We start from the raw sequence: 89,892 nt of genomic DNA, 5'->3' as shown, positions 1-89,892 counted from the left end.
AGAAAGTAACACTCAGAAATTAATAAAAAAGAAGCTGGAAAAAGAAGATTCCAAAAATGTACACCAAAAAATCCAATATATCTTAGCTACTTTAGGTAATGAGATAGGTTATCATGCGTGGATTGCCTCAAATGATCATAATAGAATGGTAGATGGGAATCGCTTAGGAGATGTTTCTTTACCTCTGTTACCGGAAAAAATCTATCAATTACCAATTTCGTTAAGTAGGACAATTGGTTTGATTGATGTTATTTGGTTTTCAAAAAATGGGGAACCGGTGTGTGCTTTTGAGGTTGAAAAGTCGACATCAATAATTTCTGGGATGAATCGAATGGATGATTTGTATTCGATTCATCAAGAAAATTTGATGATGTATATCGTATCACCAAATCAACGTGAAGAGGAAATACGAGCACAATTTAATAGACCACATTATATGCGTAATCAAAATTTGCATGATCACTTGCGATACATTCTGTTTACAGATTTGGAGAAACATGCTAATTTTATGAAGAAATTTGGCAAAGATTTTACAATTTTAGCCCCGATATCTCATTATCCAAGTGGTGAACTAGTTCGGTAGTTATTCTGGACAAAGAAGTTAAAATTAATACGTTTAATTATAGTATAAATAAGCATTTTGGCAGAATTAGAAATCAATCTTTCTTTTTTTTACACGTAGTCCCCACATTTATAATGGTGCTCATTGCTATTGAATGTCCTGATAACATCAAGAAGAAAATCATCACATTAATGCTGCTCATGTTTCTATTTTAGTAACTTTTCGTTGAAGAAAATTGCGGATAGAGTGATTACTATCCATTCATAACCTAGAAATGTTATCTAAAAAGCTATTTTCCTTATATTCATCGGAGATAATGGTTTTATTTGCACTTAAAAAAGAAACAATAAATCTTACTTCTAGAATTTCTTGGTGTATGGAGTAGTCCATACACCAAGGAATGTTATGGACTCCTGGTGGAATGCATCGAGTGGATGGAATGATATGGATCATTTTCTTTGGTGTCAGAAATACATAAAGAAAGGTTATAAACCACGCATGCCTTATTCGTTTTATAAAGAGTAAAGTTAGACTAAATATTTTGATAGAACCATTTCTATTCTGAACCATGAATTTAGTGAATTTTAAAGGAGTGTGAAATATAAATCACACTCCTTTAACTTATTTTAACCGTGATTTCAAATCGCTTAGTTCACTACTTAAGATATCATTTTGCTCTTTTAAATTTTCAAGATCCTGTTTCAATTGTTCGTCATCTTTTTCATTATGCGATCCTGAGTGCATACCCCTCATCATAAATATCATCATTATCGGACATAATAAAAGTAATAACCACTGCATTGTCATCGCTCCTTAACTAAGTTCTTTAGAGTAGCAACTTCTTCTTTTAATTGCTCAGTTTGGATTTTTAAACTAGCTATATCATGTTCGGAACCAGTGTGTTTTGAATGATCTTCTTCATGCATATGATGATGCCCAGCATGTCCGTGCCCTTTATGCATAAACATCATTGAGATAGGGCAAATTAGTAATAATAGTAGTGGTAAGAAATTAAGTAATGCTTCCATGTAAATCTTCCTCCTTAGATTTTTTGAGATAGATGTAAGTTAATATAGAGCCAATTAACAGGACTATGGACAGGACTTGAGCAATTCTCAAGTTTGCTGTTAGCATTAAACTGTCGGTCCGTAATCCTTCAATCCAGAATCTCCCGACGGAATATAGTGAAACATAAATTAAAAATATTTGCCCAAAGAACATTCTATTTCTAGACACCAGAAGCAAAATAATGAGTACTCCTATATTCCATAAAGACTCATATAAAAAAGTCGGATGATGGTAGGCCCCATCAATATACATTTGATCAATTATGAAAGATGGGAGTTTCAGAGATTGCAGGAACTCTATGTCTACAATTTCTCCATAGGCCTCTTGATTCATAAAATTTCCCCATCGTCCAATGATTTGTCCAATTACTATACTGGGAGCAACTACGTCAGCAACATTCCAAAAAGAAAGATTTTTCTTCTTGCAATAAATAACCCCTGTCAATACAGCACCAATTAATCCACCATGTATTGCTAGACCACCTTCCCAAATTTTAAAGATACTTAAAGGATCATCAATGTACAAAGGTAATTCAAAAAGGACATAGTATAATCTGGCCGATATAATAGAAACTGGCAATCCATATAACAACAGGTCAACAATTGTATCCTCAGGCAATGCCGCACGCTTTGCTCTTCTATTAGCAACAAAATATCCGATTATGATCCCAAACACTATGAAAACGGCATACCAATAAATAGTAAATGGGCCAAACGAAATAAATACTCTGTCGTAGGGTTCTCTCAAATTTTTCCCTCCTTCCTATTGAACTTATTTTGACTATAGCAGGCTATTATGGAAATTTTATGTAGACTTTTTGACAGATACATTGTTACACATTTTCTACACAAGTATTTTTTATCATTATATTAAAAGGAGTGATCTAATATAAATATTAATTTAATGAAAAAAAGCATGCTATTTCTATTATTTTTTGTCTTTGCTATATCCCTCGCGATTACATTGACAATCAACTTTCCTGGTTTGCTCAAAATCAATTTATTCTTTCAAAGCGATATAAATTTTCAAAACTGGAATAGATCTCAAGTTAATCAAGATTTTAGAAATTTAATGGGCTATTTAAATAATCCTTTTCAAAAAGAATTGGTTTTTGATAATCTATACGTCTCAGATCGCGGTATAAATCATTTTAAAGATGTTAAATTTTTATTCCAGCTTAACTACTCATTACTTCTCTCTACGAGCAGCGTTCTTTTGTACTTAAACAGAAAAAAACTAGTAACGCGTGATCAAGTCAGAGAAATCACTAGTTTAATCAAGTGGATGATAATATCAGTCTGTGTAATAGCACTTTTGTTTTTTGATAAAGCATTTGTGCTTTTTCATCAAGTATTTTTTGACAATGATGATTGGATGTTTGACTATCGTACAGATCCAATTATCAGTTTTTTACCGGAAACATTTTTCTTTTTATGCTTTTTATTAATTGTTACTATAAGTGTCTCTATTTTGACAACAATTTATCATTTGTTTAGTAAAGAAGAACGTACTTTATGAATAGCCTAAGGAGGGATGGTCTTGGTTGAACACAAAATACAGGTGTCGAATTCAGAGTTAGATGTTTTAAAGTTTATCTGGAGATATGAACCAGTAACATGTGGTTTAATAACACATGGAATGCAATAGCGTAATAGTTGGCATCCCTCCACAACAAAAACGTTAATAAGAAGGTTGTTAGATAAAAATGTGATCACGTTTAACACTTCAAATAACCAAAGATACTACACTTCACTGATTATGAAGCAAGAATTTTTAGAAACCGAAATACAAAGGTTACTTTCTGGAATGGATGAAGATTGTATCTCAGAAGTAAGCTACTATCTAAATGGATTGGTTAAACGTTCTGACACGGAGGAATTTAATGATTACAAAATATAATCTTTATGGAATGACTTGTGCAGTTTGCGCAACAACAATAGAGAAAAAAATTAATGAGTTGGATGGAGTATATTTTGCTAAAGTTAACTTAACAACTGAGGTTCTAAAATTGGAATATGATGAAGGTGTTTTGTTTAATCATACAGTTATAACAGCTATTCAAGATATTGGTTATGACGCTGAGATTCGAAAAAAAACTGAGATAAAGGAATTTGGAATAAGCGGAATGAATTATGTGTCATGCGCTAACAAAATTGAAAGTGCTGTTAAATCAATGACTTATGTCAGATATGCCTACGTAAATTTTGAAGCAGAAAAACTCTCGGTAATATCAACTGACCCTTCAGCGGTTGCAAAAATAAGTGATGTTGTCAAAACTCTTGGATATCAGCTATATGCTCTTTCTGAAGAGGAGGAACAAGTAATTTATAAAACAAAAGAACAAGAGCAACAGAAGCTAAGGCGAAGATTTATCACGTCAATGCTATTTACAATTCCTGTTCTATATGTTGCTAGTGCAAATATACTTGAGTTACCCCTATTTGAAATAATTGATTCTACGACAAACCCTAGTTTTTTTTCGCTGACGCAATTGATATTTACCACTCCGGTTATATTGGCCAATAAAGACTATTATAAAACTGGATTTTCCGCACTCATGAAAAAACATCCGAATATGGATACATTAATTGCTTTAGGTACAAGTATTGCTTTTTTATACGGCACCTTTGCAACAATACAGATTATATTCGGAAATTATCTCTATACAAAAGAGCTCTACTTTGGAGCATCAGCAGTGATATTAACGCTAATCAGACTACAGAAATACCTGGAGTTGGTGACGAAAGATAAGACCGAAAGATAAGACATCTGAAGCACTACAAAAATTAATGAGGATGACTCCCAAATAAAGCGAAAACTATCAGGCATAATAAGGAACAGACTGTTCCTATTGAATCAGTTTTAGTAGGAGATTTGATCATAGCAAAACCAGGAGAACGTTTGCCCCTGGATGGTATTGTAAGAAGAGGTAAGACTTTAGTTGAAGAATCTATGCCTACTGGTGAAAATCTTCCTGTTGAAAAGAAAGCTAATGACCGATTAATAGGACCCAGTATAAACAAAAATGGCGTAATAAGATATGAAACAACTCATATTGGTAATGACACCACTTTAGCTCAAATAAGCAAACTAGTGGATGATGCACAATCTTTGAAAGCTCCAATCGAAAAACTGGCTGATATCATATTAAGTTACTTTGTATATATCATTATTGTAGTTGCGATTGGATCTAGTCTACTTTGGGCACTATCCGGACAAAGTATTTCGTTTTCATTATCAGTCTTCATTTCAGTTTTAGTTATAGCATGTCCTTGTGCATTCGGTTTAGCTACACGGACAGCTATTATGGTTGGTATGAGAAAAGGCGCTGAAAATGGTATTTTAATTAAAAGTGGTGAAGCTTTAGAAACAACTCACCACGTAAAAACAATATTATTTGATAAAACTGGTACGATTACAAAAGGAAAACCTGTGGTAACAGATATAATACTTGCAGAAAATATGGATAAAAACCTTCTCTTGTTTTTAGCGGCCTCTGCTGAAAAAGCAACCGAGCATCCACTTGGGGAGGCAATTGTAAAAGAAGACGAAATCGTGGGGATTGATTTGGTTGAACCTAGTATATTCGAATCTTTCCCTGGATTGGGCATTAATGCTATTTTGAAAGGTACCGAAGTAAGTTTAGGAAATGAAGAATTCTTTAAACAGTTGAATATAGACATTAGTAAATTTAAGTTAATCTCAGATAATTTAGCATCTAAAGGAAAGACACCAGTGTATATTGCAAATGATCGTATATTTCTCGGAATAATTGCGATTGAAGACACTGTAAAGCCAGCAAGTGCATCAGCAATTCAGAAGTTGAATAAACTTGGCCTCAATATGGTTATGCTCACGGGTGATAGTAAACTTACTGCACAGGCAATTGCTAATCAAGTTGGGATCGCCAACGTTATTAGTGAGGTATTACCTCATGAAAAGGCCCATTATGTTAAAATGTTGCAGTCAAAAGAACATAAGGTTGCAATGGTAGGTAATGGGATAAACGATGCACTTGCCCTCGCTCAAGCGGATATAGGTTTTGTGATGGGTTCTGGTACTGATATAGCGATGGAATCTGCGGATATAATATTGATGAACGACGATCTGCAATTGCTAATGTCCACGATCGATTTAAGCAAAAAAACAATTTGGAATATAAAGTCAAATTTGTACTGGGCATTTGCTTATAACATGTTAAGTGTTCCAATAGCGATGGGTGTTTTGAACATTTTTTGGGGGCCTTTATTAAGCCCGTTAATTGCAGGCGTTGCTATGAGTTTTAGCTCAATAACAGTACTTTTAAATTCACTTCGCTTAAAAAACTTCAAAGTCAAATAGGAAAGGTGATTGTCTTATGACTGAACATTTACAGACCTTATTTATTAGTGGAATGGCTTGTCTAGGATGCGCCGGAGAAATTAAGTATGCATTAGAAAAGAATCCCTCAATTTCTGTTAGGAAAGTAAATCTCGAAGAAGGTTTAGTAACTATTGCAACAAAGACAGATTTATCAATTAGCGTTATTAATCAATTGTTGAAAAATACGAATTATAAGGCATTATAAGTTTGGTGAATCATCACATTAAATATGTGAATTCTTATGGTAAGAAAGTTCCTCTATATTCTACTTTTTTCAAATTGAGATATATAGAAAAACCAGTTTTTTAAATTTATTCACTGCTTTTTGTGCATAAGTATATGTTGAATCCAATGGACGGATTTCTGAGAGGCATTTCATGTTTTTTTGAACTCAAAAATCCTTTGGAATCCCAATGTAGGTTTTTGGTATTAGTTGAAATGGATTTTCACTTGGTAGTAGAGGAGGGTAGAGAGGATTGTGAAATTCTTATGTAGAACAATTATTTATTTGAATAGGAGGAAGAACTATCCAAAATAGCAGTTCTAAACTTATATTTCATATTAGGATGCTTATCGAATATCATCATAGCACTTCTACCTGTTAGGATATTCATGAAACTCGAAACCTATGTTTTGGGCGCGATACTTAGCGATATATGTACATGATATGCAATCATACACTAAACAAATCAATCTGTATCTATCCTATATTTAAAAGCTCTAAAACAAACTCTATACATGGTTTCTCCATAAATTTTCCTTATGATACTTGTAAGACAATTCTTAAAAGATTGATTAGATTAGTAAATCCAATATAGGCGACTTTTTTAAGAAAGAAGGAATTTTATGATGAAATATTTGCAAATAGTGGTTATTGACGGAATGAATTGCTCAAGGTGTGCATCAAAAGTAAGAAATGCTTTGGAAGCAGAGCCAACAGTCAGTGTAAAAATAGTTGATTTGGCTAGAGGTACAGTTACTTTCGATGCTGATTCAAAATTAACTTTAACATTCTTAAATCAACTACTAAAAAATACAAAGTATACTGTAACTAGGGATATATCTATATAAGTATAAGTATATGTGGGGGAATCAACACAAAATCTCCACATATTTTTTTTATGGTAACTACATAATAGATATGGGAGATGATGGGTTGAAGAATAATAAATATATTTGGTTAGCAGCAACAATATCAATGTTGACCCTAGGCGGTGTTTTCATATTGATTCAACAGCAGAACAAGGAGGAGCATGCTGAAGTTGTCTTTCAAGAAGAACAACGACAAATCTCAAGTAGAATGTCCAATATGATGGGGGATAATCAAGAAGCTGATTTGAAGGTAGTACACCAAACGGAGAGACAACTATTGATTCCCCCTGTTCTTGAACCATCTTCAAAAAGCAAAGAAAATGTGATATATGATATAGTTGCTCAAAACGGAGAAGTTCAAATAATGGATGGAGAAAAAACTGAAACATTAGGCTATAACGGGGATTTTTTAGGACCAGTTATTAGACTGAAAAAAGGTCAAAAAGTTACTATCAATACAACCAATAATCTTGATGCTAGCACATCTTTTCATTGGCACGGTTTGAAAGTAGCTTCTGATGCAGATGGAGGTCCACATCAGATTATAGAAGCAGGACAGAAAAAAAGTGTAACATTCGAGGTTGATCAAGAAGCTTCTACACTCTGGTTTCATCCCCATCCGGAAGGAGAAACAGCATCTCAAGTTTATAAGGGTTTAGCAGGTTTGATGTATATTGATGATGACAACTCAAAATCATTAGATTTACCTTCCAAATATGGTGTCGACGACATTCCCTTGATTGTGCAAGATAAATCTTTCAGCTCCACTAATCAAATTAACTATGAAAATGATTTTAACTCTGATGGAACAAAAGGGGAGACGTTGCTTACTAATGGCACTATCAATCCATATATTGAGATAAAAAACCGATGGATGAGGTATAGAATTGTTAATGGATCTAATTCAAGAAACTTCACTTTTACTTTGGATAAAGATGAATCATTCTACCAAATTGCTACAGATGGTGGTTTTCTGAATACTTCTGTTAAACTTAGTAAACTACTTTTAGCCCCCGGGGAAAGGGCAGAAATATTAGTGGATACTCAGAATTATAAAAAAGGTGAGGTAATTCATTTACTAGCAAATAATTTGGTTGCCTTGACAATGAGAATTGAGAATACGATAGAAAACAAAGAGTTTACTCCCTCTGATAGTCTAAATACTATTAGTACTTTAGATGAAAAGAAATTGGAAGATTTAGCAAGACAAAGTATTAATTTAAGAGGAATGTCTCACATGGTAAACATCAACAATAAGCAGTTTGATATGGAAAGAATAGATTTATTTAAAAAACTAGATACTCAAGAGATTTGGGAAGTTAACAATACTAATAGTATGATGGGAGGAATGATTCATCCGTTCCATATCCATGGTGTTCAGTTTCAAATTTTATCTAGAGACGGAAATCAGCCCGCACTAAACGAGCAGGGATGGAAAGATACTGTGCTGGTAAATCCGGATGAAACAGTAGAACTTCTTGTGAAATTCGACCATAAGGGTATTTTCATGTATCATTGTCATATATTAGAACATGAAGAGTATGGCATGATGGGACAAATGGAAATTAAATAGAAAATAATTTAAGAAGGATGATTGTCTATGAAAATTCTTATTGTGGACGATGAAGAAAAAATTTTGGAAATTATTGATGCCTATCTAGTTGCTAATCATTATTCAGTTTATAAAGCAATAAGTGGTGCAATGGCATTGGAAAAGTTCGAGAAAAATAATCCTGATTTAGTTGTGTTAGATTTAATGCTTCCGGATACTGATGGATTGACTGTGTGTAGAAAAATCAGAGAAGTATCAAATGTACCAATTATAATGTTAACAGCTAAGTCTGATGAGGATGATATTCTTACTGGTCTCAAGTTAGGTGCCGATGACTATATGATTAAACCATTTAGTCCCAAAGAATTAGTTGCGAGAATACAAACTGTATTGCGCAGAACTGAGACCTTATCAAATCCTAATAAGCTTTCTTCAAGTAATGGGGAATTGATAGTATATCCTGAAAGTCGCCAAGTTTATCTACATCAAGTGGAATTAAACCTCACAACAACTGAATTTGATATTCTACACGCCCTAATATCCACACCTAATAAAGTCTTTTCTCGTAGTGATTTGATAGAGAAAGTTAAGGGAATAGAATTTGATGGACTAGATAGGAGCATCGATTCTCATATAAAAAACTTAAGACATAAAATTGAGAATGATGCTAAATCACCTATGTATATTTTGACAGTCCATGGTACAGGATATAGATTTGGTGGCCACTAATGAGAAAAAGAACGATAAAAACTCAATTAGTTCTTTCCTTTTTAGCAATCGCAACATTAATAATAGGATCGATTAGTTTAGTCGCATTAAGTTTGACGAACAATCATTTTAGTAAATACGTAGAAGAGCGACAAGAAGATTTGTTGAATCAGTATGTATATACAATTGATTTATTGTGGTTAAATAGTGGAGAAACATGGAACAGCGAGGAACTTGCAGCACTATCTGAGAAAGCATTAGAAAATAATATTTATTTTTCTATAGAAGACGAACAAGGCAACATGGTTTGGGAACTTAAAGGAAAAAATTTGAAGTCAGCACAGGACAAACTGAAAAAAAATGCCTTGAAAGTTTCTGAGAAAAAAAGTGTGAAACTAGACGAAACAATAGAAGCGAAAAAGAAGTTAATTAATGATGGAAACGAGTTTGGAAAAGTAACGTTTTATTATTTCGGACCTTTTGCTTATACAGAGCACGATGCCTTGTTTATCTCCAGTATGAAACAAAGTTTAATGTATGTTGCTATTGCAGCTCTTCTTGTATCATTTATACTTGCTTCGTGGATCTCTGCTAGATTAGGATTACCACTAAAGCATGTAAGCGACTTTACACATAAATTAACCCGTGGGGAATATGCTGATAAAATCCCACAAGAAACTTCAATTATTGAAATTAATTCCTTGATTGATTCCCTAAATGATTTAAGTAATCAGTTGGAGAAACAGCATGGACTTCGAAAAAGATTAACTACTGATATTTCACATGAATTAAGAACTCCATTAGCTACCCTCAAAGGCAATGTGGAAGGAATGATTGACGGAGTCTGGAAAATAACTCCCGAGCGCCTACAATCTTGTTATGATGAAATAGATCGTCTAACTCGTTTAATTGGAAATATAGAAGTAATCAACAAAATTGAAGCAAAGTATGATCATTTAAATAAAACTGAGTTTAGCATATATAAGTTGATCGAATCCGTTATTGAAAATTTCTCCAGCAAATTTGAGTCAAAAAACCTTCATGTTGAAATCCAAGGGGATAACATCAATATATTTGCAGATAAAGATAAAATGAACCAAGTTGTTATCAATCTTTTGAGTAATGCTATTAAATTTACGCAAAAGGATGGAACCATTAAGTTTTCTATAAGTAAAAATAAAGACCATGTTCTTTTAATTGTTGAAGACAACGGCATTGGTATAGAAAAAGATCAGCAACTTCATATTTTTGATAGATTTTATATGGCTGACCCCTCCAGAAGTAGAGCTTTAGGGGGGCAAGGTATCGGATTAGCTATTGTAAAGAGCGTTATTGAAGCGCATAAAGGTAGTATAACTGTAAAAAGTAAATTAGGTCTAGGAACTAAATTTGTTATAAAGTTACCATTTCAATAAAGGAGGAGAGTTATTTGTTTCAAAAACAGATAAAAATTGCTAAACTAGTATGTGAATGTTGGGCAAAAAAAATATTTTTTCAACTGATTTCGATAGATAGTGTCGAAAAAGTTCATTTAGATATCTTATCAAATTCTGTAGTAATCTTTTCTAAGAAGGACTTATCAATAGCTACAATTAAAAAAGAAGTTTTTGGATTACAAATTTATGAGATGACCTAAATGTGATTAATTAAAGGAGGATGAAGACAGTGAAAAAGATGACAAAATTAGTATTTGCAAGTCTTGGAATTATTGTATTTTTAGGAGCGTGTAGCAATCAAAGTGAATCGAATAATTCTAAAAGCACAAACGAGGAATCGACTTCTACAGCGTCTAGTGAAATGAATAGTATGGAGGGAATGAATCACGAAGGTATGGTTCCTTCTTCAATGAAAGATGCTGCAAACCCTAAATTCCCGGTGGGAAGTAATGTTATACTGCTAGGCGATCATATGGAAGGGATGAAAGGTGCAAATGCTCAAGTTGTAGGGGCCTTTGATACTACAATGTATGAAGTAAGCTATGAGCCAAAAACTGGGGGACCAATGGTTAACAATCATCGATGGGTAGTACAAGAAGAGTTAAAAGATACTGAGACTGTAGCAAATGAGGGCGATACTGTTATCTTGAATGCCGATCACATGGATGGGATGATGGGAGCTGAAGCAAAAGTAGATAAATCTATTACAGGAACTGTTTACGTTGTTAATTACACTCCAACCGATGGTCAAGAAGAAGTTAAGAATCATATGTGGGTAACTGAAGATGAGATGGAATATGACGAAAATAATGAGTAATTTTATATACTAAACCAATAAGCTGGTACATGGCCTTCGTATTCTCAACATGAGGAATATGAGCTCTTTGTTAATAAGGACTGATGAGTTGTGCAAAATCAAATCTGGGTCAGAACGAACCTCATTCTGGCTCAGATTTTTGGCTCTTCGACATTTAGTGCTGGTAGAGAGACAACTGAAAATTTAGTCATAACCAGTTAGGCAGAGTGCTTAACTGGTTTTTGTTTTACTTGGAAGATCAAGCCTTGAATGAGATAAATTCTTGCTCGAAAGTTGTGGAAATTTCGATAGCCGTAGGCTACTCGTTTTATCACTTTTATCTTATTATTTGTTCTTTCCAATGCACCATTACTATACCTGGGTTTTAAAGCATATTGAATCCCTAATTTGTATTTATTTAAAAACGTCAGCTTCTTACAAAACCATTGTGGAAGGCATTGATCTAAGCGGTTCTGTTGCAAAGTTTTAAATAAAGAATAAAATCCCTTACGGTATCTATGATTTAAGCTGGGATTCCCAATAATACCTTGATTTCAGTACAGACCGAAAACCCGAAGAGAGTGCCTTCTTTTCGGGTTTTCTTATATAATCCTAGAATGTCTTCCATGCCTTTAATCGTGGTAGAGGCAGTGCGTAAACTTCGATAGAATTTATTGCGTCTCTTTACTGGACGATGGTCTTGTTCAATCAAATTATTCAGGTATTTAATGGTACGATGTTCTGTCCCTTGATAAAAGCCGTATTCTTTTAGTTTCTTAAAGGCACTTGTAATAGAGGGGGCTTTATCTGTGACTACAACCTTCGGTTCATCAAACTGCTTCACTAACCGCTTAAGAAAAGCATAGGCTGCTTGTGTGTCCCGTTTTTTACGTAACCAAATATCCAAGGTTAAACCATCTGCATCGATGGCTCGATACAAATAATGCCATTTTCCTTTAATTTTGATGTACGTTTCATCCATTTTCCATGAATAAAAGGATTTTTTATTTTTCTTTTTCCAAATTTGATAGAGTAGTTTGCCATATTCTTGCACCCAACGATAAATCGTCGTATGAGAAACGTTAATGCCACGATCATATAAGATTTCTTGAACTTCACGATAGCTAAGGTTATAACGAAGATAGTAGCCCACGGCTACAATAATCACATCCTGCTGAAATTGCTTTCCTTTAAAAGGATTCATCGTCATTCCTCCTGCTATCTTTTTCTATTATTCTACCTTATTTGATAGTAGATTTAAAACTTTGCAACAGAACCGCTGATTATTTAGCTTATTAACGATAGACTCAATTGGTTTATTGAAACATACGCTACCTAAAAAATAATTAATCGTCAAATGATTTTTGAATATAGGAACAACAAAAAAAGTTGAAGCTAAAGAAATTGGAGCAGACGTTCAAAAAGACGGAACAGTTACAGTTAAAGGTTTAGACGGAAAAATGAAAGTTTTACCAAAAACAGGTGAAACAGCAAATATTGCATTGTCTGTCCTAGGTTCATTAATGGTATTAGGATCAGGAATCATTTTTAAAAAGAGAATTTAAGTAAATTTAAAAGCATGGTCGCAAGTTTCACTAGCAGCCATGCTTTTATTGAATCATTGTAGGACATTTTAAAGATAAAATTGCCCACTTTAAAATTAAACATGTGCTTAGAATCGTTCTAGGCAACACCAATAACAACAGATAGAATCAGCAACTTGGCTTCATTTTGAAATCATGCTATAATGAATGTGCGAAACGAGATAAGTTCTAATGAATAGCACAAAAGCCCAACCTATTGCGAGTAGGTCGGGCTTTTCTTTGCACTTGTTGCGAATACAAGCGTGTGAGTTAGACAGCAACTTGCTTGCTATCGTCTAATCATCTAACCAATGATCAACTAATGTGATTATTAGACCCACTAAAAGTGGTGCGATAACTAACGAGATAATTTGTTCCATGAATAGCACCCCCTTACGGGGCAAGTTGCCGTTAATTAGTATAGCATACTTAATATTCTAAACAGTTGATAAATTAAGATAAAAGCTAAAATCACTAATCACAAGTGATTTACAAGGTGTAACGATATAATTAAATGGAAAACGTGCAAAATATTTACATAAACAGGGGGGAGAAACTTGGAACTAGCATTTAGAGAAAACTTAAAAAAGATGAGAGGTACCAAATCAAAAGAAAAATTCTCCCAAGAATTAGAAATGAGTAGATCAAATTATTCACGAATAGAATCAGGAAAATCAGATCCAACCATAAAAACACTAGAACAAATTGCAAAGTTAACTAACTCAACGCTAGTAGTGGATTTAATCCCAAATGAGCCAACAGAACCAGAATCAGAACAAGTAACATTGGATTTAGAAATGGAAGAAGAAATAATCTCAACTCTCCAAAATCCTCAAAATACCGCTATATCAAGCCATTTCCAGCCTCTACTTTTCCACCCTTGTTATCAATCCCACCAACTCGATGTGGCTTGAGAGGACAGAATGAATGTCATTTGAGTATGTTCGTTCTCGGAAACATATTCACTGCGTTTTTAGCACCATCGGTAGACGGGAACATATCCATTCATGATAAAAAATAACGTGTCTAATTGCATAATCATGATTGAGTAGAGTTGTCAAAAGAATAAACATAACGTATTTCAGTAAGTTTTTTTCCTGTAATTTCAATAATGCATTCATCGTCTTCATTGCATCGCCACTTATTCTTCCGGCTGAATCAATACTACCCCCTGCTCTGAGATGACAATAATGATATCACCTGAAGCTGGTATCCCCTTGTTGGAAGTATATCTTTCAAAAAATTTGACAAAACTTATCATCTAGTACAATTTCCATGCCTAAAACCACAATATTAATATCCCTCGACTACTATAACTTCACCTTCTTCATCAGTTGGGGGTTGAAAATGATCATAATAAGTGGAAGCTGTTTGCTCCGTCAATATGATATCATTTTGATGATTTCCGTTTCTTTTTCGAATACGTTCCATAACAACTTCCTTAGGTGTCTTTATATAATAGATTTTGGGTTCTATGTCGTATTTCTTTAATAATGAAATATATTCATTTCTCATTTCTCTAGACCAAAATGAATAATCGAGAACAATATCAATGTTTTGCATGATAAGTGAAATTAGTTTTTCATCAAGATAGGTTTTAATATCTTCTAAAACCTCCTGAGGTAAAGGATGTTCATTCAAACCTCGTTTGAATGATTCTTCATCATAAGATAGTATTGTCATCCCGGTACTTTCAAATTTTTTTGCTAGTGTTGATTTACCTGCTCCCGCAGGGCCGCACATTAAAATAACTTTACTTTTCGACAAATTATCTACTGTATTTTTCATTGATATAACCTCCTATAACAAACCAAGAAAACATGACACTCTCCTTAAGCATTATTACTATTCACTCTTTTCATGATTTCCTGTACTATTGATGTTTTAGCATTCGCATAGTGCTGGACATGCCTCCATTTATGCATTGGCACTTAATCTCTTATTACTGGAGTTAAATTCATATGATTTTTAATCTGCAAAAAAGTTTATAGCACCGTCGCTTATACCAGAAAATATAACAAACGCCGCATTGTTTTTTGTGCACTTTAATAATCTATTCAACTAAGGAATTAAGCTGGCTGTCAAGAGAGTAATATCGTATCGAATCTCAGGTGGAAATTTTCTGCGGTATCTTTTTTGACTGAAATGATATTAGTGTTTTTTGGGGATTGTGTATGTAAGTATTTTTTAAAATCATTTTAACAAGTTTTGGACAAAAATTCTCATGAAAAAACAGAATTTAAATAGCATGATAAATTAGAGAAGATAGTTTAATGTGCTTATAGGAACACCCCACTTTTACAGTCACAATCAATAACCTTGCTACTTTCTTTCGAAATTGATAAGAGTCTAAAGGATTGACAACGCTTGATAGTGAGCATAAACTTAATGTACGCTAGTTAGTTTACAAGTGCAAACTAAAAAAGTATGATGTGTCGTCTCTGAAATTCTCCCTGATTCAAGTCATAACCAGAGTACATATCGGTTATTTTTTGATTCCATATTTTTTCCTTTATGTGCTGAGGATTAAGGGGTACCAATTGTAATTGCGCATTATATGGTCTTTGTTTAGAATCGCTCTCCAAAAAGCCAATTTTTTTGCATAGAATTTTAGATGTGGTACCATTAATTAGAATTATTATAAATAAGAAGTAGGTATCATTGTTTCAGTACAAAGACTAGGAGGAATGGAAGATGGAAATAGACTACAAGGATCATGGGAAGAAGCCGTATATCATTAATATTGAAGACGCCACCACAGGAAATGATAATTACCGGACGACCATTTGGACAGGCAGTAAACTGCAAGTCACCGTAATGTCCATTCAACCGGGCGATGACATCGGTTTGGAAGTGCACGAAGGCATTGACCAATTTATCCGTATTGAAGAAGGAGAAGGCGTGTGTAAAATGGGGCCTTCTAAAGATAACTTACATGTTCAACAAAAAGTGATGGATGATGACGCCGTATTTGTTCCGGCGGACATGTGGCACAACATCGAAAACACCGGTGATAAGCCGCTCAGACTGTATACCATTTATGCTGGTCCAGATCACCTTGAAGGAACGGTTCACCCTACTCATGAAGACGCCAAAAACGATCCAAACGAACACTGAGGTACACTAGGATGAAACAAAAGCCCTGCACCCGTATGGATGGTCCACTGGTGCAGGGCTTTTTTATAAAGGAGAGATGTGGTATGAGTGATTCATTGTTTCAATTAGAGAAGGTTGGTTTTCAGGCAAACGGAAACCAAATCCTTCAAGATATCTCTTTTACAGCAAACAAAGGGGAAGTGATTGTTTTTTCTGGTCCTTCTGGAAGTGGAAAAAGTACCCTTTTGAAATTAATTGGTACGCTGCTTTCCCCAACTTCCGGAAAAATTTATTATCGAGGTACGGATCTGCAAAAAATCGATCCTGTGGAGTATAGAAAAGAAGTCTCTTATTTCTTTCAAAACGCTTCTCTATTCGATGAGACAGTTCAAGAGAACTTGTCTTTTCCTGCCCGCATAAGAGAAGAAGGATTTGATCGGGAACGTGCAAAAAAATTGTTAGAACGAGTTCAAATACCTGAAACTTACTTATCGAAAGAGGTCAAGGAACTATCAGGAGGGGAAAAACAACGGGTTGCATTGGTCCGAAATTTGATGTATCAACCGAAAGTGTTGCTCCTGGATGAAGTTACCAGTTCATTGGACCAAGAAAACAGAGCGATTGTCCTTGATTTAGTCCGAGACATGATGAAAGACCAACAAACTACGGTGTTGGCCGTCACTCACAACCAGGAAGAAATCGACCAAGCTTCTCGTCTGATTACTATCAAAGGTGGAAAAATGGAGGAATCGAAATGACAAACAATTTGGAAATCAGTAATCTTTCTTTGCTTTTATCCTCTGTCCTCTTGATAGTTGCCTTGTTGATTGATTACAAAGAGAAATTGGGATTAGGAAACGACATTTTTATTGCGGGAATTCGCGCTGTCGTTCAATTATTCCTTATTGGATATGTATTGAGCTACGTATTACGAGTGGATAACAACTTTCTCACTTTAGCGATGGTTTTGTTCATTGTGTTCAACGCTTCTTATAACGCCCATACACGCAGTGAGGGGATCAACCGCTCTTTTAAAATTTCAACGACGGCTATTGGAGTAGGAACAGCCTTGTCCTTACTCATTCTTGTTTTTTCAGGAGTCATTGACTGGTCCCCTTCCCAAATCGTTCCAATTACAGGCATGATTGCCAGCAACGCCATGACTGCGATTGGAGTGACCTATCGGTCTTTGAATTCAAAATTTACGGACCAACGCCAACAGGTATTGGAAAAATTGGCATTGGGAGCCAATAAAAAACAAGCGTCCATGAGTATTGTAAGAGAAAGCGTCAAAACGGGCATGGCTCCTTCAATTGACCAAACAAAAACGGTTGGACTTGTCAGCCTACCAGGTATGATGTCAGGGTTGGTTTTTGCGGGAATTGATCCTGTTCAAGCGATTCGTTACCAAATTGTTGTGATGTTTATGTTGATTTCAGTTACTGCGATTTCTTCGTTTATTGCTAGTTATATGGCTTACCGTGAGTTTTATAACAATCGCAGTCAATTAATTATATGATTTGGGATGATACACTACTCTTAAAACCAGTGGTTACAATTTTATGTAGTTAAAAGAAGACCTCACGAGAATAATTGCAAAAAGAACTTCATTTTTTAAGGAAGAAGGATATTTTTGTCATCGAATCTTTGGAACGACTAGGGCGAAACTATGATGAAATTTTTTATATAGTGCAGCAACTGGATTAAAAGGATATCGGACTGATTGTTTTGAACATGCCTATCCTCAACCAATGAGAACTTTCGACGAACGGTTCTGTTGCAAAGTTTTAAATAAAGAATAAAATCCCTTACGGTATCTATGATTTAAGCTGGGATTCCCAATAATATCTTGATTTCAGTACAGACCGAAAACCCGAAGAGAGTGCCTTCTTTTCGGGTTTTCTTATATAATCCTCGGATGGCTTCCATGCCTTTAATCGTGGTAGAGGCAGTGCGTAAACTTCGATAGAATTTATTGCGTCTCTTTACTGGACGATGGTCTTGTTCAATCAAATTATTCAGGTATTTAATGGTACGATGTTCTGTCCCTTGATAAAAGCCGTATTCTTTTAGTTTCTTAAAGGCACTTGTAATAGAGGGGGCTTTATCTGTGACTACAACCTTCGGTTCATCAAACTGCTTCACTAACCGCTTAAGAAAAGCATAGGCTGCTTGTGTGTCCCGTTTTTTACGTAACCAAATATCCAAGGTTAAACCATCTGCATCGATGGCTCGATACAAATAATGCCATTTTCCTTTAATTTTGATGTACGTTTCATCCATTTTCCATGAATAAAAGGATTTTTTATTTTTCTTTTTCCAAATTTGATAGAGTAGTTTGCCATATTCTTGCACCCAACGATAAATCGTCGTATGAGAAACGTTAATGCCACGATCATATAAGATTTCTTGAACTTCACGATAGCTAAGGTTATAACGAAGATAGTAGCCCACGGCTACAATAATCACATCCTGCTGAAATTGCTTGCCTTTAAAATGATCTATCTTGATTCCTCCAAGCTATCTTTTCCATTCATTTTACCTTAAAATCAGTTTATCAGAAAACTTTGCAACAGAACCCTTTAAAGTATTATGAATATTCAAAACAACAGAGGGAGAACAGGAGTGAACACATGGGTGATTTATTAAAAAAAAAGAATTGATGCAATTATTAGAAATTTACCAAAAAATGGGAGAAGAATATCAAAAATTATTTAAAAAAGTGGAAATAAAACTTTATGAACTAACTAAGGAAGCATACATTTCCTAGACTTCGATCCGCCACAAAGCTTATGGCTGCGATTGCTATTCTACCCTGTTCAAATAATGGAAAAGCGATTTGAAATTCAAAAAAAATTTGTTATAATAGTCACATGAGAATCAATGAAGCATATTAAAACTAAATAATGAAAGCTTTGGAATATAACAGATTTTGTTTGTTGGTTATATTCATTGTGATCTGAACAGGCGGTGGACATATAAAAGGTCCATGCAGCCGGGCTGCAATTTTTGCGGCAGCAGAGTATGTAAATAATAAGGGCATACCTGTGGGACAGTTAATTCTGTTCTATAGGTGTGCCCTTTTTTATATATATATTTCTAAATAAAGGGGAGTGAAAAGATGAGATGAAATGGATTTGTAATAATTGGTAAGCAAAAAAACAAAAAATAAGAAAGAGGTTTTAGAAATGGTTGAGTATCTAACAAAAAGTAGGCAAGGACAATTTTTAGTTGTCGGTGTTTTATTTACAATCTTAGGGTTTATCTTTATCCCACTAAATGATGCATACAGTTCCATACTATTTTATATTTCAATTTTCTTTTTAGGCTTCTATGCGGCAAAACATGCTGTTGTTGAAACGATTAAAGATCGCTCACCAAATGTCGACCTATTAATGGTTTTGGCAGCAGTTGGTGCAGTAATCATTGATTTTGAGTCTGAAGGAGCGGCGTTGCTATTGATTTTTGCTGCTGCAGAAGTTTTGGAAGATTATGCAACGAACAAATCCACCAGCGCGATTTCAGAATTAATGGCGCAAGTACCCGACACAGCCCAAGTGCTAAAAGAAAATGGGGATGTAGTGGTTACCCCTACGAAAGAGTTAGTTATTGGGGACATTGTCGTGGTATCGAAAGGTGGTCAAATCCCTATTGATGGCTTGATCGACCGAAATGCAATCGTGAATGAAGCGGCTTTAACGGGTGAGTCTGTCCCAGTAGAAAAAGAGTTAAAGGAGGAAGTTTTTGCCGGAACGATTAATGAAGGAAATGTTTTTCATATAGAAGTAAACAAGACACTGAATCAAACCATGTTTTCCAATATTATCCGGATGGTTGAAGAAGCACAAAACAAACCTTCTCGAATCGCAAAGTTTATAGACCGTATTGAAAGTAAGTACGTGATTGGCGTTTTAATTATCATACCTATTTTCATCTTCTTTCTATATTATTTCCTAAGCCTACCATTAGAAGAAGCATTTTATCGTGGAATGGTACTTTTAACAGTGGCTAGTCCATGTGCATTGATGGCATCAGCTACACCGGCTACGTTAAGCGCGATAAGTAATGGAGCCAAAAACGGTATCTTATTTAAAGGTGGAGCCGCAATGGAAGCGTTAAGTACAATGAATATTTTGTATACAGATAAGACCGGAACATTGACGTATGGCGACTTCCAAGTGGTCGATTATCATTTGGACCAAGAGCTGTTAAAAGAAGTCATTTATATGGAGCAACAATCCAGTCACCCAATCGGAAGAGCAATTGTTTCTGCCTTTAAAGAGATTAACTTAGCACAAGTGAATCAAGCGGAATCGATTGAAGAAATTGCTGGTTCGGGAATTAAAAAAGGGGCAATCCTAGTTGGAAAACCGGATGCATTTAAGCAATATGATAAATTTGATCAGTTTGAAAAGCTACTGGAAAAAGGCGATACGACCATATTTGTAGCGAAGGGAAATGAAGTCGTCGGTTACTTCTCACTCCGGGATCGAATTCGTCCGCAGTCAGCGAGTACGGTTGCGGATTTCCAAAAAGAGGGCATCAAGGTTTATCTTTTAACGGGAGATAACGAAAAGGTTGCGGCACAGGTTGCAAAGGAAGTAAAGGTAGATGACTATATTTCTTCCATGTTACCGGAAGATAAAATAGATTTTGTCTTAAAAAGCCAAGGAAAAGAAGAAGTTGTTGGGATGATTGGCGATGGGATCAATGATGCGCCCGCGCTAGCGAATGCAGATATCGGAATTGCGATGGGAAGTGGCTCGTCAGTCGCAATGGAATCCTCTGATGTCGTTGTAGTGAAGAATGATTTGTCTAAATTGTTTTATAGCTATCAGCTAAGCAAGAAATTAAATAAAATCATTATTCAAAATGTCATTTTCTCCATCGCTGTTATTGTCAGCTTGATTACTTTAAATATGTTCGGCGTTCTGGGACTTCCTTTAGCAGTACTATTCCATGAGGGCTCCACAATCCTCGTCATCTTAAACGGCTTGCGGTTGTTAGGGTCCGAAAAAACAAAAGCGGAATTAAGTGGTGCTTATTAGACTGCATCATGATATTAGCTGAAAGGGTGAGCGAATATCTACAGCTTTTTAAATTTGTATCTGTAGGGAATGAAGCTTACCCTTGGCGAAAGCCTAAATCGTCAAAAAAGCTGATAATTTCTGAACAGAAATTATCAGCTTTATCTATTTTAAATACATGCTAAAAATCGTTTATTCAAACTTGATTGTCATCAATTATTAAAAACAATAAAGGAGCTATCATAGAGTTATACGAAAGAGTAAAACAAAAAAGACCGCGCAGTGAAAAACTATTTTCGAAGGAAAACCACTTCTTGATGAGGATCAATTCTTAATCTGATTCAATCCAGTAGACTTACATTACAAACAACAAACAGGAGGAAAAAATCATGCAAAGGTGTATTTTAGGAAAGAAAAATCAAATCACCGTCATCAGTGGCATATTAATCGTAATAATTTCCTTCGTTATCGATGGCCTCGATTTGGATGGCAACGGACTTATTTTTTAATCTAGCCACTTGAAGCACCTCGCCAATCTCTTGTTCGGACATTTGGGGCTTTGGGGAATTGATGTGAGCCAATCCTTTTTGAATTTTTTCCTGTTCAGCTGTGTGTTCAGATAAGAAAAAGCCCGCCCATTTTTTCATACCCCGGTCTTGATATTCGTCATTCAAATATTTCATGGATAATCACTCCTTTAGAACCATTATAAGAACAAGTGTTCGTTTTGTGAAGGGGGACAAGGAGTAAATGTCCTGATTTTTTTTATCAGCGACTTTCATTTACTGATGAAAAGAGAGAATAATAACAAAAGCAGGGAAAAGAAAAACTCCTATAATCGCAATCGTTTTTCCTTAAAAGACAAGAGTATGGAGTGCTTTTTTCAAAAGCATATCTATTGAAACCATTTTTTCGTTTTGTGTCGCCATACGCCCTGAACGGTTCTGTTGCAAAGTTTTAAATAAAGAATAAAATCCCTTACGGTATCTATGATTTAAGCTGGGATTCCCAATAATACCTTGATTTCAGTACAGACCGAAAACCCGAAGAGAGTGCCTTCTTTTCGGGTTTTCTTATATAATCCTAGAATGTCTTCCATGCCTTTAATCGTGGTAGAGGCAGTGCGTAAACTTCGATAGAATTTATTGCGTCTCTTTACTGGACGATGGTCTTGTTCAATCAAATTATTCAGGTACTTAATGGTACGATGTTCTGTCCCTTGATAAAAGCCGTATTCTTTTAGTTTCTTAAAGGCACTTGTAATAGAGGGGGCTTTATCTGTGACTACAACCTTCGGTTCATCAAACTGCTTCACTAACCGCTTAAGAAAAGCATAGGCTGCTTGTGTGTCCCGTTTTTTACGTAACCAAATATCCAAGGTTAAACCATCTGCATCGATGGCTCGATACAAATAATGCCATTTTCCTTTAATTTTGATGTACGTTTCATCCATTTTCCATGAATAAAAGGATTTTTTATTTTTCTTTTTCCAAATTTGATAGAGTAGTTTGCCATATTCTTGCACCCAACGATAAATCGTCGTATGAGAAACGTTAATGCCACGATCATATAAGATTTCTTGAACTTCACGATAGCTAAGGTTATAACGAAGATAGTAGCCCACGGCTACAATAATCACATCCTGCTGAAATTGCTTTCCTTTAAAATGATTCATCGTCATTTCTCCTGCTATCTTTTTCTATTATTCTACCTTATTTGATAGTAGATTTAAAACTTTGCAACAGAACCGAATATAACTACTCATTGACAAAACATAGATAAAGTTCTATATTAAATATAGATGAATATCTATGTGGAGGTGAGAATATGGATTATTTAGGATTATCAAAAATTATGAAGGCAATTGCAGAGCCTAATAGACTTCAAATATTAGATATGATTTCAACTGGTGAAAAGTGTGCATGTGATATTTTGAATAATTTTGATTTTACTCAGCCGACACTATCACATCATATGAAGGTTTTGATTGAGGCGGGAGTAGTAACCGCACGTAAAGAAGGCAAATGGCAATATTATTCTCTGGTAACAGAGAACATTGAAGAATTTCAAGAATTAATACATCAGATATTGAATACAAAACAAAAAGAAGGAGTTATGTAAAATGAGTAAAGTATCGTTGTACGAACCAGCAATGTGTTGTGACACAGGAGTTTGTGGTCCCGGAGTAGATACGGAATTGCTTCGAGTTTCCTCTATTATTCAAACATTGGAAAAAGCCGATGGTGTAGAAGTAGAGCGTTTTAATTTAACAGGTAATCCTGCGGCATTCGTAGAAAATGAAAAAATTGGAGAGTTGTTACAGTCTAAAGGAGCCGACATACTACCAGTTGTTTTATTAGATGGTGAAATTGTGAAAATGGCTGGTTATCCGTCAAATGAGGAGTTTAGTGTCTATACTGGTGTTAATTTCTCAGAGGATAAGAAAGAAGAACAATCAAATAGTTGCTGCTCTCCATCATCTGGATGTTGCTAAAACGAAGAAACTAATGCCTATGAGAAGAGATTCTCATAGGCTTTTTTATTAAGTGAGACAGAATCTATTGACAATAGATAGATGAACATCTATATTATATATAGAAGAACTTCTATGTATGGTGGGATGAAAGATGGATTATGAATTAACAGCAAAAGTTTTTAAAGCATTAGGAGACCCAAAAAGGGTTCAAATTGTGGATATGCTCTCTTGTGGTGAGCGTTGTGCATGTGATTTATTAGAGCATTTTGAATTTACACAACCAACACTTTCCCATCACATGAAAGTGTTAATGAATGCAGGGATTGTTCAAGCCAGAAAATCAGGGACATGGCACAATTATTCATTGAATGCGGAGAATATGAAAGTATTATCTGGTGTCATTCAAACAATCATTCAAAACACAGATGACTGTATTTGTCATACGATTGATAATGCTGCATGTTCTTGTGAGGTTAAAGGGAGAGTAACAGCTACAAAGAAAGTAACAACTGCTTAGAATGATGATGTTAAATTTAAAGGAGGAAACCAAACATGAAATTGTACCAACCAGATCAGCTACCATTAACAAAGTATCTATTTTTTACAGGAAAGGGAGGTGTTGGTAAAACAACGACTGCTTGTGGCACTGCTACTTATTTAGCAGATAGTGGGAAAAAAGTTATGTTAGTCAGTACCGATCCAGCAAGTAATTTACAAGATGTTTTTCAAACAGAATTAACAAATAAAGGGAAAGAAATTCCAGAAGTTCCGGGATTAACTGTAGCAAATTTTGATCCTGTAACAGCAGCTGATGACTATAAAGAAAGTGTTGTAGGACCATTTAGAGGGAAACTACCTGATTCTGCTTTAGCGAATATGGAGGAACAATTATCTGGTTCTTGTACAGTAGAGATTGCTGCATTTAATGAATTTTCTGGTTTTTTAACTGATCCAGAAGCAGAGAAAAAGTATGATTATATTATTTTTGATACTGCCCCAACAGGTCACACGTTAAGAATGTTACAGTTACCATCTGCATGGAGTAATTTTATGGATGAAAATACAACAGGAGCCTCTTGCTTAGGTCAATTATCTGGTTTAGGTGATAAAAAGGAAATTTATGAGCATGCTGTAGCCACATTAGCTGATGGAGCAAAAACAACTTTAATGCTTGTAACAAGACCACAAAAGGCACCACTTTTAGAAGCAGATCGAGCTTCTAAAGAATTACAAGAGATAGGCATTGAAAATCAAGTCTTATTAGTGAATGGCGTCTTAGAGGAAGCAACAGATAAAGTATCTCAATTGATTTATGATGGACAACAAGAAGCGTTGGCACAAATGCCAGAGAGTTTGAAAGCTTTTCCTGAGTACAGTATTCCTTTACGTTCTTACAATGTGACTGGTGTTGAAAATCTACGCCAATTGTTGAAATCCAATCAAGGTGAATTTTTAACTGAAATAGTCACACCAAGAGCATTTCCTAGATTGAAAGACATCGTGAATGAGTTGCATCAATCTGGTAAAAAAGTGATTTTTACAATGGGTAAAGGTGGCGTTGGGAAAACGACTATTGCTGCGGCAATTGCCACTGGTTTAGCAGATAAAGGCAAGAAAGTTCATTTGGCTACAACCGATCCAGCTGCTCATTTACAATTTGTGATTTCTGAATCCGATCAAATCAAGGTGAGTCATATCGATGAGGACAAGGAATTAGCAGATTATACAGAAGAAGTATTAAGCAAGGCTCGTGAAACGATGTCACCAGATGATGTTGCTTATGTAGAAGAAGATTTACGTTCGCCTTGTACACAAGAAATCGCTGTATTCAGAGCTTTTGCAGAGATTGTGGATGATGCCGATTGTGATGTGGTAGTTATTGATACCGCACCAACAGGACATACATTACTATTACTTGATTCTACCCAAAGCTACCATAAAGAAGTAGAGCGGACATCTGGTGAAGTACCAGAATCAGTGAAACGTCTCTTACCTCGTTTGCAAGATGGAAAAGAAACCGAAGTGGTCATGGTCACTTTACCTGAAACAACACCTGTTTATGAATCTATGCGACTACAGGAAGACTTGGATCGAGCAGGCATTGCTCATACATGGTGGGTCGTGAATAACAGTATGTTAACAAGTGGTACAACAAATCCAATGTTACTAGCCCGAGCACAAAATGAAAATACATGGATTGATAAAGTAGCAGAATTATCTAATAATCATTATGGGGTTGTAGAATGGCATGCAGAAGAAATCTCTGGAGAAGCACTACACAATATATTGAATTAGAAGCATTTTATTTTTTTTATTGATAGATAGAAATTTTTCTATCTATCATGCACTTATTTGAATTTTATGATGGAGGAAGATGATGATGGAAAAAGAAGAACAAAAAGGATTGGGAATATTTGAAAAATATTTAACGCTTTGGGTGGCTTTGTGTATGGTTACGGGTGTTTTAATTGGGAAATATTTGCCAGCTGTTCCAGCAACTTTAGGGAAATTCGAGTATTATCAAGTATCTATTCCAACAGCAATCTTAATTTGGTTGATGATCTATCCGATGATGTTGAAAATAGATTTTACTAGTATTGTTAATGCAGCTAAGAAACCTAAAGGTCTGATTGTAACCTGTACAGTGAATTGGTTAATTAAACCATTTACAATGTACGCCATTTCAGCTTTTTTCTTTTTCGTTGTATTTAAAGGGATTATCCCAAATGATTTAGCCAAAGAATATGTCGCAGGAGCTGTATTGTTAGGTGCGGCACCTTGTACTGCAATGGTCTTTGTTTGGAGTTACTTAACTAAAGGAGATCCAGCTTATACATTGGTTCAAGTTGCGATTAATGATTTAATTATTTTAGTGTTGTATGCGCCAATCGTTGCTATTTTATTAGGTGTTGGAAATGTAGCTGTTCCAATTAATACGTTGATCTTATCGACTGTTTTATTCGTAGTGATTCCACTTCTTTTAGGTGTTGTCACTCGAACAGTCATTATAAAAAATAAAGGACTTCATTATTTTGAAACAGTCTTTCTAAAGAAATTTGATAAGGTTACAATTATTGGGTTGCTTTTAACGCTAGTGATTATTTTTTCTTTCCAAGGTGAAAGAATCTTGAATAATCCACTGCACATTCTTTTAATTGCAATTCCGCTAACCATTCAAACACTATTGATTTTTGCTATTGCGTATACATGGGCGCGCTTTTGGAAGTTGCCTCATTCGATTGCTGCTCCGGCAGGCATGGTTGGAGCTAGTAATTTCTTTGAATTATCTGTAGCAGTAGCCATCTCACTATTTGGTTTACAGTCAGGGGCAACATTAGCAACAGTAGTGGGCGTATTAGTTGAAGTACCAGTCATGTTGCTATTAGTTAAAGTTGCGAATAGTACAGTTGGATGGTTTCAAAAAAATGAGTTACCTCAATCGTTAAGAAGCTAGTTTAAGAAGACTAAATTTATTACTTGGAGATGTTGATTGTGGCAGGTGTAACAAAAAAATTATCATTATTAGATCGTTATTTAACCCTCTGGATTTTTCTTGCAATGGGTTTTGGGATTGGATTAGGTTATTTTGTACCAGAGGTTGTGACAGGAATAAATAAACTGGAAGTTGGAACAACTTCTATACCTATTGCGATAGGCTTGATATTAATGATGTATCCACCGTTAGCTAAGGTGAAATATGAAGAGATGTGGCGTGTCTTTAAAGATTGGAAGGTTTTATTATTATCACTTTTCCAAAACTGGATTGTCGGTCCCATTTTAATGTTTATTTTAGCTGTTGTCTTTTTACATGATTATCCTGAGTATATGGTAGGGTTAATTATGATTGGTCTGGCTCGTTGTATTGCAATGGTGATTGTGTGGAGTAACTTAGCTCAAGCGGACAATGAGTATACGGCAGGATTAGTGGCGTTCAATTCCATTTTTCAAATTATCTTTTATTCAGTGTTTGCCTATATTTTTGTGACAGTTATTCCGGGATGGTTAGGCTTAGAAACGCATGCTGTTTCAATTGGAATGGGTGAGATTGCAACAAGTGTTTTCATTTATTTAGGTATTCCTTTCATTGCAGGCTTTTTATCTCGTTGGATTCTAATAAAGAAAAAAGGAAAGAAATGGTATGAAGAAAAATTCATTCCTAAGATTAGTCCAATTACATTGGTTGCCTTATTATTTACAATTGTTGTGATGTTCTCCGTTAAAGGAGAAAAAGTCATTGAACTTCCAATGGATGTAGTAAGGATTGCCATTCCATTACTCATTTATTTTGTCCTTATGTTCTTTGTTTCATTCTTTATTTCTAAACGTATGGGAACCAGTTATCCAATTGCAGCTTCATTATCGTTTACCGCAGCGAGCAATAATTTTGAATTAGCAATTGCGGTAGCAGTTGGCGTATTTGGTATTAATTCAGGGGAAGCCTTTGCAGCAGTAATTGGTCCACTAGTGGAAGTTCCGGTTTTGATTGGTTTAGTAAATGTAGCATTGAAATTTAAGCAAAAATATTTTAAGCAAACTTAAAAAAGGAATGAGGCATCTTTATGAAAATTGTGATTATTGGTTCAGTAGCAGCTGGGACAAGTGTGGCTGCAAAGGCTAGACGAAATACAGAGGAAGCAGAGATTGTTGTCTATGACCAAGATAAGGATATTTCCTATTCAATTTGTGGGATTCCTTATTATATAGGGGAGGAAGTTGAAGAGTTAGATAAGTTGACCCCTAGAAATGCTGCATGGTTTAAGAAGCGCTATAATGTAGATATTTTTACAGAGCATCGAGTGACAGCTATTCATCCTGAAACTCGAACGCTTGAGGTTGAGAATCTTCAAACAAAGGAGAAGAAAACCGAATCCTATGATGAATTGGTTTTAGCAACAGGAGCCAAACCGATTGTGCCAGAGATTTTTAAAGCACAACAAGCCAATAGAAATCTTTTTCGTGTTCGTAATATTCAAGATGCTGCTGCAATTCACTCATTTATTGAAAAAGAAAAGCCGCAACAAGCCACAATTATTGGTGCAGGCTTTATTGGATTAGAAATGGCAGAGCAATTGGTTCATAAAGGAATAGAGGTAACTATTATTCAACGTGGCAATCAAGTCATGAAACAAATGGATGCTGATATGGCTTATCGTGTCCAAAAGGAGCTTGAAAAAAATCATGTTAAGCTTCAATTGAATACAACGATCACAAAAGTAATGGAGAAGGATGGCTACATTACTGAATTAGCAACCAATCAAGAGCAAACAATCAAATCGGATTTAGTCATTCTTGCAGCTGGTGTTACTCCGAATACTTCACTTATTCAATCGACAACTATTCAATTGGGAAAATCTGGTGCGATTAAAGTGAATAAGAAAATGCAGACAACGGTACCACATATTTATGCGGTAGGAGATGTTGCTGAGAGCTATTCTGTCATTACAGATAAACCAATATATCGCCCACTTGGATCAACTGCTAATAAGATGGGTAGAATTGCTGGTGATATCATCACAGGAGGAACACTGGAACATCGTGGTATTTTAGGAACTGGTATTGTTCGAGTTTTTGATTTAGCGGTTGCATATACTGGTTTAACAGAAAAAGAAGCTAAATTAGAAGGATTAGAGACAGCTATTCTTTATAATATTAAGCCAGATCATGCGGACTACTTAGGTGGAAAAGAGCTGACAATCAAAGCTTTAGCAGATAAAAGTAGCGGGAGAATTCTTGGAGCTCAGATTATTGGAGAGCAAGGTGTAGATAAACGAATTGACGTAATTGCCACTGCAATTTCATTTGGTGCAGTAGCAGAAGATTTGTTCCATTTAGATCTTGCTTATGCACCACCATTTGCGACAACGAAAGACCCCGTTCTTTATACTGGAATGGCGTTAGATAATGCAATAAGCAATGGAACACCTTTAATGACCCCAACTGAATTGATTGAGCGACAAGCAAGTGGAGAACAACTGCAAATTATTGATACTCGTTCCAAAAAACAATATGAAATTTCTTGTGTTAAAGGGGCTATCCATATTCCATTAGCAGAAATACGTGATAGAGTGGCGGAGCTAGATAAAAATGTAACAACAATCACGTATTGTAATAAGGGCGTAACTGGAAATGCTGCTCAAAATATCCTGTTAAACGAAGGATTTAAAGAAGTCTATAATTTATCTGGAGGAAATAAAAATTACCAGATAATTGCCCAAATGCTCGCCTCTAACTGATTTAATGATGAAGGGATTAAATAGATGACAGAAGAAAAAAGAGCGTTGGCAAGACTTGCTGGTATCTTGGGAGCTTTCCTCGCTGCCAAACTATTAAACTATCAAATAAATGTTGGTATATTTGTAAATTTTGTTATAATTGTTGTGGTTCTATATGTTTTAGCTAAAAAAAGAGAATCTAAAGCTAAAGAAGACAAAAAATAGTTTGTCGCAAATGCAGTTGCACCTTGACTGCATTTGTTTTTTGACAAAAGAAATATAAGTAAGGAGGTAATGAGTAAATAAGCTATGCACTAGATTTAAAAGGCTTAAAAAAAGTATATGCGACCGGTGTTGAGGCGCTGCGTGGTATTGATTTAACTGTAGAAGAAGGAGATTTTTACGCACTGCTAGGTCCAAACGGTGCTGGAAAATCAACAACAATTGGAATTATTACCTCACTTGTTAATAAGACTGCTGGTCAAGTGAAGGTTTTTGATTATGATATTGATAATGATTTAGAGCGAGCAAAGCAACAGATTGGTCTTGTGCCGCAGGAATTTAATTTTAATCCGTTTGAAACGGTTCAACAAATTGTAGTAAATCAAGCAGGATATTATGGTGTCTCAAGAAAAGAGGCACTGAAACGTAGTGAAAAGTATTTGAAGCAGTCCAATTTATGGGAGAAAAGAAACGTTCGTGCCCGTATGTTATCTGGAGGGATGAAACGAAGACTTATGATAGCTCGAGCATTAATGCACGAGCCACGTCTGCTAATTCTTGATGAACCAACTGCTGGAGTGGACATTGAGCTTAGAAGAGAAATGTGGGCATTTTTAAAAGAGTTAAATGAAAGTGGCACAACAATCATTCTTACAACTCATTATTTAGAAGAAGCAGAGATGCTTTGTCGTAACATTGGAATTATTCAATCAGGTGAGCTAATTGAGAATACAAGTATGAAAGCACTTCTATCAAAACTACAATATGAGACTTTCATTTTTGATTTAGATAGCTACGACAAAAAGCCTGTGATAAAAGGTTATAAGCACTTTTTTGAAGATGATCTAACACTTGCTATAGAAGTTGAACGAAATCAGGGAGTTAATAATATTTTTGAGCAGCTCAATCAGCAAAATATCAAGGTTCTTTCTATGCGCAATAAATCAAATAGATTGGAAGAGTTGTTCTTAAAAATTACCGAAGACAAACATCAAAAGGAGGAGAAAAATGTTTAGTATCTACTTTACAGCACTTAAAAGCTTAGCAGTTAAGGAAACCAACCGTTACCTACGGATATGGGTACAAACTTTAGTGCCTCCTGTTATTACGACCTCATTATATTTTGTTATTTTTGGAAAAATGATTGGTGGTCGTATTGGTGATATGGGCGGCTTCTCCTATATGGAATTTATTGTACCAGGTTTAATTATGATGTCTGCAATCACAAGTTCTTACGCAAATGTTTCTTCATCTTTCTTTTCTCAAAAATTCCAAAAGAATATTGAAGAGCTATTAGTTGCACCTGTACCCACACATGTTATTATTTGGGGATTTGTTATTGGTGGACTGGGTAGGAGTATCTTAGTTGGGACATTGGTTACAGTCATTTCTCTATTTTTTGTTCCACTTCATGTTTATTCATGGTTTATTGTGGTGATTACATTATTGATGACTGCAATTTTATTTTCATTAGCAGGCTTAATTAATGGTGTTTTTGCACAATCTTATGATGATGTTTCAATTGTACCAACATTTGTTTTACAGCCATTAACTTATTTAGGTGGTGTATTTTACGCCATTTCAATGTTGCCGCCATTCTGGCAGGCAGTATCGAAAATTAATCCAATTGTTTATATGATTTCAGGATTTCGTTATGGATTTCTTGGAACGACAGATGTACCAATTATGGTTTCAATTACAATATTAATCCTTTTTATCATCGTTCTTTATGCAATTTGTTATTATTTAGTAGATAAAGGAAAGGGATTAAGAAGTTAATAATTAAAAGACAGTTATTAGAATTAGCTCTTACCTCTAACATATTTGTGGAGATAAGAGCTTTTTTATTTTATTTCATGAAGATTGTATTTTAATGTATCAAAGAATTTGATTATGGTGTCCCATATCCCATGATATAAGGACTGTTTTTTTCATAACTTAGTTTAGCAATTTTGTCTCCTGAATTACCTTCAATTGTGTAAACAATGTTATTTTCTACTTTCTCAACAATTCCTACATGGTCGCTAACAGAATCACCATCCCAGTCAAAAAAGATGATATTACCACTTTTAGGCAAATTACCTTTTCCCAACCACTGATTTTTAGCTTTAAAATTTTCGGTTCTGTTGCACAGTTTTAAATAAAGAATAAAATCCCTTACGGTATCTATGATTTAAGCTGGGATTCCCAATAATACCTTGATTTCAGTACAGACCGAAAACCCGAAGAGAGTGCCTTCTTTTCGGGTTTTCTTATGTAATCCTCGAATGGCTTCCATGCCTTTAATCGTGGTAGAGGCAGTGCGTAAACTTCGATAGAATTTATTGCGTCTCTTTACTGGACGATGGTCTTGTTCAATCAAATTATTCAGGTATTTAATGGTACGATGTTCTGTCCCTTGATAAAAGCCGTATTCTTTTAGTTTCTTAAAGGCACTTGTAATAGAGGGGGCTTTATCTGTGACTACAACCTTCGGTTCATCAAACTGCTTCACTAACCGCTTAAGAAAAGCATAGGCTGCTTGTGTGTCCCGTTTTTTACGTAACCAAATATCCAAGGTTAAACCATCTGCATCGATGGCTCGATACAAATAATGCCATTTTCCTTTAATTTTGATGTACGTTTCATCCATTTTCCATGAATAAAAGGATTTTTTATTTTTCTTTTTCCAAATTTGATAGAGTAGTTTGCCATATTCTTGCACCCAACGATAAATCGTCGTATGAGAAACGTTAATGCCACGATCATATAAGATTTCTTGAACTTCACGATAGCTAAGGTTATAACGAAGATAGTAGCCCACGGCTACAATAATCACATCCTGCTGAAATTGCTTTCCTTTAAAAGGATTCATCGTCATTCCTCCTGCTATCTTTTTCTATTATTCTACCTTATTTGATAGTAGATTTAAAACTTTGCAACAGAACCAATAAGGTTATAGTTAACATAAATATTTAGCACGTATATAACAGTTTGATTTTAAGCTGTTTAACATCTAAATCTTTGCATAATATATCTTATGTAAACTAATATTTATATTTAAATTATTTTAAGAAAACATTAGTATTTTAAAGCTTTTTAGATTAAAATATACTTGAGGCTTAATAGTATTGTCCCTAGTAAAAAAATGGAGGTAATATAATGGCAGGTTCTGTTGCAAAGTTTTAAATAAAGAATAAAATCCCTTACGGTATCTATGATTTAAGCTGGGATTCCCAATAATACCTTGATTTCAGTACAGACCGAAAACCCGAAGAGAGTGCCTTCTTTTCGGTTTTTCTTATATAATCCTCGGATGGCTTCCATGCCTTTAATCGTGGTAGAGGCAGTGCGTAAACTTCGATAGAATTTATTGCGTCTCTTTACTGGACGATGGTCTTGTTCAATCAAATTATTCAGGTATTTAATGGTACGATGTTCTGTCCCTTGATAAAAGCCGTATTCTTTTAGTTTCTTAAAGGCACTTGTAATAGAGGGGGCTTTATCTGTGACTAGAACCTTCGGTTCATCAAACTGCTTCACTAACCGCTTAAGAAAAGCATAGGCTGCTTGTGTGTCCCGTTTTTTACGTAACCAAATATCCAAGGTTAAACCATCTGCATCGATGGCTCGATACAAATAATGCCATTTCCCTTTGATTTTAATATAGGTCTCATCCATCTTCCACGAATAGAAGGATTGTTTATTTTTCTTTTTCCAAATAGTGTAAAGTAGTTTGCCATATTCCTGTACCCAGCGGTAGATGGTGGTGTGAGAAACGTTAATGCCACGGTCATATAGGATTTCTTGGACGTCACGATAGCTAAGATTATACCGAAGGTAGTAGCCTACGGCTACAATAATCACATCCTGCTGAAATTGCTTTCCTTTAAAATGACTCATCGTCATTCCTCCAAGCTATCTTTTCCATTCATTTTACCTTAAAATCAGTTTATCAGAAAACTTTGCAACAGAACCTATTGTGCAGCCGATATTTTCTTCATTCAGTACACCCTTGAAATATGCAGTGTTAGATAAAGCAGTTCGTCCTGATTTGCTGAGGCACCTATCTCTTCTTGAACGTACTCCTTGATTTTCAAGGCCGCCCGATACTCTTTCGGAAAACGCTGCTTCACTGAAGCCAGCAAAAAATCATCCTTCCCCGGCAACTCTTCCTTCTTAATCATTCGGGCAATAAAAAACTGTAAATGCGTCACAAATCTTAAGTAAAGCATCGAATCTTTATCAACCTTTTTTTCGGGAAACAGATATCCTAGCATAGCCAAGATATCCTTTAGTGCTCTTACCGAGAGCATGGTTTCTTCCATATTTGCTTGTTCACTTTGGGCATTTACAATGTGAAACGCAATGTTTCCAGCCTCCTCTTCTGGCAACTGAACATTCATTTTTTTGTTGATCAATTGGATAGCATAGCAGCCGATCTCAAATTCTTTTGGATAATACTTTTGAATTTCAATCAGCAGGCGATTTTGAAAAACAATGCCTTTTTGACTGCGTTCAATGGCATGCTTCAAGTGATCAACCAAGGTAAAAAATAGACTTTTATTCAGCTTAAAGTCAAACTTGGCGTTGGCATAATCGATAATTCGCTTGACGCAAATAATTAGATCATCCGGAGCAGCCTCAAACAGTTTAATGTAATCCTTTTTTAGAGCATCAGAAAGTGAATCTAATTTAAATACTTTTTGGATTTTGTCAGCCGGAACCAAATCGCCTTTCTTTAGTTGAAATCCAATCCCTTTCCCCATCAAAATTACTTCTTTGCCTTGCTTATCTAAGCAAAGAATTAAACTGTTGTTTAACGTTTTAATTACTCTCATTAGATTCACCGTTCTCTCTAAGCTAAGCCATTTCTTGCGATTACTTTTTGATACCAAAAGAAGCTTTCTTTTTTTATTCGTTTTAATTCTTTAAGATTCTCATCGGTTCGGTCAACATATATAAAACCATAACGCTTATTGAAGCCTTGATGGGTACTAACAACATCAATCGCTGACCAAGGTAAATAACCAAAAACATCTACACCATCTGTTAAAGCTGCTTGAATAGCCAGAATATGTTTGGCTAGATAATCAATTCGATCCTGGTCATTAATTCGTCTATCTTCCTCAACTATGTCGGGTGCCCCATAGCCATTTTCAGTAATTAAAATAGGTAAATCATAGCGATCGTACAATTTCCTCAATGTTAATCGTAGTCCAGTAGGGTCAACTACCCAGCCATATGGCGTTTTATCTACATAAGGATTTTCAGCTGCCCGGTAGACACCTTCTTCTCCCAACATGATCTGTTGATCCCCCGCTCTAGCGGAAACATCTGATCCGTCATTTTTGCTGGCAGCGATGGTGGCAGTTGAATAATAATTAATCGCAATAAAATCGGGTTTACCGGAGGATAAAATTGCCTGATCCTCTGCCTCAATTTTAGGATATAATCCACGATCATTCAAATAGTTTTCAAACAAATAATTGTATTTTCCCCGAACTGCTGCATCTAAGAAAGACCAGCCTCTCAATGTTTCCCAATTATGGGCTGCAATTGCATCTTCTGGACTGGAGGTAGCTTGATACATAGCCGTTAAATTGATTGCTGGACCGATTTTTCCTTTAAGATTCAACTGATGATACAAGTGAATTACTCTAGCTTGAGCTAATAAAACATGGTGATTAATTTGAAAGAGTTCTTTTTTTGAAGGCAGCTCTCCACTTGGTGGCAAACCAATCGCTCCAGGATGAAGGATCATCGTGTTTTGCTCATTAATTGTCAGCCAATAGTTCACCTTGTCACCATACTCAGTAAGCAATATCTGTACATAGTCCACAAAATAATCGATAGTTGCTCGATTTAACCAACCGCCCTGCTCCTCTAGAAAATAAGGTAAATCGAAATGGTACATGGTGACAATCGGTTCGATTCCCTGATTCAGGCATTCATCAATTACTTGATGATAAAAAGAAATTCCCTTTTGATTGGTTTTATTATTTTCAATATCCATAATTCGCGTCCAAGCGATGGAAAAGCGAAAAGCTTTTAAGCCTAATTCTTTAAACAGCTGTATATCTTCTTTATAGTGATGGTAAAAATCCGAGGCAACTTCAAAATTAGCTACCCCTTCTGTATGCTGATACTTGTCAATAATAGACGGTTGTTTCCCATCCTCCTGATAGGCACCCTCTGCCTGGTAGGCACTAATGGAGGCACCCCATAAAAACTTCTCTGGAAATGCTGAAAGCTGTTTGTATTGCAAAAAAATCCTCTCCTTAACTAATTTGCATCAATGGTTCGTGTTCCTTTAAGCTTCCGCTTGCTTCACTAATTCCTGCGTAATTTTCACTGTTGGTCACTACCACAATCACTGTATCATCGTAGCCAGCGTTTCTAATGGCAGCGAAATCGGCGTTGATTAATAATTGTCCTGCTGACACCTGATCTCCTGCTTTTACAAATACTTCAAAGGGTTCCCCTTTTAAATTCACGGTGTCGATCCCCACATGGATCAATAATTCAATACCTTCTTTAGAACGTAGACCAATCGCATGTTTAGATTCTAAAATAGTAATGATTTCTCCCTCAACAGGTGAATAAATGCTGTTTTCTTCTGGATGAATGGCTACGCCCTTTCCCAATAGTCCCTTAGAAAAGACAGCATCGTTCACTTCAGAAATAGGACACACGGTTCCTTTTACCGGATTTTCAACAATGACTGCTTCGGCTATTGCCGTTTGCTCTGATTCATCAGAAGTATCGTCAAATCCAATTAGATAAGCAATGATAAAGGTTGCAACAAAGGCGATTACACACGTAATAATTGCGTGAACAATATTCATTGGATTTTCTCCAATAAAGGCTGGTAAGGCTGCTAAGCCAGGGGAAACAAAGGCATATCTGACTAAACCGCTCAAGCCAGCATACAAACCAGCAATTGCACCACCAATCATGGAAGCAACTAATGGTTTTTTCAGCTTCAAGGTTACTCCATAGAGTGAAGGCTCAGTAATTCCCATTAAAGCAGTGATCCCAGTGGACACAGCTAGCTGCTTCAACTCTTTGTTTTTAGTTTTCGCGGCTACAGCAAAGGTAGCACCTGATTGAGCAATATTAGAAGCCAGCATTCCTGGCCCATTGATCATTTCAGAACCCGTACTGCTCAATTGCATAGTAGCGATTGGCGTCATTGCCCAAGCTGTACCCGTAACCACCAAAAATGGCTGCAAACCACCCATCAAAAATGGAATTAACCAAGCTGCTTTGCCGTTAATCCATTCAGCCCCCATTGCTATAAGATCGTTCAGCAACGTTCCAAACGGTCCAATGACAACCAACGCTAAAGGCCCCATAATTAAAAATACCAGCATCGGCTTAGTAAAGAATTTAATAAACGAAGGCGAAATTCGATCCGCAAAGGGCTCTACATAGGACATGATCCAAACAGTAAAGATAATCGGTAAAACTGATCCCGCATAATCTGCAGCTAATACCGGAATTCCTAGAAAAGAAACGGCATCACCAGTAGAAAAAAGCTGTGAAATATTTGGATGAAGCAAAATGCCAGCAACAGTAATCGCCAAAATTGGGTTGACATCAAACTTTATGGCTGCCCCATAGGCTAAGAGTACTGGCATAAAATAAAAGGCTGCATCAGCAATAGTATTCAAAATGATGTAAGTTTGACTACTGTCTGATAGTACACCAGTCAAAGTCAAGACGGCCAAAATGGCTTTTACCATCCCGGCACCTGTTATAGCTGGAATCATCGGTGTAAAGGTGGTAGAAATGACACTAATCAATCTTGAAATAATACTTTCTTGATTGTCTGAAGAGGGGCCCTTTTTAATTGAAGTTCCCACTTCCTTTTGAATTTCCTTGAAGGCTGTTTGGACTTCATTGCCAATCACCACTTGGTATTGTCCACCGCTATCCACCACACTAATTACACCAAGTGTTTTTTCTAAGGCTTTCGTATCGGCTTTCCTTTTATCTTTGAGTTCAAAACGCAGTCTGGTGGCACAATGGGTTAAGCTGACCACATTTTCTTTTCCCCCAACCTGTTGCAATACATTTCTTCCTACTTCTCTGTAATCCATTATTCTCTCTCCTTAAAGCAGTAAAAAAGACCAAGTCAAACCACGCCCCAATCAACATTGAAGTGTTAGTTTGTCTTGGTCTTGCCTGCATAATCAGTAACATGCCAATAACGTTATTTTGCTGTAATCCAATAATAGCACATTATGATAGCGCAATCAACAGGGAATTTAATTTTTTATCTTTTCGTTTGACCGTATAGGGTAATATAACAGTTAGATCACATCGACTAAGGTATATCTGCGTATACTTACTGCTAAAATAAGTATATCTAATATTAACTATACCAGTAAAACCATTCCTACATAACCAACGGGAAATTCCCAAAATCGCGAAAGCATCAAAAATGCATATAACGGATCACACAACTTCAACAATTCTGCTCTTGGGAAAAATTGATGAATTTGGTGAGTAAAGGATGGAATAAACAGCATTCCAACAATATAGGCAACAATAGTGATACTTGTTTTTTTGGTAAAAATCAGTAAGCAATAGCCAATTTCAATCATTCCGAGATATAAAGGTATCGATAGAATGATTTGGGCTAGTATTCTTAAAAATTAACTAGCAAATGTTTAAACTGATTTATTTCTAATCTACATGTAGTAAGTATTTCAATTCCACCAATTATCAATAAAAATACCAAACATATCCATAATAATTTTTTCTTTTTCATTTCTTTTATATTGTATTAATTGTCTAACTTAATTTGACAATTAATACAATGAAAGGGAAAAGAAAACCAAGCGGACATAAGGAAAAAAGAGGAAAACAAACTTTTCGCCGTTCGATTCAGGATAGAACAACTGATTATATAGAGTTCAATCATGAGTTTGGTCACCTAGAAGGTGACACCATTGTCGGTGGAAAACATAAAAGTGCGGTGATCACGTTAGTTGAGCGATTATCTAAAGTGATCATCACCTTGAAACCCGCTGGTAGGCAAGCTATAGATATTGAGAATAGACTGAATCAATGGTTTCAATCTGTACCGAAACACTTGTTTAAATCCATCACATTTGATTGTGGAAAAGAGTTCTCGAATTGGAAAAAGATTAGTAATAGCAATGATATTTCGATTTATTTCGCTGATCCAGGAACACCTTCTCAACGAGGACTAAATGAACATTCGAATGGCTTATTACGTAAAGATGGCTTATATAAAGCTATGGATTTTAATGAGGTATCCGAAACCTTTATCCAATCGGTGCATCAAAACGAAATCATATTCCTAGAAAATCATTACACTATCGCACACCATTGGAAGTATTTTTGAGTTACGTAGGTAAAGATGATTTGTCTAGCTTAATTTGACAACCGAAAATATTAAAAACCTTAAAGTGTAAGCGGTAACTTAGTTGTTAATAATTTAGCTATCACTCCTTAGAAAGTGATAGCTAAATTTAATGGATTTTTCAATTATTTAAACGTAAATCGTTCATTTATAATTTTGGTTATGTTTGATTTAGTTAGAAAATAAATCCACGATGGGCTAACTCCGGAAATTTGTCTTTTCATATACATTAGATTTTGCGACTCTTTCAAATCCTCTTCACTCTTAGACGAACTAATCCTGATATTCAAGGCCTTGTTTAACTCATTATTTCTAAATAGTTTTTGTATGGTTATGATTATTTTTTTTGTTAAGCTAGACATCAGAAGGAATAACGTCTTCAAGTATTCGCTTATCGACAAGTCCTTAAAAACAAATAGCGAAATAATAAAAATAACCACAAATATACCGACTAATTTTGAATTTATGTGTTTGTCATAATTAATACTTTCTAACATTGCATTTTTTATTGCTTCTTGTTCTTCAGTTTCCTCATTAACAACTTCATACCAATTCTTAACTCCTCTTGGATTTTCATTACCAGTATTTTTCATTTGTATTTCAAATTTTTCTTTATTTCTTATTCTTATTTTTTCAGTATCCGTGAATGTTTTTTCTGTGATCTCATCAGTCCATCCAAATACATATTCATCAAAAACTTGTTTGAATGTTGCCCCTGCAGCAGTATACTTAGCAATATAGTTATCTAATAGGAAAGTTAATAAGAACCATATGATCAATAATAAATCTGTAAAGAACGAGTCAGGCCACAAAAATTTGATGCCTATTGTAACAATTAACCCTATCCAATATAAATTGTCTAATATTTCTGCTTTGTTATAACAGATTCTTGCTGCTACTTGGCATCGCAATGCGGCATCACTATTTTGTCTAAAATAGATTGAATTCATATCTGTCCCCTTACCTTCATTAACAGCTCTAAATCTTTCTTTGACTGTTCAAATAATAAGCGAGAAGCTGACAGCTTCTTTAGTATATTATAATGACAATACTTAAACTTTTTATTTGATCCGCAAGGACATTTTAAGTTTTTGTCCTTATTTTTTACTGGGATTAAAGCTAATAAACCTACAATGACAGTTAAATTATGGACGGAAAATATATTCTGATAGCTTTCTAAGATCCCAATATCACCATGGCTTCTTTCCACCAAAGGCATAATACCATACCTAGTAAAATATTCATAAATAGTTAAAAAATCCAAAATCATAGCAAAATATATACTTAAACTATAATCAGGAATTAGTCTTAACCTTAAATCCATTTCTGTTCCTAAACAAAATGAATTGTTAGAGTCGGAGAATAAATGGTGGTATGAAATTATTTTTTTTTCACCATATTCATAGCATTTAGGCAAGGTATGAGGATAATCATTTGGGATTAAAACTGCAATTTTATAATTTAATAGAAACTTCGCATCGTTTATTTGACTAGTGCAACATATAGATAAAATAAATTCAATATGTTGTTTTTCTTCCTTAAAATTTATCAATTCAATTCTTGGCATTTTTTGAATTTGTTCGTATATATATTCCTTAGTTAACTTCATTACCTGCTCCAAGGACTTATTTTTAGAGGATTAACTTTATAAACTGCCTCTGTAACATTGGTATCCCTTAAATTAAAAGAATTATAAAGCAATTCTCTTTTTAAACTGTCACTCATTTCCATTGACCCCTGATTGTTAATCATGTTGTCCAAATCATTAACCCATTTAAAAAAATTCTTAGCAGCATTGCTATTTTCATTCCAAGAACTTAAAATATTATCTAAGCCGTTTGCTGGATTCTTAAGAGACCAATTTTTTCCCTCTAATGATATTATTTCAGCAATTCTGTACCCATTGTCCAAACTTGATTCTATAGTTTTTCCTTTAGTAAATCCCTCAAGCTGCTTAAGTTCCCCTACTACTTGCTTTAATAAAGTAAATTCATCCGAAGAAAAAGTATACTTGTTTGCTATTCTAGCAACAATAGTAGTTATGACAATCGAAGATGGTTTTCCTTCTGCTCTAGATCTTGAAAAATATACATCTCTCAATCTCTTTAAAATTTTAATGACGTTCCTCATCATATTGGAAGCACTATCCTCCGGTAATTCCTCGATAGAAGCTACCAAACTTCTCCCAGCCATATCAGAATAGTTTCTTTCGTATGTTTCTGTTTGTTCTCGAAACCATTGTTTATATCCATTGGGATTATTTGATATCCAGCCAATTCTTTTTTGGGAAACATCGGGTATAGCAATAGAAGTTCCTACGAGATCCACTCTTTTTGTTTCTCTCTCAATTTTACTTATTGTTTCCCTAGATTCTGAAACAGCAGGAATGATATCAATTGAAAAATCAACATCGTCATTCTCAGCATAATTTACTGTAAAACATTTGTCCCAGCGCTTATAGTTATGATATCCACCTTTCTTCAACGCTACCTCAAAAGTATTCATAAGATCTTCTGGAGAAATATTTTTATCTAAATTTTGAACTTCACAAATAACATCAACATCGTAGGATTTGTCTTTATCATTATCAAATGGTCTAATAGCTGTCTTAGTCGCAAAGGATCCCTGAGAATAAAAATTAATTTTAAGTCCAGACTTCTGTTCTATTGATTTACATAAATTAGTGTAAAGTTCCTTTGCTCTTTCACGTTGAGTCTTCGTTAAATCTATTTTTTTCAAAATCTCATTTAATGTTTGATTTTTACTATAGGACATTTTACTACACCTCAAATTTAAGCTTATTTAGTTTAATTATACTATATCTAACCCTAAAAAAACACTATATATTGTTTTCTCGTTTAAAAAGACACAACATATAGTGTTAAAATGTTCTAATAATTTATTCCGAAGATACAATTTTGATACATAAATTCAGTGATATCATATAGATGAATTATGTCACTCGAATTATAGTAATTAGACAGAAGTTCATTAAACCTTACAAATTTTGTTTCAGGAATGGACAACAATCCCAAACCTTGGCTAAACATAATCTGATTAGCAGTTAATAACGCAGTTCTCTTATTACCGTCCCAAAATATTTGATTTTTCGAAATGAATAGAAACAGTCGCAATGCCTTTTCTGTCTCTGATATCTCTTGATTCATTATCTTGTCATATTGATTCTTTACCTCATCTTCAGTTAACATTGGAGGAACATACCTTCCTTGAATGGTCGATACTTCTACTCCACCGGTTCGTATTTCACCAGGAAAAAGCGCATCTTCCGCTGCAACGATCCGATTAATCCGCTTACTTGTCTCTAACAGGGGCTCCTGTATGTCATTTAAAAGCATTTCAAAGCCTCTTTTTAAGTTAACGACGGTCAGGACATCATCTACAGCCACGTTGTTAGCCCGATTATACTTAATAATCTCTTCTGTTTGTAATAGTGTTGTATTTAGTCCTTCAAATTTCCCCGCATTATACACCAGTTCCACAATGTTTTTCTTCAATAAATACACGGACTCTTTGCGAGATAAGTGATATTTATCGGGAAATTTATGCCACTTTTCTTCGTTCATCTTCTCACCTCTTGAATTTTTCCTTCTATTATATAGGGTGTTATTCTGTCATAGATCCAAACTCTTTACGGCAGTATCTTTGTCTTCCTGGGTGATCCCAATATAGCGTAAGGTCTCCCGTTGTGAAGAATGGTTGAGCAGCGACTGAATGATTTCTGTTTTGGTCCCTTGCTTGTACAAAAAATAGCCGAAGGTCTTGCGCATCGAATGGGGGCCAATTTCTTTCAACCCAACCGCCGTTCCTGCTTCATGAATGATCCGCCAAAGACTTTGTCGGGTCAAAGGTGTATCTGCTCCTTTTCGACTTGGAAACAAATACTTGCTGAAGTCTTGTGCTTGTAACTGCTCAGGAAATTCTGATTGAACATAATCAAGAATCACTTTTCGTAATTTGTTCGAAATGAAGACCGAATTGTGTTTAGCTGTTTTTTGTTCCTTCATGGCCAGACGTTCTTTGACAATCACCCGCCCACGGGAAATTTCTAATACATCACTTAATTTCAACTGTCTTAAATCAGAGATTCGATACGCCGTATTGATCCCAATCGAAAAAAGCACCAAATTTCGTTGCCCATATTTTCCGGAAGCCAAAATTGCCTTCATGGCATCGATCTTTTTTTTGTCGCGAATCGGTTCCACGCTCTTCATTTTTAGCCCCCTCTCAAATGTTACTTAATATGATTATAACAGATAATAAGTCACATTTAAACATGCTATAGAAAAAAGGCCCTAAAAGAAAAGTGATTTTCTCTTAGAGCCTCTAAGGATGGAGCGATTTTCACGAATGTGACAGAATCCGATTGTGTCTCTTTCGTTTTGGAATAATTTTTTGAATTTTTTTCCAAACAGTTAGTACACAATGAATACAAAAACTTATAAAGAATTCGATAGTTAATTTTTCTTTTCGCAGAAGATAAGGACTTATTTAAAATGAACTAAATATTATTTGCGTACAAACAACTGCAACTATGAAAAAAGATTATCTTCTGAAAATATTCCTCAAAAAATAATATATAACCCAAAAGATATAATTAAAAAAAGAAAATTCCTGACTTTTTCAAGAGTTTTCAGCGATATTTTGTAATTATAAATTTAAACAATAAATAATACTGAATGGTTACTATTTTCAATATTTTTGAAATAATATTATGCCGGTCTTAAACCATAATAGAACATAAGTCCACTTTTTATACTGAAATCTATCGAATTGATGTTTTGTAAACAAAATAACCAATATACTTACTTTACATTTTAAAAGAAACAAAGTTCAGGCTTACTTTAAAAATTATTTTTACAACAAAATTGCCAAAAGATGTTATCTTTCGGCAATTTTGTTTGGTTATATAAGTTAAAGTTCTTCTCCATTTGATTCAATTACTTTTCTGTACCATTCGAATGATTTTTTCTTTATTCGTTTTCCTGATCCATTTCCTGAATCATCTAAGTCGACATAAATAATTCCATATCGTTTAGCTATTTCTCCCGTTGATACACATACAACATCTATAATTCCCCATGGGGTATATCCAATAACATCAACACCATCTTCATTGATAGATTGGCTGAGTGCATTGATATGTTCTTTTAGATAACTAATTCGATACTCATCATTTATTTCATTGGCTTCATCAACTTTATCTTCTGCGCCTAAGCCATTTTCCACAATCATAATCGGCATTTGAAATCTATCATAAATTTGAGCTAACGCAATTCTTAGCCCTGTTGGATCAATTTGCCAACCCCATTCAGATTCCTTTAAATAAGGGTTTTTGATACCTGTCGTTAGATTCCCATCTGATTTTTCTAAACTCTCGTCAGATGCGATTACTAAAGATTGATAGTATGATATTGCAACAAAATCAACGGTTCCCTCCCTTAATATTTTTTCGTTCTCTGGATTTAAATCAAGCGAGATACCCGTTTGTTCTAAAGCCTTAAGTTTATAGCTTGGATAATACCCTCTGCATTGCACATCTAAATAAAAATTATTAAACTGAGATGCTTGCCAGGTCAAAATGTTATCAGCAGGGTTACTACTATAAGGATACATTGCCGGGTAAGTAACCATACCTCCGAACTGAAAGTCTGGATTAATTTCCTTGCCTAAATTCACAATTTTTGCAGCTGCAATTAACTGATTAAATCCAGCTTTCTCAGTAACTATTTTATCCGTGGTATCAATCCCACCAGCTAACCATGGTAGAGCTTCGATACAGTTCATTTCGTTAAATGTTATCCAATATTTAACATATGGAGAATATCTTTCAAAAACTGTTCTAGCGTATTTTACAAAACATTCAATAGTTCTAGTATCTCTCCAACTTCCCCAACTATTAACTAATGCTAGTGGTATTTCGTAGTGAGATAGCGTAACAATTGGTTCAATATTATACTTCTTTAACTCTTTAAAAACCTTCTCGTAAAACTCAAGGCCTTTTTCATTGGGAGATTCATCATATCCATTTGGATAAATCCTACTCCATGCAATTGACATTCTAAATGAGTTGATACCTGACTCAGAGAGGAGTTTGATATCTTCTTTAAAATTATGATAAAAATCAATTGTTTCATGACTTGGATATTTATATTTTTCTTGAGTATCAAAAATAGATCCTTCAGGTACTCCTGTCATTTGCATCAGAGGCATTTGTTTATTTTGACCGTTTTTGTCTTTGTATGTTACTAAACGAGGGGTTTTTTTATCTCCTAAAGTAATCACATCAGCTGAACTCAGACCTTTACCATCTGTTAGATAAGCCCCCTCTAATTGATTAGCAGCAGTTGCTCCACCCCATAAGAAATTTTTATTAAACCTCATTCAATTGTCCTCCTTTATTTTCTTCATCTAATGCTCTTTTATCATCCAATCTAAAGAATGGATAGTAAACAATCACTTGAACTAATATAACAAAAAGTAAAATAATAAAAAATTTGAACCCTCCTTGGAATATTGCAGAAATCAATTGTGGCATAATCCACGGAAACGAAATAGATGGATCAATATCAGGTTGAAGTATCTTTGTTAAAAATAGTGCTCCAAATCCAGATAGAATTGGCGTTAAAATCATTGGAATAAAATAGATTGGGTTTAACATAACTGGAAAACCAAATATAATTGGCTCATTGATATTGAAAAAATTAGGTACTACAACAAGCTTTCTCATTGTTTTATATTTTTCAGATTTTGCAAAGAAACTTGATATTGCTAAACCTAATGTACTTCCTGTTGCTCCCATGGACAAAGCAGCAAATACAATAACCAACTCAAGGTGCGGTAATGGCTGGCCTGCTAAAAAAGCCTCAAAATTTTGTGTCAACGGAGCAATTATAAATGGTGTATATAAGCTTAATATCGGGCTAGGATGGACACCAAAGAACCAGAACAAGCTGCATACTGTAAATAGGAAAATCATTGAGATGGTTGATGTACCAAATAAGTTAATAACTAAACCAATTGTCTGATTGAATGCGTCAAATATATTTCCGAATGATGTTAAACTAAATCCATACTTGATCAAAAATGCCAGGAAAAATATAATCATCGCAATAAATGTTGGTGAAAGCGAATCAGTTACCATGGGAGGAACTGTATCAGGTAATTTAATTTTTATATTCTTTTTATATAGGAATTGATATAATCTAGGAACAATTAACGCTGTCATCATTGCGATAAAAATACCATTACTTCCTAAGTAGTTCGTAGATAAAGCTAAAATTTCATTATCACCAGTACCAATCCTTAGTGGCACTAAAATTAATAATACCGCCATACTAAGAAGTGCAGACGTTACAGGATTAACTTCTAATTGTTTTCCGTAACTATAAGAAATTGTAGTGATAATGTATATAGGAAGCAACGTAATAGTGACTGATAAAACATCTTCAATTATTGGCGATATACCAATATTCGTTAATAGATCCATCCATACCGGAATAGGTAAATTTCCTAAAATAGCCAGTACTGAAGTTCCTAAAGTAATAGGCATTGACATGATCATACCTGCTGCTAAGGCCTGGACTAATTTACTCTGGTTTAAGGCCGTCGCCACCGGTCCAATATATTTTTCTAAGATTCCTTGAAATTTATCTAACACTTTTTTTCCTCCTCAATAGTACTTAATAATTTCAATATTTGATGCAATTCCTGTGTTACTCTCTTTTTCATCAAAGAAATTTTTAAGATTATCAAATATATTTATTGTTACGATATTTGTTTCTTTCACATGTTGCTTCTTAACCCTTAAATTTATTTCATTAGAAGGGGATGGATAGTATGTTTCTTCATTGATTATTATTTCGCAATTATCGCCTTGAAATAAAAATTTTATTTCTAACTCTTTAATCTCTTCACTGCATTTGAAATCAAAATTATAAGTTTTCTTCGGTACATACTTTTTATCTCTCAACAATTTTGGTTCAATTGAATAATCAAAAAAAGATTTTGCTGTAGAGAGTATGTTCAATTCATAAATATGTTCTTTTAATTTCTTTTTTTCTATAATTTGGCGTTCTGCCTTTTCATTAATCTCCTCTTGATGTAACGAAGAGTCGTAAATATTTGAGAAACTCAAAATTAAAATATCATTTTTCGGGATAGTAAACGTTACTTTATTGTCATCTATATTTATTAACTTTACTTCCCCATTTATTGGGTTTAATTGATAGACATATTTTTCTTCAGGTACAATAACCGTTACTTCCTTATCAATTAAATTCTCTCTATTAATATTGGGAAATGATGTTTCGGGGTCATACTTCATTTTTCCATCGGATTCTTTTATGTGAACTCGGTTATAATTATAAAGTACATAATAGTCTGAATTTTTATCTTTAGTGTGTAATGCAGCGATATCAACTGGTTTCTCAAATCTTATACTTGGTTCGATATTAAGCATTTCCATCATAGTTAGTATTTCAGTATAATTAGTAACATAATGAATATTTGGATAAATATTTTTTTGTTTTTTTTCTATTTTATTGGTTATTAGGATAAAAATTGGTAATCCTTTTTCAGCAAGTTCAAATAAAATATCTAAATCTTTTTGCTTTAAATATCTATCTTCAGTAATTATAGCTTTGTATCCAGGACCGTTTTGATCATTAAGCAAGCCGTTTTGAACAGTTATAGATACTTTATTTAGTAAGTTACTACTTACAATGTCATAAGTGTATCCATTATTCATTAATAACATATCGTCTTTTACTATATGATGACCATCTGATCCTTTGCCTTCATTAATAAAAGAATTTTTTAAAAATGCTAAATCTACTTTTACTAATTGTCTTGCAATTCGATTTACTCTAGAGATGTAATCTAAACTTGATTTACTGCTTGCAACAGAAAATGTTCTATTCCAGTAATTAGAAACATATTTGCCCATGCTCTCATATCCTGGCCAAACATATCCTTCAAATGTACCATTGTAAACAGCACCATGAAGAACTTGCTGATTTACAGAAGATATCCAACCACGTTTTATCCACCAGTTTATATCCTCATAGGTCTGTCCGTAAGCGTTACCAAATTCGGCGTTTGTTTCGTAAGAATAGATTTTTTTATCTGTTAAATGTACTGCACCTGCCATAGTTTTCATGCTATCAAAACTTTGTCTATTTAATGTTTCATTTTCTGGAATAGAAACTTCTGCGGCAGCAGTTTCTATTTCTAGAGGTTTATTGTAGGCCACCTGATAACGTAGACTAATATTATGATGTTCTAACTTTTTCTTTAAGATACTTAAGTGGTTCTCATTAAACATTTCACTCAATGTTAAACAATAATCATCATTAAATTGCTTATTAATTTCACATTTATCAAACTTATAAGATGGGGAATCATTTTTAGGGTATGTTTGATATACATCAATGGCTGGTAAATATCTCTTCAAATCATATTTTCGTCTGATTAAAAACTCTTTATCAAAATTTCTTGACCAGTCTTGTGCAACATCAAATTCCAACGAGTCACAAAAAATACTTTTAAAAGTAGTGGGATATTTTTTTAGTATTGGTAGAACAGTTTGCTCAAAATTCGCAATTAATTCATCAGTCGCTATCTTACTGTAATGATCTATAACATAAAAATAATTATTGATTTTTTGATTAGCTGGCTGTTCCCAAAATGCAAAGATAATTCTTTTACTATCATTAGGAAATTCATAATAGACATTACCATCATCAATGAAATTACTTAAGTCAACATACGAATCAAAAATCAATTTATTTTCTTTATTAAATTCATAGCTTGATAATGCCAACAATCTTTTTGTTCCTTCGTCACGCTTAACTCTCGGTTTTGGTAATTTAATATATCCGTTACTATTCTCAATAATCTTAAAACCATAAGATAATTCATACAATGTTGTCTTTTCATCTGCATGTTTTACACCGGGTAAAGAGATAGGCCACTGTAAACTGATTGCTAAATCAACAGTCATATTTTGATTTTGAGCCTCATCTAAAATGTATGAAAGATTATTTAACCATCTTTGACTACCCCACCAATACTTAGGATCAAGATCTGTTTGGTTTTGGAGATGGTGCATAGGCACAATCTCCAGCCCCCCAAACCCTCTTTTACTTAAATCTTGAATATCTTTTCTCAAATCATTTTCATTGGGTAATGCTTGTGGAATCCAATAACGAACTAAAGGACGCCATTCATTTTTTACTTCACAAAAATTTTTTATCATCTTTCATATCTCCTTTCTCTTATTCTCAATTTATCTCCTTTCATTAAATTACCATCGGAACAGTACAATCAATTCCAATTTCAAACGATTGTAAAAATAAATTCTGAACTTTCATAACCTTCAGCTTCGACTATAAGTTTACAATTCCCACTAGTTGAACTACTTCTGATTACTACCAATGCACATCCATCATAAGTTTCCCATTCCTTATCAAAATAATTACCTTCACTTGAAGGATTCGCACTACCGAAACCTGCTAAGGAGCAAGGGCCCTCAATGTCTATATTTACATTAGCTGTATCCCATTTGTTAATTCTACCTGTTTCATCAGTTAATTTAATCATCGCATAAATTAAATCTTGTCCATTTGCTTTCATCTCATTCTTATCTGCTTCAATCAGTAAAATCTTACTTGAATTTGCAGTCTCTATCTCTGTCTCCTCAGCAACCTTTCCATCTCTATATGAGATAACTTTTAATTCCCCGGGCTGGTATAATAGTTCAAACTCTGCTTGATAATCGTGTAATACCCCAACAGGTTTCCTTCCTAAACTTTTGTTATTTAAAAACAGCTCCACTTCATCTGCATCTGATAAGACAAATACATTAGCCGGTTTTCCTTCATAGCCAGTCCATGTCCAGCTTGAAATAGTATCTTTCCACATCCAAGGAGTATGACTAGACTCTTGCCCATATTTATTGACCCGTTCTACAGCAATATATGGCTCTTTTCTTAGTCCATACACTATCTCTCGATAGTAACTTATAGGTCTTCTGTTACCTATAATATCAATATCACCAATATAAGCTGTTCGATCGGGAAAGTGAGGATAAAAGTTTGCATATCCATCGTAATAAAATACTCCGACTCCGGCTTCTCCTAGATAATCATATCCAGTCCAAGTAAAATCACCAATTACGTGTGAGTTATTTTTTACAATGGTCCACAAATTAACTATATCTCCTGGAAAGGTTTCTGTTCCAAGTACTATTCTATGTGGATATAACTCATGTTCTCTTTCATGTCTACCTGTTAAATAGTTATAGCCTGCGATATCCATTGCATCAACAAATTCAGATAGCATATCATCCATAATAGGGTGAGTAGCTATTGCATCGGCCAAATCGCCGACTAAAACAGCCTGCATACTATTTAGTGCGTTACTTCCTCCCTCCCCATTTGTTTCAGAATTATTTTTATGATTCTCTCCCGAGTCCATATCTTTGATAATATCCATAATAATTTCATTGAATTTTTCCCCTGTAGCTAATATCCCATTGATTCCATTTGTGACATATCTTGTGGGGTCTAATTCATGAAATTTGTTAGTAATTTCACGATTCATTTTTGCTCCTATAGCGGAACCTGCCTCTTTAATTTCATTACCTGTACTATAAAGAATTACAGAAGGATGATTAAAATCTTTATCAACCATTTTTCTTAAATCATTTTCCCAAAATTCACAGAAGTAATTCGAATAATCATTAATATTTTTTCCTTGATTCCATGAATCAGTTAACTCATCCATAACTAATATTCCTAGCTCATCACAAATTGATAAAGCTAATTCACTCATTGGATTGTGAGAACTTCTAATACTATTAAATCCTGCTTTTTTAAGTTGCTCTAATTTTCTGCGCTCGGCATTTTCTAAGGAAACAGCGCCAATTAATCCATTATCATGATGTAAACAAGATCCACGTAATTTAACAACTTCACCATTAATTTTTAATCCATTAAACGGATCTAATGTTAAATTTCTGATTCCGAATTTAGTTGTTGTTTTATCTAATATTCGATTGTCTTCACTGATACTTACAGCAAGACTATATAAATTAGGGGTTTCACAACTCCATAACAATGGGTCTTCAACAAATAGTTTTTGATTGATTTTCTCCATGCTATGACCATTGATAGTTATCGGATATGTTTGGCAAGTAACAACTTCTTTTTCTTTATTAAATATTTCTACAAATAAATCAAGTTTCTTTTTATTGAAATCTTCATTATTAATAGTTAAGTCTAAATCAATTACTCCACAATTATCATCTGTTACTGACGACTTTATCTTTACCCCATAAACTGGTATATTCGTTGTTGATCCAATGTAAAGATTCACATCTCTATAAATTCCACTTCCAGTATACCAACGACTATTTTGCTCCATCTCATTATTAGCTCTTACTTCAATAGTGTTTATTTCATCAAAAACTAAGAAAGAATTTAAATCAATTAGAGTATTAATATAGCCATTGTAACTACTAGCTACAAAATTACCGTTGACGTTTATTTTAGATAAACCTTGAATCCCTTCAAACTCAATCATTACCTTTTTATGTTTCCAATCTGAGGGAACATAAAAGCTTTTACTGTAGTAATAAGTACCTCCTGGATAATAACCAGTTTGTCCCCCATTTTTTGTATCTCTACATCTCTCTTCAGATATCATTCCATCGTGCGGTAACGTAATTGCCACCTTACCTTCTTGTTGGTTATTTGAGAACGATTCAACTACAGATTCAGTTCCAGATTTAGTAACAAACCACTTATCGTTAAAACTTATTTTTTTCATATTATGCCTCACTTTACTCATTTCTGAAATCTAAACACTACTAATGAAAGTGATTTCATAGAGAATATATCATATAAGTCTTCTTTATTATTGTAAAATAAAGTAATATTATGTAAAATATTATTCGAGGTGATATTATGAAAGATACGATTTATCAAATTTGCTTATTTTTATATTCAACGTTTTCAATCCCAACAATTTTTGTTTCCAACAATGAGAAAATAAGCTTTGAGTTTCCTACAGTAGAAGACATTACAGATAGACAACAGTCTTTTGGAAAAATAAAAAAAATATTCAATTCAAAAAAAAGTCCTGAATTGCTTTCATTTTCTCCTTCAAATTTATTTTGTAAGATCCCTGTAAAAAATTCATTTGATTATATTATAATAGGACCTCTCAAAAACGATTTATTTCTAACTTCTACATTTGAAGAAGACTTTTTAGAAAAAGAATCACTTAATTTTGAATATAGAAATTTTAATTTTTTCCCTACATTCAATTTTGTATCCGCATCAAATTTACTTAGCTTTATTAATTTTATTATTAATGATGAGCTCATTTCTGTAAATGAGAGTTTAATGGTCAATGATTTTTCAAAACTTCAAAAAACGTATCAAATCAAAACTAATGAAATGATAAAAAAAAAAGAAAATCAAGTACGCCATAATACTTATTATCTTGAGAAAGAAATGTTAACGTATATTAAACGTGGAGAAAGAGAAAAGTTGGTTAATTTCTTAAATAACAAGATAAGTGCGTACCCCATTAGAGCTGGTAGGATGGCCAATTCACCAATTAGACAAGAGAAAAATATTTTTCTATCTATTTTAACAAAAGTTGGTAATCAAGCTGCAATTCCAGGAGGGATGAATGTTGAGGAAGCCTATGAGTTGATTGATACCTATTCACTTGAATGTGAGAATACTTCAGATATTAGCGCCATTGCAGAATTGCATTCAAGGATGCTTCTAGATTTTTGCGAAAGCGTCAGTCAAAGTAAAAAGAGACTTTCTATTTCTTTAGAAACTCAAAAAATTATTGATTTCATAGATGAAAGAACAAACACACCTATCTCTCTGAATGATATTGTGGATTATACAGGTAAAAGTAAATCTTATTTGAGCAAACTATTCAAAAAAGAAGTAGGTTTGACTATAGGAAACTTCATTAAGTTGACTAAGCTGAATGAAAGTAAAGATTTGTTAAGATATACTGAAATGAGTATTTCTGAGATTGCTAACTACCTCTCGTTCTCAAATCAGTCTCATTTCCAAAATTGCTTTAAAGAGCAGTTTAAAGAAACACCTAATAACTATAGAAAAAAAAGAAAAGTGACCTTATTTTTAAAGTAATATGAAATTTAGGATAGATATAAACTTTCGTTCAATATAAAAACAGACACCTAAAAACAAATGTTTTAGATCTCTGTTTTCCGCGTTTAATTCGTATCTTACATACATTTAAATCGGTTTGAACAATTAAAAAAATTTAACTGTCTTTTATGAGAAAAATAGATAATTACTTCCGGGTATTTTATCTACTTATTTCTTTGATAAATATTGGTGGACAATAAGTATGCCCCATGATTAGCAAGTTTAATTTAATTATTGTTATATATTTCAAGATTATAGGCTATATTTAGATCTAAAATTATTAAAATTTTTTCTCATACTTCAAATTGATTTGAATCTTTCACTTTTTTCGCCTTAATATAGACCCGTGGATTTGAGTCAATATCTTGGACACATTTTAGTAGAGACGGTTACGCCATTTTTTTTTGCCAACGCTTCAAACTCCTGTGGGGTTAGATAATGGGTTCTGTTGCAAAGTTTTCAAAAGAATCTATTTTAAGTTAAAATTATAGAAAAGATAGCTTGGAGGAACGAAGATGAAGCATTTCAAAGGGAAACAATTTCAAAAAGACGTGATTATTGTCGCCGTTGGCTATTATCTTCGTTATAACCTCAGCTATCGAGACGTTCAAGAAATACTTTATGATCGTGGCATTCATGTGTGTCATACAACGATTTACCGTTGGGTACAAGAATACGGCAAAGCCCTATATCAAATTTGGAAAAAGAAAAATAGACAGTCTTTTTATTCGTGGAAAATGGATGAAACTTATATCAAAATCAAAGGGACCTGGCACTATTTGTATCGCGCGATCGATGCAGACGGTTTAACGCTGGACATTTGGCTACGTAAAAAACGCGACACACAAGCAGCCTACGCATTTTTAAAACGTCTTAGAAAGCAGTTTGGCGAACCAAAGGTTCTAGTCACAGACAAGGCACCATCTATTGGCAGTGCGTTTAAAAAATTACAAAAAGCTGGTCTGTATACGAAGACAGAACACAGAACAGTTAAGTATCTCAATAACTTGATTGAGCAAGATCATCGACCAATCAAACGTCGGAATAAATTTTATCGAAGCTTACGCACTGCCTCAACAACGATTAAAGGCATGGAAACGATTCGCGGAATATACAAGAAAAGCCGAAAAGAGGGCACACTCTTCGGCTTTTCGGTTTGCACTGAAATCAAGGTCTTATTGGGTATCCCAGCTTAAAAAGCAGTCAAAACGGAATGCTGGTTGTTTATTTTAAAACTTTGCAACAGAACCATCCCATCCTTTCTCTTGAAACAAGATAACTAGAGAGCATCGATCCGATCTCTCCTTTGGTTTTTTCCCAATCGATCACCTCTTTTTCAGGTAATTCAAATTGGTGAACATCAAATAATCGCACATTATTCCTCTTTTCATGATAGGTGATACACACAGCTGTCGTTTGCACCTAAATAATTTCTTTTTTAATTCAAAAAAGACCTGGAAAAAGATTCCAAGTCTTTGTTTCTCAAAATGGCAAATCATCATCTGATAAATCGATGGCCGAACTGCTTTGTGCAAATGGATCCGTTTCTTGTTTAGGTAGCGGCGGCGGTGTCGGTTTGCTTTTTTCAGCTGTTTCGTTGGTCTCATTCGCACGCTGCTCAGACACCTCTTTTGATTCCATTAATTGAAACGTCTCTGCCACGACTTCTGTGACGTACACTCGCTGCCCTTGTGGGTTATCGTAAGATCTTGTCTGAATACGTCCAGTCACGCCGAGAAGCGTCCCTTTCTTGGCGTAATTGGCAAGGGTTTCGGCTGGTTTACGCCAAATGACACAATTGATGAAGTCAGCTTCTCTTTGACCGCTTTGATTGGTAAAATTTCGATTCACGGCCAAAGTGAACGTGGCCACTGCAGCACCGTTCGGTGTAAATTTTAATTCTGGATCTCTCGTTAATCTTCCTACTAATACGACGTTATTGATCATGCTTTATTCCCTACTTTCTTTGCTTTTTTTAGCGCATTGACAAATGATACAAAAGTGATCTGTCCCGTATCGCTCAACTTGATTTTTGCATGATAGGTCGTCTTGTCTGCCTTTTTGATTCCTGAAACCACGGTTAACAAGGGCTTACGAGACTTCTAAACTCCCCCTCTATCACTTTAAACACAAGGACAGTCAAAGCTTTTTCAATACGATTAACAGCTTAGATAAACGCCTCCCACAATGGTTTTGTAAGAAGCTGACGTTTTTAAATAAATAAAAATTAGGGATTCAATATGCTTTAGAAATCAGGTGTAATAATGGTGCATTAGAAGGAACAAACAAAAAGATAAAAGCAATAAAACGAGTAGCCTAAGGCTATCGAAATTTCCACAACTTTCGAGCAAGAATGTATCTCATTCAAGGCTTGATCTTCCAAGTAAAATAAAAACCAGTTGAGCACTCTGCTTAACTGGTTATGACTAAATTTTCAGTTGTATTTCTCTACCAACACTAAATGTCGAAGAGCCAGCAGTCTCTCTAGGATGTTGTTGGTTATTGTTTCTTTACGTAGCAACTTCTAGCTCTCTTGAATGTAAAAAGGATTACTGAGAATCAGACGTTGATTTTTCTGCCCCTTGGCGGTACCTAGCACTTCAACCCGAAGATATCCAGGAACAAGCTCTAGTGGTACCCGTAAAGGCTCCCCTTTGGTCAGTTTCGTTTCGGCGACCACCTGTTCATTTTGAATCATGCGAATTGTTTTAGGGTCAAACCCAAAAGCTTGTAATCGAGGCTGTGGGGTGTCTTGTACCATAATCTGTAAAATCCCCTTCTCTGGCAAGAGATTATCCCCCATGTAATAGTTCTGATGGGCTTGCTGGAAAGAGAGCTCCATTACTGGTCCTAAGGAAATATAGAAATTCCCTTGGCGGAGACTCTGGTAAACCTCCGTTAGCGTGAAGGTTTCCAATCCAATATAACTGATTGCCGTGTTTTCGGAAGGAGCTTCCATTCGGTGCCAGTCTCTACCTCCGCTGCAGGAAATACGTTCTCCTTGTAACAGCAACGAGGTCCACCATTCATAAGCCAGTTGACTGCGATATTTTTCATCTGGTGTGGTACGATTCCATACTTCGATAAAATCCACTAACCCATAATCTTCAATGTGAAAATCCCAGTGACATCCTGTGCAAATAGGGCTGCCAATTGAAAAAGGATGCGCAATCCCCACAATTCCCTGAGCCGCCTTGATTTGACGCAATTGTGGATCAAGGCTTCTTTTTTGTGCTTGGCGCCAGTCAATCACTTGATTTGCACCAATCACCAGCATGTGCCCATAAAAAGTTGTCCACTCGATACCGGGTACAACTAGGAGATTGCCATCAAAATCATCCTGCTGGTTTTGTTCCAGCTTTTCTTGTCGCCATTGTGCATAAGGTGCGAAGGTATTATGATCCGTGACGGTCAACACTTGGTACGGCTCCTCTTTGGCAGCTTGTATCAATTGATGAATGGAAAAATCGCCATCACTATGGCACGTATGAGCATGCAATTCAATGGGATAATACTTCATCCTGCTGGCCTCCAATCACACAAATTTCTGCAAAGCCTTTTCTAGAAAGCATACAATGCAAACTAATCTGTAACTCCCAGAAACCAGGAGTCGGAGACACACGTTCAAATCCCAATGAGCTGGTTTTAGCGGATAAATAGATTTCTTGGGTTGCTGCCTTATGGTGGTAACAGCCCAAATAATGCCCCTCTTGAGAAACCGAAAGCGTCAATAGGTTCACTAAGGGCAAAAAATTCTGCCAGTTGCCCTCTGTTTGCTCCTCTGGTGTAAAATATCGGAGCACCGCTTGTTCCAAGTATGGCTTCGCTTCTTCGGTGTCAACAATTTGAGGCCCATAGGAAAATTGAATCATGATATACTCGTAGGCTTCAGCCACGACAAAGGGAACTTTTATATGCGTTTGATGGTGTCGTTCCCCTAATTGATAGCGTTCCTGTAATATGACCGTTTCCTGCTTATCTGGATGATTGCTCATAGTCTCACCTTTCTTTTTTACATTGCTGCGGCATGGCTAGCGCCGAACCTGTTCCTTTTTCAGATTCGTTGCGATATAGACAACCGCCGACACGGAACAAATCAAGAACATAATCACCGAAAGCGCAGAGGTACGCTCATAATCCATGTAGCTGTTGAATTGGTCATATAGCGCAATTCCCAACATTTTCGGGTGATTTCCTCCCATCAAAAATGGTGTCGTAAAGGAGCCAACATTTCCCATAAAGACAAAGGTCATCGCCACCACAATGTCTTTGTATGTGTTCGGTAGAATCACTTTTAAAAATATCTGCCATTTTGAGGCGCCAATGTCTTTAGCGGCTTCAATCGACGCATTCCGAATAGCCGAGAGTCCCGCCAGAATCAACAGTGTAACAAACGGAATGTTGAACCAGAGATTCATTAAAATAATTCCCCGTTCATTAAACATTAACCCTGGTTTAAAATTAAGACCAAACCACTGACTTATTCGGTTAATCACTCCCGCATCCCGAATCACCATTGTCATAGCATACACTGCCACTAGCCCAGGGACAAAACGAGGCACCATATTCAGCACACTCATCCATCGGCTAAACCGATTTTTCTTAAAGCGGATGTATAAGGCTAACCCGTAACCAAATACCAATGAGAAAATCACGGTAGTAATGACAATTTCCAAGGTATACCAAAGATTATCCAACTGGATTGGGTCCGTTAAAAAATAAGTGTAATTTTTCCAAGTAAAGGCCTTTGTTTCCCCATCTTGAAAACTACGAACCACAGTAGTCAAGACAGGGTACACAATAAACAGCATCACCATGCTAAAAGCTGGAAAAATCATGAGGTAAGGGATCAGCTTAGGTCCATGCTTTTTCCAAAATCCCGCTTTTATCTGTGGGTTGTCTCCGGTTGTTTCAAAGGATTCCTTGGTTTTGAGTTCTTGCATCATTTTGAAAGTGTGCCGATTTCTTGATCCCAACGTTCATTTAAGGTATTGCCTAATGTGCCAATGCTGCTCGTTCTAAATGAACTAATATCTAAACCTTCTAGGTACTTAGAATTGTCAGAAGATAACTTGCTGCTATCAATAACTGGAATTGCTGCCATCGAATCCAACAAGATTTGTTGTGCATCTTCCGTTAGCATAAAGTTCATAACAGCCTGTGCCCCTTCTGGATTAGAGCCAATAGATGGAATAGCTAGAGCATCGACATTTCCAGTAAACCCAGGGGTAATTTGTGTCATTTTAACCGTGTCAGGCAAAGTGCCATTTGACAGGTTGGTAATCAACATATCTGCCCATGCAGGAATCATTGAGACCTCACCATTTACAAGCAAATCAAGAGTCCCTTGGTTTTTATTTGGGTAAATAACATTTCCACCAGATTGGTATAAATCTGGATGCAGCTCTGCTAATAAATCAAAGCCTGATTGCCATTGCTCTTCCCACTTGGTATCACTCGAGGTTAGTGCTTCTTCTGGCAAGAAATTGTAGATAGCTGTTTGAACGAATGCTCCACCGGCACCGCCAGATCCTGGCGTGTTGTAAGCAAATTGTCCTGGATTGTCGTGAATCCATTGGTATAACTCATCTGCTGTTTTTGGAGGATTCGTTACTTTACTTGAATCATAGGCCAAGACAACCGTCGTTCCACGATATGGTACCAAAACTCCTTCACCGTCTGATACTTGCGTTTTCACATTTTCTAAATTAGGGATGTTGGCTGCGTCATATGGCGTGAAAATATCCTCTCCACCTTCTTGTACATAGGTCGCATATTCAGCATCGGAAGCCAGAATCAAGTCATAATCTGTATCCTTTTGATCGGTTTTTTTCGCTGCAACAATCCGATCCATTAAGCTTTGCGTCCCTGTACCAGATAAAATAAACTGTAACTTCAGCTCATACTTTTCGCCAGCTTCACTTTCATTAAAGGCATCGACAATTTTGTCCATTCCGACTTTGACATTGTCCGATCCACCTGCCCATAGCGTTACTGTTTCCTTTTCTGTTGCAGTTTCACTTGCTTGACTCGTCCCACATCCGCTAAATACCATTGCCGCTGCCACAAGACTTACTACCCCAGCTACTACTTTTCCCATTTTTTTCATCCTACTTTTTCCTCCTGATACGTGATTGATTTTTGGATTGTAAAGTACACCTGTTGCTCTTCTTCAAATTTGTTGCTGTCACCTTTTGCTAAATAAATCTTCAGTAATTGCCGTTGATACAGGATGGTCGCAACACTATAATGACCTACTGGCATCAATTGTTTGATCTGTCCCTGATAGGTCCCAGAAGTAGCAGAAAGGAGCGCATCCTCTGGACGAAAGGCAATTTCTAAGCCATTATTTTCTTTAAAAAAGTTCATCTCTCCGATAAACGAAGCAATATAGCGACTCTTTGGTGCATCATAAATCTCTGACGGCGTCCCGATTTGCGCAATTTTCCCTTGCTCCATCACCACGATGCGATTGGATAGCGCCATTGCTTCTTCTTGGTCGTGGGTCACAAAGACAACCGTCACACCAGTTTCTTTTTGGATTCGTTTTAGCTCTTCTCGCATCTGCTGCCGAATTTTGGCATCTAGAGCCGAATATGGCTCATCTAGTAATAAAACAGATGGATCCAATAGCAAGGAGCGACCAATTGCAATCCGTTGTTGTTGGCCGCCAGAAAGCTGATTAGGAAATTTTTTTGCAACATCTGGTAACCCTAGTAAGGTCAGCATGTCAGAAATTTGCTCTTTAATCTTTCCTTTTGGAAGCTTCCTTAACTTTAAGCCAAAGGCCAGGTTTTCATACACGGTCATATGATTCCATAAATTGTAGCTCTGAAATACCATGGAGGTAGGCCGTTTTTCTGGCGGCGTCGTGGTGACATCTTCCCCATCGATTACAATCCGTCCTTCGTCAATCGGTTGGAAGCCCCCCAAGCAGCGTAAAATCGTACTTTTACCGCAACCTGATGGTCCTAAAAGGGTCAAAATTTCCCCTTCATGGATCGTTAAATCAATGGCTTTTACCCCATCGCCATTTTCATAGGTTTTACTCATTTTTTGTATTTGTACCTTTTCCATTGCCATTTCGTTCCTCCTGTTTTACAGTGACATCCCACCAGAAAAAATATCTTTTCCGAAAATTTTTCGACAAAGCCAAATAATCAAAATTGTCGGCAATAGAAGCAACAGGGAAAAGACAGCACCTGCCATTGGTGGATAGTCCAAAATTACGCTATACATTGAGGTAGCCATTGTTTTGATTTCGGGGAACCCGACTAGCAAAGTACCTTGGGCCTCTTCCATCGAACCTAAAAAGGTATACATGGATGCAACAGCAATACCTGGAATCGCACTTGGCATCGTTACTTTTAGAAAGGTACGAAAAGGACCGGCGCCAACATCTCTGGCTGCTTCTTCTTGTTGCTGATGAATTGTTTGAAACGAACTAACAGGAATCCAGATCATAAAAATCATCGTATTTAATATATGAACAATCAACACGCCAGCTAAGGTCCCCATAAGTTGAAAGCGATAGAACAAAATACCTAAAGCCGTATACAGCCCAATTTTCGGGAACGCATTCGAGAGTAAAAAGGAAAACAAGAAGAAGCTTCTTCCTTTAAATTCAAAGCGAGCAAGGGCATATGCAGCAGGGACACAAATCACGAGGGAAATTGCCGTTGCCAAAACCGCAATCACAAAGGAATTCACAATTGATTGCAACAAATCATCTTGACTAAAAATATATTTCCACCATTCAAACCCAAACTTCGTCGGGAAAACATGGGGAACTTGATAGGTATCCGCAAAGGCTAGCATCAAGGTATTTAACAATGGGCTGTAAAAAAACAAGAGAAAACAAGCAAAAAGGAAAAAATTCCAGAAGTATCTTTTCCCAAAGCTATGATAAAGACGCTTGGGATTCAAGTATTTCAGCATGACTTTTTGCTCCTTTCTTCCATAATAAATAGGCCCATGCACAACGTGAGGTTATATTATAAACACCACAGCTCGCAAGGTACTCAATCGTTTCTAGTTCATTGACTGTCCAAACAGAAAATGTCAATCCTAGCTGCTGCCCCACTTCACGGGCCAACTCAGTTAACCATCCTTCATGAATATTGACGATTTGAACGCTTTGATAGGCTAATTCCTGTAAGGTTTCGATCAAATCTGCTTCGGTAATATCCCCAAGTTTTTTCCCTTCGAACTGATTTTCAATATTATAAAATATATGCTTTCCCCAAATCGCGGCCCAAGATACTCGTACATAGCCACTGAGAACAATTTGTGTCCAGATTTGATAGGTTTGTGCCAGCGAAAAAACGGCCATTTCCAATCCCTCTTCTTTTAAATCACAGTTAATAGTCATGGTTGTCTTCTCATTGGCCACTGCTTGAAACACTTGCTCAAGGGTTACCGATTCTGGGACAACTTCTTGCCTGTCATGGGCTAGTATTAGCGTACCATCTGTTTGCTGACGCACATCTACTTCAAAACAAAGCTGGCGATCCAAACAAAAGCGAATAAATGTCCAGCTATTCTCCCCCATATTGTCACTACCAGAGTGTGCGGTGATCATGGTCATTTTTACCCCTCCTTTAATTCCGTGATTTTCTCCCACACGTCCACTATACCGATGAAGCGTTAAATTCTTGTAAATTCCACACGTTTTTTCAGTAAACTAGTTGTAAATCTTGCATTCTCCTTCCTTCGAACTCATGAATCGTCGATTTTGCCCTTCTAGCTAGTTTCACCAATTAAGTAGTTCTACATTCCCAGCTTTTAACCTACTGCCCCTTTTTGCTATGCCTAGCCCACAAAAAAAGCTGTCCTCACAGACAACAATGGTGGTACTTAGATCTTTTTTAAGAAATAAAAGCGATCTTTTTTGCCCTCCACGTTCCAGCCGCCTCCACCACTTAGGAGGGCAAAAAAAATAGACGTGCAAGGCACGTCTGTAGAGCAAAAGGTTGATATTTCACTGAAATCTTGCTATACTTACTATGTAAAGAGGAGTTGCGCTAACAACTCCCCTACAGCACCGTTTAAGACGGCGGCGGATCAATTAGTTAAAAATAACCGTAACCCTGCTAAAGTTGACGGTTATTTTTTTGCACTCTTTTTTCGTTTCTTCTTGCTTTTACGCTTAGAAGAACGAGTGTTTATAATCGTATCTGCTAGTTTCACACATGCTTCGATTAAACCAATGAAGGCTAATAAAACAGGCGCTATTGCTAACAAAATGCCGATTATATCCACATCTTGCAAAAGGCTACTCCTTTCTTCAGATTTCGATAGTACATTCATAATGCACCACCTCACTTTCAAAAAAAGCGCCACCGTCACAAACTTTACTGTACTCATATTATACCATAACTCACGCTAAAAACCTATATTTATCAAGGCTTTTAGCGTTTTTTTTATGTCTAAATCCGAGTGAAATGCTTGTTCCTTCAGTCGCTCCAGCCACCACCACCGCTCCTTCAGAAACCGTGTTGCTGACACAACCCGAAGTGATCGATAGAAAAAAATACCAGGATCAAGCAGAGATCTCTTGTTCTTTTAATACCAGGATAGACAAAGCATTCGCAAACTGCAGTAAGCCTAATTGAGAATCATCGACGATCACATTTTTCTGATAATGGATCCGATCGCTCACATGATTGATTGATAGTCCGTAGACAAAACGCATCAAAAAAATCTTTCGTCTCCGATCGGTGATTTCTGGTTTATATGGATGGCTAATGGCCGTCAGACCCAAAGAAAACAAGTGGTGAAAATAAAGAAACTCTTGTTTGAACTGCTGATTTTCTTGAACAAAGCTAGAGTGTTTGATTTCTGGTATATCTTGGTCTAAAAGCGAATACGTTGAATGGATCGGCGGCATTCTCGTCAATCCCATCCTTTCTCTTGAAACAAGATAACTAGAGAGCATCGATCCGATCTCTCCTTTGGTTTTATCCCAATCGATCACCTCTTTTTCAGGTAATTCAAATTGGTGAACATCAAATAATCGCACATTATTCCTCTTTTCATGATAGGTGATACAAACAGTTGTTGTTTGAACCTGAATTTTATATCAAAAAAGACCTGGAGTTTCCAGGTCTTTTTTCGTCTTTGTTTCTCAAAATGGCAACGATTGACGGGCGTTCTTTGTGATTTTCAATTGGTCTAGCTATGTTGAGAGCCTAAAACGTCGGTAAATCAAGCTTCTTCTCTTTGGATCTTTTTTGAAGAAATCGGGGGGACGAGTTGGAACGGTGTTATGTTCCAAGCTGGACTCGTCGCAAGATAAGCGAAATGTTGCTTTTCTAACAAGCGTAAAATGCAGCGGACTTGATCCGCTGTTTTGTCGGACGTAATAGCCAGGCATTCCACAAAGTCAGCAGGCAAGGAGAAAACGGAACGATTCGCTGTCTGCCAGCCGCTGACGATCGTGGGATCAAATTCATACCGCCGACAAAAATCACTCACCGACAAACCAAGGTGCCCCACGATATACGCAGTAATCGGATAGCTGTCAACATAAGCTGAAAACGACATACACAATTCATCCTTTCAACGCTATCTTAGGTTTCACGGAAAAAGTGCCACCACTTCTTCTGTCTTTCTTGTTTCAGTCGCACGACTTCATTTTCAGGAGTAAATTTCCCCTTATGTTCTGAGGGGGTCTCATAACCACTTTGAGACGTTTTAAAATTTTTGGTATCATTGTTGGATTCTTTGTTTAAATCTTATGAGAAGTGTTCCTGCGACGTCAGAAGCAGTATTTGTTTGTTCGCTTGCAAAGTTAGTTGTTGTTGCTGATCAAGAAGTTTTTGTTGTTGGGCTAATAACGACTGCAGCTGCTCAATTTGTGCGTCCTTTTGTTGCAACTGTGCAAACAACTTCGTTTCTATACTGTCAGAGCTTGCTGCGTCAGGAAGTTCGAACGCTTCAAGCAACTCAGCACGTCCTAGCTTGTCAGCAAGGTGCAACACTCCCGACCACAGAACTGTCTTATACCCTTGGCTGTTTTTGGCAAGGTATGTTGGCTCTAGGTTGTCAGCATGTTTCCTCATAGCTTGTCTGCTGATACCAAAAAGTTCAGCAAGTTCTTTTACTGTCAACATTTGTTTTGGTTATCTATCCGTTGTCACAAGGGTGTCACCTCGTTTGTTTTTCTTTTAGTATACAGGAATCCGATCTAATAAACGAATTTCAATAAGATCCTTTCTAATCAATTAGAAAATATTTTTCAAAAATGCATATGAAAAAAATATAATAAGCAACTATTTAGAGATTAGAGAGAAAAATGAACGCTAATAGTTTTTATCACTAATCGGTCGTAAGGTCCATGGTTTTCCATCCAAATTATGTTTTAATAATATTAAAATCATTTATGGAGAATACTTAGTATGAAAATAGTGAAGCGTATTTTATTAGCTGTAGTGACAATATGTGTTTTATTTTTAGGGATTATCTATTTTTGGGGGTATAAATTAAACATATATTTAGTACCACCATCCCCTCAGAAGTATGTACAAGTTGCCCTAAATAACATGGACGAACTTGGGCTGTTCACTGACTCAAAAGAATGGGTAGAAACTAAAAAAAATACGATACAAGAAACATCAAATGCTAAAGATTATGCAGAAACAATCCCTAATTTAAAAAAGGCGATTAAAGTTGCAGGAGGCAAGCATTCGTTTATTGAAGATGAAGAAAATATGTCAAAAAAAAGTATTGAAGAATATGTAAAACCCAAGGCAGAAGTCGAAAATGATATTTTAGTATTAACTATTCCTGCATTTACTGGAAGTGATAAAGAAGCCGAAGAGTATACTACTATTTTAGAAACGGCATTGCATAAGAAAATTTATAAGTCCGTAATTGTTGATTTATGTGGAAATACAGGAGGAGATATGGCTCCTATGATATTAGGTCTATCTGCCATATTACCAGATGGTAAATTATTTAGTTATGTAGATAAAAACAACGATTTAGAGCCTGTAACTCTTAAAAGTGGCGAATTAAACAGTAACATCTCAACAATAAAAATAAGTGATAACAAAAAAATAAAAAAAGTGCCGATTGCCATATTAATAGACAGTAATACAGGGAGTTCTGGCGAATTAACCGCTTTGTGCTTTAAGGGGATCCCTAATGTTAAATTTTTTGGGTCTGATTCAGCAGGTTACACTTCTGCCAATCAAACTGTCTATTTATACGATGGATCGACATTACAAATAACTTCTGCTTTTGTAAAAGACAGAACAAATAAAATTTATAAAAATGTTCCTATTAATCCAGATGTTCGAACAAATAATAGCAAAAGTTCTGCAATAGAATGGATAAGATCTCAATTAAAGTAAAAAAAACTTGCAAAGAAAAATCTTTGCAAGTTTTTTTTTACTTTGCTACTTGTGCTTTTTTCTTGCAACATGAGTAAATCCAATACTTAACCACCCGAAAAATAACACTAACCAAATTGTACTATGTCTTGCTAGAAATGCGATTAAACTTAAAATAGCGACAATAAAATATAAAAAATAATCATATTTTGAAAAGAATTTACCCATAACTATTCCACCTTAAAGTTATATTTTCTATAATATATTCTCTTTTCTTAATGTTGGTCTATCAGTTTTTAGTCTTAGTATACGTGCAGCTGCTGTGTCAGGAACTTCGAACGCTTCAAGCAAATCGGGACGACCTAGCTTGTCTGCTGATACCAAAAAATTCAGCAAGTTCTTTTACTGTCAACATTTGTTTTGGTTATCTGTCCGTTGTCACAAGGGTGCCACCTCGTTTGTTTTTCTTTTAGTATACAGGAATTCGCTTTGCCAAGCGAAACCGATTGAATGCAGCAATCAAAGTAGAGGAACATGCAGTAAGAAAACTACATGTTTTCTTCTAGTAATTTTAGTATATAGTCGTCCGCTATGATCTCACCTTGCATGATCAGCAGTAAATGGTCGAAAGGGATTTTTGTGGATTTACTGAGTCGGTTCAGTTCTTCCTCACTCTTGATCCTTTCATAAATTTTTTTGGTTCGCTCGATTCGATCCCATTCTGTATTGGTCAAGTAGCGGGAAAGTTCATAGGTTAGCCGAGAATCCTCTTCACCGTGCACAAGATCAACTCCTCTTTTTATGGATTATTATAAAGGCAATAGAAAATAAAGAAACAACTGATCACTTGAATTGTTCATGTTATACTCGTTAATGGCAACTGCCCCGTGAGGGGGTGTAAATATGCTAGAAACTTTAATATCGCTGATTATCGCTCCACTATTCGTGGGTCTAGTACTCTTACTAGTTGATCGCTGGCTAGACGATTAGCCGATAGTCGAAGCAGTTGCCTTCTGGCCCCAACGCTGGAGTCGCAACAGCGCAAAAAAAGCCCTCCTATTCGCAGTAGGAGGGCTTTTTGGTGTAAACATGCTTGTTCTTTAATATCGCTTCGCACATTTATTATAGCAAGAAATTTTGAAAAAATCAAAATGCAGCAATCAGTACCGATCGTTTTTTCACATTGAAACTATTTGCGATTTTCTGTCTAAAAAAGTTGGTTACATTCTCAACTTTTATCGGTCAAAAATGTAACCAACTTTAAAATTGCTCAATCCCTTGCAGCACTAAAGTTTTTCTGACCTCGTTACATGTAGGAAGTCGTTTCCTAACCCCCCTATTAGTAAATGGGGGTTCACGGTCACTTCAGCTCGCACAGCAAGCTGAAGTGACACCAGAAAGGCTACAAGGATTTTTTGCTAGCGCAAAAATCCTACAGCGTCTGCACAGCAAACGCTGTACGCCATTTCTCTTTTTTATCATAACGAAAGTAAACTATTTTGCAAAGTTTATTCTCTCTGGCTAATTAAAAGTTTTGTAAAAATTGATCAATGGTATCTGCGCTTCAACCCTTTACTTTAAATGAGTCGCTCGTTTTAAAATCATAAATCATTACACAATCTGCTTCTATATTTTCTTTGAGAAGTGGGTTTCTTTTTTTATTTGTTTCTGCGTTGATTGCACGTAGTGTAATAAGGTCTATCTCTTTTTTTAATGCGCTACTTAATTTACTTTTTAACCGAATCACATCAAATATATTGTGGAGCAAAGACCCTTCACCGTCGATTAAAATATCTAAATCACTGGTTTCTGTTGCTTCGTTTCGAGCGTATGACCCAAACAAAAAAGCTTTTTTTATTTTCCATTCTAAAAATATTGGTGTACATAATTTTTGAATGTCACTAATTGTATAAATCAACTAACCGAACTCCTTGTCTTCAATTTGAATATTAAAATAAAAATGAAAAGCGACAATTATACTCACCGTTTAGGAAAAAATATTGATAAAAAAGTGAAGGAACAGGTAAATCGATTGCTTCTTTTAGATCAAAAAAGGGAAAGAGCATAAGGTAAACGCACCACACTCATGTTGAAAGTGGGAAAATAGGCTGTGCCTATTGCGTTTTGAAGAAAATAAATGTGATATCACAGCATAGTTTTTAGCAGTTGTCAGGGAGTTGTTCAAAGACTACTCAAGTAGTCATTTTTGCGAAAAGTAGTCTCTAGGTACCACCATCGATCGTCCTTTTTGAAAGACAAATTTTTACAAATACTTCGCAATCAGATCATTGTAAGTGAGCGATTCTGAATTTATTTTTTCTTCTTTTGCTTTCTCTTTTTGATTATTAACGGGTCTTTTTTGTGATTTATTTTTTGCTTTTTTTCGCCGACTATTTGCCCATTTTCCTCTTTGTTGTGCCTTTACTTCTTTGTATTTTTCAGAGTTTTCGAGATCAAAAATATCGACGTCCATTGTTTCCGCAAAACTATTTGAATAAATTAAAAGTTCATCCAAACGGTTTAAAAGTGCCCGCATTTGGATATTTTCTTTTGTCTTTAATCGATACAATTCCAAAATAATATAGCGAATTAAGGCACTATCCGTTGCTGAATCTTCCACTGCTAACAATTCTTTTAATTCTTCTAATGCTTCTCTGTGTTCAGGATCAATATAAATTTGCAGCCGTTCCTTTGTCATTTGTTTTCACTTCTTTCAGTCTGTTTATTTTTTAGTCGTATATTTTGCTACTTCTTAAGTATAATAAATATAAGCAATTAAAATATTCAGAAACAACAGTGCACATAATGTTAGTGGGTTTTGGTTGTGCTAAATACTTTATATAAATCTTCATATTGTATTATCCCCCTCTATTTGTAACAACCGTCATGCATTTTACGAGCTTTATCTAAATGATCAATAGGATTTATCTTATTTATTCCCTAGTCCATATTGTTTTCCATTTGATATTCTAGATAGTCTAAATTATTAGTATAGTGAAGTTCATTATCTTCTTTACTTCTATTTAACGCCTCACCTATTGTATTAATAAATCTCGATCTTGGTTAACAAAATCATTTTTTAAAACCAAATATATATCCTGATTTCAATCACTGACAACACATAGATTCTTCTTCTCTAACGAATCTATTATAAATTGAGATAGTTCATAATCACTAGATATTAATTTATCCACTGTCAAATTTGCTGGATTAGATATTAGTATTATAAATGTATTTTAAAGAAAACAAGTGTCTTCTTCATAACTATTACATCTCCTCCATCCTCAAAAATTTATACCAAAAAATAAGAAAACAAATGCAATATAAAGGAGGATTCCCCCTCCCAAAACAATAAAAAAGTAGAAAACATATTTAGTCGTTTTGCTAATATCATTCGCATTTCTTATCTTAATACTAATAAAAATATAAAACCCTATGAGTATTAAAAGTGGTAGCATTTTGATCAACAATTTTTATCCTTCCTTTGAGAAAATCATTTTGGAACTTTTTTTTATGTTAACCGACATTATAATTTAAATTTTAATGATTATTCATACACATTATATGCGTCAAGTAAATCGCTATAATTAAAAACTAAGAGATATACTGTAACAACTATACATAAAATAGCAATACATTTTGAAAACGGATCAACTTCAACGTTAAAGACACTTTTAATTATGTTAGATAAATTAATCGCCACAGTAACTCACCTGGTTTCTTGAAAACTAAAAATGCGGCCGCAATCCTTTAGGAATTTACTATAGATCTACTCTGAAAAATAAAATAAATTCATTAAATTGAATTAAAACGTTTCTAAATAACACAATTTATTACACTTAAATCTTTTGATAAAGGCCTATATAAAGATTTACACCATTTTTCTGACAAAAATACTACCTGTCCAAATAATACTCATATTCCACCTGTATACATTTTAAAAACATAAGAGAAAGCCTAGTATTCTTTACTCAACTTTTATAGATACATATATCTATACCTTCAATTCCTTCTTCCAACATTCATAAGACTCAACAGTTGCACTTTTTTTCATTCTCCTACAAATTCCACTAAACAATGACCACTTATAATCATCAAGAATGGCAGTACCTACTCCCCCTAATCCTAAAAAAAACAGTAAAAGTAAATATAAAAATAACATCATATTCGTCCATAACGATAAAAGAGTCAACAAAAGAGAAACTAAGCCTACTGTAACAAATGAAAAGAACAGAATACCATAATAAATCTTCAAAAGAACAGACAATTCTTTGATTCTATTAAGAACAGATAACTCCTCCTCCGTCATCAATCAATCCACCTGTTCTTTCTTCTTTTTTGGATTAATACTCTTTAAAAACCTCTCCTCCAATACCAATAAATGACGATAAACATCATCCATCGACCAGCCTGAAGAAAGACTAAGGCAATATAAAAAATCACAAGGTAACGTTTTTACTGCACGGTTTCTTGTTACCCAGCTTGCTACTGTACTCTGCTTATAACCATGCAACTCACAAAATTGCTCTACTGTCATCCCTAGCCGCGAAATAATAAATACATTGATCGGGTAGGGATATACAAAGGTATTGATACTCATAGTCAGAAAGACCTCCCACCATATTATTACGTTTGCGATAATAATACTACTCTTTCTTAAGACCAGCAAGCAAAGCGGAGAAAAAGAAGGGACGTATCATAGATATAATGTAATAGGCAATTTGCACCTTTTAATTTCAACCTGTATCAATCATGAACAGATCTGTTTGCACGCCGATCTTATTGGGTTCTATCAAGCGTTTCAGTGCTGTCTGGACAAACGTGTATTCTCTTCCAAAAGCTTCTGAGATCGCAGCGAAATAAGCCCCCTGGCTTTCTTTTTTTAGCCGGATAACGGAGCGCATCAATCCATGTGTCGAAGCTAGCATAATACCTCCATTACGACCAGCACGAACACGAATATGAATTTTGTTCTCTTCTCTTAACTTCTTCAGTACTTTGTCCAGGGAACGTTTTGGGATCTTTAAACGTTCAGTTAACTCTTTTTTTGTAGAAATAATGTATGGTTGTTCTTCATAGGATTGCTCATTCAAATAGGACAGTAGATCTTCTGCCCATTCATAACTATGTGAATACTTGCGAACAGCTCTTTCTTTCTTGAATTTCCACCAACCCCGTTTTTTATTGAATAGCTGCTCTTCAGAAAGATTGGCATCGACCCACTCTTGGCATAATAGGACAACTTTTTCTCTGTGCGCTGCTTGATATTTTCCGGAGTAAGCGGAACGAATGATTCTGGTTAATTCTCGATCAGATAAAGGGTTAGCCAAGCGGTCATTGAATTCTAACATCGTCAATTCACATGCTTCTACTTCGTATCCTGACGAAAAGTATGCCAAAGACAAGGTGAATATGACATTATTTCGACCATATACGCCCTTTTCACCTTGTATTTTTTGACTTTTTAGCAACAGCTGGAACCATGGTTCATCGACTTGACGAAATTCTTGAGTAGATGGTAATACAAAAACGTTCTTGATCTCCGCTTTTTTGTCCGCATCTTCTCTCATTGACCAGTCGATCCATTCTTCGAAACTATAACGATACTGTGGTTCAAAGAATAAAACATTCTCTTCAGAAGGCATTCGTGTGATCCCAAAATGATTGGCATTTACATCAACAGGAAACCGATAATCATTTGAAAATTTGTTTCTTAGATTTTTTGAGATCATTTTGGCCACATTGATCACTTTAAAATTTGATTTCTTCGTCACGTATGCAGGCTTGTCTAGTACATAGAAAGCTTGAAATCCATGCGGTGTACGTAGAATCATTGTCGGCATAAAGCCGATCTCGTGACTGGCCAAGATAATTTCTCCATAGTCAAAGTTTGGATCCAATGTGTCAAAATCAACAAAGAAAGTATTGATTTGACGCAAATTGTCCTCAGAATGACCTTTTGTAAACATTCTGGCTTCATCAGCATACGTTCCATAGCGAAATACATTTGGTGTCCAATGAGTGAATCGATTATTGTTTTCGATCACCCCTTCTTCTGAAGTGATCACTAGTCCAATCCCCTCGATCATGTGTTCCTTTGAACGGTACGCAAAAATAGCCCCCTTCCCCGGCTGATCACTAAAAGAGACCGATTTTAGGTGGCTGTTTTTATATTTGAATTTACGGATACCATTTTGTAATACCGTCGAATATACGACATCCAAAGAAGCTGCCATGACTGTTATTCCTTCCTAAACAAAAAGAGAACACAAATAATCTTAAAAATTTGTGTTCTCTCAATGGCTTAGAAGTCTCAAAGGAATGACAAAATAAGCGTATATATATTGAGTTGCTCGTCAAAAAATGGTAAAATAATCCTATAAGTTCGGATTGGTAGTCCGAATAGATTTATTCAAATCACATAAGTGGTTTCCAGCCACTTACATAATTTCCATGAGACGAGCGAGAACACATAGTTGTTGTATGTGATTCAGATGAAGAAGTGAGGCCAAATTCACTTTTTTATCCGTCTCTTTTTTATATGTATTATTTATTTGAATATAACAAAACAGTTAAATTTGTACAAGAATAAATTTCTATAAAGTATAAGTTATACTTAAATAAACCTCATATAAGTTATACCTAATTAGATATTATTGTATATCTTATACTTTAAATTACTACAATAGGTAATAAAACGATGCCTTTAAAATAAGCTTTCTCTGGCAACAAATATTTTTTAATACCGAAACATAAAGTATAAGTTATACTTTATGTTTCGGTAATCAATAATAACTTATACCTTTATTTTTGAATGACTTGAAAAAATTAAAGCTTATCAAATGCATCTTTTATTTCTTCTCTCAAGTGTTCCTCTTTCGCCACTCCTAACTTTTGCGTAATATACGCTTCCGATAAAGTGTCAATAAGTTTTTCAAAGGTAATCCTACCCTGCACTGATTGAAGTTCCTCAACGTAGTCTTGTAGTACGTTTAGTTTTGACTCCAAAGCAGGAGATATTTTTTTTGGTTTTGTAACTTTAAATCTTTCATCTGTAATTTCTATAGGACGTCCTCGTTTTTTACTTGCTGCTGAAGTAGTCGCTTTTGGTTTCTTATTTATCAAAGAAGAGTGTCCAAATTCGTTTTCTCCTCTAATTGATACAGATTTTTTCTTTTTTATTCCTGGTTTTAAGAGACCAGCATATTCTGTATCAACTTTGGTATCAACATTAAATTCTTTCCTTTCACTCATATTCTTTCCCTCCTAGCTATTCTTCAAATATCTTTCTGCGTGATTCAAGTTCGGCTAGTATTTTTATAAACGGTTCATGTGCCCTATAGTCCCATTGATCATAATTTCCGTTTCGATACTTTTTCAAAGATATTCCTTCTCTTGAATACCGTTTTAGTCGTTTTTGGAAATTAACAATATTCTTAGACACAGCGGATCCATATAAATCTATAGCCTCGCTCAATACACTTTTATCTAAATCATCGTCTGGTTCAAGCATGCATGCAATTATAGAAATCACTTCAAGGTCAATATCGTAGTTGTTAATCATAAATTTTTGGTACCCAACATATTTTCCAATTCCATCTAACGATTCCTCTTGTGTTTGAAAAGCTATTATACTGTAATCAGAGGCCGCCATAGCATTATCTGAATATGCACTAATAGTTGGAGGCACATCAATAAAAATAGTCTCATAATTTTCTTTGATAGGTTCCAATAATTTTTCTAAAACCATGATTTGTTCTTTCTCATCTTCAAAGTTAGCAATAACATAGTTAGAAAACGATCTAAAACTTGTATCACATGCAATTAAATCTAGATTTTCCATAATCGGCGTTATACAAATTGAAAGGTCTTCTTCGTTGATCCCATCTACTATTGTTTTATCAATATGATCTAAGTCAACAGTTCTTGCTAATATTTGCGAAGCGTTGGCTTGCGGATCAATATCTATTACCAGTGTTTTTTTCTTATTTACTACAGCATTATCAAAAGCTAGCATTGTAACTATCTTGGTTTTTCCTACTCCACCTTTAAAGTTCCCGACTGTATAAGTAGTTGCTGTCATATTTTTACCTACTTTCTTTTATCTTTATTTAAAGTATAACTTATATATTCGTTTTAATCAATATTTATTTTATACTTTATATGTCGATAAAAAGTATAAGTTATACTAAAAATATTTAATATATCTGCTATATTTCATTTAATAGCAGATCCATACTACAAATCCCTTGAATTACTGTTCTGGCTGACGTAAAAAAATCACTCTGATAAAATTTCAGAATAACATTTATGGTATAAGTTATACTAGAATAAACGTATATCGAGAGTGTAAAATATTTTGTGTAAATAGAAAAAAGGAAGTCCCTTCTGTAGAATAGAGTTACCACAACACATTCACAGAAGAGAGGACTTCCCTATGAACGATTTTACTACAGAAATTCTAAAGACTCTAGCGAACAAAGGCGATTTGAATGAATTATTCCGTGTCCATTTGGAGAAAGCAGTCAATACGCTTCTCAAAACGGAGTTAACGGCTTTCCTAGATTACGAAAAGTATGATCGCATTGGTTTTAACACGGGTAATTCTCGTAACGGCTCCTATGACCGTACGGTCAAGACCGAGTATGGGGAACTTCATCTCCAGATTCCGCGCGACCGCAATGGTGAGTTCAAGCAACAGACTGTTCCTGCTTATAGACGGACGAATGACACGTTAGAGGAGACCGTCATTCACCTCTTCCGAAAAGGTATTACCATGTCGGAAATCGCAGACTTGATTGAGAAAATGTATGGGCATCACTACACGCCCCAAACCATGTCTAATATAACAAAATCATTTACAGAAGAGGTAACGGCGTTTAAAGGGCGGGAGCTTCATGACCGTTATGCTGCTATTTATATGGACGCAACGTATATTCCGTTAAAGCGGAAAACCGTCGCCAAGGAAGCTATTCATATCGCAGTTGGCATTCGCCCGGACGGATCAAAGGAAGTATTGAGCTATGCGATTGCACCGACTGAATCCATCACGATTTGGGAGGAAATTTTATTGGACCTTCAAGAGCGCGGTTTGAAAAATGTCCTCCTGTTCATCACGGATGGCTTAAAGGGGATGGTAGGAGCGATTAGTCGGTTCTATCCCAAAGCTCGTTTTCAACATTGTTGTGTACACGTTTCCCGTAATATCAGTCACAAAGTGCGTGTCGATGATCGTAAGGAAGTCTGTGATGATTTTAAAATGGTGTATCAAGCCTCATCTAAAGAGGTGGCGTTGGAAGCACGTGGTGCTTTTGCGGAAAAATGGAAAACCAGCTATCCAAAAGTGGTTGAATCGATTCTTTCGAACGCTCACTTGCTCACTTTCTATGATTTCCCCTTGGCCATACGCAAGAGTATTTATTCTACGAACTTGATTGAATCCTTTAATAAGCAAATCAAGAAATACAGCCACCGCAAGGAACAGTTCCAAAACGAAGAGTCGATGGAACGTTTCTTAGTCTCGTCTTTTGATACTTACAACCAAAAATTCCTAGGTCGCAGTCATAAAGGCTTTCAACAGGCCGAAGGCGAACTTGAACAAATGCTAAGCCAACTGATTGAGAATTAGAAACAATCTGCAGTAGGGAAGAATCATTTACACAAAATTATTGACGCTCCCCGTATATCTTATACTTTATTATTTAATGTATAAGATATACTAAATATATTTAATATATTTGCTATAATTTAATTTAATAGCAGATATATACTAAAAATCCCTTGAATTACTGTTCTGGCTGACGTAAAAAGTCATTATGATAAAAATTCCAGAATAATGTTTATGGTATAAGTTATACTAAAACAAACGTATATCTTATACTTTATTATTTAATGTATAAGATATACTATAATTAATTAGCAAATAATCTATGATCCTGTTTTTAATCATTTAATTTCCTTGACTAAAAAAACGAACATGTGTTCTAATATGTATATAAAACGTATCTTTTTTTTAGAAAAGGGGATTTATCATGGCTATGCAATTTGGCGTAAATCCAAGGTTTGACTATACTAAAGAACCCTCACGAGATATTCTCTGTATCGACTGTAAGTCATTTTATGCATCCGTAGAATGCGTAGAAAGAGGACTAAATCCTTTAAAGGCAAAGTTAGTTGTCATGTCCTATCCTTCGGACGATCCTTCTCAGCGAGGAAGTGGGTTAATCCTGGCATCGAGTCCGGCCGCAAAAAAAGCCTATGGAATTTCTAATGTCAGTCGATCACGAGATCTTCCTTTTCCGTATCCGGAAGACCTCGTGATTGCACCACCGAGGATGGCACTATATATGAGAAAGAACATGGAGATCAACAATATTTACAAGAAGTATGCTGACGAGCAAAATCATTCCGTATACAGCATCGATGAGAGCTTCGTGGACGTTACAGACTCATTAAAGCTGTTCGGTGCAAAGGACGCAAGAGAGCTGGCGAGAATGATTCAAACAGACGTTTATCGACAAACTGGAATCTTCACAACGATCGGGATTGGTGACAATCCGCTCTTGGCCAAGTTCGCACTAGACCTCGAAAGTAAAAAAAATTCAGATATGAAAGCAGAATGGCGTTATGAAGACGTACAGCAAAAGCTTTGGTCTGTAGAAAACATTACAGACGTTTGGGGGATAGGACGTCGGACAGCTATCAGACTGAACCGAATGGGCATATTTACTATGCATGATCTGGCACACGCAAATTACTATCAGCTGAAGCAAAATTTTGGTGTCTTAGGTACTCAACTATATGCACACAGCTGGGGCATCGATCGATCATTCTTAGGTCAGAAATACAAAGTAAAATCTAAGTCGATAGGGAATAGTCAAGTCTTAAACCGAGACTATACACGTCGAAAAGAAATAGAAATTGTAATTAAAGAAATGGCTGATCAAGTAGCAACAAGATTGCGGAGATCTGGAGCGAAAGCTGAAGTAATTTCTCTATGGATCGGCTTTTCAATGGGTTATGTCGATCGATCAGGAAGTCGAGGATTTCACGAGCAAATGAAGGTGCCAGCAACCAATAGCAGCAAACAAATAGCAAACTACTTACTGCAGATATTTGATCGTCATTACAAGTACCAGGATATTCGAAATGTAGGAGTAAACGGTTCAAAGCTCGTTTATTCTAATGCTTTGCAGCTTGATCTCTTTGAAGATCCGGACGAGCAAGTAAAAGACTTAAAAATCGATTATGTGGTAGATACTATACGCAAAAAATTCGGGTTTAAATCGATTGTTCATGCAAATAGCATAATGGAAGGTGGACGTGCGATCGCTCGCAGCAGCCTTGTCGGAGGGCATGCAGGCGGTATGTCTGGACTTGAAGGTGCTGAAGGTCATGGTAAAGCGTACTAAGAAAACATTTACGGACTATAATCAATACAGAGACCGGCCATTCGGATTGAAATGGGCAACGGCTTACGCCATGGATGATTTGATGAAAGGCGTTTTAGAAAATGAAGCCTGGGCTACGAAAGAAGTTGTTGGTTTGGAGTTAATGAACCGTGAGGAGATCGACACAATACTTTCAGAGTCTTTCCTTTATCATAAACCTATAACGCTGCAGTTAAACACTAAAGACGAATTCGGGCGATTTTTAGATCCTGTCGAAGGACAATTTCTAGGTGAAGCATATGAAGACTATTTTGTATTGAATGAACAAGCGATTTATTGGACAGACGTTCGACACGTATCTATAAAAAAAGAGGAAAAATGGTTCAAGGTTGACTATTTTCAGGACGGAAAATCTTCTCGCAACAAGCAAAAGAAAAAAGAGAGGAAAATAGAAAAAGAGATTGAGTTAATCAAAAATGAGTATTATCAGGACTTTGCAGACGACGATTGAAGATCATTGTCCATCATTTGACTTTGAAATTGCCTTAGAATGGCTCTCTGACACACGTTTTTTAAACAGATCAGAAAAGGAGAGGGAGAATATGTGTGGAAGATATTTTTTTGATTTATCATCAAGAGAATTGAAAGACTATTATGATCAAGTGATTCCCAATGCTACCAGCAAGCAAATTCGAGTTGGATACAATGAAATTTTCCCTTCAAATCATGTTGTGACCTTAGCAGTCAACCAGGAATCAAAAATTGTTCCTGGCGTTACCAAGTGGGGATTCCATGGATTTAAAAAAGGCCAGCTCATGATCAATGCACGGGCGGAGACAGTGGAAGAAAAGAAAACTTTCTCAAAAGCCTTCAGAGAAACACGTTGTGTATTCCCTCTTTCTGGATTCTACGAATGGGATTCCGAAAAGCGGAAACTATTGTTTACTTCAAGTGAGAGTGACGTTTTTTATTTAGGCGGCTTTTATCGCATTCATAAAACTGGTGCAGGTTTTGAAACGGAATCGATCATAATGACGACCAAGCCTAATGAATCGGTTTCATCTATCCACGATCGTATGCCGCTGATCATCCAGAAAGATCACATTGAGAAATGGATCACTGAGCTAGATTTTGCACGAAACTATCTTACAGCTGGCATGCCAGAATTATGTCGCACTGAAGTAACAAAATAAAAAAAGAGCGAATCTTTCATAGATTCGCTCTTTTTTCATTGCTATGTTTAATTTTATCTAGTATCACTTCAAATGTTTCAAAGGTATCTATATCTAACTGACACAATCAAAGCAGATACTTCTTTTCTTTGTAACTCCAGTCAACAGCGGGGTAGGAGGAGATCAGATTTTTGTATCTAGCTTTTTGCTCATTTGAAGCTAGTTGCCAACGCTTCTTTTGAGTTTACTCTTGATTCAGCCGTTTTAAGGAGACAAAAACTTTGATTTTTTTATAGAAATAAGTTGTTGACAAATTGCGTTTACACATGTAAATTGATCTTATAATAAACAGTTTACGAGTGTAAACGAGGAGGATGAAAGATGGTTGCTACAGTCTTACCGCCCCACGTAACAGATGCTGAATGGGAAGTCATGCGCGTGGTATGGGCAAATAAAAAAGTCACCAGTAAAGAAGTTATCGCTATTTTGGAAGACAAAATGAATTGGAAACAGGCTACAATCAAAACGCTATTAGGCCGATTGGTAGAGAAAGGTGCATTGTCTACTGAGCAAGAAGGGAAGAAGTATATCTATTCCGCAAAAATTGAGGAAAATGAGACCATAAAAGATTACACAAATGATGTTTTTAGTCGGATTTGCAATAAAGAGGTAGGTTATGTAATTGAAGGTTTAATTGAAGATCACATCTTGAGTTTCGATGATATACGGCGCTTGGAAAAAGCTTTGGAAATGAAAAAAAAATCTGCTGTAGAAGAAGTTAGTTGCCACTGTGCGCCAGGGCAATGTGAATGCAATATGAAACACCATGGAATGAAGATGAGAGGAATGGAATAAAAGATGGAAAATAAAACATTTACCATAGAAGGCATGACTTGTGCTTCTTGCGCCCAAACAGTAGAAAAAGCGACCCAGAAGTTATCAGGTGTAAAAATCGCTAATGTGAATTTTGCAACGGAAAAAATGAGCATTCAGTTTGATGAGGCGTCACTTTCGGAGGCTGACATTCAAAAAGCCGTTTCAGATGCAGGATATGCTGCAATACCTAATACCGTAAGGAAGACTTTTAATCTTGAAGGTATGACTTGTGCTTCTTGTGCACAAACCATTGAAAAAGCTACTCATAAACTTACCGGAGTAAATACGTCATCGGTAAACTTAGCCACGGAAAAAATGGTGGTAGAGTATGATCCAAGTAGGTTAAATATTTCCGATATCACTCAGGCCGTATCCGATTCGGGATATGAGGCACATGAAGAGAGAGCAACTGCGGACACGGTGGACTTAGACCAAGAAAAGAAACAGAATGAAATCAAGAGCCTCTGGAAGAGATTTTTGATTTCGGCCATCTTTACAGCCCCATTACTTTATATCGCAATGGGTCATTTGGTAAATGCGCCCCTACCTGCTTTTATCGATCCGATGATGAATCCGGAAAATTTTGCTATCATTCAACTCTTGCTGACGCTTCCGGTTGTCGTGGTCAATAAAAAAATTTACCAGACTGGATTCAAAGCGTTGTTTAAGGGACATCCCAACATGGACTCATTAATCGCTTTGGGAACAAGTGCCGCTTTCCTTTACGGTGTATTTGCAACGGTCATGATTTTCTTGGGAGAGGCATCTTATGCCAACGAATTGTATTACGAAACAGCGGCTGTTATTCTAGCCCTAATTGTTCTAGGGAAGTATTTAGAAACCCTGACTAAAGGGAAGACATCTGAAGCCATTAAGAAACTGATGGGATTGGCTCCAAAAACAGCACTGGTAGTACGAAACGGAAAGGAAATAGAGATTTCGATTGATGAAGTGGCAGTGGGTGACATCGTTGTTGTGCGCCCAGGTGGAAAAATGCCTGTGGACGGTATGGTAACAGAGGGGTTGACGTCGGTAGACGAATCCATGTTAACTGGTGAAAGTATCCCCGTAGAAAAATCGGTAGGGGACGCGATTATTGGAGCAAGTATCAACAAAAACGGTACGATTCATTATCGAGCCACAAAAGTTGGGAAAGATACCGCACTATCTCAGATTATTAAACTAGTAGAAGACGCGCAAGGATCTAAAGCTCCGATTGCTAAGATGGCAGATATTATTTCCGGTTACTTCGTACCAATCGTTATTGCGATTGCAATCCTTTCTGCGCTTGCGTGGTACTTTGCTGGACAAACAGGGGTATTCGCGTTGACCATAGCCATTTCGGTACTGGTGATTGCGTGCCCATGTGCACTCGGGTTAGCTACCCCTACAGCAATCATGATTGGAACAGGGAAAGGTGCCGAACATGGCGTATTGATTAAGAGTGGGACAGCATTGGAAACAACTCATAAACTGAAGACCATTGTTTTTGACAAGACAGGAACCATTACAGAAGGAAAGCCTAAGGTAACAGATATTATTACTGCAAAAGGGATCTCTCAAGAGGAACTCTTGATGTTGGCGGCTTCCGGTGAGAAAGGTTCTGAACACCCACTAGGGGAAGCAATAGTTAAGGATGCAGAAGAAAAAGGATTGTCTCTGAAGAAAACTGAAGCTTTTGAGGCGATTCCGGGTCATGGAATCGAGGTAAAAATCGACGGAGCTACCCTTTCGTTGGGTAACCGAAAACTGATGGATGAGCGAAATGTCCAACTAGGCAAGTTGGCGAAGGTATCCGATGAATTGGCTAGTCAAGGTAAAACGCCAATGTACATTTCCAGAGGTAGTGAAATTCTCGGAATCATTGCGGTCGCCGATACGGTAAAAGAGAGCAGCCTACGAGCCATTGAAAAGTTGCATAAGATGGGCATTGAAGTAGCCATGATTACTGGTGACAACAAACGAACGGCAGAAGCAATTGCAAAACAGGTGGGAATCGACCGTGTATTGAGCGAAGTTTTGCCGGAAGATAAAGCTAACGAAGTGAAAAAGTTGCAGGATGAAGGCAAAAAAGTAGGTATGGTAGGCGATGGAATTAATGATGCTCCTGCACTTGCGCAAGCCGATGTAGGAATTGCCATTGGATCTGGTACGGATGTAGCGATGGAATCAGCAGATATTGTCCTAATGCGTAGTGACCTCATGGATGTCCCTACGGCTGTGGAATTGAGTAAATCTACCATCCGAAACATTAAGGAAAACCTGTTTTGGGCATTTGCGTACAATATTTTAGGTATTCCCTTCGCGATGGGTGTAGTTTATGCCTTTGGCGGTCCATTGCTTAGCCCGGTTATTGCAGCAGGGGCAATGACTTTTAGTTCTACTTCTGTTTTATTAAATGCATTACGCTTAAGACGATTCAAACCAGCAGTTGTTTAGAAAACACGTAGCTTATCTGGGATTTAATCTTCTTCCTATTCTATATAATAGGAGAAGATAAAAAAAAAAAAAAAGGGGAATAAAATAATGAAAAAAGAAGTCTTATTAGATGGCGTAAAATGTGCAGGTTGTGCGAACACGGTACAAGAAAGATTTTCAGCTATTGAAGGGGTTGAATCTGTAGAGGTTGATTTAGCGACTAAAAAAGCAGTACTTGAAAGTCAAACAGAGATTGATACCGAAACACTCAATGCTGCTTTAGCAGAAACTAACTATTCAGTATTAAGTGCATAAAGTACGAATACCATTTATTCATAGATAGTAGATAGAGATAAAGTATAGAACCCTTTTCATGAGAATTATATGCAGTGTTAGATGAGAAAGTTCTAAAACTTTAAAATCAGTCTCTAATATAATAAGGAGGAATTAAAAATGAGGAATAACAAAAAACATTCGTCACATAGTCATCATAATCACGGCGACATGGATCACTCAAAACACGACCATAATGAAATGGAACATAGTCAGATGGATCACAGCAAGATGAATCATAGTGCGATGGATCACAGTGAAATGGATCATGGCGCAATGGGAGGGCATGCCCACCACCATCACGGTAGCTTTAAGGAGATTTTCTTGAAGTCACTCCCATTAGGAATTGCAATCTTACTCATTACTCCTATGATGGATATTCAGTTGCCTTTCCAAATTATCTTTCCTTATGCAGACGTTGTAGCAGCTGTATTGGCAACAATTCTATACATTTTTGGCGGAAGACCATTCTTCATGGGTGCGAAAGATGAGTTTAATTCAAAAGCTCCAGGCATGATGTCCTTGATTACTTTGGGAATAACGGTTTCTTATGCCTATAGTGTTTACGCAGTGGCCGCTCGATATGTGACCGGAGAACATGTCATGGACTTCTTCTTTGAGTTTACAACGTTAATTTTAATCATGTTATTAGGACACTGGATTGAAATGAAGGCATTGGGTGAAGCAGGGGACGCGCAAAAAGCATTGGCTGAGTTGGTGCCGAAAGATGCTCATGTTGTTTTAGAAGACGATTCGATTGAGACTCGTCCAGTTGCTGACTTGCAAGTAGGTGATTTGATTCGTGTTCAAGCCGGAGAAAATGTTCCAGCAGATGGAACGATCCAGCGTGGCGAATCACGTGTAAACGAAGCGCTTGTGACTGGGGAATCGAAACCAATTGAAAAAAATCCCGGAGATGAGGTTATCGGTGGATCAACCAATGGTGGCGGAGTCCTCTATGTGGAAATAAAACAGACGGGCGATAAGTCCTTCATTTCTCAGGTTCAGGCATTAATCAGTCAAGCTCAAGGCCAATCTTCACGAGCAGAAAATCTTGCACAAAAAGTTGCAGGATGGCTCTTTTATATTGCGGTTATTGTAGCTCTTATTGCCCTTGTCATATGGATGGTTATAGCTGATGTACCAACGGCAGTTATTTTTACAGTCACCACATTAGTTATTGCTTGTCCGCATGCCCTGGGTCTGGCTATTCCATTGGTGACTGCTCGTAGTACCAGCTTAGGGGCCAGTCGGGGATTATTAGTGAAAGACCGGGACGCTTTGGAGTTGACTACAAAAGCAGATGTTATAGTTTTAGATAAAACGGGAACTTTAACAACTGGTGAGTTTAAAGTATTAGATGTTGAACTCTTTAATGATAAATATACGAAAGATGAAATCGTTGCCTTATTGTCAGGTATCGAAGGTGGATCTAGTCACCCTATCGCTCAGTCAATTATTAGTTACGCAGAACAGCAAGGGATACGTCCAGTAAGTTTTGATTCGATTGATGTTATTTCTGGCGCTGGTGTAGAAGGTCAAGCTAACGGACATCGTTATCAATTAATCAGTCAAAAAGCATATAGACGTAATCTGGATATGGATATTCCAAAAGGAGCAACCCTCAGTGTCTTAGTAGAAAACGACGAAGCAATCGGTGCTGTAGCTTTAGGGGATGAATTAAAACCGACAAGTAAAGACTTAATACAAGCCCTTAAAAAGAACAAGATTCAGCCGATTATGGCAACGGGTGACAATGAAAAAGCGGCTCAAGGAGCTGCAGAAATTTTAGGTATTGATTATCTAGCTAATCAATCTCCTCAAGACAAATATGAATTAGTTGAAAAACTTAAAGCAGAAGGAAAGAAAGTTATCATGGTCGGTGACGGGGTCAACGATGCACCTTCTCTTGCATTAGCAGACGTTGGTATAGCTGTTGGTGCCGGAACTCAAGTAGCATTGGATTCAGCCGATGTCATCTTGACACAGTCAGACCCTGGCGACATTGAATCCTTTATCGAGTTGGCTCAGAAGACCACACGTAAGATGAAAGAAAATCTTGTTTGGGGAGCAGGGTATAACTTTATCGCGATCCCAATAGCTGCAGGAATACTAGCACCAATTGGCATAACATTAACTCCAGCAGTCGGTGCCGTCTTGATGTCACTTTCGACTGTAATTGTTGCCATCAATGCTATGACATTGAAATTAGAGCCAAAATAAACAGTTATTTGGCACATGAAATAATTGAATGACCTTATCGTGTAAAAATACAATAGTTTCACAGGAAAGGAAGAGATGAAATAATTTAAAAAATCATCTCTTCCTTTTTTAGTTTATAAGGAGGAAAAATTATGAGGCTGGTCCTTTTAGGGTTACCTGGTGCTGGGAAAGGCACCCAAGCTAAAAGAATCGCAGAGGAGTACCACCTGACGGCTATTTCAACTGGTGAAATGTTACGAGAAGCAACCAAGGAGAAAGATACATTCGGACTCAGAGTGCAAGAATATATGAATAAAGGAGAGCTAGTTCCAGATGAGTGGATAAACTCATTGGTTAAGAGTCGCTTACAAGCAAAAGATGTTGAAAATGGCTTTGTTCTAGATGGTTACCCACGTACCCTTCAGCAAGCAAAAATGCTCGAAGCTTACCTACAAAGTCAGAATCAAAATTTAGGCGCTGTTTTCTTTTTAGATGTAAGTCAGGATACGTTAATACATCGGTTAGCGCAACGAGGGAATCTTCGTTCAAAAGAAAAACAAGGAAATTCCCAAATCGAATCAAAAAGGGAAAAAATTCGACTGGATGACAAACCAGAAGTGATTGAAAATAGGGGTTCTGTTGCAAGCTTTGAATTATATGTTTTCTGGTATAATGGCTGGCTATTTTTTAAATGTTATTTGGCTGGATGCTTTTTTCTTTTACCATTAATTATTGACGAGATCCACTTTTTCATTGAAAAGAACATTCTGCTGAAGCGGTACATTGTGTGAATTTTTCTGTTGATTGTTTCGAATTTTTATATTGCATATATGGTTACTTTTTTTCAGTTCTATTCTTTTTTGCTGTGGGGTATCGAAGGCATCTTCGAATTGCGGAATTTAGTCGAATGCTGCTAAAACTTACTGTTTATGCACTATTAGCGTTATTAATGACGGCTGCACTTATTCTCCCCACATTGTTCTACTTGACGTAAGGGATTCGAAACACTGTTCAAACGATAGAATCAACTTTTTTTACTAAATTCTTAGCAAAGATTTTTAACGGAGTTTATTTTAATCGAACCTTTGTTAATACAACAAAATCAGTTTATCCGCATATATATAGTGACATACAATCACTTGTAGTGGTACCGACTTTCTTTCTCTCAAAGCAGATTACTCGTCGAGAATGTTTAATCTATGGCATGCGTTTCTTTTTAGTTTCCTATGTATCTATTTAATGGCACGGGCTCTAGACTTAGGTTTATGGGATATGAAGAAAATACTAATCAGCTGAATTTTTTTGGTCAGTGATTCTAGGTTATTTGCTAGTAGTGTAGGAAATAAATTTTGCTTTATGGTTTTGGAATCAATTATTAATATTGCTACTTGCGGTCATTACGAGGATATTCCTTAGGAAAATCACAGTCTGAATCTTCCCTAGAAACTATAGAACGACAAGGGGGAGATGAGCAAATTCCTAATTGATTAAATAGGGTGCGTTACTAGTTAGCTCCATAGTAAGATTTTTTCAAAATTTTCTTGAGGTTGGATCAAAAAGGGCTCTTTTCAATTAGATTAAAAACACTCATAAAAAATAGGGAAACGAACTTATAATCGCGTTCGTTTCCCTATTTAATTTATTATGACCATAAAACAATTTGAATTTAGAAAGCACCTTCTTTCTTTGATAAAAAGTACTACTCGTAATCTGTCAGGACTGATAAGACTTTTTATATTAGCTAAATAAAGATTGGATATATTGATTAGCATTCTTAAATTCAACTGTATCGATCAGTGTGCCTTGTACAATCAATCTCGTTACAGCTTCCAAATCCCCGCATGTAACAAGAGTGATCATTTCTTTATTAGGAATATCATCAATGACTTCTACTTTTGATGGATCCACTTTTTCTTTCAAAGACACTTGGTAAATATAAATATTCTTTAAGTCTGTTACATATATTTTTTCTTTTAGAGAAATAAACTCTAATGGAGAAAATAATATAGTTTTATCTTTAGCACTATGGCTTGCTAAAGCATAATTTCGTTCTCCCATCTGCTGATTTGATTTCATTGTACCAGCCCCAGAAAGTAGTGAAATATTGTCTAAGCCTTTGTATATGGGTAAAGATAATTTTACATCGGGTATAGCGATACCACCTATTATAGGTAAATCACTATTTTTAAATTGTGCTTTTAATACTAACTCATTTGAAATAGATTCAACAGAATCAAAGTCAAAGTTTCCTTTCCTTTTCAGATTGTCTTCCAAATCTTTCTTTGAATAATTTGCTATGTCATATTGTTGAACTTGTTTATTCAGTAAGTAAGATCGAATTTGAAAATTAAATATTAAAACTAAGCCTATAAGAAAAATGGTAATTAAAAGTAAATTTAAAAAAATACGCTTGATTCTTTTTATCATTTTTAGATTCCTAGAAATGGAGCAGGATCTACGAATCCAGACCAATTTGAGCTAGTCGCTATTCCAAAATGTAAATGAACTCCAGTTGAATTTCCTGTAGTCCCCATGGTGCCAATGGTCTGGCCAGCACTCACTGATTGGCCTAGTGTAGCAATAAAATTACTTAGGTGAAGGTAATATGAGTAGTAGCCATCTCCGTGATCAATAATAATGTAATTACCTGCGGATCCATCAAAGGATGCCTGCACTACAGTTCCTGATCTAGATGCCATGATAGGCGTTGACGAAGTTCCACCCATATCTATACCATCGTGAAAAGATCCAGAGAATCCAGTAGGATCAGCTCTTCCACCAAATGGACTTGTGACAATAATGTTGGCTACGGGTGCGCCCCAACCAGAAGAACTAGGGCTTTGAACCTGATTATTATTGGAAGAATTATTGTTGTCTTGGTACTCATCTTGATTAACTGAGTTAGATTCTTTATCCGAAGTTTCATTTGTGATCTGTTTTTCTTCCTGCGTATCAGTATTTCCTTGATCTGTTCCTATGTCTTCGTTACCATCTATTTGTGATACTTCGTTTTTCTGATCTTTTATAATAGATGCAGATTCTTCCTCTTGAGCTTTTAAAATAGCCGCAGCTTCTGCTTCTTTTTTCTTTTCCTCTGCTAGGGCTTTAAGTTCCTCTTCCCTTCTTTTTTCTGCTTCTTGTTTTTGATTTTCAAATTTTTCTTTCTCGGATTGCTCTGTCGCCAAAGAAGCGGATATCTCATTAATTTTTATACTTTGATTCAATTTAGCTTCTATAAGATTTTTTTCTTTCTCTTCGAGAGAGCGAGTTTCCTTTTCCGCATCTATAACTTTTTTCTCAGCTTCTTTTTTTAATTCATCTAAACTTTCTTTATCATCTATCTGAGCCTGCATAATCTCATTACTAGCAGAAATAAGCTTAGTCATACCAAAGGCTGCTGTGACTGCATCTGATAATGATTCAGCGTTTACCATGACAGATATTATAGAGTCACTTTTTTGATTTACTTGTGCATTCCGAGCTTGTTCTTCGATAAGTTTATTTCTAAGGTGTATTTTTTCCTCAAGAGTAGTAATTTTTTGATTAATTTCGGTAAGTTTTTTCTCAGATGTGTTTTTTTCCTTTAGCACTTTTTGATATTCATTTTCTAGCTGAGTTATTTTGTTATCTAAATCAGTAAGATAAATTTTAGCTGATTTTTGATCTTTCACAATCGTTTCAATTTTATCATTTTTTTCTTTAATTTTTTCCTCAATAGTCTGCGCTTTAACTAATATACTATTACTAAAAAATAGCGAAAACACAATGACCGAGGTAGATATAATTATTTTTTTCAAATTGATTTTTCACTTCCCTTATTTTTAATTGTGAAGAAATATTTTACAAATATTCTCCTCTCTATTTTTATGTGTATTACAGGTTCTATTAGGAACTGAAATTGGAATTACTATACAAAAAGTAATAGGATCCATATGCTACATTTCAATTTAATAGACAGATTTAAAATAACTAAAACTTATGGAGATTTTGTGGAGTAGAAACATATCTACATAAAATTCACACAACTGTAAAGTATGATATCAAAAGTTAATATAGGAGAACGAATTTAGTGGATAAAATATTGAGACTTACGAAACCTTGGGACTATCTCATTATTATTGGAGTCATTATGGCATCATTTTTACCATATTTACTATTTGATACTAATAAAAATGAAAATAATAGAGAAAGTAAAGATGTAATTGCAGTTGTTAAAATAGATGGAGAAGTCGTAGACAAATTTAACTTATCACAAGTTAGTGAGTCTTTAGAAAAAACATATTATCCTCAAAAAGGGAAATACAATATTATTGAAGTAGCTCCAGGGAAAATTAGGGTAAAAGAAGATAATAGTCCTGATCAAATTGCTGTTCATACAGGCTGGATTAGTAGACCAGGGGAAATGAGTATATGTTTACCTCATAAATTGATTGTTGAAATTTTAGGAATAGAAGAGAATCCATTAATTTATTAGTATGACTAATAAATAATACAAATCCTACATTTACATTGATTACAGAATGGAGCCGAACTAGACTTTTAATAAGAAAAGTCATAGATATCAGGCCAAAGTAACTACTATCGTTATAATTGATTATATTAGGAATGTTGCATGTAGCACGTTTTATTAGAGATGACTAGGTTATAAAAATATTAATAATTGATATTAATAGGGATGGTGGTTATCATTACAGTGGATAATACTTATTTAACAGATGTATTTAATCAATACAAAACACGCGAAAATTTACTTTATCAAACTTGGTTTATAAAAAGTGAAAAACGCTTGAGAGCGTTTAAAAGAGTTAGAAAATATGTACAACTATTTATCAAACATGTCAATAACGGAACCTTTCCAACAGACTTTAAAAATTCAGCATTAGAGGACATAATGGATGTAATTGCAGAACAAACAGAAATTTTTAAAGGAGCCAAACATGCATTTATGTGGAAACCTAAATTGAGAATTCCAGATATTTATGAAAATAGGGAAAATCAGTTAGCTTTTTCACATTGTCTTGATCAAATTCTTAAAGCTAATCAAGAAATAAAAATGTTATTAACTGTAAATATTCTAACAGAAAAGAAAATCAGAGGGCTTGGTCCCGCTGTCGCAAACATTTTATATTTTCTTGAACCCACCATTTTTCCTCCTTTTAACACAGCTATTGTCAATGGATATAATTATCTAACGGGTTCAAAAATTCGCTTAGGTAAATGGGAAGACTATTTTAAACTTCGTGATGGTATGATTGAGCTCAACTGCAGAGGAGGACAATTTTCGAAAGATTTGGGTGCTATTTCAGCTTTTTTATTTGATATTGGTAAACTAAACTATATTGTTCGCGAAAATGAAGAGGAGTATATCAGAATTTC

Annotated in this window: 85 protein-coding genes, 7 pseudogenes and 1 riboswitch; of the genes and pseudogenes, 43 read left to right on the top strand and 49 right to left on the bottom strand. The window is 35.6% G+C overall.

Features of this window, described 5'->3' with window-relative positions:
• Positions 1 to 583, top strand: a pseudogene (locus IGI69_RS17155) (type II restriction endonuclease); the annotation flags it as partial.
• Positions 584 to 1,183: 600 nt separating this feature from the next.
• Here IGI69_RS17155 and IGI69_RS17150 read toward each other — a convergent pair.
• Genes IGI69_RS17150 through lgt form a run of 3 tightly spaced genes read right to left on the bottom strand, consistent with a single transcriptional unit; the run spans position 1,184 to position 2,377 of the window.
• Positions 1,184 to 1,369 (bottom strand): DUF2933 domain-containing protein, encoded by a 186-nt coding sequence (locus tag IGI69_RS17150; protein ID WP_002307645.1) that lies wholly within the window; start codon positions 1,367 to 1,369, stop codon positions 1,184 to 1,186.
• Positions 1,366 to 1,590 carry a DUF2933 domain-containing protein gene (locus tag IGI69_RS17145; RefSeq protein WP_002405073.1) on the bottom strand — a complete coding sequence of 75 codons (225 nt, stop codon included), beginning with the start codon at positions 1,588 to 1,590 and terminating at the stop codon, positions 1,366 to 1,368. The genes IGI69_RS17150 and IGI69_RS17145 overlap by 4 nt, the downstream gene beginning before the upstream one ends.
• On the bottom strand, positions 1,574 to 2,377 hold the full coding sequence (gene lgt, locus IGI69_RS17140) for a prolipoprotein diacylglyceryl transferase (RefSeq protein WP_086269510.1): 804 nt from the start codon (positions 2,375 to 2,377) through the stop codon (positions 1,574 to 1,576). Before lgt ends, IGI69_RS17145 begins: the two co-directional genes overlap by 17 nt.
• A 156-nt stretch (positions 2,378 to 2,533) precedes the next feature.
• Between lgt and IGI69_RS17135 the strand changes: the two genes are divergently transcribed.
• The 4 genes and pseudogenes from IGI69_RS17135 to IGI69_RS17120 all read left to right on the top strand — a co-directional run bounded on the left by IGI69_RS17135 (position 2,534) and on the right by IGI69_RS17120 (position 6,197).
• Positions 2,534 to 3,148, top strand: coding sequence for a TIGR01906 family membrane protein (locus IGI69_RS17135; RefSeq protein WP_086269511.1), 615 nt, complete (start codon positions 2,534 to 2,536; stop codon positions 3,146 to 3,148).
• Between the two features lie 15 nt (positions 3,149 to 3,163).
• Positions 3,164 to 3,529 (top strand): annotated as a pseudogene (locus IGI69_RS17130) (BlaI/MecI/CopY family transcriptional regulator).
• Positions 3,513 to 5,971: pseudogene (locus IGI69_RS17125) on the top strand (heavy metal translocating P-type ATPase). The pseudogenes IGI69_RS17130 and IGI69_RS17125 overlap by 17 nt, the downstream one beginning before the upstream one ends.
• 16 nt (positions 5,972 to 5,987) lie before the next feature.
• Positions 5,988 to 6,197, top strand: a complete 210-nt coding sequence (locus tag IGI69_RS17120) for a heavy-metal-associated domain-containing protein (protein WP_002325575.1) — start codon at positions 5,988 to 5,990, stop codon at positions 6,195 to 6,197.
• Positions 6,198 to 6,537: 340 nt separating this feature from the next.
• Here IGI69_RS17120 and IGI69_RS17115 read toward each other — a convergent pair.
• Positions 6,538 to 6,657: pseudogene (locus IGI69_RS17115) on the bottom strand (transposase); the annotation flags it as partial.
• Positions 6,658 to 6,838: 181 nt separating this feature from the next.
• Between IGI69_RS17115 and IGI69_RS17110 the strand changes: the two are divergent.
• The 6 genes from IGI69_RS17110 to IGI69_RS17085 are packed head-to-tail and all read left to right on the top strand — an operon-like array spanning position 6,839 to position 11,597.
• The gene (locus tag IGI69_RS17110; RefSeq protein WP_002294786.1) at positions 6,839 to 7,063 is read left to right on the top strand and encodes a heavy-metal-associated domain-containing protein; all 225 of its coding nucleotides are present in this window, start codon (positions 6,839 to 6,841) and stop codon (positions 7,061 to 7,063) included.
• A 10-nt stretch (positions 7,064 to 7,073) separates the two neighbouring features.
• Entirely contained in the window at positions 7,074 to 8,657 is a 1,584-nt protein-coding gene (locus IGI69_RS17105) for a multicopper oxidase family protein (protein ID WP_005237583.1), read from the top strand.
• 27 nt (positions 8,658 to 8,684) lie between these two features.
• On the top strand, positions 8,685 to 9,365 hold the full coding sequence (locus IGI69_RS17100) for a response regulator transcription factor (protein ID WP_002294790.1): 681 nt from the start codon (positions 8,685 to 8,687) through the stop codon (positions 9,363 to 9,365).
• Positions 9,365 to 10,759: a sensor histidine kinase gene (locus IGI69_RS17095; RefSeq protein WP_002337643.1), complete on the top strand. Its 1,395-nt coding sequence runs from the start codon at positions 9,365 to 9,367 to the stop codon at positions 10,757 to 10,759. The genes IGI69_RS17100 and IGI69_RS17095 overlap by 1 nt, the downstream gene beginning before the upstream one ends.
• 14 nt (positions 10,760 to 10,773) lie before the next feature.
• The gene (locus IGI69_RS17090) at positions 10,774 to 10,980 is read left to right on the top strand and encodes a hypothetical protein (protein WP_002307659.1); all 207 of its coding nucleotides are present in this window, start codon (positions 10,774 to 10,776) and stop codon (positions 10,978 to 10,980) included.
• Positions 10,981 to 11,000: 20 nt separating this feature from the next.
• Entirely contained in the window at positions 11,001 to 11,597 is a 597-nt protein-coding gene (locus tag IGI69_RS17085; RefSeq protein WP_002316691.1) for a YdhK family protein, read from the top strand.
• Positions 11,598 to 11,794: 197 nt separating this feature from the next.
• Here IGI69_RS17085 and IGI69_RS17080 read toward each other — a convergent pair whose 3' ends face one another.
• Positions 11,795 to 12,118, bottom strand: a complete 324-nt coding sequence (locus tag IGI69_RS17080; RefSeq protein WP_396000734.1) for a transposase — start codon at positions 12,116 to 12,118, stop codon at positions 11,795 to 11,797.
• The gene (locus tag IGI69_RS17075) at positions 12,100 to 12,780 is read right to left on the bottom strand and encodes an IS6-like element IS1216 family transposase (protein WP_162985212.1); all 681 of its coding nucleotides are present in this window, start codon (positions 12,778 to 12,780) and stop codon (positions 12,100 to 12,102) included. Before IGI69_RS17075 ends, IGI69_RS17080 begins: the two co-directional genes overlap by 19 nt.
• Positions 12,781 to 12,940: 160 nt before the next feature.
• Here IGI69_RS17075 and IGI69_RS17070 point away from each other — a divergent pair, with 160 nt between their 5' ends.
• Positions 12,941 to 13,141, top strand: coding sequence for an LPXTG cell wall anchor domain-containing protein (locus IGI69_RS17070; RefSeq protein WP_002337566.1), 201 nt, complete (start codon positions 12,941 to 12,943; stop codon positions 13,139 to 13,141).
• Positions 13,142 to 13,455: 314 nt separating this feature from the next.
• On the opposite strand, the gene IGI69_RS17065 is transcribed toward IGI69_RS17070, so the two are convergent.
• Positions 13,456 to 13,539, bottom strand: a complete 84-nt coding sequence (locus IGI69_RS17065) for a type I toxin-antitoxin system Fst family toxin (RefSeq protein WP_071869432.1) — start codon at positions 13,537 to 13,539, stop codon at positions 13,456 to 13,458.
• Between the two features lie 177 nt (positions 13,540 to 13,716).
• Here IGI69_RS17065 and IGI69_RS17060 point away from each other — a divergent pair, with 177 nt between their 5' ends.
• Complete coding sequence (locus tag IGI69_RS17060; protein WP_002337567.1) at positions 13,717 to 14,073, top strand: helix-turn-helix transcriptional regulator; 357 nt, start codon at positions 13,717 to 13,719, stop codon at positions 14,071 to 14,073.
• Between the two features lie 379 nt (positions 14,074 to 14,452).
• Here IGI69_RS17060 and IGI69_RS17055 read toward each other — a convergent pair whose 3' ends face one another.
• On the bottom strand, positions 14,453 to 14,947 hold the full coding sequence (locus IGI69_RS17055; protein WP_002337568.1) for an AAA family ATPase: 495 nt from the start codon (positions 14,945 to 14,947) through the stop codon (positions 14,453 to 14,455).
• Between the two features lie 906 nt (positions 14,948 to 15,853).
• On the opposite strand from IGI69_RS17055, the gene IGI69_RS17050 reads away from it, so the two are divergent.
• The 3 genes from IGI69_RS17050 to IGI69_RS17040 all read left to right on the top strand — a co-directional run bounded on the left by IGI69_RS17050 (position 15,854) and on the right by IGI69_RS17040 (position 17,774).
• The gene (locus tag IGI69_RS17050; RefSeq protein ID WP_002307506.1) at positions 15,854 to 16,276 is read left to right on the top strand and encodes a cupin domain-containing protein; all 423 of its coding nucleotides are present in this window, start codon (positions 15,854 to 15,856) and stop codon (positions 16,274 to 16,276) included.
• Positions 16,277 to 16,359: 83 nt separating this feature from the next.
• Positions 16,360 to 17,013 (top strand): ABC transporter ATP-binding protein, encoded by a 654-nt coding sequence (locus IGI69_RS17045; RefSeq protein ID WP_005225216.1) that lies wholly within the window; start codon positions 16,360 to 16,362, stop codon positions 17,011 to 17,013.
• Complete coding sequence (locus tag IGI69_RS17040; protein WP_002337614.1) at positions 17,010 to 17,774, top strand: ABC transporter permease; 765 nt, start codon at positions 17,010 to 17,012, stop codon at positions 17,772 to 17,774. Before IGI69_RS17045 ends, IGI69_RS17040 begins: the two co-directional genes overlap by 4 nt.
• A gap of 305 nt (positions 17,775 to 18,079) precedes the next feature.
• On the opposite strand, the gene IGI69_RS17035 is transcribed toward IGI69_RS17040, so the two are convergent.
• On the bottom strand, positions 18,080 to 18,760 hold the full coding sequence (locus IGI69_RS17035; protein WP_162985213.1) for an IS6-like element IS1216 family transposase: 681 nt from the start codon (positions 18,758 to 18,760) through the stop codon (positions 18,080 to 18,082).
• 444 nt (positions 18,761 to 19,204) lie between these two features.
• Positions 19,205 to 19,313, top strand: a riboswitch (NiCo riboswitch).
• 130 nt (positions 19,314 to 19,443) lie between these two features.
• On the opposite strand from IGI69_RS17035, the gene IGI69_RS17030 reads away from it, so the two are divergent.
• On the top strand, positions 19,444 to 21,303 hold the full coding sequence (locus tag IGI69_RS17030) for a heavy metal translocating P-type ATPase (protein ID WP_002337545.1): 1,860 nt from the start codon (positions 19,444 to 19,446) through the stop codon (positions 21,301 to 21,303).
• Positions 21,304 to 21,725: 422 nt separating this feature from the next.
• On the opposite strand, the gene IGI69_RS17025 is transcribed toward IGI69_RS17030, so the two are convergent.
• Both IGI69_RS17025 and IGI69_RS17020 read right to left on the bottom strand, forming a co-directional pair.
• On the bottom strand, positions 21,726 to 21,965 hold the full coding sequence (locus IGI69_RS17025) for a hypothetical protein (protein WP_002316697.1): 240 nt from the start codon (positions 21,963 to 21,965) through the stop codon (positions 21,726 to 21,728).
• A 311-nt stretch (positions 21,966 to 22,276) separates the two neighbouring features.
• A complete protein-coding gene (locus IGI69_RS17020; protein WP_053111891.1) occupies positions 22,277 to 22,957 on the bottom strand; it encodes an IS6-like element IS1216 family transposase in 681 nt (226 codons plus the stop codon).
• 152 nt (positions 22,958 to 23,109) lie between these two features.
• On the opposite strand from IGI69_RS17020, the gene IGI69_RS17015 reads away from it, so the two are divergent.
• The 10 genes from IGI69_RS17015 to IGI69_RS16970 all read left to right on the top strand — a co-directional run bounded on the left by IGI69_RS17015 (position 23,110) and on the right by IGI69_RS16970 (position 31,971).
• Positions 23,110 to 23,403: an ArsR/SmtB family transcription factor gene (locus tag IGI69_RS17015; protein ID WP_104872790.1), complete on the top strand. Its 294-nt coding sequence runs from the start codon at positions 23,110 to 23,112 to the stop codon at positions 23,401 to 23,403.
• A 1-nt stretch (position 23,404) separates the two neighbouring features.
• Positions 23,405 to 23,776: an arsenite efflux transporter metallochaperone ArsD gene (gene arsD, locus IGI69_RS17010; protein WP_000049327.1), complete on the top strand. Its 372-nt coding sequence runs from the start codon at positions 23,405 to 23,407 to the stop codon at positions 23,774 to 23,776.
• A 133-nt stretch (positions 23,777 to 23,909) separates the two neighbouring features.
• Positions 23,910 to 24,275 carry an As(III)-sensing metalloregulatory transcriptional repressor ArsR gene (gene arsR / locus IGI69_RS17005; RefSeq protein ID WP_002367032.1) on the top strand — a complete coding sequence of 122 codons (366 nt, stop codon included), beginning with the start codon at positions 23,910 to 23,912 and terminating at the stop codon, positions 24,273 to 24,275.
• Positions 24,276 to 24,310: 35 nt separating this feature from the next.
• Positions 24,311 to 26,053: an arsenite efflux transporter ATPase subunit ArsA gene (arsA, locus tag IGI69_RS17000; protein ID WP_002409705.1), complete on the top strand. Its 1,743-nt coding sequence runs from the start codon at positions 24,311 to 24,313 to the stop codon at positions 26,051 to 26,053.
• 79 nt (positions 26,054 to 26,132) lie between these two features.
• A complete protein-coding gene (arsB, locus tag IGI69_RS16995) occupies positions 26,133 to 27,212 on the top strand; it encodes an ACR3 family arsenite efflux transporter (RefSeq protein ID WP_221180421.1) in 1,080 nt (359 codons plus the stop codon).
• A 29-nt stretch (positions 27,213 to 27,241) separates the two neighbouring features.
• Positions 27,242 to 28,297: an arsenite efflux transporter membrane subunit ArsB gene (gene arsB, locus IGI69_RS16990; protein ID WP_003744449.1), complete on the top strand. Its 1,056-nt coding sequence runs from the start codon at positions 27,242 to 27,244 to the stop codon at positions 28,295 to 28,297.
• A 20-nt stretch (positions 28,298 to 28,317) separates the two neighbouring features.
• Positions 28,318 to 29,991, top strand: coding sequence for an FAD-dependent oxidoreductase (locus IGI69_RS16985; RefSeq protein ID WP_002333375.1), 1,674 nt, complete (start codon positions 28,318 to 28,320; stop codon positions 29,989 to 29,991).
• A 24-nt stretch (positions 29,992 to 30,015) separates the two neighbouring features.
• On the top strand, positions 30,016 to 30,195 hold the full coding sequence (locus tag IGI69_RS16980; protein ID WP_002333374.1) for a hypothetical protein: 180 nt from the start codon (positions 30,016 to 30,018) through the stop codon (positions 30,193 to 30,195).
• 77 nt (positions 30,196 to 30,272) lie between these two features.
• Positions 30,273 to 31,208, top strand: coding sequence for an ABC transporter ATP-binding protein (locus IGI69_RS16975; protein ID WP_002372158.1), 936 nt, complete (start codon positions 30,273 to 30,275; stop codon positions 31,206 to 31,208).
• Complete coding sequence (locus tag IGI69_RS16970; RefSeq protein ID WP_002415744.1) at positions 31,201 to 31,971, top strand: ABC transporter permease; 771 nt, start codon at positions 31,201 to 31,203, stop codon at positions 31,969 to 31,971. The genes IGI69_RS16975 and IGI69_RS16970 overlap by 8 nt, the downstream gene beginning before the upstream one ends.
• Before the next feature lie 112 nt (positions 31,972 to 32,083).
• Here the strand turns inward: IGI69_RS16970 and IGI69_RS16965 are convergent, their stop codons facing one another.
• The 6 genes from IGI69_RS16965 to IGI69_RS16940 all read right to left on the bottom strand — a co-directional run bounded on the left by IGI69_RS16965 (position 32,084) and on the right by IGI69_RS16940 (position 38,276).
• A complete protein-coding gene (locus IGI69_RS16965) occupies positions 32,084 to 32,326 on the bottom strand; it encodes a CHAP domain-containing protein (RefSeq protein WP_104872791.1) in 243 nt (80 codons plus the stop codon).
• Between the two features lie 39 nt (positions 32,327 to 32,365).
• Positions 32,366 to 33,046 (bottom strand): IS6-like element IS1216 family transposase, encoded by a 681-nt coding sequence (locus IGI69_RS16960; RefSeq protein ID WP_185953094.1) that lies wholly within the window; start codon positions 33,044 to 33,046, stop codon positions 32,366 to 32,368.
• A 347-nt stretch (positions 33,047 to 33,393) separates the two neighbouring features.
• The gene (locus IGI69_RS16955; RefSeq protein WP_438741594.1) at positions 33,394 to 34,074 is read right to left on the bottom strand and encodes an IS6 family transposase; all 681 of its coding nucleotides are present in this window, start codon (positions 34,072 to 34,074) and stop codon (positions 33,394 to 33,396) included.
• Positions 34,075 to 34,175: 101 nt separating this feature from the next.
• Entirely contained in the window at positions 34,176 to 35,012 is an 837-nt protein-coding gene (locus tag IGI69_RS16950; RefSeq protein WP_438741592.1) for a PRD domain-containing protein, read from the bottom strand.
• A 17-nt stretch (positions 35,013 to 35,029) separates the two neighbouring features.
• Positions 35,030 to 36,439 (bottom strand): glycoside hydrolase family 1 protein, encoded by a 1,410-nt coding sequence (locus IGI69_RS16945; protein ID WP_438741590.1) that lies wholly within the window; start codon positions 36,437 to 36,439, stop codon positions 35,030 to 35,032.
• 13 nt (positions 36,440 to 36,452) lie between these two features.
• On the bottom strand, positions 36,453 to 38,276 hold the full coding sequence (locus tag IGI69_RS16940) for a beta-glucoside-specific PTS transporter subunit IIABC (protein WP_438741588.1): 1,824 nt from the start codon (positions 38,274 to 38,276) through the stop codon (positions 36,453 to 36,455).
• Between the two features lie 722 nt (positions 38,277 to 38,998).
• On the opposite strand from IGI69_RS16940, the pseudogene IGI69_RS16935 reads away from it, so the two are divergent.
• Positions 38,999 to 39,588, top strand: a pseudogene (locus IGI69_RS16935) (IS30 family transposase); the annotation flags it as partial.
• Positions 39,589 to 39,693: 105 nt separating this feature from the next.
• Here the strand turns inward: IGI69_RS16935 and IGI69_RS16930 are convergent.
• The 9 genes from IGI69_RS16930 to IGI69_RS16890 form a co-directional block, all read right to left on the bottom strand.
• Positions 39,694 to 40,518: an S-4TM family putative pore-forming effector gene (locus tag IGI69_RS16930; protein ID WP_438741586.1), complete on the bottom strand. Its 825-nt coding sequence runs from the start codon at positions 40,516 to 40,518 to the stop codon at positions 39,694 to 39,696.
• A complete protein-coding gene (locus IGI69_RS16925) occupies positions 40,515 to 41,177 on the bottom strand; it encodes an SEC-C metal-binding domain-containing protein (RefSeq protein ID WP_438741584.1) in 663 nt (220 codons plus the stop codon). Before IGI69_RS16925 ends, IGI69_RS16930 begins: the two co-directional genes overlap by 4 nt.
• Positions 41,177 to 42,343 (bottom strand): nucleotidyltransferase domain-containing protein, encoded by a 1,167-nt coding sequence (locus IGI69_RS16920; protein WP_311948925.1) that lies wholly within the window; start codon positions 42,341 to 42,343, stop codon positions 41,177 to 41,179. The genes IGI69_RS16925 and IGI69_RS16920 overlap by 1 nt, the downstream gene beginning before the upstream one ends.
• A 116-nt stretch (positions 42,344 to 42,459) precedes the next feature.
• Positions 42,460 to 43,152, bottom strand: a complete 693-nt coding sequence (locus tag IGI69_RS16915; protein ID WP_438741582.1) for a Fic family protein — start codon at positions 43,150 to 43,152, stop codon at positions 42,460 to 42,462.
• A gap of 48 nt (positions 43,153 to 43,200) precedes the next feature.
• Positions 43,201 to 43,800, bottom strand: a complete 600-nt coding sequence (locus IGI69_RS16910; RefSeq protein ID WP_002385303.1) for a tyrosine-type recombinase/integrase — start codon at positions 43,798 to 43,800, stop codon at positions 43,201 to 43,203.
• Between the two features lie 700 nt (positions 43,801 to 44,500).
• Positions 44,501 to 45,970 carry a glycoside hydrolase family 1 protein gene (locus IGI69_RS16905; protein WP_438741579.1) on the bottom strand — a complete coding sequence of 490 codons (1,470 nt, stop codon included), beginning with the start codon at positions 45,968 to 45,970 and terminating at the stop codon, positions 44,501 to 44,503.
• Positions 45,960 to 47,246 (bottom strand): PTS sugar transporter subunit IIC, encoded by a 1,287-nt coding sequence (locus IGI69_RS16900; RefSeq protein ID WP_438741577.1) that lies wholly within the window; start codon positions 47,244 to 47,246, stop codon positions 45,960 to 45,962. The genes IGI69_RS16905 and IGI69_RS16900 overlap by 11 nt, the downstream gene beginning before the upstream one ends.
• A 12-nt stretch (positions 47,247 to 47,258) precedes the next feature.
• Positions 47,259 to 49,844, bottom strand: coding sequence for a glycosyl hydrolase (locus IGI69_RS16895; RefSeq protein ID WP_438741575.1), 2,586 nt, complete (start codon positions 49,842 to 49,844; stop codon positions 47,259 to 47,261).
• A gap of 80 nt (positions 49,845 to 49,924) precedes the next feature.
• A complete protein-coding gene (locus IGI69_RS16890; RefSeq protein ID WP_438741573.1) occupies positions 49,925 to 52,417 on the bottom strand; it encodes a glycoside hydrolase family 2 TIM barrel-domain containing protein in 2,493 nt (830 codons plus the stop codon).
• 137 nt (positions 52,418 to 52,554) lie between these two features.
• Here IGI69_RS16890 and IGI69_RS16885 point away from each other — a divergent pair, with 137 nt between their 5' ends.
• Positions 52,555 to 53,769 (top strand): helix-turn-helix domain-containing protein, encoded by a 1,215-nt coding sequence (locus IGI69_RS16885; RefSeq protein WP_438741570.1) that lies wholly within the window; start codon positions 52,555 to 52,557, stop codon positions 53,767 to 53,769.
• A 536-nt stretch (positions 53,770 to 54,305) separates the two neighbouring features.
• A complete protein-coding gene (locus IGI69_RS16880) occupies positions 54,306 to 54,986 on the top strand; it encodes an IS6 family transposase (protein ID WP_016628553.1) in 681 nt (226 codons plus the stop codon).
• A 286-nt stretch (positions 54,987 to 55,272) separates the two neighbouring features.
• On the opposite strand, the gene ssb is transcribed toward IGI69_RS16880, so the two are convergent.
• The 12 genes from ssb to IGI69_RS16820 form a co-directional block, all read right to left on the bottom strand.
• On the bottom strand, positions 55,273 to 55,737 hold the full coding sequence (gene ssb, locus IGI69_RS16875) for a single-stranded DNA-binding protein (protein WP_081117360.1): 465 nt from the start codon (positions 55,735 to 55,737) through the stop codon (positions 55,273 to 55,275).
• Between the two features lie 577 nt (positions 55,738 to 56,314).
• On the bottom strand, positions 56,315 to 57,310 hold the full coding sequence (locus tag IGI69_RS16870; RefSeq protein ID WP_002337523.1) for a CehA/McbA family metallohydrolase: 996 nt from the start codon (positions 57,308 to 57,310) through the stop codon (positions 56,315 to 56,317).
• Positions 57,291 to 57,785, bottom strand: a complete 495-nt coding sequence (locus tag IGI69_RS16865; protein ID WP_002337524.1) for a hypothetical protein — start codon at positions 57,783 to 57,785, stop codon at positions 57,291 to 57,293. Before IGI69_RS16865 ends, IGI69_RS16870 begins: the two co-directional genes overlap by 20 nt.
• Positions 57,786 to 57,821: 36 nt before the next feature.
• Positions 57,822 to 58,736 carry an ABC transporter permease gene (locus tag IGI69_RS16860; protein WP_002337525.1) on the bottom strand — a complete coding sequence of 305 codons (915 nt, stop codon included), beginning with the start codon at positions 58,734 to 58,736 and terminating at the stop codon, positions 57,822 to 57,824.
• Positions 58,733 to 59,899 (bottom strand): extracellular solute-binding protein, encoded by a 1,167-nt coding sequence (locus tag IGI69_RS16855; RefSeq protein ID WP_002337526.1) that lies wholly within the window; start codon positions 59,897 to 59,899, stop codon positions 58,733 to 58,735. Before IGI69_RS16855 ends, IGI69_RS16860 begins: the two co-directional genes overlap by 4 nt.
• Positions 59,896 to 60,873: an ABC transporter ATP-binding protein gene (locus IGI69_RS16850; protein WP_002337527.1), complete on the bottom strand. Its 978-nt coding sequence runs from the start codon at positions 60,871 to 60,873 to the stop codon at positions 59,896 to 59,898. Before IGI69_RS16850 ends, IGI69_RS16855 begins: the two co-directional genes overlap by 4 nt.
• Before the next feature lie 15 nt (positions 60,874 to 60,888).
• Positions 60,889 to 61,728, bottom strand: coding sequence for an ABC transporter permease (locus IGI69_RS16845; protein ID WP_060792737.1), 840 nt, complete (start codon positions 61,726 to 61,728; stop codon positions 60,889 to 60,891).
• Positions 61,691 to 62,377 (bottom strand): glycerophosphodiester phosphodiesterase, encoded by a 687-nt coding sequence (locus IGI69_RS16840; RefSeq protein ID WP_002337529.1) that lies wholly within the window; start codon positions 62,375 to 62,377, stop codon positions 61,691 to 61,693. Before IGI69_RS16840 ends, IGI69_RS16845 begins: the two co-directional genes overlap by 38 nt.
• 518 nt (positions 62,378 to 62,895) lie before the next feature.
• Positions 62,896 to 63,099, bottom strand: coding sequence for a hypothetical protein (locus IGI69_RS16835; RefSeq protein ID WP_010750032.1), 204 nt, complete (start codon positions 63,097 to 63,099; stop codon positions 62,896 to 62,898).
• Positions 63,100 to 63,331: 232 nt separating this feature from the next.
• Entirely contained in the window at positions 63,332 to 63,811 is a 480-nt protein-coding gene (locus IGI69_RS16830; RefSeq protein WP_194185704.1) for a transcriptional regulator, read from the bottom strand.
• Between the two features lie 185 nt (positions 63,812 to 63,996).
• Positions 63,997 to 64,335 (bottom strand): hypothetical protein, encoded by a 339-nt coding sequence (locus IGI69_RS16825; protein ID WP_002337564.1) that lies wholly within the window; start codon positions 64,333 to 64,335, stop codon positions 63,997 to 63,999.
• A 191-nt stretch (positions 64,336 to 64,526) separates the two neighbouring features.
• Positions 64,527 to 64,904, bottom strand: a complete 378-nt coding sequence (locus IGI69_RS16820) for a hypothetical protein (RefSeq protein ID WP_002337563.1) — start codon at positions 64,902 to 64,904, stop codon at positions 64,527 to 64,529.
• Positions 64,905 to 65,189: 285 nt separating this feature from the next.
• On the opposite strand from IGI69_RS16820, the gene IGI69_RS16815 reads away from it, so the two are divergent.
• Positions 65,190 to 66,146: a S41 family peptidase gene (locus tag IGI69_RS16815; RefSeq protein WP_029486046.1), complete on the top strand. Its 957-nt coding sequence runs from the start codon at positions 65,190 to 65,192 to the stop codon at positions 66,144 to 66,146.
• Between the two features lie 527 nt (positions 66,147 to 66,673).
• Here IGI69_RS16815 and IGI69_RS16810 read toward each other — a convergent pair.
• Positions 66,674 to 66,907, bottom strand: a complete 234-nt coding sequence (locus tag IGI69_RS16810) for a hypothetical protein (RefSeq protein ID WP_002337534.1) — start codon at positions 66,905 to 66,907, stop codon at positions 66,674 to 66,676.
• A 121-nt stretch (positions 66,908 to 67,028) separates the two neighbouring features.
• Between IGI69_RS16810 and IGI69_RS16805 the strand changes: the two genes are divergently transcribed.
• On the top strand, positions 67,029 to 67,115 hold the full coding sequence (locus IGI69_RS16805) for a type I toxin-antitoxin system Fst family toxin (protein ID WP_115224856.1): 87 nt from the start codon (positions 67,029 to 67,031) through the stop codon (positions 67,113 to 67,115).
• Between the two features lie 574 nt (positions 67,116 to 67,689).
• Here IGI69_RS16805 and IGI69_RS16800 read toward each other — a convergent pair.
• The 7 genes from IGI69_RS16800 to IGI69_RS16770 all read right to left on the bottom strand — a co-directional run bounded on the left by IGI69_RS16800 (position 67,690) and on the right by IGI69_RS16770 (position 74,208).
• On the bottom strand, positions 67,690 to 68,043 hold the full coding sequence (locus IGI69_RS16800; RefSeq protein WP_002337533.1) for a nucleotidyltransferase family protein: 354 nt from the start codon (positions 68,041 to 68,043) through the stop codon (positions 67,690 to 67,692).
• Positions 68,044 to 68,388: 345 nt separating this feature from the next.
• Positions 68,389 to 68,823, bottom strand: coding sequence for a hypothetical protein (locus IGI69_RS16795; protein ID WP_029486047.1), 435 nt, complete (start codon positions 68,821 to 68,823; stop codon positions 68,389 to 68,391).
• 1,296 nt (positions 68,824 to 70,119) lie between these two features.
• Positions 70,120 to 70,434, bottom strand: a complete 315-nt coding sequence (locus IGI69_RS16790; protein WP_029486049.1) for a hypothetical protein — start codon at positions 70,432 to 70,434, stop codon at positions 70,120 to 70,122.
• Positions 70,435 to 70,437: 3 nt separating this feature from the next.
• Positions 70,438 to 70,725, bottom strand: coding sequence for a replication control protein PrgN (locus IGI69_RS16785; protein ID WP_029486050.1), 288 nt, complete (start codon positions 70,723 to 70,725; stop codon positions 70,438 to 70,440).
• Between the two features lie 136 nt (positions 70,726 to 70,861).
• Entirely contained in the window at positions 70,862 to 72,361 is a 1,500-nt protein-coding gene (locus IGI69_RS16780) for a primase C-terminal domain-containing protein (protein ID WP_029486051.1), read from the bottom strand.
• A 592-nt stretch (positions 72,362 to 72,953) separates the two neighbouring features.
• Positions 72,954 to 73,379 (bottom strand): hypothetical protein, encoded by a 426-nt coding sequence (locus tag IGI69_RS16775; protein ID WP_029486052.1) that lies wholly within the window; start codon positions 73,377 to 73,379, stop codon positions 72,954 to 72,956.
• Positions 73,380 to 73,395: 16 nt separating this feature from the next.
• Entirely contained in the window at positions 73,396 to 74,208 is an 813-nt protein-coding gene (locus IGI69_RS16770; RefSeq protein WP_029486053.1) for a ParA family protein, read from the bottom strand.
• A gap of 354 nt (positions 74,209 to 74,562) precedes the next feature.
• On the opposite strand from IGI69_RS16770, the gene IGI69_RS16765 reads away from it, so the two are divergent.
• The 4 genes from IGI69_RS16765 to IGI69_RS16750 all read left to right on the top strand — a co-directional run bounded on the left by IGI69_RS16765 (position 74,563) and on the right by IGI69_RS16750 (position 78,708).
• Positions 74,563 to 75,753 carry an IS256-like element ISLgar5 family transposase gene (locus IGI69_RS16765; protein WP_202546025.1) on the top strand — a complete coding sequence of 397 codons (1,191 nt, stop codon included), beginning with the start codon at positions 74,563 to 74,565 and terminating at the stop codon, positions 75,751 to 75,753.
• Positions 75,754 to 76,156: 403 nt separating this feature from the next.
• Entirely contained in the window at positions 76,157 to 77,536 is a 1,380-nt protein-coding gene (locus tag IGI69_RS16760; protein WP_096711120.1) for a Y-family DNA polymerase, read from the top strand.
• Entirely contained in the window at positions 77,520 to 78,026 is a 507-nt protein-coding gene (locus tag IGI69_RS16755) for a hypothetical protein (RefSeq protein ID WP_029486055.1), read from the top strand. The genes IGI69_RS16760 and IGI69_RS16755 overlap by 17 nt, the downstream gene beginning before the upstream one ends.
• A gap of 91 nt (positions 78,027 to 78,117) precedes the next feature.
• Positions 78,118 to 78,708: an SOS response-associated peptidase gene (locus IGI69_RS16750; RefSeq protein WP_002287938.1), complete on the top strand. Its 591-nt coding sequence runs from the start codon at positions 78,118 to 78,120 to the stop codon at positions 78,706 to 78,708.
• Positions 78,709 to 78,724: 16 nt separating this feature from the next.
• Here IGI69_RS16750 and IGI69_RS16745 read toward each other — a convergent pair.
• Positions 78,725 to 78,925, bottom strand: a pseudogene (locus tag IGI69_RS16745) (hypothetical protein); the annotation flags it as partial.
• A 143-nt stretch (positions 78,926 to 79,068) separates the two neighbouring features.
• On the opposite strand from IGI69_RS16745, the gene IGI69_RS16740 reads away from it, so the two are divergent.
• The 5 genes from IGI69_RS16740 (at position 79,069) to IGI69_RS16720 (ending at position 85,307) form a co-directional block, all read left to right on the top strand.
• Positions 79,069 to 79,542: a CopY/TcrY family copper transport repressor gene (locus IGI69_RS16740; RefSeq protein ID WP_029486057.1), complete on the top strand. Its 474-nt coding sequence runs from the start codon at positions 79,069 to 79,071 to the stop codon at positions 79,540 to 79,542.
• A 3-nt stretch (positions 79,543 to 79,545) separates the two neighbouring features.
• Positions 79,546 to 82,002 carry a heavy metal translocating P-type ATPase gene (locus tag IGI69_RS16735; RefSeq protein WP_086269505.1) on the top strand — a complete coding sequence of 819 codons (2,457 nt, stop codon included), beginning with the start codon at positions 79,546 to 79,548 and terminating at the stop codon, positions 82,000 to 82,002.
• Between the two features lie 87 nt (positions 82,003 to 82,089).
• Complete coding sequence (tcrZ, locus tag IGI69_RS16730; protein WP_002294571.1) at positions 82,090 to 82,296, top strand: copper chaperone TcrZ; 207 nt, start codon at positions 82,090 to 82,092, stop codon at positions 82,294 to 82,296.
• Positions 82,297 to 82,434: 138 nt separating this feature from the next.
• Positions 82,435 to 84,537: a copper-translocating P-type ATPase TcrB gene (gene tcrB / locus IGI69_RS16725; protein WP_194185774.1), complete on the top strand. Its 2,103-nt coding sequence runs from the start codon at positions 82,435 to 82,437 to the stop codon at positions 84,535 to 84,537.
• Positions 84,538 to 84,668: 131 nt separating this feature from the next.
• Positions 84,669 to 85,307 carry an adenylate kinase family protein gene (locus tag IGI69_RS16720; RefSeq protein WP_225620708.1) on the top strand — a complete coding sequence of 213 codons (639 nt, stop codon included), beginning with the start codon at positions 84,669 to 84,671 and terminating at the stop codon, positions 85,305 to 85,307.
• Positions 85,308 to 86,253: 946 nt separating this feature from the next.
• Here the strand turns inward: IGI69_RS16720 and IGI69_RS16715 are convergent.
• Both IGI69_RS16715 and IGI69_RS16710 read right to left on the bottom strand, forming a co-directional pair.
• Positions 86,254 to 86,943, bottom strand: a complete 690-nt coding sequence (locus IGI69_RS16715) for a class A sortase (protein WP_002337548.1) — start codon at positions 86,941 to 86,943, stop codon at positions 86,254 to 86,256.
• A 2-nt stretch (positions 86,944 to 86,945) separates the two neighbouring features.
• Positions 86,946 to 88,313 (bottom strand): peptidoglycan DD-metalloendopeptidase family protein, encoded by a 1,368-nt coding sequence (locus tag IGI69_RS16710; protein WP_086269507.1) that lies wholly within the window; start codon positions 88,311 to 88,313, stop codon positions 86,946 to 86,948.
• A gap of 272 nt (positions 88,314 to 88,585) precedes the next feature.
• Between IGI69_RS16710 and IGI69_RS16705 the strand changes: the two genes are divergently transcribed.
• Positions 88,586 to 88,990 (top strand): NusG domain II-containing protein, encoded by a 405-nt coding sequence (locus IGI69_RS16705; RefSeq protein ID WP_086269508.1) that lies wholly within the window; start codon positions 88,586 to 88,588, stop codon positions 88,988 to 88,990.
• Between the two features lie 201 nt (positions 88,991 to 89,191).
• Positions 89,192 to 89,892 (top strand): annotated as a pseudogene (locus tag IGI69_RS16700) (type II restriction endonuclease); the annotation flags it as partial.

Source organism: Enterococcus sp. DIV1083b (genome assembly GCF_051713705.1).
Classification (GTDB): domain Bacteria; phylum Bacillota; class Bacilli; order Lactobacillales; family Enterococcaceae; genus Enterococcus_D; species Enterococcus_D casseliflavus.
This window is presented reverse-complemented; position numbering and strand designations above follow the sequence as displayed.

Bases quoted from the DNA above. Each gene is read 5' to 3' on its own strand.
- IGI69_RS17150 (WP_002307645.1), bottom strand. From the start codon at position 1,369: ATGACAATGCAGTGGTTATTACTTTTATTATGTCCGATAATGATGATA.
- IGI69_RS17145 (WP_002405073.1), bottom strand. From the start codon at position 1,590: ATGGAAGCATTACTTAATTTCTTACCACTACTATTATTACTAATTTGC.
- IGI69_RS17135 (WP_086269511.1), top strand. From the start codon at position 2,534: ATGAAAAAAAGCATGCTATTTCTATTATTTTTTGTCTTTGCTATATCC.
- IGI69_RS17120 (WP_002325575.1), top strand. From the start codon at position 5,988: ATGACTGAACATTTACAGACCTTATTTATTAGTGGAATGGCTTGTCTA.
- IGI69_RS17110 (WP_002294786.1), top strand. From the start codon at position 6,839: ATGATGAAATATTTGCAAATAGTGGTTATTGACGGAATGAATTGCTCA.
- IGI69_RS17105 (WP_005237583.1), top strand. From the start codon at position 7,074: ATGTGGGGGAATCAACACAAAATCTCCACATATTTTTTTTATGGTAAC.
- IGI69_RS17100 (WP_002294790.1), top strand. From the start codon at position 8,685: ATGAAAATTCTTATTGTGGACGATGAAGAAAAAATTTTGGAAATTATT.
- IGI69_RS17095 (WP_002337643.1), top strand. From the start codon at position 9,365: ATGAGAAAAAGAACGATAAAAACTCAATTAGTTCTTTCCTTTTTAGCA.
- IGI69_RS17085 (WP_002316691.1), top strand. From the start codon at position 11,001: ATGAAGACAGTGAAAAAGATGACAAAATTAGTATTTGCAAGTCTTGGA.
- IGI69_RS17075 (WP_162985212.1), bottom strand. From the start codon at position 12,780: ATGAATCCTTTTAAAGGAAAGCAATTTCAGCAGGATGTGATTATTGTA.
- IGI69_RS17065 (WP_071869432.1), bottom strand. From the start codon at position 13,539: ATGGAACAAATTATCTCGTTAGTTATCGCACCACTTTTAGTGGGTCTA.
- IGI69_RS17055 (WP_002337568.1), bottom strand. From the start codon at position 14,947: ATGAAAAATACAGTAGATAATTTGTCGAAAAGTAAAGTTATTTTAATG.
- IGI69_RS17050 (WP_002307506.1), top strand. From the start codon at position 15,854: ATGGAAATAGACTACAAGGATCATGGGAAGAAGCCGTATATCATTAAT.
- IGI69_RS17045 (WP_005225216.1), top strand. From the start codon at position 16,360: ATGAGTGATTCATTGTTTCAATTAGAGAAGGTTGGTTTTCAGGCAAAC.
- IGI69_RS17040 (WP_002337614.1), top strand. From the start codon at position 17,010: ATGACAAACAATTTGGAAATCAGTAATCTTTCTTTGCTTTTATCCTCT.
- IGI69_RS17030 (WP_002337545.1), top strand. From the start codon at position 19,444: ATGGTTGAGTATCTAACAAAAAGTAGGCAAGGACAATTTTTAGTTGTC.
- IGI69_RS17025 (WP_002316697.1), bottom strand. From the start codon at position 21,965: ATGAAATATTTGAATGACGAATATCAAGACCGGGGTATGAAAAAATGG.
- IGI69_RS17020 (WP_053111891.1), bottom strand. From the start codon at position 22,957: ATGAATCATTTTAAAGGAAAGCAATTTCAGCAGGATGTGATTATTGTA.
- IGI69_RS17015 (WP_104872790.1), top strand. From the start codon at position 23,110: ATGGATTATTTAGGATTATCAAAAATTATGAAGGCAATTGCAGAGCCT.
- arsD (WP_000049327.1), top strand. From the start codon at position 23,405: ATGAGTAAAGTATCGTTGTACGAACCAGCAATGTGTTGTGACACAGGA.
- arsR (WP_002367032.1), top strand. From the start codon at position 23,910: ATGGATTATGAATTAACAGCAAAAGTTTTTAAAGCATTAGGAGACCCA.
- arsA (WP_002409705.1), top strand. From the start codon at position 24,311: ATGAAATTGTACCAACCAGATCAGCTACCATTAACAAAGTATCTATTT.
- arsB (WP_221180421.1), top strand. From the start codon at position 26,133: ATGATGATGGAAAAAGAAGAACAAAAAGGATTGGGAATATTTGAAAAA.
- arsB (WP_003744449.1), top strand. From the start codon at position 27,242: ATGTTGATTGTGGCAGGTGTAACAAAAAAATTATCATTATTAGATCGT.
- IGI69_RS16985 (WP_002333375.1), top strand. From the start codon at position 28,318: ATGAAAATTGTGATTATTGGTTCAGTAGCAGCTGGGACAAGTGTGGCT.
- IGI69_RS16980 (WP_002333374.1), top strand. From the start codon at position 30,016: ATGACAGAAGAAAAAAGAGCGTTGGCAAGACTTGCTGGTATCTTGGGA.
- IGI69_RS16970 (WP_002415744.1), top strand. From the start codon at position 31,201: ATGTTTAGTATCTACTTTACAGCACTTAAAAGCTTAGCAGTTAAGGAA.
- IGI69_RS16960 (WP_185953094.1), bottom strand. From the start codon at position 33,046: ATGAATCCTTTTAAAGGAAAGCAATTTCAGCAGGATGTGATTATTGTA.
- IGI69_RS16955 (WP_438741594.1), bottom strand. From the start codon at position 34,074: ATGAGTCATTTTAAAGGAAAGCAATTTCAGCAGGATGTGATTATTGTA.
- IGI69_RS16950 (WP_438741592.1), bottom strand. From the start codon at position 35,012: ATGAGAGTAATTAAAACGTTAAACAACAGTTTAATTCTTTGCTTAGAT.
- IGI69_RS16940 (WP_438741588.1), bottom strand. From the start codon at position 38,276: ATGGATTACAGAGAAGTAGGAAGAAATGTATTGCAACAGGTTGGGGGA.
- IGI69_RS16930 (WP_438741586.1), bottom strand. From the start codon at position 40,518: ATGAATTCAATCTATTTTAGACAAAATAGTGATGCCGCATTGCGATGC.
- IGI69_RS16925 (WP_438741584.1), bottom strand. From the start codon at position 41,177: ATGAAGTTAACTAAGGAATATATATACGAACAAATTCAAAAAATGCCA.
- IGI69_RS16920 (WP_311948925.1), bottom strand. From the start codon at position 42,343: ATGTCCTATAGTAAAAATCAAACATTAAATGAGATTTTGAAAAAAATA.
- IGI69_RS16915 (WP_438741582.1), bottom strand. From the start codon at position 43,152: ATGAACGAAGAAAAGTGGCATAAATTTCCCGATAAATATCACTTATCT.
- IGI69_RS16910 (WP_002385303.1), bottom strand. From the start codon at position 43,800: ATGAAGAGCGTGGAACCGATTCGCGACAAAAAAAAGATCGATGCCATG.
- IGI69_RS16905 (WP_438741579.1), bottom strand. From the start codon at position 45,970: ATGAGGTTTAATAAAAATTTCTTATGGGGTGGAGCAACTGCTGCTAAT.
- IGI69_RS16895 (WP_438741575.1), bottom strand. From the start codon at position 49,844: ATGATAAAAAATTTTTGTGAAGTAAAAAATGAATGGCGTCCTTTAGTT.
- IGI69_RS16890 (WP_438741573.1), bottom strand. From the start codon at position 52,417: ATGAAAAAAATAAGTTTTAACGATAAGTGGTTTGTTACTAAATCTGGA.
- IGI69_RS16885 (WP_438741570.1), top strand. From the start codon at position 52,555: ATGAAAGATACGATTTATCAAATTTGCTTATTTTTATATTCAACGTTT.
- IGI69_RS16880 (WP_016628553.1), top strand. From the start codon at position 54,306: ATGAAGCATTTCAAAGGGAAACAATTTCAAAAAGACGTGATTATTGTC.
- ssb (WP_081117360.1), bottom strand. From the start codon at position 55,737: ATGATCAATAACGTCGTATTAGTAGGAAGATTAACGAGAGATCCAGAA.
- IGI69_RS16870 (WP_002337523.1), bottom strand. From the start codon at position 57,310: ATGAAGTATTATCCCATTGAATTGCATGCTCATACGTGCCATAGTGAT.
- IGI69_RS16865 (WP_002337524.1), bottom strand. From the start codon at position 57,785: ATGAGCAATCATCCAGATAAGCAGGAAACGGTCATATTACAGGAACGC.
- IGI69_RS16860 (WP_002337525.1), bottom strand. From the start codon at position 58,736: ATGATGCAAGAACTCAAAACCAAGGAATCCTTTGAAACAACCGGAGAC.
- IGI69_RS16855 (WP_002337526.1), bottom strand. From the start codon at position 59,899: ATGAAAAAAATGGGAAAAGTAGTAGCTGGGGTAGTAAGTCTTGTGGCA.
- IGI69_RS16850 (WP_002337527.1), bottom strand. From the start codon at position 60,873: ATGGCAATGGAAAAGGTACAAATACAAAAAATGAGTAAAACCTATGAA.
- IGI69_RS16845 (WP_060792737.1), bottom strand. From the start codon at position 61,728: ATGCTGAAATACTTGAATCCCAAGCGTCTTTATCATAGCTTTGGGAAA.
- IGI69_RS16840 (WP_002337529.1), bottom strand. From the start codon at position 62,377: ATGACCATGATCACCGCACACTCTGGTAGTGACAATATGGGGGAGAAT.
- IGI69_RS16835 (WP_010750032.1), bottom strand. From the start codon at position 63,099: ATGAATGTACTATCGAAATCTGAAGAAAGGAGTAGCCTTTTGCAAGAT.
- IGI69_RS16825 (WP_002337564.1), bottom strand. From the start codon at position 64,335: ATGTCGTTTTCAGCTTATGTTGACAGCTATCCGATTACTGCGTATATC.
- IGI69_RS16820 (WP_002337563.1), bottom strand. From the start codon at position 64,904: ATGTTGACAGTAAAAGAACTTGCTGAACTTTTTGGTATCAGCAGACAA.
- IGI69_RS16815 (WP_029486046.1), top strand. From the start codon at position 65,190: ATGAAAATAGTGAAGCGTATTTTATTAGCTGTAGTGACAATATGTGTT.
- IGI69_RS16805 (WP_115224856.1), top strand. From the start codon at position 67,029: ATGCTAGAAACTTTAATATCGCTGATTATCGCTCCACTATTCGTGGGT.
- IGI69_RS16795 (WP_029486047.1), bottom strand. From the start codon at position 68,823: ATGACAAAGGAACGGCTGCAAATTTATATTGATCCTGAACACAGAGAA.
- IGI69_RS16790 (WP_029486049.1), bottom strand. From the start codon at position 70,434: ATGACGGAGGAGGAGTTATCTGTTCTTAATAGAATCAAAGAATTGTCT.
- IGI69_RS16785 (WP_029486050.1), bottom strand. From the start codon at position 70,725: ATGAGTATCAATACCTTTGTATATCCCTACCCGATCAATGTATTTATT.
- IGI69_RS16780 (WP_029486051.1), bottom strand. From the start codon at position 72,361: ATGGCAGCTTCTTTGGATGTCGTATATTCGACGGTATTACAAAATGGT.
- IGI69_RS16775 (WP_029486052.1), bottom strand. From the start codon at position 73,379: ATGAGTGAAAGGAAAGAATTTAATGTTGATACCAAAGTTGATACAGAA.
- IGI69_RS16770 (WP_029486053.1), bottom strand. From the start codon at position 74,208: ATGACAGCAACTACTTATACAGTCGGGAACTTTAAAGGTGGAGTAGGA.
- IGI69_RS16765 (WP_202546025.1), top strand. From the start codon at position 74,563: ATGAACGATTTTACTACAGAAATTCTAAAGACTCTAGCGAACAAAGGC.
- IGI69_RS16760 (WP_096711120.1), top strand. From the start codon at position 76,157: ATGGCTATGCAATTTGGCGTAAATCCAAGGTTTGACTATACTAAAGAA.
- IGI69_RS16755 (WP_029486055.1), top strand. From the start codon at position 77,520: ATGGTAAAGCGTACTAAGAAAACATTTACGGACTATAATCAATACAGA.
- IGI69_RS16750 (WP_002287938.1), top strand. From the start codon at position 78,118: ATGTGTGGAAGATATTTTTTTGATTTATCATCAAGAGAATTGAAAGAC.
- IGI69_RS16740 (WP_029486057.1), top strand. From the start codon at position 79,069: ATGGTTGCTACAGTCTTACCGCCCCACGTAACAGATGCTGAATGGGAA.
- IGI69_RS16735 (WP_086269505.1), top strand. From the start codon at position 79,546: ATGGAAAATAAAACATTTACCATAGAAGGCATGACTTGTGCTTCTTGC.
- tcrZ (WP_002294571.1), top strand. From the start codon at position 82,090: ATGAAAAAAGAAGTCTTATTAGATGGCGTAAAATGTGCAGGTTGTGCG.
- tcrB (WP_194185774.1), top strand. From the start codon at position 82,435: ATGAGGAATAACAAAAAACATTCGTCACATAGTCATCATAATCACGGC.
- IGI69_RS16720 (WP_225620708.1), top strand. From the start codon at position 84,669: ATGAGGCTGGTCCTTTTAGGGTTACCTGGTGCTGGGAAAGGCACCCAA.
- IGI69_RS16715 (WP_002337548.1), bottom strand. From the start codon at position 86,943: ATGATAAAAAGAATCAAGCGTATTTTTTTAAATTTACTTTTAATTACC.